General features: G+C 61.3%; 105 protein-coding genes, 1 tRNA gene and 3 pseudogenes (2 of these 109 running past the window's edge). 52 read left to right on the top strand and 57 right to left on the bottom strand.

The window, feature by feature from the left end; all coding sequences use genetic code 11:
- Positions 1–756: the 5' portion of a CAP domain-containing protein gene (locus tag INS93_RS15070; RefSeq protein ID WP_192983419.1), read on the bottom strand. Its footprint begins 105 nt before the window's first position; only the first 756 of its 861 coding nucleotides appear in the window; the start codon lies at positions 754–756; its stop codon lies beyond the left edge, outside the window.
- A gap of 184 nt (positions 757–940) precedes the next feature.
- On the opposite strand from INS93_RS15070, the gene INS93_RS15065 reads away from it, so the two are divergent.
- Complete coding sequence (locus INS93_RS15065) at positions 941–1,981, top strand: GGDEF domain-containing protein (protein WP_192983416.1); 1,041 nt, start codon at positions 941–943, stop codon at positions 1,979–1,981.
- Positions 1,982–1,992: 11 nt separating this feature from the next.
- Here INS93_RS15065 and INS93_RS15060 read toward each other — a convergent pair whose 3' ends face one another.
- Both INS93_RS15060 and INS93_RS15055 read right to left on the bottom strand, forming a co-directional pair.
- Positions 1,993–2,442, bottom strand: coding sequence for a hypothetical protein (locus tag INS93_RS15060; protein WP_192983413.1), 450 nt, complete (start codon positions 2,440–2,442; stop codon positions 1,993–1,995).
- Between the two features lie 135 nt (positions 2,443–2,577).
- Entirely contained in the window at positions 2,578–2,919 is a 342-nt protein-coding gene (locus INS93_RS15055; protein ID WP_160017398.1) for a hypothetical protein, read from the bottom strand.
- Positions 2,920–3,086: 167 nt separating this feature from the next.
- On the opposite strand from INS93_RS15055, the gene INS93_RS15050 reads away from it, so the two are divergent.
- Positions 3,087–3,368, top strand: coding sequence for a peptidylprolyl isomerase (locus INS93_RS15050; protein WP_003462270.1), 282 nt, complete (start codon positions 3,087–3,089; stop codon positions 3,366–3,368).
- 229 nt (positions 3,369–3,597) lie between these two features.
- Here the strand turns inward: INS93_RS15050 and INS93_RS15045 are convergent, their stop codons facing one another.
- The gene (locus INS93_RS15045) at positions 3,598–4,491 is read right to left on the bottom strand and encodes an EamA family transporter (protein WP_192983410.1); all 894 of its coding nucleotides are present in this window, start codon (positions 4,489–4,491) and stop codon (positions 3,598–3,600) included.
- Positions 4,492–4,631: 140 nt separating this feature from the next.
- Between INS93_RS15045 and INS93_RS15040 the strand changes: the two genes are divergently transcribed.
- Positions 4,632–5,366 (top strand): sulfite exporter TauE/SafE family protein, encoded by a 735-nt coding sequence (locus INS93_RS15040; protein WP_192983407.1) that lies wholly within the window; start codon positions 4,632–4,634, stop codon positions 5,364–5,366.
- A gap of 94 nt (positions 5,367–5,460) precedes the next feature.
- On the opposite strand, the gene INS93_RS15035 is transcribed toward INS93_RS15040, so the two are convergent.
- Positions 5,461–6,501 carry a DUF1176 domain-containing protein gene (locus tag INS93_RS15035; RefSeq protein ID WP_192983404.1) on the bottom strand — a complete coding sequence of 347 codons (1,041 nt, stop codon included), beginning with the start codon at positions 6,499–6,501 and terminating at the stop codon, positions 5,461–5,463.
- 69 nt (positions 6,502–6,570) lie between these two features.
- Entirely contained in the window at positions 6,571–7,278 is a 708-nt protein-coding gene (locus INS93_RS15030; protein ID WP_192983401.1) for an NADPH-dependent F420 reductase, read from the bottom strand.
- 511 nt (positions 7,279–7,789) lie between these two features.
- Here INS93_RS15030 and INS93_RS15025 point away from each other — a divergent pair.
- The 3 genes from INS93_RS15025 to INS93_RS15015 all read left to right on the top strand — a co-directional run bounded on the left by INS93_RS15025 (position 7,790) and on the right by INS93_RS15015 (position 9,507).
- Positions 7,790–8,491 carry a YebC/PmpR family DNA-binding transcriptional regulator gene (locus INS93_RS15025; protein ID WP_192983398.1) on the top strand — a complete coding sequence of 234 codons (702 nt, stop codon included), beginning with the start codon at positions 7,790–7,792 and terminating at the stop codon, positions 8,489–8,491.
- A gap of 135 nt (positions 8,492–8,626) precedes the next feature.
- Entirely contained in the window at positions 8,627–9,034 is a 408-nt protein-coding gene (locus tag INS93_RS15020; RefSeq protein WP_192983395.1) for an NUDIX hydrolase, read from the top strand.
- Positions 9,035–9,177: 143 nt separating this feature from the next.
- On the top strand, positions 9,178–9,507 hold the full coding sequence (locus INS93_RS15015) for a DUF2025 family protein (protein WP_192983392.1): 330 nt from the start codon (positions 9,178–9,180) through the stop codon (positions 9,505–9,507).
- 143 nt (positions 9,508–9,650) lie between these two features.
- Here INS93_RS15015 and INS93_RS15010 read toward each other — a convergent pair whose 3' ends face one another.
- The 3 genes from INS93_RS15010 to INS93_RS15000 are packed head-to-tail and all read right to left on the bottom strand — an operon-like array spanning position 9,651 to position 12,855.
- A complete protein-coding gene (locus INS93_RS15010) occupies positions 9,651–10,556 on the bottom strand; it encodes an FHA domain-containing protein (RefSeq protein WP_192983389.1) in 906 nt (301 codons plus the stop codon).
- A 15-nt stretch (positions 10,557–10,571) separates the two neighbouring features.
- Positions 10,572–12,050: a serine/threonine-protein kinase gene (locus INS93_RS15005; protein ID WP_192983386.1), complete on the bottom strand. Its 1,479-nt coding sequence runs from the start codon at positions 12,048–12,050 to the stop codon at positions 10,572–10,574.
- A gap of 16 nt (positions 12,051–12,066) precedes the next feature.
- Positions 12,067–12,855 (bottom strand): PP2C family protein-serine/threonine phosphatase, encoded by a 789-nt coding sequence (locus INS93_RS15000; protein ID WP_192983383.1) that lies wholly within the window; start codon positions 12,853–12,855, stop codon positions 12,067–12,069.
- Positions 12,856–12,985: 130 nt separating this feature from the next.
- On the opposite strand from INS93_RS15000, the gene INS93_RS14995 reads away from it, so the two are divergent.
- Entirely contained in the window at positions 12,986–13,396 is a 411-nt protein-coding gene (locus INS93_RS14995; RefSeq protein WP_192983379.1) for a GNAT family N-acetyltransferase, read from the top strand.
- A 108-nt stretch (positions 13,397–13,504) separates the two neighbouring features.
- Entirely contained in the window at positions 13,505–14,551 is a 1,047-nt protein-coding gene (locus tag INS93_RS14990; RefSeq protein ID WP_192983376.1) for a GGDEF domain-containing protein, read from the top strand.
- A 192-nt stretch (positions 14,552–14,743) separates the two neighbouring features.
- Here the strand turns inward: INS93_RS14990 and INS93_RS14985 are convergent, their stop codons facing one another.
- The gene (locus tag INS93_RS14985) at positions 14,744–15,070 is read right to left on the bottom strand and encodes a hypothetical protein (protein ID WP_192983360.1); all 327 of its coding nucleotides are present in this window, start codon (positions 15,068–15,070) and stop codon (positions 14,744–14,746) included.
- A 474-nt stretch (positions 15,071–15,544) separates the two neighbouring features.
- On the opposite strand from INS93_RS14985, the gene INS93_RS14980 reads away from it, so the two are divergent.
- The 7 genes and pseudogenes from INS93_RS14980 (at position 15,545) to INS93_RS14950 (ending at position 20,505) form a co-directional block, all read left to right on the top strand.
- Positions 15,545–16,351 carry a TIGR04255 family protein gene (locus INS93_RS14980; protein WP_192983358.1) on the top strand — a complete coding sequence of 269 codons (807 nt, stop codon included), beginning with the start codon at positions 15,545–15,547 and terminating at the stop codon, positions 16,349–16,351.
- A 16-nt stretch (positions 16,352–16,367) separates the two neighbouring features.
- Positions 16,368–17,114, top strand: coding sequence for a Cro/Cl family transcriptional regulator (locus INS93_RS14975; RefSeq protein WP_192983356.1), 747 nt, complete (start codon positions 16,368–16,370; stop codon positions 17,112–17,114).
- A 16-nt stretch (positions 17,115–17,130) separates the two neighbouring features.
- Complete coding sequence (locus tag INS93_RS14970; RefSeq protein ID WP_192983354.1) at positions 17,131–18,003, top strand: hypothetical protein; 873 nt, start codon at positions 17,131–17,133, stop codon at positions 18,001–18,003.
- A gap of 354 nt (positions 18,004–18,357) precedes the next feature.
- Positions 18,358–18,546, top strand: coding sequence for a hypothetical protein (locus tag INS93_RS14965; protein WP_226945539.1), 189 nt, complete (start codon positions 18,358–18,360; stop codon positions 18,544–18,546).
- Between the two features lie 260 nt (positions 18,547–18,806).
- Positions 18,807–18,911: pseudogene (locus INS93_RS14960) on the top strand (transposase domain-containing protein); the annotation flags it as partial.
- A 32-nt stretch (positions 18,912–18,943) separates the two neighbouring features.
- Positions 18,944–19,930: an arsenic resistance protein gene (locus INS93_RS14955; protein ID WP_143510298.1), complete on the top strand. Its 987-nt coding sequence runs from the start codon at positions 18,944–18,946 to the stop codon at positions 19,928–19,930.
- A 341-nt stretch (positions 19,931–20,271) separates the two neighbouring features.
- Positions 20,272–20,505, top strand: coding sequence for a hypothetical protein (locus INS93_RS14950; RefSeq protein ID WP_192983352.1), 234 nt, complete (start codon positions 20,272–20,274; stop codon positions 20,503–20,505).
- Between the two features lie 60 nt (positions 20,506–20,565).
- Here the strand turns inward: INS93_RS14950 and INS93_RS14945 are convergent, their stop codons facing one another.
- The 4 genes from INS93_RS14945 to INS93_RS14930 form a co-directional block, all read right to left on the bottom strand.
- Complete coding sequence (locus INS93_RS14945) at positions 20,566–21,381, bottom strand: hypothetical protein (RefSeq protein ID WP_192983349.1); 816 nt, start codon at positions 21,379–21,381, stop codon at positions 20,566–20,568.
- A 73-nt stretch (positions 21,382–21,454) separates the two neighbouring features.
- Positions 21,455–21,676 carry a hypothetical protein gene (locus tag INS93_RS14940; protein ID WP_192983346.1) on the bottom strand — a complete coding sequence of 74 codons (222 nt, stop codon included), beginning with the start codon at positions 21,674–21,676 and terminating at the stop codon, positions 21,455–21,457.
- Between the two features lie 603 nt (positions 21,677–22,279).
- On the bottom strand, positions 22,280–24,196 hold the full coding sequence (locus tag INS93_RS14935; RefSeq protein ID WP_192983343.1) for a hypothetical protein: 1,917 nt from the start codon (positions 24,194–24,196) through the stop codon (positions 22,280–22,282).
- The gene (locus INS93_RS14930; protein WP_192983340.1) at positions 24,196–24,519 is read right to left on the bottom strand and encodes a hypothetical protein; all 324 of its coding nucleotides are present in this window, start codon (positions 24,517–24,519) and stop codon (positions 24,196–24,198) included. Before INS93_RS14930 ends, INS93_RS14935 begins: the two co-directional genes overlap by 1 nt.
- Positions 24,520–25,498: 979 nt before the next feature.
- Here INS93_RS14930 and INS93_RS14925 point away from each other — a divergent pair.
- Complete coding sequence (locus INS93_RS14925; RefSeq protein ID WP_192983338.1) at positions 25,499–26,422, top strand: phage integrase N-terminal domain-containing protein; 924 nt, start codon at positions 25,499–25,501, stop codon at positions 26,420–26,422.
- Positions 26,412–26,939, top strand: coding sequence for a hypothetical protein (locus tag INS93_RS14920; protein WP_192983336.1), 528 nt, complete (start codon positions 26,412–26,414; stop codon positions 26,937–26,939). The genes INS93_RS14925 and INS93_RS14920 overlap by 11 nt, the downstream gene beginning before the upstream one ends.
- 219 nt (positions 26,940–27,158) lie before the next feature.
- Here the strand turns inward: INS93_RS14920 and trfA are convergent, their stop codons facing one another.
- From trfA to INS93_RS14890, 6 genes are all read right to left on the bottom strand, one after another.
- Complete coding sequence (gene trfA, locus INS93_RS14915; protein WP_226945538.1) at positions 27,159–28,025, bottom strand: plasmid replication initiator TrfA; 867 nt, start codon at positions 28,023–28,025, stop codon at positions 27,159–27,161.
- A 14-nt stretch (positions 28,026–28,039) separates the two neighbouring features.
- Positions 28,040–28,243 carry a helix-turn-helix transcriptional regulator gene (locus INS93_RS14910; protein ID WP_181090511.1) on the bottom strand — a complete coding sequence of 68 codons (204 nt, stop codon included), beginning with the start codon at positions 28,241–28,243 and terminating at the stop codon, positions 28,040–28,042.
- Positions 28,244–28,350: 107 nt separating this feature from the next.
- The gene (locus INS93_RS14905; RefSeq protein ID WP_192983330.1) at positions 28,351–29,100 is read right to left on the bottom strand and encodes a hypothetical protein; all 750 of its coding nucleotides are present in this window, start codon (positions 29,098–29,100) and stop codon (positions 28,351–28,353) included.
- Positions 29,097–30,314, bottom strand: a complete 1,218-nt coding sequence (locus INS93_RS14900; RefSeq protein ID WP_192983328.1) for a tyrosine-type recombinase/integrase — start codon at positions 30,312–30,314, stop codon at positions 29,097–29,099. The genes INS93_RS14905 and INS93_RS14900 overlap by 4 nt, the downstream gene beginning before the upstream one ends.
- Before the next feature lie 166 nt (positions 30,315–30,480).
- Positions 30,481–30,556: transfer RNA gene (locus tag INS93_RS14895), tRNA-Thr, on the bottom strand.
- Between the two features lie 55 nt (positions 30,557–30,611).
- Entirely contained in the window at positions 30,612–31,454 is an 843-nt protein-coding gene (locus INS93_RS14890) for a CvfB family protein (protein ID WP_003462310.1), read from the bottom strand.
- Between the two features lie 240 nt (positions 31,455–31,694).
- Between INS93_RS14890 and INS93_RS14885 the strand changes: the two genes are divergently transcribed.
- The gene (locus INS93_RS14885) at positions 31,695–31,886 is read left to right on the top strand and encodes a hypothetical protein (RefSeq protein ID WP_003462311.1); all 192 of its coding nucleotides are present in this window, start codon (positions 31,695–31,697) and stop codon (positions 31,884–31,886) included.
- Between the two features lie 42 nt (positions 31,887–31,928).
- On the opposite strand, the gene INS93_RS14880 is transcribed toward INS93_RS14885, so the two are convergent.
- Positions 31,929–33,074, bottom strand: a complete 1,146-nt coding sequence (locus tag INS93_RS14880) for a PQQ-dependent sugar dehydrogenase (RefSeq protein WP_192983325.1) — start codon at positions 33,072–33,074, stop codon at positions 31,929–31,931.
- An 83-nt stretch (positions 33,075–33,157) separates the two neighbouring features.
- Positions 33,158–33,859, bottom strand: a complete 702-nt coding sequence (locus INS93_RS14875) for a substrate-binding periplasmic protein (RefSeq protein WP_192983449.1) — start codon at positions 33,857–33,859, stop codon at positions 33,158–33,160.
- A 171-nt stretch (positions 33,860–34,030) separates the two neighbouring features.
- Here INS93_RS14875 and INS93_RS14870 point away from each other — a divergent pair, with 171 nt between their 5' ends.
- The 3 genes from INS93_RS14870 (at position 34,031) to INS93_RS14860 (ending at position 39,727) form a co-directional block, all read left to right on the top strand.
- Positions 34,031–35,008: a zinc-dependent alcohol dehydrogenase family protein gene (locus INS93_RS14870; protein WP_192983323.1), complete on the top strand. Its 978-nt coding sequence runs from the start codon at positions 34,031–34,033 to the stop codon at positions 35,006–35,008.
- Positions 35,009–35,310: 302 nt separating this feature from the next.
- Positions 35,311–37,482, top strand: coding sequence for a hypothetical protein (locus INS93_RS14865; protein WP_192983320.1), 2,172 nt, complete (start codon positions 35,311–35,313; stop codon positions 37,480–37,482).
- Positions 37,483–37,546: 64 nt separating this feature from the next.
- Positions 37,547–39,727, top strand: a complete 2,181-nt coding sequence (locus tag INS93_RS14860; RefSeq protein WP_192983317.1) for a putative bifunctional diguanylate cyclase/phosphodiesterase — start codon at positions 37,547–37,549, stop codon at positions 39,725–39,727.
- A gap of 103 nt (positions 39,728–39,830) precedes the next feature.
- Here the strand turns inward: INS93_RS14860 and INS93_RS14855 are convergent, their stop codons facing one another.
- Both INS93_RS14855 and INS93_RS14850 read right to left on the bottom strand, forming a co-directional pair.
- Entirely contained in the window at positions 39,831–40,610 is a 780-nt protein-coding gene (locus INS93_RS14855; RefSeq protein WP_192983314.1) for a hydroxypyruvate isomerase family protein, read from the bottom strand.
- The gene (locus INS93_RS14850; protein ID WP_192983311.1) at positions 40,607–41,497 is read right to left on the bottom strand and encodes an NAD(P)-dependent oxidoreductase; all 891 of its coding nucleotides are present in this window, start codon (positions 41,495–41,497) and stop codon (positions 40,607–40,609) included. The genes INS93_RS14855 and INS93_RS14850 overlap by 4 nt, the downstream gene beginning before the upstream one ends.
- A 135-nt stretch (positions 41,498–41,632) precedes the next feature.
- On the opposite strand from INS93_RS14850, the gene INS93_RS14845 reads away from it, so the two are divergent.
- From INS93_RS14845 to phnE, 4 genes are read left to right on the top strand one after another with little or no spacing between them, the layout of a single operon-like run.
- Positions 41,633–42,484, top strand: a complete 852-nt coding sequence (locus tag INS93_RS14845; RefSeq protein ID WP_192983309.1) for a putative selenate ABC transporter substrate-binding protein — start codon at positions 41,633–41,635, stop codon at positions 42,482–42,484.
- Positions 42,481–43,281 carry a phosphonate ABC transporter ATP-binding protein gene (locus INS93_RS14840; RefSeq protein WP_192983306.1) on the top strand — a complete coding sequence of 267 codons (801 nt, stop codon included), beginning with the start codon at positions 42,481–42,483 and terminating at the stop codon, positions 43,279–43,281. Before INS93_RS14845 ends, INS93_RS14840 begins: the two co-directional genes overlap by 4 nt.
- On the top strand, positions 43,275–44,102 hold the full coding sequence (locus INS93_RS14835; RefSeq protein ID WP_192983304.1) for a PhnE/PtxC family ABC transporter permease: 828 nt from the start codon (positions 43,275–43,277) through the stop codon (positions 44,100–44,102). The genes INS93_RS14840 and INS93_RS14835 overlap by 7 nt, the downstream gene beginning before the upstream one ends.
- On the top strand, positions 44,099–44,860 hold the full coding sequence (phnE, locus tag INS93_RS14830; RefSeq protein ID WP_192983301.1) for a phosphonate ABC transporter, permease protein PhnE: 762 nt from the start codon (positions 44,099–44,101) through the stop codon (positions 44,858–44,860). The genes INS93_RS14835 and phnE overlap by 4 nt, the downstream gene beginning before the upstream one ends.
- A gap of 167 nt (positions 44,861–45,027) precedes the next feature.
- Here the strand turns inward: phnE and INS93_RS24690 are convergent.
- The 9 genes and pseudogenes from INS93_RS24690 to INS93_RS14790 all read right to left on the bottom strand — a co-directional run.
- Positions 45,028–45,144 (bottom strand): annotated as a pseudogene (locus tag INS93_RS24690) (antibiotic biosynthesis monooxygenase); the annotation flags it as partial.
- Positions 45,145–45,197: 53 nt separating this feature from the next.
- Positions 45,198–45,749: a helix-turn-helix domain-containing protein gene (locus INS93_RS14825; protein WP_192983299.1), complete on the bottom strand. Its 552-nt coding sequence runs from the start codon at positions 45,747–45,749 to the stop codon at positions 45,198–45,200.
- Positions 45,750–46,148: 399 nt separating this feature from the next.
- Positions 46,149–47,624, bottom strand: a complete 1,476-nt coding sequence (locus tag INS93_RS14820) for an aldehyde dehydrogenase family protein (protein WP_192983297.1) — start codon at positions 47,622–47,624, stop codon at positions 46,149–46,151.
- A gap of 223 nt (positions 47,625–47,847) precedes the next feature.
- Positions 47,848–48,426 (bottom strand): nuclear transport factor 2 family protein, encoded by a 579-nt coding sequence (locus INS93_RS14815; RefSeq protein WP_192983296.1) that lies wholly within the window; start codon positions 48,424–48,426, stop codon positions 47,848–47,850.
- A gap of 299 nt (positions 48,427–48,725) precedes the next feature.
- Positions 48,726–50,438 carry a sigma-54-dependent Fis family transcriptional regulator gene (locus INS93_RS14810; RefSeq protein ID WP_192983294.1) on the bottom strand — a complete coding sequence of 571 codons (1,713 nt, stop codon included), beginning with the start codon at positions 50,436–50,438 and terminating at the stop codon, positions 48,726–48,728.
- A gap of 417 nt (positions 50,439–50,855) precedes the next feature.
- The gene (locus INS93_RS14805) at positions 50,856–51,593 is read right to left on the bottom strand and encodes an SDR family NAD(P)-dependent oxidoreductase (RefSeq protein WP_192983292.1); all 738 of its coding nucleotides are present in this window, start codon (positions 51,591–51,593) and stop codon (positions 50,856–50,858) included.
- Positions 51,594–51,726: 133 nt separating this feature from the next.
- The gene (locus INS93_RS14800) at positions 51,727–52,656 is read right to left on the bottom strand and encodes a LysR family transcriptional regulator (RefSeq protein WP_192983290.1); all 930 of its coding nucleotides are present in this window, start codon (positions 52,654–52,656) and stop codon (positions 51,727–51,729) included.
- 296 nt (positions 52,657–52,952) lie between these two features.
- A complete protein-coding gene (locus INS93_RS14795; protein ID WP_192983288.1) occupies positions 52,953–53,243 on the bottom strand; it encodes a hypothetical protein in 291 nt (96 codons plus the stop codon).
- The gene (locus INS93_RS14790) at positions 53,240–54,058 is read right to left on the bottom strand and encodes an NAD(P)H-dependent oxidoreductase (protein WP_192983286.1); all 819 of its coding nucleotides are present in this window, start codon (positions 54,056–54,058) and stop codon (positions 53,240–53,242) included. Before INS93_RS14790 ends, INS93_RS14795 begins: the two co-directional genes overlap by 4 nt.
- Before the next feature lie 89 nt (positions 54,059–54,147).
- Between INS93_RS14790 and INS93_RS14785 the strand changes: the two genes are divergently transcribed.
- The 7 genes and pseudogenes from INS93_RS14785 (at position 54,148) to INS93_RS14755 (ending at position 62,667) form a co-directional block, all read left to right on the top strand.
- A complete protein-coding gene (locus tag INS93_RS14785; protein WP_192983284.1) occupies positions 54,148–55,086 on the top strand; it encodes a LysR family transcriptional regulator in 939 nt (312 codons plus the stop codon).
- A 395-nt stretch (positions 55,087–55,481) separates the two neighbouring features.
- Positions 55,482–55,595: pseudogene (locus INS93_RS14780) on the top strand (phosphonate ABC transporter, permease protein PhnE); the annotation flags it as partial.
- Positions 55,596–55,789: 194 nt separating this feature from the next.
- Positions 55,790–56,491 (top strand): hypothetical protein, encoded by a 702-nt coding sequence (locus INS93_RS14775; protein WP_192983282.1) that lies wholly within the window; start codon positions 55,790–55,792, stop codon positions 56,489–56,491.
- A 310-nt stretch (positions 56,492–56,801) separates the two neighbouring features.
- Positions 56,802–58,571: a hypothetical protein gene (locus INS93_RS14770; protein ID WP_192983279.1), complete on the top strand. Its 1,770-nt coding sequence runs from the start codon at positions 56,802–56,804 to the stop codon at positions 58,569–58,571.
- A 219-nt stretch (positions 58,572–58,790) separates the two neighbouring features.
- Positions 58,791–61,076, top strand: a complete 2,286-nt coding sequence (locus tag INS93_RS24890) for a YecA family protein (RefSeq protein WP_192983276.1) — start codon at positions 58,791–58,793, stop codon at positions 61,074–61,076.
- Between the two features lie 232 nt (positions 61,077–61,308).
- Complete coding sequence (locus tag INS93_RS14760; protein WP_192983274.1) at positions 61,309–62,109, top strand: hypothetical protein; 801 nt, start codon at positions 61,309–61,311, stop codon at positions 62,107–62,109.
- Positions 62,110–62,187: 78 nt separating this feature from the next.
- Positions 62,188–62,667: a VOC family protein gene (locus INS93_RS14755; protein WP_192983271.1), complete on the top strand. Its 480-nt coding sequence runs from the start codon at positions 62,188–62,190 to the stop codon at positions 62,665–62,667.
- A 13-nt stretch (positions 62,668–62,680) separates the two neighbouring features.
- Here the strand turns inward: INS93_RS14755 and INS93_RS14750 are convergent, their stop codons facing one another.
- Positions 62,681–63,166: a hypothetical protein gene (locus INS93_RS14750; RefSeq protein ID WP_192983269.1), complete on the bottom strand. Its 486-nt coding sequence runs from the start codon at positions 63,164–63,166 to the stop codon at positions 62,681–62,683.
- Positions 63,167–63,348: 182 nt separating this feature from the next.
- Here INS93_RS14750 and INS93_RS14745 point away from each other — a divergent pair, with 182 nt between their 5' ends.
- Complete coding sequence (locus INS93_RS14745; RefSeq protein WP_192983267.1) at positions 63,349–64,029, top strand: phytanoyl-CoA dioxygenase family protein; 681 nt, start codon at positions 63,349–63,351, stop codon at positions 64,027–64,029.
- Between the two features lie 18 nt (positions 64,030–64,047).
- Here the strand turns inward: INS93_RS14745 and INS93_RS14740 are convergent, their stop codons facing one another.
- The gene (locus INS93_RS14740) at positions 64,048–64,920 is read right to left on the bottom strand and encodes an AraC family transcriptional regulator (RefSeq protein ID WP_192983446.1); all 873 of its coding nucleotides are present in this window, start codon (positions 64,918–64,920) and stop codon (positions 64,048–64,050) included.
- Positions 64,921–65,059: 139 nt separating this feature from the next.
- On the opposite strand from INS93_RS14740, the gene INS93_RS14735 reads away from it, so the two are divergent.
- The 3 genes from INS93_RS14735 (at position 65,060) to INS93_RS14725 (ending at position 67,555) form a co-directional block, all read left to right on the top strand.
- Positions 65,060–65,815, top strand: a complete 756-nt coding sequence (locus INS93_RS14735) for an SDR family oxidoreductase (protein WP_192983265.1) — start codon at positions 65,060–65,062, stop codon at positions 65,813–65,815.
- A 193-nt stretch (positions 65,816–66,008) separates the two neighbouring features.
- Complete coding sequence (locus INS93_RS14730) at positions 66,009–66,785, top strand: SDR family NAD(P)-dependent oxidoreductase (RefSeq protein ID WP_192983263.1); 777 nt, start codon at positions 66,009–66,011, stop codon at positions 66,783–66,785.
- Positions 66,782–67,555 carry an SDR family NAD(P)-dependent oxidoreductase gene (locus INS93_RS14725; RefSeq protein ID WP_192983261.1) on the top strand — a complete coding sequence of 258 codons (774 nt, stop codon included), beginning with the start codon at positions 66,782–66,784 and terminating at the stop codon, positions 67,553–67,555. Before INS93_RS14730 ends, INS93_RS14725 begins: the two co-directional genes overlap by 4 nt.
- On the opposite strand, the gene INS93_RS14720 is transcribed toward INS93_RS14725, so the two are convergent.
- Positions 67,549–68,298 (bottom strand): substrate-binding periplasmic protein, encoded by a 750-nt coding sequence (locus INS93_RS14720; protein WP_192983259.1) that lies wholly within the window; start codon positions 68,296–68,298, stop codon positions 67,549–67,551. The two genes, INS93_RS14725 and INS93_RS14720, sit on opposite strands and share 7 nt — an antisense overlap.
- A gap of 159 nt (positions 68,299–68,457) precedes the next feature.
- On the opposite strand from INS93_RS14720, the gene INS93_RS14715 reads away from it, so the two are divergent.
- The 3 genes from INS93_RS14715 to INS93_RS14705 all read left to right on the top strand — a co-directional run bounded on the left by INS93_RS14715 (position 68,458) and on the right by INS93_RS14705 (position 70,710).
- Positions 68,458–68,895, top strand: a complete 438-nt coding sequence (locus INS93_RS14715) for a MerR family transcriptional regulator (RefSeq protein WP_192983443.1) — start codon at positions 68,458–68,460, stop codon at positions 68,893–68,895.
- 192 nt (positions 68,896–69,087) lie between these two features.
- The gene (locus INS93_RS14710; RefSeq protein WP_192983257.1) at positions 69,088–70,323 is read left to right on the top strand and encodes an NADH:flavin oxidoreductase/NADH oxidase family protein; all 1,236 of its coding nucleotides are present in this window, start codon (positions 69,088–69,090) and stop codon (positions 70,321–70,323) included.
- Positions 70,324–70,536: 213 nt separating this feature from the next.
- Complete coding sequence (locus INS93_RS14705) at positions 70,537–70,710, top strand: hypothetical protein (RefSeq protein ID WP_178094602.1); 174 nt, start codon at positions 70,537–70,539, stop codon at positions 70,708–70,710.
- A 349-nt stretch (positions 70,711–71,059) separates the two neighbouring features.
- On the opposite strand, the gene INS93_RS14700 is transcribed toward INS93_RS14705, so the two are convergent.
- The 7 genes from INS93_RS14700 to pap all read right to left on the bottom strand — a co-directional run bounded on the left by INS93_RS14700 (position 71,060) and on the right by pap (position 79,462).
- Entirely contained in the window at positions 71,060–73,105 is a 2,046-nt protein-coding gene (locus INS93_RS14700) for a pyridoxamine 5'-phosphate oxidase family protein (RefSeq protein ID WP_192983254.1), read from the bottom strand.
- A 51-nt stretch (positions 73,106–73,156) separates the two neighbouring features.
- On the bottom strand, positions 73,157–73,783 hold the full coding sequence (locus INS93_RS14695) for a glutathione S-transferase family protein (protein ID WP_192983252.1): 627 nt from the start codon (positions 73,781–73,783) through the stop codon (positions 73,157–73,159).
- A 147-nt stretch (positions 73,784–73,930) separates the two neighbouring features.
- Positions 73,931–74,821 (bottom strand): LysR family transcriptional regulator, encoded by an 891-nt coding sequence (locus INS93_RS14690; RefSeq protein WP_192983250.1) that lies wholly within the window; start codon positions 74,819–74,821, stop codon positions 73,931–73,933.
- On the bottom strand, positions 74,818–75,741 hold the full coding sequence (locus INS93_RS14685; protein ID WP_192983248.1) for a LysR family transcriptional regulator: 924 nt from the start codon (positions 75,739–75,741) through the stop codon (positions 74,818–74,820). The genes INS93_RS14690 and INS93_RS14685 overlap by 4 nt, the downstream gene beginning before the upstream one ends.
- Before the next feature lie 63 nt (positions 75,742–75,804).
- A complete protein-coding gene (locus tag INS93_RS14680) occupies positions 75,805–76,425 on the bottom strand; it encodes a LysE family translocator (RefSeq protein ID WP_192983246.1) in 621 nt (206 codons plus the stop codon).
- Positions 76,426–76,558: 133 nt separating this feature from the next.
- On the bottom strand, positions 76,559–77,746 hold the full coding sequence (locus tag INS93_RS14675; protein WP_192983244.1) for a thiolase family protein: 1,188 nt from the start codon (positions 77,744–77,746) through the stop codon (positions 76,559–76,561).
- Positions 77,747–77,974: 228 nt separating this feature from the next.
- The gene (gene pap / locus INS93_RS14670) at positions 77,975–79,462 is read right to left on the bottom strand and encodes a polyphosphate:AMP phosphotransferase (RefSeq protein WP_192983242.1); all 1,488 of its coding nucleotides are present in this window, start codon (positions 79,460–79,462) and stop codon (positions 77,975–77,977) included.
- A 135-nt stretch (positions 79,463–79,597) separates the two neighbouring features.
- Here pap and mnmC point away from each other — a divergent pair, with 135 nt between their 5' ends.
- On the top strand, positions 79,598–81,571 hold the full coding sequence (mnmC, locus tag INS93_RS14665; protein WP_192983241.1) for a bifunctional tRNA (5-methylaminomethyl-2-thiouridine)(34)-methyltransferase MnmD/FAD-dependent 5-carboxymethylaminomethyl-2-thiouridine(34) oxidoreductase MnmC: 1,974 nt from the start codon (positions 79,598–79,600) through the stop codon (positions 81,569–81,571).
- 159 nt (positions 81,572–81,730) lie between these two features.
- Here mnmC and INS93_RS14660 read toward each other — a convergent pair whose 3' ends face one another.
- Positions 81,731–82,624: a DMT family transporter gene (locus INS93_RS14660; RefSeq protein ID WP_192983238.1), complete on the bottom strand. Its 894-nt coding sequence runs from the start codon at positions 82,622–82,624 to the stop codon at positions 81,731–81,733.
- A gap of 149 nt (positions 82,625–82,773) precedes the next feature.
- On the opposite strand from INS93_RS14660, the gene INS93_RS14655 reads away from it, so the two are divergent.
- Positions 82,774–84,663 carry a DEAD/DEAH box helicase gene (locus INS93_RS14655; protein WP_192983236.1) on the top strand — a complete coding sequence of 630 codons (1,890 nt, stop codon included), beginning with the start codon at positions 82,774–82,776 and terminating at the stop codon, positions 84,661–84,663.
- Positions 84,664–85,020: 357 nt separating this feature from the next.
- Here INS93_RS14655 and INS93_RS14650 read toward each other — a convergent pair whose 3' ends face one another.
- The 4 genes from INS93_RS14650 to bglX form a co-directional block, all read right to left on the bottom strand.
- Entirely contained in the window at positions 85,021–85,554 is a 534-nt protein-coding gene (locus INS93_RS14650; RefSeq protein ID WP_192983234.1) for a cytochrome b, read from the bottom strand.
- A 191-nt stretch (positions 85,555–85,745) separates the two neighbouring features.
- Complete coding sequence (gene mdoH, locus INS93_RS14645; RefSeq protein WP_192983232.1) at positions 85,746–88,286, bottom strand: glucans biosynthesis glucosyltransferase MdoH; 2,541 nt, start codon at positions 88,284–88,286, stop codon at positions 85,746–85,748.
- Entirely contained in the window at positions 88,279–89,814 is a 1,536-nt protein-coding gene (locus INS93_RS14640; protein ID WP_192983439.1) for a glucan biosynthesis protein G, read from the bottom strand. Before INS93_RS14640 ends, mdoH begins: the two co-directional genes overlap by 8 nt.
- A gap of 260 nt (positions 89,815–90,074) precedes the next feature.
- Positions 90,075–92,369, bottom strand: a complete 2,295-nt coding sequence (gene bglX, locus INS93_RS14635; protein WP_192983230.1) for a beta-glucosidase BglX — start codon at positions 92,367–92,369, stop codon at positions 90,075–90,077.
- Positions 92,370–92,586: 217 nt separating this feature from the next.
- On the opposite strand from bglX, the gene INS93_RS14630 reads away from it, so the two are divergent.
- On the top strand, positions 92,587–93,459 hold the full coding sequence (locus INS93_RS14630; protein ID WP_192983228.1) for a helix-turn-helix domain-containing protein: 873 nt from the start codon (positions 92,587–92,589) through the stop codon (positions 93,457–93,459).
- Between the two features lie 145 nt (positions 93,460–93,604).
- Positions 93,605–96,235: a DEAD/DEAH box helicase gene (locus INS93_RS14625; RefSeq protein WP_192983226.1), complete on the top strand. Its 2,631-nt coding sequence runs from the start codon at positions 93,605–93,607 to the stop codon at positions 96,233–96,235.
- A 93-nt stretch (positions 96,236–96,328) separates the two neighbouring features.
- On the opposite strand, the gene INS93_RS14620 is transcribed toward INS93_RS14625, so the two are convergent.
- Both INS93_RS14620 and INS93_RS14615 read right to left on the bottom strand, forming a co-directional pair.
- Entirely contained in the window at positions 96,329–96,823 is a 495-nt protein-coding gene (locus tag INS93_RS14620; RefSeq protein WP_072425777.1) for a phosphate-starvation-inducible protein PsiE, read from the bottom strand.
- A gap of 124 nt (positions 96,824–96,947) precedes the next feature.
- Complete coding sequence (locus INS93_RS14615; RefSeq protein ID WP_192983224.1) at positions 96,948–98,093, bottom strand: sensor domain-containing diguanylate cyclase; 1,146 nt, start codon at positions 98,091–98,093, stop codon at positions 96,948–96,950.
- A 377-nt stretch (positions 98,094–98,470) separates the two neighbouring features.
- On the opposite strand from INS93_RS14615, the gene INS93_RS14610 reads away from it, so the two are divergent.
- A complete protein-coding gene (locus tag INS93_RS14610) occupies positions 98,471–98,734 on the top strand; it encodes a YebG family protein (RefSeq protein WP_192983216.1) in 264 nt (87 codons plus the stop codon).
- A gap of 58 nt (positions 98,735–98,792) precedes the next feature.
- On the opposite strand, the gene INS93_RS14605 is transcribed toward INS93_RS14610, so the two are convergent.
- A complete protein-coding gene (locus tag INS93_RS14605) occupies positions 98,793–99,035 on the bottom strand; it encodes a hypothetical protein (RefSeq protein ID WP_192983214.1) in 243 nt (80 codons plus the stop codon).
- Between the two features lie 287 nt (positions 99,036–99,322).
- On the opposite strand from INS93_RS14605, the gene INS93_RS14600 reads away from it, so the two are divergent.
- The 4 genes from INS93_RS14600 to INS93_RS14585 all read left to right on the top strand — a co-directional run bounded on the left by INS93_RS14600 (position 99,323) and on the right by INS93_RS14585 (position 104,229).
- A complete protein-coding gene (locus INS93_RS14600) occupies positions 99,323–100,117 on the top strand; it encodes an IclR family transcriptional regulator (RefSeq protein WP_192983212.1) in 795 nt (264 codons plus the stop codon).
- A gap of 142 nt (positions 100,118–100,259) precedes the next feature.
- Entirely contained in the window at positions 100,260–101,828 is a 1,569-nt protein-coding gene (locus tag INS93_RS14595; protein WP_226945535.1) for an OPT/YSL family transporter, read from the top strand.
- A 63-nt stretch (positions 101,829–101,891) separates the two neighbouring features.
- Positions 101,892–102,821, top strand: a complete 930-nt coding sequence (locus INS93_RS14590) for a DUF1177 domain-containing protein (RefSeq protein ID WP_192983210.1) — start codon at positions 101,892–101,894, stop codon at positions 102,819–102,821.
- A 532-nt stretch (positions 102,822–103,353) separates the two neighbouring features.
- On the top strand, positions 103,354–104,229 hold the full coding sequence (locus tag INS93_RS14585; RefSeq protein WP_192983208.1) for a DMT family transporter: 876 nt from the start codon (positions 103,354–103,356) through the stop codon (positions 104,227–104,229).
- Between the two features lie 3 nt (positions 104,230–104,232).
- On the opposite strand, the gene INS93_RS14580 is transcribed toward INS93_RS14585, so the two are convergent.
- Positions 104,233–105,255: a Glu/Leu/Phe/Val dehydrogenase gene (locus INS93_RS14580; RefSeq protein ID WP_192983206.1), complete on the bottom strand. Its 1,023-nt coding sequence runs from the start codon at positions 105,253–105,255 to the stop codon at positions 104,233–104,235.
- 100 nt (positions 105,256–105,355) lie between these two features.
- Between INS93_RS14580 and INS93_RS14575 the strand changes: the two genes are divergently transcribed.
- Positions 105,356–106,159: a SirB1 family protein gene (locus INS93_RS14575; protein WP_192983203.1), complete on the top strand. Its 804-nt coding sequence runs from the start codon at positions 105,356–105,358 to the stop codon at positions 106,157–106,159.
- 44 nt (positions 106,160–106,203) lie between these two features.
- On the opposite strand, the gene INS93_RS14570 is transcribed toward INS93_RS14575, so the two are convergent.
- The 3 genes from INS93_RS14570 to INS93_RS14560 all read right to left on the bottom strand — a co-directional run bounded on the left by INS93_RS14570 (position 106,204) and on the right by INS93_RS14560 (position 107,503).
- The gene (locus INS93_RS14570; RefSeq protein ID WP_160019692.1) at positions 106,204–106,560 is read right to left on the bottom strand and encodes a PilZ domain-containing protein; all 357 of its coding nucleotides are present in this window, start codon (positions 106,558–106,560) and stop codon (positions 106,204–106,206) included.
- A 59-nt stretch (positions 106,561–106,619) separates the two neighbouring features.
- Positions 106,620–107,042: a DUF4124 domain-containing protein gene (locus tag INS93_RS14565; RefSeq protein WP_192983200.1), complete on the bottom strand. Its 423-nt coding sequence runs from the start codon at positions 107,040–107,042 to the stop codon at positions 106,620–106,622.
- Positions 107,043–107,116: 74 nt separating this feature from the next.
- Positions 107,117–107,503, bottom strand: coding sequence for a tetratricopeptide repeat protein (locus INS93_RS14560; protein WP_192983193.1), 387 nt, complete (start codon positions 107,501–107,503; stop codon positions 107,117–107,119).
- A gap of 255 nt (positions 107,504–107,758) precedes the next feature.
- On the opposite strand from INS93_RS14560, the gene INS93_RS14555 reads away from it, so the two are divergent.
- Both INS93_RS14555 and pyk read left to right on the top strand, forming a co-directional pair.
- Positions 107,759–108,667 (top strand): universal stress protein, encoded by a 909-nt coding sequence (locus tag INS93_RS14555; RefSeq protein WP_192983190.1) that lies wholly within the window; start codon positions 107,759–107,761, stop codon positions 108,665–108,667.
- Positions 108,668–108,738: 71 nt separating this feature from the next.
- Entirely contained in the window at positions 108,739–110,190 is a 1,452-nt protein-coding gene (gene pyk / locus INS93_RS14550; RefSeq protein WP_192983187.1) for a pyruvate kinase, read from the top strand.
- 61 nt (positions 110,191–110,251) lie between these two features.
- On the opposite strand, the gene ycaC is transcribed toward pyk, so the two are convergent.
- Positions 110,252–110,866, bottom strand: coding sequence for an isochorismate family cysteine hydrolase YcaC (gene ycaC / locus INS93_RS14545; RefSeq protein WP_021490228.1), 615 nt, complete (start codon positions 110,864–110,866; stop codon positions 110,252–110,254).
- Between the two features lie 190 nt (positions 110,867–111,056).
- Here ycaC and INS93_RS14540 point away from each other — a divergent pair, with 190 nt between their 5' ends.
- Positions 111,057–111,965, top strand: a complete 909-nt coding sequence (locus tag INS93_RS14540) for a LysR family transcriptional regulator (RefSeq protein WP_192983185.1) — start codon at positions 111,057–111,059, stop codon at positions 111,963–111,965.
- A 1-nt stretch (position 111,966) separates the two neighbouring features.
- On the opposite strand, the gene INS93_RS14535 is transcribed toward INS93_RS14540, so the two are convergent.
- A protein-coding gene (locus tag INS93_RS14535; RefSeq protein ID WP_192983182.1) for an enoyl-CoA hydratase crosses the window boundary here: on the bottom strand, positions 111,967–112,135 show its end. 605 nt of this gene lie beyond the right edge of the window; the window shows 169 of its 774 coding nt (coding positions 606–774); its start codon lies off the right edge, out of view; it ends in the stop codon at positions 111,967–111,969.

Raw genomic sequence — 112,135 nt, 5'->3', positions numbered from 1 at the left:
GCAGTGCCCGGAGCTGGCCAGCCAGCCCTCGACCACCTTGGCGGTGCTATCCAGAGCCGCCGCGATGTTCTCGCCAACCTTGCTACCGCTGTAACCCGCCAGCTCCGCGCGGTCACCCGGCGTCAGGCCGTCACGCCCCTGGTGGGCGAAGAAGTTGCCATTGGCCATGGCCCGACTGTGGCTCTCGGCAGCGTTGCCCAGCTCGGCGTTCCATACCAGCGGCGCGGCAGCGGCAAAGCGCTGGTCACCGCATTGGCGCGCCTCGGCGCGGGCCGAGTTGATCAGCAGCAGCAGACTTTCCCCCTCGGTCTGCCAGGTTTGCAGGCGCGCACTGAGCAGCGGCCGTGCAAGCACGATGCGCCAGTCACGATCCTGCTGGCTGACACCGATGTCGATGAATTGCGGATCGAGCAACACACGACAGAAACTCTCGCTCAAGGCCTGCATGGCCGCCTGCGCATTGCGCGGGCCGGAGAGCGTGATGGCTTGTACGTTGACCAACGGATAACCGGCCGCGCTCAGCGAATCCTGCAGATCCGCGGTGCCATTGGCAGGCAGGATCAGACGTGGGTCGTTGGTCAACGGTGGCAGTGGCTCGGAGGCCTGCACGCCGCAGCGTTGCACCTCGCTGCGATAGCTGTTGATCGTCTCGATCAGCGCAAGGTCCTCAGCGGCCTGAGCCGCGCCCCAAAAGCCCATCAGCAGCAGCGCCAACAGGCAGCGTTGCCATCCCCATATGCCCTTTGTTGTTGTCATACCGTCCTCTCCCAACTAACGTCGTGATTCTGACGCAATTTCCGGCGCAGGATCATGGCCGGTTTCCTGGTCCCATCGAACGCCCGCATGCACTGGCATCGCGGCCGAACGGCAGGGTTCCTGCATGACGCCATCTGCCGTCATCGAACAATTTGCGCACTTGCCTCTCCCGCTGAGAACACTGATGCCCGGTTACTTCGCCAAGAACGAACAACATCGTCGCCTGGTCCTCAAGGCCTTGCTATGGATCACCTTGAGCGGTGGTTTGTTCTTCTCCGTGGTCAATCTGCTGCACGACAACTGGCTGCTGGCCGGTCTGGAGATCGGCTACGCCGCTGTGTCGCTGTATCTGCTGACCATCGTCGACCGAACGCACAACTTGCAGCTATTGACCGCGGTTTACCTGCTGCCGTTCTTCAGCATCATGATTTTGGCGCTGGCTCAGACCCACACCACCTTCGCGGTGTTCGCCTGGATACAGTCGATTCCGATCATCTGCTATCTGCTGCTGGGGCTGCGTCTGGGCATGTACGGCTCGGTGCTGTTCGTCGGCATCGGCCTGTTCGTCTTCAGCCGGCGGTTTGCCTCTGATCAATTGCTGCAAAACATCGAGATCATCGCCAATCTTGGCCTGGCCAGCCTGGCAGTGATGATTTTTGCGCATATCTACGAGCGCAGCCGCCTCCTCAACGAGCAGCGTCTGACCGATCAGGCGACCACAGATTCCCTGACCGGTCTGCCAAACCGGCTGAAGCTGGCCGAGGTATTCGAGCGCGAGCGTGCCCATGCGCTGCGCAATGGCACGCCGCTTTCGCTGGTATTCGTCGATATCGATCACTTCAAGCAGATCAACGACCGCTTCGGCCACGAGGTCGGCGACCGCGCCCTGGTTCACTTCGCCACGGTGCTGGCGCAGCGTTTGCGGGTCAACGATCTGTTCTGCCGCCTGGGCGGCGAGGAGTTTGCCGTGCTGCTGCCAGGCAGCACGGCGACGCAAGCTCGAGAAATCGCCGAGAGCCTGCGCGAACGCCTGGCGGCACAGCCGCTGGCGGTGGATGAGACCACGCTGCGCATGACACTGAGCGCCGGCGTGGCCTGCTTCGGGGTGGACGGGCAATCACTGGACGAGCTGATGCTGGCGGCGGACAGGCGCACCTATGCGGCCAAACGCGCCGGGCGTAACCGGGTGATCACCCGAGAGGACGTAGAGCCCGTTCTGAGCTGAACAGGTGCGGATCAGACGTAGATGCTGACCCCACCCTTCTCCTGCAGCCACTGACGGTAGGTCTCCAGCGAGTCGGTCTGCTGGTCGCCGTTGTAGCCGGAGATGCGCACGCTGCCCTCCATGCCGGCATCCACCATCTTCTGTACCTGCGCCAGCAGCGAGGCGGCATCGTCGCGATCGAGTTGCATCACGTCCGGCAATTGAATCACCGAAGGGGTCGCCGGCTGGCTGTCGCCAGTGGGCTGCACGGCATTGCCGGGTTGCGCCGCGCCGCCATTCATCGCACGCAACAGTCCGCCATCACTGCGCGCCACCACCTGCAGGGCGAAACGCCGCAGGTCGGCCAGCGGGTCCTGACTGACCTGGTCGCCGGTGTCGCCACTGCCTGCGCTCGAGCGATTGTTGAGCTGACTGCCGTAGTAGCTGAGCATGGCAGGCATGCTGTTGTTGATACTGGTCATGAGGCCTCCGCGAAATCCGTTCGCCTCATGCAAAGCAGATTCCGGGCCAGCCACTGCAGGCCCGTCATTACGCGGGTTGCGCATCCATTCGCGGCAGCGGCTTGCCACCGCGGGGCAAGGTTTTGCCTGTGCCGGTCAACCCAACAGGTCGACCATCACCGCATTGCTGTAGATCAGGCAGCCATCTTCGGCACTGTAGCCGACCAGATGAAACTGGCCCCGCCCCTCCTCGCCGCCGATGTATACGCGCCATTTGCATTCGCTCAGCGGGCCGAAGCCGTCCGGCATGACCAGCTCCAGCGTCTGCATGTCGGCGTCGATCATGGTGTCTCTGAGCCCGCTGTGTTGCAGCTCTTCCTCAGCCCGTTCCAGGCGCAAGTGCTCCGCCTCGCTGACATGGAACTGCAGGGTACCGATGGGGATGGATTTGCTGTCATTGTCGGCCTTACGCCAACCGTCGATGCTCAGGGTGTTCATCTGCACGTCTCCTCAGTGAAACCCGAGTTCAGGGCACATGCCCACTTACAGAAAATGGGACAAGCCAGACTCCGAGGCGACTCCTGAGAAATGGACGAACGGCCTACCGTTTGCTTGTCGAGACGATTGCGCTAGGCTCTGCACCTTCATTGATAGGAGGTACTCCCATGGCCCGCGCCACTGCCCGCCACATCCTGGTTGCCAGCGAAGACAAGTGCAACGAACTGAAAGCCGCCATCGAAGGCGGTGCCGACTTCGCCCAACTGGCCAAAGACAATTCTTCCTGCCCGTCCGGCCGCAGCGGCGGCGATCTGGGCTCGTTCGGCCCCGGTCAGATGGTCAAGGAATTCGACACCGTCGTCTTCAGCGCGCCGGTCGGCGTGGTACAGGGCCCGGTGAAGACCCAGTTCGGCTACCACCTGCTGGAAGTCACCAGCCGCCAGGACTGACCTGACTAGACCGAAGAGTCGCCAGCGCGGCTCTTCGGTTCACGTACCCCGCTCGTGACAGCAGCGCTCATCCGGTTCAGCATCTCGTGACGCCTTGTCGGCTCGCGTCGGCGCCAGCTATCGAGCAAACGCCCGCAAGACTGAGCCAGTCGTTGTAGGGTGCGCCGTGCGCACCAAGGCTCCAGGCAGTATCAGGGCACGATTCAGAAAGCGGCGCGCACAGCGCACCCTACCGCAGCGTCGGCTCGCGCTGACGCCAGCTATCGAGCAAACGTCCGCCCCAGACGTTGATCAGCAGCCCGGCCATGACCAACGCCGCACCGACCATCTGCAGACTGCCAAGGCGCTCGCCGAGCAACAGTGCCGAGGAGCTGATACCCACCACCGGCACCAGCAGCGAGAACGGCGCCACCTGGCTGGCTGGATAACGCGACAGCAAGCGGCTCCAAAGCCCGTAGCCGAGAATGGTGGCGCCGAACGCCAGGTAAGCCAGCACCAGCAGTGAGTCCAGGCTGAGCGTGCGCAGCGACTGACCAATCAGCTCCGGCCCTTCCAGCCACAGCGACAGGGCCAGAAATGGCAGCGGTGGAATCAGGCTGCCCCAGACCACCAGGCCGACCAGATTGACCCTGCCCAGCTTGCGCGTCACCACGTTGCCCAGCGCCCACATCGAGGCCGCCGCAATGGTCAGGGCGAAGCCCGCCAGGGTCATCGCCTGCCCGCCCTGCAGACCGATCAATACCAGACCGCTGGCCGCCACCAGCAAACCGAACAGGTTACTGCGACGCAGCCGCTCGCCAAGAAACAGCGCGGCGAAGAACAGGGTGAAGAACGCCTGCGACTGCAGCACCAGCGACGCCAGGCCAGCCGGCATGCCGACGTACATGGCATAGAAGAGAAAGGCGAACTGCCCCACTGAAATGGTCATGCCATAGGCCAGCATCCAGCGCAGCGGCACCTGCGGCCGTCGCACGAAGAGGATCGCCGGAAAGGCTGCGAGCATGAAGCGCAGAGCGCCCATCAGCATCGGCGGCATGCCATGCAGGCCGACCTTGATCACCACGAAGTTCAGCCCCCAGACGACGATCACCAGCAGCGCCAGCAGCAGATCCTTGGGTGTCATGAGCACAAACCTCAGGTTGAGTGAGCCGGCATTAGAGCAGCCTCCCCCCAACAGCAGAAAGACACAGAGGCCGAGGAAAAAAGCCACACAGCCACTGGCGGCTGCTAACCTGCGCGCCTCCGTAGCGTTACGCCAAACCCATGACTCTGCACGATTTCCTTTTGTTCGCCCTGCCGGCAGTGTTTCTCACCGGGCTGTCCAAGGGCGGCTTCGGCGGCGCCCTGGGCGGCATCGCCGTGCCATTGCTGGCACTGGCCACCTCGCCGAAACAGGCGGTGGCAGTGATGCTGCCGATTCTCTGCCTGGCCGATGTGGTGGGCCTGAAGGCCTACTGGGGCAAGTGGGATATGGCCAATCTCAAGGTCATGCTGCCGGGTGCAGTGATCGGCATCGCCATCGGCTCGATGACCTTCGGTTTGTTCGACGAACGCGCCATCGGCCTGCTGATAGGCGCCATCGCCATCACCTTCGTCGGGCTCGGCCTGGTGGTTGGTAACCAGGCGCCACGCCCGCTGCACAAAGGGCGCGGCACACTGCTGTCGAGCCTGGCCGGCTTCACCAGCTTCGTCGCCCACGCGGGCGGCCCGCCGGTGATGATGCACCTGCTGCCGCAGCAAATGGACAAGGTGCGCTTCGTCGCCACCATCAACCTGTTCTTCCTGCTGACCAACGCCGCCAAGCTGTTCCCGTACGCGGCGCTGGGCCAGTTCACCGAGGAAAACCTGCTGCTGAGCCTGATGCTCGCGCCCATCGTGCCGCTGGGCGTATGGAGCGGCCTGTGGCTGCAATCGCGCGTCAACCACCTGTGGTTCTACCGTATCGCGCGGTTGGGCATTCTCATGGCGGGTGTGCAACTGATCTGGCGCTACCTATAGATCCCCCGCCCGTAGGGTGCGCCTTACGCACCGCTTCCTGGATCGTGACCCGATACTGCCTGAAGCCCTGGTGCGCCCAACTACCCACGCCGGTTCAGGGCTCGATCACCCGCCACAGCTGCGGCCACTCGCCGGGGTTACGCCCCGCACAGCGGTTCAGGAAGCTGAACGAGGCCAACTGAAAACGCTCGCCATCGAAGCGCCAACTACCCGACTCGCCGCAATCGGCAATGCCACGCCCCTTGTGCAGGTAAGCCAGCTCGCCTGTCTGCGGCTGATAACTGACCCAGCCGGATAACCCATCGTGCCCCAACGGCAGCGGATCGATCTGCATGTCCTGCTCTACATACGGCGACTGACGGCTGACGCGATAGACCGCGAAATCGCAGTTGTAGGCCGCACACCAGGTACGAATGATGACCAACGCCTCGCGCTCGTTGAGCGCGAAGGCCTCGGCCTCAGGCTCGTCTGTCATGCCCTCCTCGAACCACTGGCTGCGAGTCGCGGCCATCAGGTGCCGGGCGATGTCATGCTGTTCGACTTCGCTCAGTGGTGCAACGCCAGGATAGGCACGCAGACGTGGCGCCTGCGGCGGCGCCGGCACCTCGCTGTCAGGGCGCGTACCCGACCGGTACAACGCCGTGCGGGTATCCATCCGCCCCTGCACGGCATCCATGAGCAGCAATGCGGCGGACAGCCCACTGAGCGACACCACCGCCTGGTGCTCGCCATCGCCTGCCATACGCAGCTGCGCACCATTACGCAACTCGGCCAGCACAACCTGGGCATCGGCCCCCTCGGCCGCCAGCAGTGTTTCACCATCCTCGTCCACCAGGCGCAGGCGCCCGGCACTGGATAATGCGTGACCATCGAGCTGCAGCGGTGCATATCCACCTCGCCCGGCATGGTGCAGCGACAACGCCAACGGCGCCTGCGCACCCGCAGCACGCTGCAGATGAAGACTCAATGGCGTGTAATCAAAGCCTTGCGTGGCACTCAGCGCCTGGCATGCCCGCAGGTTGTCGCAGGCGATCACCCAGTCCTTGATTTCCCGGTACAGCGGCACCTGCTCGGGTGCTGCCTGGACCATTCCCGCCGCCAGCAGCAGAGCCGAGATCAGCATCCGACGCGACATGAACAACTCCTTTTGATGATTGCGCAGGGCCGTCATGTTCCCTGGCCCGAGCAAGCCAGGCAAGCGCCATCACAACCCCAGCAATTCGCGCAGCTCACGCGCGGTGGGCATGCGCGCCGACACGCCGCTGTTAAAGTCGAAGGACTTGGCACTGGACAACGGTCCGACGATCACCGGGTCGAAGCCGGCATCCGTCACCAGACGCGCCGCCACCTCCAGCGCCGCCTCGTCATCCGCGGCCAGCGGGATGGCCAGCTTCTCGCCGCTGCGATGGGCCTGGCTACGCAGGTTGTGCGCAGAGATGGCATTGAACGCGCGCACCAGGCGCACGCCCGGCAGAAACTGCTGCGAGGCCAATCCGGCGCCCATCTTGACCGCCTCCTCGGCCATCGGCCCGTCGCGTCCCGGACGGGGATTACCAGCGTCCAGCACCACCTTGCCAGCCAGCTCAGAGGCGTAGTCGCGCCCGACCTGCGGCGTCGCGCCATAGGGTACGGCCAGCAGAATCCCCTCGCCAAAGGCCGCCGCCTCACGCGGGGTGCCGACGCGGGCACGCTCGCCCAGCTCATCGGCCAGCGGCTGCAGACGTTCGGGATTGCGCGAGGAAATCATCACCTCATGCCCCGCTTCGACCCACAATCGCGCCAGCGTGCCGCCAATATTGCCGGTGCCGATGATGCCGATACGCAAGGCGTCCGCGTGTGCCAGCACTGGGGCGCCGCCCAGCAATACCAGCAGGCCGAGCGCGGCGGCGAAACGCTGAAGTAAACGGGGCATGGTGAGTTCCTCGAGCGAGTGACGACGAAGACCAAGCATAGAAAAACCGAACAGCGTGACGACCCACGATTCGCAACAGAGTGTTGCCCGCCAGCTATGCTTGAAAGGCGATATTGCATTGCAGTCGGCTACAGGGGCCGAGGAGGTGGCAGTGACCCGAACGCATCCCCCCAGTCAATGAACTGCTTCCCGGAGACGCGACCATGAGCAAAAGCATGGATTCACACAAAGAAGGCAAGAAGAAACCGCTGAAAACGGCGCATGAGAAACGCATGGCCAAGCGCGAGAAAAAGCACGGCCAGACCCTGCTCGGCAGCCACTCACCGGACGCCTGAGCTCCAGCCTGCCGGCGCAGCCTCGCTGCGTCGGCCCTCCCCTGCCGCAAAAACACCATCCGGGAAATTGCGCGTGCCGCCGGCGCCGCAAGGCACTAGAATCCGCAGCCTAAGTGATCGTCCGGCCGCCCCTGCGCGCCGCGACACCCTCTCACCTATCGGCCAGGAGACCCCAGATGGGCGCCCAGTGGAAAGCCAAACCCAAAGAAGCCGCCGCCAATGCCCGAGGCAAGATCTTCGGCAAGCTGGTGAAGGAAATCATGCTCGCCGCGCGTAACGGCGCTGACCCGGACATGAACCCCAAGCTGCGCCTGGCCGTGCACCAGGCCAAGAAAGCCTCGATGCCCAAGGACACCCTGGATCGCGCCATCAAGAAAGGCGCCGGTCTGTCCGGTGAAGTGATCAACTACGAGCGCACCCAGTACGAGGGCTTCGCCCCGCATCAGGTACCAGTGATCGTCGAGTGCCTGACCGACAACGTCAACCGCACCGTGGCCGAGATCCGTGTGCTGTTTCGCAAGGGCCAGCTCGGTGCATCCGGCTCGGTCAGCTGGGACTTCGACCACGTTGGTCTGATCGAAGCCAGCAGCGAAGAGGGTTCCGACCCGGAACTGGCCGCCATCGAAGCCGGTGCCCAGGACTTCGTGCCCGATGACGAGGGCTCGACCCTGTTCATCACCGATCCGACCGACCTCGACGCCGTGTGCAAGGCACTGCCGGAGCAGGGTTTCACCGTCAACTCGGCCAAGCTCGGCTACCGCCCGAAAAACCCGGTAAGCAGCCTGACGCCGGAGCAGATGGAAGAAGTCGAAGCCTTCCTCGAAGCCATCGACGGCCACGATGACGTGCAGAACGTTTACGTCGGCCTGGCCGGCTGATGTTCGCCGGGCGCCCTGATCCGGCGCCCTATCAGGCAGGGCTTCCAGCCCCGTAGGCGCACCGCCCCGCGGCGAGGCTTGGCAACTTGCGTTGTCCGGTTTCGCCAGAGACGCCACCAGCTCAGTGCTTGCCCCATGAAAACCACCCTGCATATCGCCGCCGCCTGCCTGTTCGACGCACGAGGTCGTCTGTTGCTCGTGCGCAAGCGCAACACCCGATTCTTCATGCTGCCAGGTGGCAAGCGTGAACCGGGCGAAGACGCGCTGTCGGCGCTCGCGCGTGAGCTTTATGAAGAGCTGGAGCTGCAACTTCAGGCCGGTGCACTGCGACCGCTCGGCCAGTTCCAGGCGCCCGCCGCCAACGAGGCCGATACCTGGGTGCAGGCAGACATCTATCGCGCCGCCCTGCCCCACGCGGTGCAGCCGGCCGCCGAGCTGGAAGAGCTGCGCTGGCTCGATACCACCTTGCCCCTGCCCGATGACCTGGCCCCGCTGCTGCGTGATCAGGTGCTGCCGGCTCTGCAACGCCAGCCGTTCCTGTAGGGCTGGCGCCAGCGACATCAAAGACCGCTCCCGGCCGTTTCTTGATCCACGACAACGCGGGTGACAATGCCAGCGATTAGGCTGCGCCGATAACCAGAACCATTCGTTTTGCGTGCAAACCCCACAGGACTCCGAGGTTTGCCATGAGTATCAGCTCAGCCCATATCTGCCAGGCCGCCGACCAGTTGCAGGGCTTCGTCGGCTTCAATGCCAAGACCGGCCAGTACCTGCTGCGTTTTTCCGAAGACAGCTTCGGCCTCGACGTGCCGGCCGAAACCATCACCCCTACCTGCGAATACGTGTGGAGCAGCGCCGAAGGCGAACTGATGCGCCTGGATCGCCAGCGCCTGGCCTGGCTGCAGGAACAGCGCATCGATGACCGGGTCAACCTCAGCGAACCGCTGCGCATTTACCTGCGCCGCAGCGACCTGCCGGAGATCCGTGCGGAGCGGCGACGCCTGATGCCGGCCTGAGATTCAGCGTGTTTCGAGGCATTCGGTGCGCACCAACCCACCGGGACCACAACGGCGGGGTACCCCCGCCCTACGACACGACCGCTACCCCGTAGGGCGGGTGCAACCCGCCATGCCGGTTCTATCGGGCGACGCGCCCCGCCTCAGCCCAATAGCCGCATCGCGACAGCGCCAAGGCCAACGCCGATCAGCAGCAGTACGATCCCACCCAGCCACAGCTTGCCCGCACTGTTCGCAGGCGCCACGACAACGGGCGCGGGTTTGGCCTGAGCTGCTCGCAGTGGATTGGCCGCCGCCGACGCAGCCTTGGCACTGGCGCGCGCCGCCTGCGGCACCGGGGCGATCTGCGTGGCGCCGCCACCTGCAACCTTGGCAGCCAGCGCAGGCGGCAGGTCCGTCACGCGCATGAACTGGGTGGCATCCTCGTCGGGCGCATCGCTTACGCTCACCTTCGGCCCGATCACCAGCAGCGTCACCGTGCCCATCTTCAACTGATCGCCCGGTTGCAGCACGGCGGTCCTGACCTTCTGCTGGTTGACCAGCACGCCGTTGGCCGAGGCAAGGTCCTTGACCTCCAGCACGTCGTCCTTGAGAAAGAACTCGCAATGCCGGCGCGACAGTTCCAGATCGCTGAAGCACAACTCGCACTTGCTCGAACGGCCGAAGGTCATCGAGCCGTGGACATGAAACTTGCGCCCCTGGTGTTCGCCCTGGATCACCTGCAGAAACCAGCGCGGCGCCGCGGCCTCGGGCCTGGCCACACTTTTCGCCGGATCGACCAGTTGCAGTTCGACGGCGCCCAGGCGCAGGCGATCGCCATCGCGCAGCTGAAAACGGGTACCGACGCGCTGGTCGTTGACCCAGGTGGCGCCCTGCCCGGCATCGCTGAGGTAGTAGTAGCCGTGATCCTGACGGATCTCGGCGTGGAAGCTGGCGATTCCGGCATCGCCGAGCACCAGTTGGTTACGGCTGTCCTGGCCGATGGTCAGGCGCTCGTCGGTCAGCCAGACCGGCGCTTGGCGGTTATCCAGGAACTGCAGTCTGAGCATCGTGGTCGCCTCGGGTCAGTCGAATAGGTTGTTCAGCAGACGCTTGATCGGGTTCTGCTGGGCCGGCTGTGCGCTGCGCGGGCGGTTCGCCGCCTGGCGCACGCGCTGCTCGTGGCTGTCATAGAGGGCCAGCAGCCGTTCGTTGTCGGGCTCTGCCTCGAGGCCCTGCTTGATCTGTTCCAGCGCCAGGTTGTATTCACGCCGCGCATAGGCCGCCTCGCTCTGTTCGATGAAGCGCTGCGCCACGCGATTGATGCCAGCCAGAGCCAGCAGGTTGTCCGGTTCCCAGCCGAGTACCTGACGGAAGTAATACACCGCGCTGTCGTCCTCGGGCAGGATCAGCAAGCCCTCGCCCAGGCGTTGCTCGGCCAGGTCGAGATACTGCTGGATGCGTGCCTGCAGCACGCGCTGCAGGCCGTCGCTGGCCTGCCGGTTGCCTGCATCCAGGGCCAGCGTCTGGCGAAAATAGTAGTCAGCGTTGTCTTGCGCCGGGGTCAACAGGTGCCCCTCGCTCAAGCGCGTTTCAGCCAGCGCGAGCAGCCCGGCGATGCGCTGCTGCAACTGCCAGTAGTAGCCGCCTGCGCTACCCATGCCGAGCAACAACAGACCGAGCACGGCCCAGGGCAGCCAGCGCCGCCGGGATGGACGAGGCGGCAGGCTGACGGCCGGGCTCAGACGGGTCTGGTCCTGCTCGACATCCTGCAGCTGATCGAGGCTGGCCAGCAGTACGTGGCAGTCGGCGAAACGATCTTCCGGGTCCTTGGCCAGCATGCGGTCGAGCAGCCACTGCAACTCGCCCAGAGGCTCTGGCAGCGGCGGCGCTTGCAGCTGCAACTGGTTCATCAGGGTCTGGGTGTAGTTGCCGCCGCGAAAGGGGTTATGCCCGCTGAGCATTTCCAGCAGGATCACGCCGAGGCTGTAGATGTCGCTGCGTGCGTCCAGCGCCTGACACTGCGCCTGCTCGGGGCTACTGTAGGCCGGGCTGCCGACGGCAATACCGGACTGGGTCAGCTCGCTGTCGAGCTGCAGCTCCTTGGCCACGCCGAAATCGGTGAGCACGGCGGTGCCATCGTCGCGAAACAGGATGTTGCCGGGCTTGATGTCGCGGTGCACCAGCCCTTTGTCGTGTACCAGCGCCAGGGCGCTGGCGATCTGCCGGACGATACGCAGCGCGCGCGCCGGCTCCAGGCGCTGGCCCTTGTACTGGGCCAGATCGCCGCCAGCCAGGTATTCCATGGCGAGAAAGTGGCGGCCGTCATCCAGTTGGTCGATGCGGTAGATGGTGATGATCGAAGGATGCTGCAGGGAGGCGACGGTATGGCCTTCCTTGATGAAGCGCTGGGTGAAGGCGGCGTCTTCACGATGCAACAGCACCTTGAGCGCCACCTGGCGCTGCAGCGCCTGCTCGGTAGCCAGATAGACCTCGGCCATGCCGCCTTTGCCGAGGCGGTGGTGAATGCTGTAACCGGGTACGCTGATGGAAGGCTGGCTCATGCGGCTCGACTGGCAATCAGGGTTGAAGGGACTTGAACAGCTTGCGCAGCAGACCGGGGGTCGGCGCTTCGCGGGGCTCGGCAGCTGGGCCAAGGCACAGGACGATGCAGCTGATATTGTCTCTGCCGCCATGGCTATTAGCCAGCCCCACCAGTTGCTCGACCATCGTTTCCAGCGTGGCCGCTTCGGCGCAACACTGCTGGATGGCCGCGTCGTCCAGCTCGTTGGTCAGCCCGTCGCTGCACAGCAGCAGCAGTTCGTCCGGCGCCAGCCGGGCGCGCAGCAAACCGACATCAGGCACCTGCCCGACCTGTCCCAGGCACTGCAGAATCACGTTGCGACGCGGGTGCTCACGCGCCTCCTCGGCGCTCATCTGGCCGGCGTCGACCATGGCCTGGACCCAGCTGTGGTCGTGACTGAGTTGCTCGATATGTTCGCTGCCGATGCGATAGGCGCGGCTGTCGCCGACCCAGGCAAGCTCGAACTCCTCCCCGTCCAGGCGCACGGCAACCAGGGTGCTGCCCATGCCAGCCTCGCCCGCAACGGGCTGCGCAGCCGCTACGATTGCCAGATGGGCGGCATGCACCGCTGCAAGCAGCTCCTCGCCCTGCTGCACGGCGCCCACCAGTTCCTCCAGCGCCAGGGCACTGGCCACCTCGCCACGCTCATGCCCGCCCATGCCATCGGCAAGCGCCCACAACCCCAGATCGGGACGGCAGGCCAGGGCATCCTCGTTGTGCGTACGTACCTGGCCGGCAACGCTCTGCGCAGCGAACACCACGGATACGGGGAAAGGCTGAGACACGCGGCGAATCCTTGAGCAAAATGCGATTGTCCATGATGCGGCGACGCGAACGGGCTGTCACCGCCCGCCAGGTCGTAAATGCGCAACCGTTAACCAAAATGCGATGGTCAAGTAAGCCGCCACTGAATCCATGATCACACCGCACTTTCGCCATCTGCCCCTGCAGCTACGACCTCTGGTCGACAAGTTCTACCGCGACCACCGCTCGCCGATGCGCAGCCAGACGGGAGATGAACTGTGGGTAGCACAAAGCGCCAGCCAGATCGTCGCTGCCCTCAGCCTGCGCCCACTGGCGGGCGGGCAGTGGCTGACCGGCCTGTTCGTCACCCCTGCGCTGCGACGTCAAGGCGTGGCGGCTGCGCTGCTCAGCCACAGCCTGGCACTGCATCCCGAACCCGTCTGGCTGTTCTGCCATCCCGAACTGCGCAGCTTCTATCAGCGCCTGGGCTTCGAGGACTGTCAAAGCCTGCCGGCCGAGCTGGCCGAACGGCTGACCCGCTATCAGCGCACTAAATCGCTCATCTCGCTGCGCATCCACTGAGCAGCCTGTCGCCCTGGGCAAAAATACTGGCACTTTGCTCAGGAATGCCCCTTGCCATCCGCGGTCAAAGCTCTGCATGCTTGCCCCATAACAACGAAAAGAAACGCTATGGCTACCCAGACCGCTCGTTTGCTGAAGCGCCTGCGCAACGATTTCCAGCTGTCGATCATCACCCTGATGGGGCTGTTCGGTGTCATCGGCATCTCGCCCTATGCCATCTACCGCTTGCTCCAGGGCAACTATCTGGTCGGCATCGCCGACACCATCATCGTTCTGTCCACGCTGTTCGCCGTGCTCTATGCCTGGGTCACCCGCGACACGGTCAAACCCGGTATTTACCTGGCGGCCGTGTTCTCTGTCGGCGCCACGCTGATCGCCATCAACCTGGGGGTCAACGGCCTGTTCTGGATCTACCCGCTGATCCTCTTCAACTTCTTCATGGTCACGCCTGGCAAGGCCCTGCTGGCCACTGCACTGGTGCTGGTCAGCCTGGTCAGCCATGCCCTGCTGGTGCCCGGCAGCGTGTTCGAAAGCCACTACCAGATGGTGTCGTTCCTGGTCACCTGCATGATGGCCAGCGTGCTCAGCTTCATCTTCGCCTTCCGCACCCGCAACCAACGCGACCAGTTGCAACTGCTGGCCATTCATGACCCGCTGACCGGCGCACGCAACCGCCGGGCGATGAACGACGAACTGAAGATCGCCATGGCCAGCCATCGCCGCCACAGCGACAGCTACGGCCTGCTGGTAATGGATCTGGATCACTTCAAGCAGATCAACGACCGCTTCGGTCATCACGTTGGCGACCAGGTGCTGGTGGCCTTCGTCGAGCTGATCAAGCGCTGTTCACGCAAGGAAGATCGCTTGTTCCGCTTTGGTGGCGAGGAGTTTCTCCTGTTGCTGCCCAATACCGAGCTGGCGGGCCTGCAGGCCGCGGCGCAGAATCTGCTCAGCTGGGTCGCACAGGAGCTGAAAAGCCCTGGCGGCGCGGTGACCGTCTCCATCGGCGGCGCCATTCTGCACAGTGGCGAGCATTGGGAAAGCTGGCTGCAGCGCGCCGATGAATGCCTGTACCGCGCCAAGAGCGAGGGGCGCAATCGCGCAGTGATTGCCGATGCCCCTAGCGGCCAAAACAAGACTGCCGCCAGCCACTAGGGTCTGCATGAAAAGTCGTCGAGCGAAGGTCAGGCAATACCGATGGCGGCCCCACAAAAACAGGCGAAGAACGGACTGGGCTCGCATTCGAGTTTACGTGTTGTAAATGAGCATTTGACCGGTCTGGCGTTCCAGCCTGTTTTTAACGCAGCATCATCGAGCGCAGGCACTTTTCGTACAGAGCCTACGGCGTCAGCGGCTGCGCTGCTGCTGATAACTGCCACTGCCCGGCTGGCGCTCGATGATCAGCCCGCCCGGGTATTCGGTGCTCTGCCGAATGCCACCACGGCTTTCGCTGGAATGGCTGCCATAGCTGCTTTCCTGACGCACGCTGCCCTGCGGCAGACGCTGCCCACCGTAGAGGTTGTGCTGCTGATAACTCGACGAACCCGAGACGCTGCCACTGGCGCCGGGGCTGACGTAGCTCTTGGGGATGACGCGAATGGTCTGCGGCTGATCGGCGAACGCAACACCGGCGAACGACGCAGCCAGAATCAGTACAAGCGAGCGAATGAACATGAGCACCTCCCCTGCGGGTCAGGGCCAGACGTCAAGCGCCTGAGCCGAAATCATCATCACACCGGCTTTGACAGCAGCGCCAGGGAATTTGCAGCGCTGATACGACAAAGGGTCAGCCGAAGCTGACCCTTTGCTGGACATGGTGCGGAGATAGGAGTGCAACTTGATAGATGAAGGCCTCGGAAATGCTGAGGCCGATGCATTTAATCAACTAAAAAGGCACTCAAATAGGCACTCACCGCCGCACCACCTATACCTCAGAACGAGACGCCCACTCGGACCATCAAGACCGGCAGCCGAGCCTCTAGCGCAGGTTGCGAGCGGCTTAAGCAGCACAGCGCACACCCCAAGCCCGACGGAAATCCAATAGCACCAGAAGCCAAAGCCCAACCGGAGGGTGACGACTCATCGAATTGCGCATCTGTAAAGCGATGTGTAAACTGTCAATCAAAGTGTCAAGCATGGACGAGAGCAATGGGCAACAAACTCAAGAATCCACCAGTCTTCTTCACGATAGGCCAGGTGCAACACAACCCCCTGCTTTCACTGGACTCCTACATTCCACAAATCCAGGAGCGCATGCGCAAAGCCGGCTATCCGGGCTTCACCAAATCATCCCAGATGCAACTCTCCCTCCAGAGCGCATCAGACGGAGCGGATGACAAGACCCCAACCCCAACAATTCAGAAGCTGGATCGCTTTGTTTTCTCCGACCTAAATGACACCAACGCCTTCCTTCTTCAGCCGACCTCAATCACCTTTGAGACAACGATTTACGCCGGCTTCGATGAGTTTTATGAGCAGCTTGAGCTAGGACTGAGGATTCTGGACGAAGCCATTGGCGGGCTGAGCTTCATTGAGCGCCTAGGGTTACGCTATCTTGATGCCGTGGTCCCCAGGCAAGGAGAGGATCTCGATCAATACCTTGCCCCGCAAGTGCTAGGGCTGCCAACCCTGATGAAGGAGTCCGCATTCAGCCACTCCTTTGCAGAAGCCGTTCTACTGGCAGACGGGATCGGCCAGGTAGTGGCCCGCACCGTCATCCAGAATGGCCGACTGGCGTTCCCCCCAGACATCGACCCCGAGCGCCTAAAGATACAGGAGCGCTTCGCGTCGATTGCGGGCATTCACGCCCTCATCGACACAGACGGCTTCTCCGTCGAGCGGCGCCCGTACGACATTTCCGAAGTGCGAACCAGAATGGACGAGCTACATGAGCTTATCGGTCAATGCTTCCGCGCAACGACCACGGATTTTGCGCGCTCAGCCTGGGATGCCTAAAGGGAGCCCCCAATCCATGCACATCACATCCTCAAATCAAACAAGCGCGCAACTGCAGCTAGCGAATAGCTTTCTGACATCTCAGCGCCTTGAGTATCGCGCCGCGCACCAAAAGCGAGGAATGCAAGCCGCCGCGGCATGCACCAATCAAGACGAGCGCACCAAGGGAGCAGCCTCTCGCTTCATCCGAGGCTGCGGAGGCGTTGCGCTTGCCTTGCTGGTCGGCACTGGCGGAATAGCAACACCTCATTACGTCACCACGCGGGACGACAAAGGATACCGCCTGCTCGATATCAAGTATTCCGAGCGAAAGATCCATGCAGACGCACAGCGCGCCAAGCTTCGCAGCTCCGCCGAAAACCTTGCATTTGTGCGCAACACACTTAAGCCTCCAGTCACCGAATTAGCATCCTTCTTTGGCGTATCACGCCAAGCCATCTACAACTGGCAAGCCGGAGACCCTATCTCCACACACAACGAGACATTACTTCAGCAGCTAGCAGACGCCACAACCTTGCTACACCGAGAGGGCCTCACTGGCAGCGGCAGCTTGATCAAGCGGCGACTGCCCGGCGGGAAAACCCTCCTTGAGCAGATGCAAGGCGGGGAATCAGGCGAATCCGCCGCCAAGGCACTTATAGCAATGCTTCAAGCAGAGGCTCGGCAGCGCTCAGGAATAACCCATCGCCTTAAAGGAAGAGCGGTTGCCACCTCCATCGACCCGAGCGATGCAGGCACCCCTCACCTTGATGAGCAGGCATAGAGGATGAAGTAGCCGAATGGGTAGCTGGAGCAGAGATACACCCTGGCGACAGGGATACCTTCTTCAACCGGAAACGGTTCGGGAACTGGAGCTCGCCCCGAACCTCCCTCCAGAGAAGGTTGCCGCAGTCATTGCCTCCCACGACTGCGACCTCGCACAACCACCCGATACCGAGCCCTTTGTGGAGGTAGTGCTTGGCACCTTCCTGGATGGAGCACCCAACGGCAACTACACCAACTGCAAGAACCTCCGCCGCTTGCACGTGGGGTTCTCCGCGACCGGCGAAGAAGTCCACGTTGAAATCGACACCAATAGACGAGCTCTCATCCCCAAAGATGCAGTCGACAACCCAAGGCACGGACTAAGCGAGCACCTACCCAGCCCCTCACACAGGATGACGAATAGGGAGCATGGTGTGTTTCAGCGCTGGCTAGCAGCCAGGTATCGCAGAGCAGCTTTCCCGGACGAGTTTGATCGGCGCCTGAAGGAAGAGACCAAGATCGCCGAGAAGCTGGCCAAGGCCTTCAAAGACACCGGCAACCACATCACCGCAGTGTTCTTTGATGTGGATGGCGGCACAGAGAATGCGCGAAACGGAGCCGATGACCCCTATGAGCTCGTAGTTACGCTGCTTTATGCGACAGATGTCGACCCTGCTGCCGCCCGGGCCGCAGCCGTCGCAGCAGCAGAGACAATCCGGTCGATTTTTGAGGCGCGCTGCCGACCCAGCAAGGACAGCGATGATGCCTGGATTTGGATTGAGCTAGTCGATATCGAGGTTATTTCGGACGAAGCCCTATCGTACGCCCAATCGCAACTGCTCAAGAAGTGGCAAGCCGACCACATCAGCCTGCGCACCGAGCCAGAGCAGCCAATGTTTGAAATCTGACCAGCGAGAACCGAGACAGGAAGGCACCAAAATCGTAAGCACCTGAAATACCTGAAATTCTACCCATCCAGCTGTTGACTATTGACAGAATGTGTGGGAATATGAAATTTGCTGCATTAGCGTCTTAAGCAGCAAAAAGCCCACCACCCTTGCTTACAAGGGAAGTGAGCTGATAGCCGTGCATCGAAGGTTTTGCCGAACCCAAGAGCACATTTAACTAAACCAACCTTGGAGGTCAGGTTTTTTCAATCGCGGGAAATCATTCTACGGATATCAATTATCCCTGACAAGCCTGCTTGACCGGCGGTCGTTCGACCCAAGGTGCCTCCGAGGTCTCTCATTGGAGAACTTCGTATGAGTACTATGATCTGCAGGCCATTCATCACCCTCCGCAATGGTCGTCGCCTGTACGCCCATGAGGTAGGTAAAACTGCCTTTTGCTTTGAGGTTGATGAAGTGAAACCAGCAAAACCCCAAGGCCCCCTTGAGGTTCAGCTGGAGCTCGATGAACTTGAGGAGCCGGGCGCGCGCCCACTCCACTAATCCACACCGAGCACTTCACAGCGCCTTACCCCAATAGGAGGGGGCTTCGCCCCCTCCATCTTTTTCCTCTATACCACCACCAACATTAGACCACTTCAGCCCGCCGTTAAGCCGCTGTCTCCAAAACAGTTGCTTATGAGCACTGACACGGCATCCCCATGCGAGCTCAAAATACGTGCCGCGCGTGCGCAAAGACTCGTTCTCTACGAGAATGCAGACCTTGCTATGGACCTGCTTGATAACAAAACGTAGTGGCAGCTGCCTACCTCAAGGATGTGCTGACACGACTGCCGACGCAGCGGGCGAGTGAGATCGGCCAACTGCTGCCGCATTGTTGGGCCCCTTTATCGAGGCAGGTTTGCTAGTCTGACGCCCTTTTCGTGCTAGAGGGGGAGTCATGAACAGGGATACGCTTGAGCAGAACCAGATACCGATCTATTTCGTAGCGGTCATAGCAGCAGCAATCGGCGGGTTAATATCACCCTCAGCAGCACAAGGGCTGGATGTGCTGGTAACCCCCACAATCGCCGTGCTGATGTATGCAATGTTTCTGCAAATACCCTTCTTGGATTTGCGTGAAGGGCTGAGCAACAAACGCTTCATGACGGCGCTTCTCATCGCCAATTTCATACTGATTCCGCTATTGGTTTGGGGCATCACTAGAGGCCTTGTAGACCACCCGGCCATACTCGTTGGCGCTCTATTGGTATTGCTGACACCCTGTATCGACTACGTGGTGGTCTTCACTCACATTGGCAAGGGCGACTCGCGCGCGATTCTTTCGGCAACCCCGGTTCTACTATTGCTTCAGCTTGTTTTGCTGCCTGTTTACCTGGCCTTCATGCTGGGTGGGCAATCCGAAGTCGTAATCTCCATCGGCCCATTCGTTGAAGCGTTTCTTCTCCTAATCGTCGCGCCGCTTTTTTTGGCGGTAGCTACAGCTGCTGCGGCCAAGCGGTCGAACATTGTCGCCGGGTGGAACGCCGTGTGGGCATGGCTACCCGTTCCAGCAATGGCTGCGGTTCTGATCGTGGTGGTTGGATCTCAGATATCTTCGGTGGTGCGCGACATCAATCTGCTTGCTCCAGTTATCCCTGTGTACATTGGCTTTCTGGTACTGGCACCACTAATGGGAGCGCTGGCATCAGGAGTTGCCAAACTGCCAGCCACGACAGCACGAGCAGTAACCTTTAGCTCATCAACTCGAAACTCCCTGGTTGTTCTGCCTCTGGCTTTAGCATTGCCTGAAGATATTCGAGGGCTTGCTGCCGCAGCGGTAATCACACAGACGTTGGTCGAGTTGGTAGGTGAGCTGATCTACATTCGCGCAATACCTGCGCTTGTTTGGCGAGGGAAGCCCAGTTTTGCGTCGACAACTCCCTAGATAGGTCGCCTGGTGCAAGACGGGTTGGCCGGACGCTTACGCCCTTGCGCTCGCGGCGCGAACCCGTGCGCATCTGGGCCAGCCTCACTGCCGTGGAACGCTTTGCTTCCGGGATTGGGATTCGAGAACTCAACGTCGAACTGTAAACCACAGGAGCTGTCATCCTGGATTTTCGCGCCCGCGAAAAACACAGCGCGGCTCGATCCTCGGGCTGGTGGCACGGAAAAAAGGTACTTCGCCTTTCGGCAGGTTGTAACGCGGCCCGCTACAGGGCCCATATAGAGCGCCTTTTCGATCACCTCTTCATCATCCTCAACACACCACTCGGTTTTTCCGGTGGCATGTTTTTTTGGAAATGGCAGCTTCTGGCACGCGCAAACGCACCAGAACATGGCCAACGCACGGACGGCACCAACGCCATTCACCGTGATAAAGACCAGGAGAGAGAAACGATGAAGAAAGTACGGATCGAGCTGAAGTGGGAATGGAAACTGGAGGGGGCTTGGGGAGCCACCATCGTCATGGTGGCGCTGCTGCAACTCCCCCATCTGCCACTGTGGTTTGGATTGATCTAGCGACGACCGGCGAGTGCCGTTGGGCACTCGCCGCTCACAAGGCAGGTTGCTGTCAGGACGTCATGGGTTACCAGCGATCTTACGCGCGTAGTAACGATCACTGAGATCCTTTTGGGGGTCTGCCTTGGCCCAACGCACCGGCTTACTACAGTCCATGCAGGTCAGTACACTTTTGTCAGCGCTGAGGGTGTACAGGTACGCATCGGGGCCTGCGCCGATCTTCAAGCCGGCATCTGTTACCTCAAACCCTGGAGTCTCGTACCCCAGGCGATCCATATTTTCAAACTTGAACAACCAGACCCTGATCTGTCTCTCCCGCCAGATGCCCATGATGGTCAACGGATCATGCTTCGTGGTGCGTTGATAGACCCAATCGCCTTCATAAGGTGTCAGTTTCGCGGCCTCTGATTTTCTGCGTGCCTGCTCCAAGGCTTCCTTCTGTACCTTTTCCAGTGCGGCATTACGGGCCTCCTCATCCTTGCGTGCCTGCTCCTTCAAAAGCTGCTCCAGGTCATATGGCCCTTGGGGGTCATACTTCCAGTGCACGGTATCCTTGAGATTAAGTGCTTCGCAGTTCAAGCAATCGAGACTTCTCTCGTCCACGTTACGTGTCATAACCCATCGTTCATCGCTGTTTACGTCATCAAGAAACAGCTTCTCGCCTTTAACTGACACCTTCATCCTGCCCAAGGGGTTGATCCGGGCTTCCCGCCCTTTTTCCACAAAGATATCCGCGTCATCCCCTCGGATTGTGAGAACAAAGGTCAGATCATTGGGCGCGTGTAACCGATAGGCGCCCGTGTAGTCCTCATCGCCGCAGCCTACGAGAAACGAGCCGGCAATAATGATTGCCGCAAACTTAAATAGCGTACGCATATGTCCTTCCATTGATTTCTATTGCCTTTCGGTAGGCTGTAATTTGCATCTGCAAATTGGCGTCATTTTGCCATCATTCATTAAGCTGACGTACACCCTTGCGGTTGAGCTGCTCAATGAAAAGCGAGGCGTAACATTCATCCAGCCATAGCAGCAACGGCATCCAGTACAGACGCAGAATGTTGCCGTCTCTGCCGATGAGCACAGGTCGCGTCTCGGAGGCTGTCCACTGCATGCCAGGGAATAGGCAGCTGACAACCATCAATTCATCCAGATCAGCCTGCATCATCGTCATGCCCCTCCCGCTGTTCCAGCCACTCCACCACGCCCAACAGGCCAGCCGCCAAAAAGATCAGCAAGCCGATGGCCCACAGCGGTAGCACTCGATAAGAGCCCAGCCAGATCCCTCCACCAAAACACATAAACCCCACCAGCAACCTTCCCATAACGAAAACCTCTGCTCATGACAGCTGGAACGCTACCCCGAGAGAGACGCGTGTCACCGAGCAGTCAGGAAAAATCGTCGGTTGCCGTACTGGGGATTGGGGACGCCGCGGCGATACCTGGGAGAATGGCTGTGGTACCCAAAAGAAACCCCACTACGCGACGATGAATGACGGTTCTTTTTCAGTGGTTTTTGTGGGTTTATCAGTGGCCGGGGAGAACAGACCTAGGGAGCAGCAGCGGTTTGACGGTGCATATTCAGCGCTGAGTCAGTGGGAATGCAGAATTCGACAGCGTTTTTCCTGAGCGGCGCAAATGCCTGCCACAGGAAAACGCGGGTTTGCTGAGGGTTTTATGAGTTTTTCTGGTAGGGGTTGGGCCGTGCCGGCGTGCCCCACTAATGTGGCGTCATCGCCGGCACCAGAACGGTCGGCGCCGTCCCTCTTGCCCGAAACTAAGTAGGAGGTGTGGTAGGCGGGGTTGGCTTCTTGGGTGGATTAAGCGACTGCGACCCCTTTACGTTCGCTCCACCTAGCCTTCTGGTTCGAGAGCTTGCCGGAGTGAACTGCGTCATAACTATACGGGTTGGCGATGGAGCCCTGCTAGTACCTGCGACACCAGCAGCATTTCGAGAAGCGCTCTGCCCGTCTGATTCGCTACCTGGCCTACGCCGGCTCACGTTAGCGGAGCCTCCCATTCGACCCAGACGCCCTACCAGCATGGCCATCCCAACAGCCTTAGATACGAAGGCGCCCGCCTCACTGGCTGTCGCCACCGCCCCCGACAAACTCCCGGCCAACCCGCTCAGCGAAACGCCTAGCATGCTGCCGGTGATCCACGTTGCGAAACCAAGGACGCCCGTAGCCAGTCCCGTCATCATCCCGCGCAACGCGTCGTAGTCAGCTCCAGCCCCAATCCACCCGCTGGCAGCGCCGGCCTGACCAACCGCTACAGCCGCCATCACCATGGACGCCCCAAAATTCACTATCTGGGCCACCATCACCCCAACCACAGGCAGCAATAGAAGCGCCAGCCACTGAGCGATTATCTGCCCTCCCCGCAACGGAACTAGTAGCAGGAACAACGGCGCAAGTAACAGAACAATCCAGAAAACCCAAGCCGCTAAAATTACGTACCCAGGTAGAAGCGTCTGCAGATCGAGCCAGCCTTTGAAATTTTTGAACATTTGAGCGCTGGCCAGGATGCCCCCGGCTACCTCACTCCCCTCAGCCGAAAGATCTGTTGTGTGCTGTAGCGACCGAGCCATAAACCGCTGCCAGGCAACCGCCGTACTAACCGCACCAACCTCTGCACTAACGCGCTGGCCACCCGCGATGACCTCACCCGACTCACGCAGCGCTTGGTAGGCCTGCTCAGCTCCGAGCTGGGCCACCCGATAGGCCTCGACGCAGCTGGAGGGCTGAAAATGGATTTCCTCGAATTCGGCGGGGGCGACCACGACACGTTTCTGGCTAGGTATCAGGCTGATCGGCAAGTACGTAGGCTGAGCCTCCGATTTGCCCGAGAACTTAGCGGCCCAAAAGTCCTGCGCCGGGAGCTTGTAGCGTCCTCCCATGAACGGTCCGACGTGTTCGAGCATACGCAGGCCTTCCTCACGCCTGGTCTGCATGGCTCGTTGATCCAACACCCGCTCCAATCCTTTGCGGGCTTCACCGCCTCCCAGGAAATACGTGGCCCAACCACCGGACACAAATGTCCAGGAAGCAGAGAGAGCCGTACGCGCCTGGGAAATCAGGCTAATTTCCTGATCTGGAATGCCCAGTCCGCCCCCGCCGAGCAACCCAATGGAATGCAGGGCCTCGATCTTGGTGGCACGCTCTGGTCCAGTCAGATTGTTGGTGTGGGGAACACAGCTGGCGTTGTAGTCGCGTATGAGCTGAGCCAGATCACTGCCAGCAAACACGTCTGCCGATCGCCCAACGATATCGTCAATCGCAGCCTGAGCCGGCACGATTGTCCCTGCCGCCGAGTGCGTATTCAGCACCGGCTCAATAAGCGACTGGAAAATTCTGTGCGCCGACATGACAAATTTGAGCGTCAGCGCCTGAGCCTCCACCATCTGCACAGTGGCGCCGCTGGGGAGCTGGACCGCCGCAGGCTTCATGAGATACGGCAGCACCAACGCGAAAATCAAAAGCCCGCCAGCCAGGACACCAGCAATTCCCTCGCGAACCCGCAGGGCAATCAAAAAACACCACGCAAAACCCACCACAACTATTAGTGCCGTACTGAACTGGTGTAGCACCATAAACACCGGCTCGGTGGCAGCAATGATCGTTAATGCAGCGCTATCCCACAGCGCAAAAACCCAGTTGAATCCCGCGAAATTTTCTGCCGTCGCAGTGCCCATCACTGACCTGCCCGACGCCATAGGCGCGCACGCAGACCGAGGAAGAGGCGGGTCAGAATCATAGGCACCCACAGCCACAACATGATCACGCCCACACTGCCCAGGATATGCCCTAGTGGTAGGGCGAGGATCGAGCGCTCAGCCTCTGCTCGTGCGTATTGCTCCAGAACTCTAGCTGTGTAGCCGTCAATCATGGCTGCTGCTGCGATATGGATCATTCCAATAGCCAGCAACACCGCAGCGGTGCGGAATGTCCACAGTGACGCTCTAGGCAACCTCTGAAGCAGCCAGTCCAGTCCGGTGGAAATTTTGTCGATTTTCATAGCGGGCTCCCCCTAATTGGCTCACACCTACCGAGCCTAACGGTCACCCTCCTGCGCCTCCACTGAACCCCACGCACTTGCATCAACTCCCCAATTCGCCTGTTTGGAATTGAGGAGTTGTTGACGGTCTTGGCCCCCACTCTCTTTTCTGAGCCGCAGGCCAGAAAAGAGAGTGGGCCGCAGCAACTACATCAGGTTCGGTTGAACAGGGCTCGCGGCTTCTCGAAAAATGATCACAGCAGGTGAAGGAAATTTTCGCGCACGACTGATGAGCCCGGCAGGGCGAAACTCGCGACTGAGTCTCGTGCTAGTGGTTGCTTGATTCTCTGGAGCAACCGCCCTCGAGCTATCTGCGTCATCGCAGAAGCGAGAGGGTCACGTGGGTTTGGGCTGTCATCAGCCTGGCCTGCAACAACAGACCAAGGGCGCCCGTTCCAACGCCCTTGGGTCGTTGGATGGGTAGTTACTAATCAACGATGGAGGTGGTTCAAACGCTCGGCCTGGGGTCTCGGTTCGAGCGGGATGCAGTGATGATGATCCACACGGAGCGCCTAGCGCTTCCCGCCAAATGGGATGGCCTGCCAGCGGGGGCAGACAGTGATAGTGGGTGTAGACCGCACTCGCCTCACCGGCACATACCACGTAACGGCCAGGAGGATTGGAGTCTTGGCGCGCACGTTGCGAAACCGTAGTAACCGCATCTAGGTGCGAGCTTGCGTTAGTGGAGCCCCGACACGTTCTTCATCGCTGCACGCTTGAGCATTGCTCGCGGTTCGATGATGACGCGACAGGGTTAGCCATACCGCAAGTCCGTATCAACGATGCAAAACCAGCCCAGCAGGCTGGCCGGAACCCAGATCGGGTTGTCCGCCCTCCGGGGTGCCTTTGTGTGCGGGAAACCGTGCTCCAGGTAGCAAGTTCGCTTTCACGTATCTCCATACGCGCACCTCCCCCCAAATCAGAGAGACCAGGAGCAGTTATGGCCGGCTGGAAATCCTCACTGGCATCTGTGCTCAAGCAGCACAACGGTATCAAGGCATCAGACGGGACAGTCGCCAGTCACGAGACGCAGCAAAAGCGCTCCACTGTGCTGTATCAGGCGTTCACAGACCTGAGAGAGATGGGCTACAAGCTGGGCGATGTCAGGCAGCTCAAAGGCCGTCATGTAGAAGCGCTGGCCAAGCACTGGCTGAGCAAGGAGCTTTCTTCCTCGACCTTACAAAACCGTCTCTCCACCCTGAGAACGTTTTCCTCGTGGATAGGCAAAGAGGGCATGGTGGAACGCACGGAGCGCTATTTCCCGAATCATGAGGCCGCTAGAACGTCGATCAACATTCAGGACAAGGGGTGGGAGGCAAACGGCGTGAGCGTTACGCAAAAACTTGGTGACCTGCGCGCCTTGGATGAACGTGTCGCGCTCCAGGTGGAGCTTCAGCACCGGTTTGGTCTCCGGGTTAAGGAAGCTGTCATGCTGCGGCCTCATCTGGCTGATAAGGGCACCTATCTGGCTGTCAGCATCGGCACGAAAGGTGGTCGGGATCGTACGGTGCCCATTGATACACCAGAGCGGCGAGAGCTGATTGATAGAGCCAAAACCTTTGCAGATCGCCGTACGGCAAGCACCGCCGATCCGGGCAAGTCTCTGAAACAGGCGCTGGGCCACTACAGCCGCGTTGTCGCCAAAGCGGGGCTGACCAAGGCCCAGCTTGGTGTGACTTCACATGGTCTGCGTCATGCGTTCGCCAACGAGCGCTATGCCCACTATTCGGGCAGCCGCTCCCCGGTTGAGGGGGGGAACCTCAGATCCCAGAACTGGGAGCTGGATCGCTTTGCACGCTTAGCAGTTGTCGAAGAGCTGGGGCATTCCCGTGAAGACGTGTCCACGCATTACCTTGGGCGATAAAGATGCTCACCGGAACCGGATTTTCCAACTTTATCGAGGCGTACCTACTTTGAATTTGAATATTGACCCTAGTTGGATCAACAGCAGTCTGTTGTTCGTGATCGGCGCGCTCCTGATCGCAAGTACTGTGTTGGTACTGCTGCTTATCGAAGGCAAGCAGGCGAGATTGCAGATCAAAACCACGCTGGAGGCCAGTGTGACTCGGCACAAAGCGATACTCCAAGAGCATCGTGATGAGCTTGAGGCAGTCGAGCAGCAACATTTGGAGAGGCTAGCCGCAACAGAAAGAGACCATCATTGCGAGATGGAAACGCTTCGAGGGATTCTCTCCATCGCTGATCAGGATCGCGACGAGGCGCTGAGAGCTGTGTCTAGAGCACAGGAGCAATGCAGGTTAATGCAGAACAGGATTGATCAGCTCAACGTAATGATGGAGTCCTGGGCGACTGGCACCGATGAAACAGCCGTGGCGGTGAGACATGCCCTCCGGGCAGGACGCACCATCGCCGTCAGCTAGCGCTGGTCAGTGACAAAGATTAGATCTGATTAAAAGCCGATTATCGCCTCAAGCTAAAAACCCTGCACAACCGATTCTGCCTGGGCTACAGACCTTTTTCGATGTCGCGTTTTGGGGGCGATAGAACGGTATCTGTAGGGGCTCTGGAACGGTATCGCGGGAGTGCTGGAACGGTAGTCAGGGGCACTAGAACGGCATTATAGGGGTGCTGGAACGGTATCAACTCTTCGCCAGATACCGCCGCTGAGATGGGCTAGGCGTGACTTTGACTTGTACTAAGTTACCCTCTATTGAATAGCTAAAAGACTGTCCTGATGCCTCGCGTGCCTTTCCCACATAGTCCAGCGCCCGGCGCAAGTCCTTCTTGAAGTCGGTTATACAGGCAGATCGGCTTCCACAAAGCCTATGTAAAGTCTCGACCTTCAAATCATATGGCTTTGCATGCGTCGCATAGAAACCATGCAACCATTGTGCAAGTGGTCGTCCACGCAATGCCTGTCGAACAGACCAGTCCACGTCCGTAAACTGATCAGTAAGAAACAGCACTCGAAGACTGGGATTCAATCGAATGACATAACTCCTGGTCTCATGATCGCGGTAGACCTCATGTATCAGGCTACCCTCATACGAGTGCCCGCCCACCCGAACCTGCAAGGCAGTTGCATTCATTCTGCTGAGATGCCTGTCTAAGATTGCTCGATTCTTTCCGGTGTCAGTTTTTCCGAGTTCCTTTAACAATCGGTAAGCAGTTACTCGACATTCCGACCCTAACTCTTGTTTTCGAGCCAAGTGCAGCACAGTTTCCCAGACATCCAAATCACCTTGATCCAGTAGGGCTCCTGTATAAATTATGCTAATTCCGCCAAGAGCGTTAATTTTTACTCGCTCATAATAAGGTCGATACCCTTTACTGACTGCTGCGAACAAAGCTGAGCGAAGAGCAACGTTCGGGGTGCGCCGCACTGAGTCTGACCAGTTTGGCAATAAGCTAGGACAATGCTCACTCTCAATCTCTGAAGAGCTCTGGCGAGCGCGAGACCGCTTTTGGTTCTCTTCCAACCTGGCAAGAAGATTGGAAATTTTCATATTTGCAGGCATCGCTAACGAGCAGATGCGCAGATCTTTTCTTCAACCCATGCATGTACCTGCTCAGCAGACCATGCCACAGAATAAGTTCCCAGCGGAATACTTGCCGGGAATTTTCCAGCCTTCATCAGTCGATAGATTTGGGATCTGCTCAGTCCCACCATCGCGCAGACAGTAGGGATACGCAGTAGCAAAGGGGAGATAGGTTGACTAGCCATCAGGATGGGACTCCTTGGAACCGTATGGGACGGCTAGAGCTTCGTTGACACCCCTACGATGAGTCCCGGCAATTGCCTATTTCTTTAGGAAATGCCAAAAAACCTTTCTAGTCAGCGCTACCGGCATCGCCTGAGAGGTTATCGCCCATGTATTTTCTAAGTGTTTTCGGGCTATTTGGCATATCCACACCTGCGGCTTCTGCGAGAGATAGAATTGCCGGACATGGATTAAAGTTCTTACGAGCCGAGCGCAGTCCCAGAGCACGACGTTTGATGGTTTCGGCTCGCCTCTTGGACTCCTCATCCAAGAATTGCTCAGTGTGAGCCTTATCAACCTCTTTAATTATCTCAAAAAGCCCATTGATAATTAAACTTATATAATTTTGCTCTTTTTGCTTAAACCCAGCATCACCTTGATTTTCTTCAGCCTGCAAAACCTCATCACTCAATATAAATGCCGGAACTTCCAACCTTGCATTGAGTATCAATTCACCCAAGGCTTTTCTTGAGAAGTAAATAACACTTGCCGGGATTCTTTTTAATTCCGCCTCACTCGCACAAAAGCAACCCACAAGAGAGTTATCGACTTCAGGGAGCGGATTAATGAAAGAGTCAAAGTATTTTCCAAGCCCTTCAAAACTAAGATTGTAAAATCTAGCTGAACGCTTTGACTCCCCCACCCTCCCCACCCAAAAGACCTTACCTAGCGACAATCTATCTTCCCGAACATCTACATACTCCACAGATAGCTCTTGGATCAGTTCATGCAGAGCATATGCCGCTTCCTGATGACTGACCATGTAGTAACGAGCGTAATTCGGGACCAGATCAGACAATCGTTTTACATCGTTACTCATGCAACTTTCTCCCCCACGACTGTAGGGGCCTCGGCATTACTACATGGCAGAATCTCCAAGTGATTGGCATACCACTGAAGCATCTCTCTGCGCCCTTCCAAATACTGAGCATGGTTATAAGTACCGCGAATACTGTTCTTATCCACATGCGCCAACTGGGTTTCAACCCACTCGCTGGGATAGCCCTGTTCATGCAAGGTGGTGGACATCGTGTGTCGAAACCCATGGCCTGTGGCGCGACCGTCATAGCCAGAGCGCTTCAGCAATTGATTGATAGCGGCCTCGCTCATGGGTTTGGCCGGATCGTTACGGCCGGGGAAAGCAAGCGTGTAACCGCCAGTTATGCTTTGCAGTTCACGCAATGCGGCGAGCGCCTGCTGGGAGAGCGGTACGAGATGAGCACGGCGCATCTTCATTCGCGCGGCTGGGATCAGCCAGAGCCCGTTATCGAGGTCAAACTCCGACCAAGGAGCCCCTCTCAGTTCCGCAGTTCGAACCCCTGTCAGAATCAACAGTCGAGTAGCGATCTTCACTACGTCATGCCCGGGACACGCCTGAATGCTGTGGATCAGCTCCGGGATTTCAGCGATAGGGAGGAAGGGATAGTGTCGAGAGGTTGGGGTCTGCAGCGCCCCTCCAATGTCTGCGATAGGGTTGTACTCGGCGCGCCCCGTGGCAATCGCGAAACGGTAAACCTCTTGGCAACGTTGCCGAACCTTGCGCAGCTTCTCCAGGGCTCCGCGCGCCTCAATACGACGGAAAACCTGTAGCCAGTGCATAGGCTTGATGTCGGTTAGCGGCAAATTCCCTACTTGGGGAAAGATGTCCAGCTCGAAAGCCTCCATAACGTCACCGGCATAACCTACCGACCATCGCGGCGACTTATGCTGATGCCACTCCGATGCAAGATTTTTGAACGTATTGGCGCGAGACATCGCCGCCTGTGCACGCGCAACCTTCCGCTCAAGCCCAGGATGCCGCCCCTGCGCCACAAGCTGGCGAGCATCAAAGGCAAGCTGCCTCGCCTGTGCGAGCGTTACCTTGTCGATGGTGCCAAGGGAAATATGCGACTGCTTGCCATCCAGCCGGAATCGGAAGCGCCAGGATTTGCCGCCTGCCGCACGAATCCAGAGGAACAGACCGCCGCCATCGGCAAGGCCATAGTCCCTTTCGCGTGGTGCAGCGTTCTTTACCTGCAAAGCCGTCAAAGCCATGCCGAGTACCCATAGATTATTGAACTAACTAAAGGTACTCGCAGAGGTACTCAGAAGACAAGCGCTTGCATGCGACAATATGGGACGGCATGAAACAAGAAGCCCGCACTAGGCGGGCTTCTTGGGATGATCATGCAACTGCTTGGCACTGCATGAAACTGTTTAATGGTGCCGGAGATAGGAATCGAACCTACGACCTTCGCGTTACGAGTGCGCTGCTCTACCGACTGAGCTACACCGGCGGGAAAACGACGGCATTATGCGAGTTGCCACGCTCGCGCTCAAGTCGCTGTGACGTCAGCTGTCGAGCAGTTCGATGCGGTCGTCGTGGATGCGGATCAGGCCCTGCTTGTAGAGGCCGCCGATGGCCTTCTTGAAGTTGCCCTTGCTGACCCTGAAATGCTCGGAGATCAGTTCCGGCGGGCTCTTGTCACCCAGCGCCAGCACACCGCCCTGCGCGCGCAGTCGTTCGATGATCTGCTCGGCCAGGCCACTGGCGGCTTCGTGACCGATGGGCTGCAGGCTCAGGCTGATCTTGCCGTCGGCGCGCAGCTCCTTGATGTAGCCCTTCTCGCGCATGCCACTGCGGATGAACTTGAACAGCTCGTTCTTGTGGATCAGGCCCCAATGCTTGCCGTCGATGATGGCCTTGAAGCCGAGGTCGGTACGTTCGACCACCAGCAGGTCGACTTCCTGGCCGACCTGGTAGTTGGCCGGCACCTTGTCCAGGTGGCGGTCCAGGCGTGCGGTGGCGGTAAGGCGGCGGGTGCGCTTGTCCAGGTAGAGGTAGATCACGCAGTAGTCGCCGATCTGCAGCGGACGCTTCTCTTCGGAATGCGGCAGCAGCAGGTCCTTGGGCAGGCCCCAGTCGAAGAACAGGCCGACGCGGTTGATATCCACCACCTTGAGGCTGGCGAATTCACCGAGCTGGATCTTCGGTTTCAGGGTGGTGGCGATCAGCTTGTCTTCGCTGTCGAGGTAGAGGAACACGTTGAGCCAGTCATCGACTTCGCTCGGTGTGTCCTTGGGGATGTAGCGCTTGGGCAGGAGGATTTCACCATCCGCACCACCGTCCAGGTACAGACCGAAGTCGGTGTGCTTGACCACCTGCAAAGAATTCATCCGCCCAATCAAGGCCATCGCGTTTCACCTCACCAAAACAGCCGGCCATTCTACCCGAGTTGACGCGCGACCGGGCTGGCCGCATGGCAAAACGACGGCCGGTCGAATGGTGGCATAAGTGCCTGGGAAACAAGCCATAAGTTGCTGCGAAAAGTGGGTGAGAAACAGCGTTTCGCTATTCATCACGGCGATTAGCCAAGCAGAAAGGGGCTGATTGAGGCATAATGATCGGCCGCCCATCTGAAAGAGATCAAGGTCATGGCCACCCTGCGCGTGAAGTCCTCCTCCAGCAAAGTCAGCAAACCCGCCCCAGCCGTGGAAACCCGCGAGTCCATCGAGGCGCAGATTGCTGCCTTCCTGCAGGGCGGTGGCGAGATCCAGCAGATCGCCAAGGGCGTCAGCGGCCAGACTTACGGCGGCACGCGCCAGATCACCATCAGCAAGAAGTGATCGCCTCGGGTGCGCATCGCGCACCCAGCCCCCTTCCCAGCGTTACTCGCTCGCCAGCCCCAGGCGCAGCAACTGCCCTTTCGGCGCATCCGTCAGCACGTAGATATAGCCGTCCGGTCCTTGCCGTACGTCGCGCACCCGTGCGTTCAGTGACTCCAGCAAACGTTCCTCATGCACGATCTTGTCGCCATCGAGCTGCAGGCGAATCAGCGCCTGGCCGGACAGCGCGCCGATGAACAGGTTGTGCTGCCACGTCGGGAAACGCTCGGCATCGTAGAAGGCCATGCCGCTGATCGCCGGTGATTTTTCCCAGACGTGATGCGGCGGCTCGGTGCCTTCCAGCGTTTCGCCCTTGGCCTCGGGAATCGCCAGCATCGAATAGTTCACCCCGTGCGTCGCCAGCGGCCAGCCATAGTTCTTGCCCGCTTCAGGAACGTTGATTTCGTCGCCACCACGCGGGCCATGCTCGTGGGTCCACAGGCGGCCACTCCAGGGATTGAGCGCTGCGCCCTGCTGGTTGCGGTGGCCGTAAGACCAGATTTCCTCACGCGCGCCGTCACGGCTGACGAAGGGGTTGTCCTCGGGTATGCGCCCGTCCGGGAAGATGCGCACCAGTTTGCCCTGCAGCTTGTCGAGGTCCTGCGCGGTGGGGCGATTGTTGTTGTCGCCCAGGGCGATGAACAGATGGCCATCGCGGTCGAACACCAGCCGCGAGCCAAAGTGCGTGCCGCTGGACAGCTTCGGTTGCTGGCGGAAGATCACCTCGAAGCCTTCCAGCGCCGTGGCATCGGCCGACAGCTTGCCACGCCCTACAGCCGTACCTGCAGCCCCGTCGCCTTCCTCGGCGTAGGACAGATAGACCAGGCGGTCCTCGGCGAAATCAGGTGACAGCACCACGTCGAGCAAGCCGCCCTGGCCGACGGCGAAGACCTTGGGCACGCCGCGCAGCGGCTCGGACACGTCACCCTCGGCGCTTACCCGGCGCAAGGCACCTGGCCGCTCGCTGACCAGATAACCCTGGCCATCGGGCAGAAAGGCGACGGCCCAGGGGTTGGCCAGGCCTTCGGCGACGGTGTGAACGTTCAGTGGCCCCAGCTCGGAGCTCAGTTGCCGGTCTTCGGCGAAGCTGTACTGATAACCGAACAGGGCGAGCAGGCCGAGGGCTGCGAGAGGTTTCAGGCGCGGCATCGTGGCGTCTCCATGCGTCAGACAGGCGGCCATAGTGCATCAGCCCCTGAGCCGTGGCAGCCCCACAAAAGTTTCCTCAGGTTTCAGTCCGTCAGGTAGCGCTGCTCGATACGCTGGTATTCGCCGGACTCTCTGAGCATACGCAGCCCCTCATCGAAGCGCCGACGCTGTTCATCACGGCGAAAGCCGACACGGTATGGCGTCGGTGGGAAAATATCGAACCAGGCCAGTGGCTGGGTCACGTCGACCTGATCATCCACCTCGCGATCGAGGTAGCGAATGATGCGCTTGTCGCCCACCACCACATCGGTGCGGCCGCTATAGAGCAGGCGATTGCGATTGATCTGCAGCGCCTCCTCACGGTAGCGCGGATTGTTCATGGCCATGCGCTCGAACTCCGGCCCCATCAGCAGTCGCGCACGCTGAAAGGCGCTGACCGCGTACTGGCCGAGGTCGGCGATCTGCTCGATCTGATAACCGCGCTTGGCCAGTGCCACCGCCACGTTCTGGTAATGGATGTAGACCGCCGAATAGAAGGCCTGTACCCCGCTGCGCTCGTGAGTGGTGGTAATGGCGTCGATCTCGCCGCGGCGCAGCATCAGGTGCAAGCGCTCTATCGGCGCGTAATAGGCGGTCACTTCAAAACCGGCGTTGTGCGCAGCACGCTCCACCAATTCATATTCCAGGCCGCGCGGCTCACCTTCGTAGACATAAGGCGGCTTGTGCGTGCCAAAGCCGACATGCAGCAACTCGGCCGCAACCGTCGGGCTCAGGCATGCCAGCATCACTCCCAGCCACCATCTGAGCATCTTCTACCCCACTATCGGTCCCGCCAGAGCATAGACGCCTGGCCGCCTTCATAACCAGAGTGGATGCCAGCCGATTCATTCCACTTTGCCCTATCGCAGCTAGACTGGCTGCACGCATTTTGCGCCTGCCTTCAGGAGATCCAGATCATGCTCAAAGCCGAATACCAACAACGCGGCCCGGTGCCGCAGGACGTGATCAGCGCCGTGCCACTGCAGTTGCCGGAGCCCACGGCCGGGCAAGTGCGGGTCAAGGTACTGGCTGCACCGATCAACCCGTCCGATGTACTGACCCTGACCGGCGCTTACGGCATGCTGCCGCCGCTGCCAGCCGTGGGCGGCAACGAAGGCGTGGGCAAGGTCGAAGCGCTCGGTGAGGGCGTCAGCACCTTCAAGGTCGGCCAGACCGTGCTGCTGCCAGTCGGCTGCGGTACATGGGTCACGGCGCTGAATGCTCCGGCGGAAAAACTCATCCCGCTGCCGGATACCGACCCGCTGCAACTGGCCATGCTGACCGTCAACCCACCTACCGCCTCGCTGCTGCTCAGCGAGTTCGTCGATCTCAAGCCGGGCGACTGGGTGATCCAGAACGCCGCCAACTCGGGCGTCGGCAGCTACCTGATCCAACTGGCCAAGCTGCGCGGCTTCAAGACCATCAACGTGGTACGCCGTGATTCGGCCATTGCCGGCGTCGAGGCCGAAGGCGGTGATCTGGTACTGGTGGACGGCCCGGACCTGGCCAAGCGTGTGCGTGCAGCCACTGGTGGCGCCGAGGTGCGCCTGGGTATCGATGCGGTCGGCGGCGTCAGCACCGACAACCTGGCAGCGGTCCTGGCCAACGGCGGCGTGCTGGTGAACTACGGCATGATGAGCGGCCAGGCTTGCCAGGTTTCGCCAGCCTCCTTCGTGTTCCGTGACGTGACCCTGCGCGGCTTCTGGCTAGCCAAGTGGTTCCAGAACGCCAGCCCGGCGCAGCAGATGAAGGTGTTCGGCGAGCTGGTGCAACTGATCGCCAGCGGCAAACTGAAGACCCGCGTCGCCGCCACCTATGACCTGGAGCACATCAAGGACGCCGTAGCGGCAGCCGCCAGCGGCGAGCGGGACGGCAAGATTCTGCTGGTGCCCTGAGACGCACAGCGATTGGTGCGCACCGCGCACCCTCCCCTCCGAAATACGCCCGGCGCCCCTGCCCCCATGGGGGCGCCATCTCTGCCGCTCACTAGCGGCGTCCTGCCTGCGGCGAGTACGCCCTACGCAGGGCAGTGCCACTGCCATTCGCGTGCCTGATGCGCAGCGACGAGGCACATCGGCCAAAGCAGCTCATATCGGCGGGGAATAAGGCAAAGTACTTTTTTCCGTGCTAGAACCTATGGGGTTGGTCATTTTATGGCCAATGGCCAATACCCCACTGACTCGCCGGACTGTCACTGATGAAAACTAAAAAAGACGCCGTAGCCCCCGCAAAGGAAGCCACCCTGGCCGATATCGCCGACAACCTGCTGGCGCCCCCCGCGCTGCCGGGGCGCAGCGCTAGTGGCGAGCAGTATCTGTATTTCACCGAACGCGATATCGAGCGCATCCTCGATAACCTCGACGGCCTGCGCAACATGGTGTTCCCGTTGGGCGAGCCGCTGGACGAGGGCGAGTCGAGCCGCATCCAGCAGTTTCCCTCGGTGTGCCTGATCGGCCTTGGCCGCTGCGGCTCGAACATCGCCTTGGACGTTGCATCCCTGGTCTACAACGCACGCCAGTTCTATCTGGAAGAGTTTCACAGCGAAGCCACTGCCGCCATCGAGCAGGCCTCGCGCCCCAGCCGCTGGATACGCAGCAACCTGTTGCGCGCGCCGCGCAAGAACAGCAAGCCGGTGTTCCTGATCGAGCCGCTGGTGATGCTCGGCGACCTGGACAAGGACATCGCCGGACGCATTCGTTTCTCGCGCAAGGGCGAGATGAGCGGGTTTCTCGACGATTACAGCAAGATGAAGATCATGGACCTGTCCGAGGTGCATGCCGGTGGGGCCGGCAATGCGCCGATCCTCGGTCAGTACCTGGCCAAGATCATCCTCAACAAGGACACCCAGCGCTTTTCCAACGAAGACTGGAAGTTCATCCACAGCTATCTGATCGACTCCTGCGGGATCAAGGCCAACCAGTCGCGCTTGTACTTCTATATCTTCAGCGCCGGCGGCGGCACCGGCTCGGGCATGGCCTCGGAGTTCGGCCTGGCACAACAGTTCGCCTACATGAGCAAGACCTTCGACAGCAAGACGCCGGACGATGGCGAGGCCGAGCGCGAACGTGGTTTCGTCTTCGAACCGATCTTCACCAGCGGCATCTGCATCCTGCCGAACATCTCCGACCAGCGCAGCGAGATGTCCGAGGCCCTGCACATCAACGCCGGACGCCTGCTGTGCAAGTACCTGGCCGAGGAATGGGACTTCTCCTACAACTTCGACAACGAGCAGAACAGCGCCGAAAGCGTGATGCGCCGCATCCGCCCGTGGAACGCGATGATGCTGATCTCCAACGACATCATGCGGTACGCCGAAGAAAGCGGTGACGGCAGCATCCACAACATCGACGTGACCGCCATGGAGCGCCACGCCAACCAGTACATCTCGCAGCAGATCTTCAACATCCTCACCGCCCAGGCGGTGACCAGCGACTACGACCAGAACTACTTTCGCCGCGCCGGCATCGACATCGGCGAGACCATCCGCCTCGACGCCAACGACCTGTTCATGAGTCTGGCCGGCCCGGTGGCCGTGGCCTACGCCGAATCCGTGGTGCCCGAACAGCACGCCCAGCTTTCGGAAAAATTCCGCGTGCTGGACAAGGATCAGAGCCCGCCACGGCTGAACATCGACGACCTGTTCTTCCGCTCCATCGACCTGCCGCACTTCAACAAGGTCACCCAGGCCATCGAGGGCATCAGCCTGCTGCCGATCGAGTCCAAGCGCTATCGCCAGGCGCTGGAGCAGTACAAGACCAGCGGCTACGACGCGACGCAACTGAGCGACCTGCACTTCTTCAAGAACTGCTCCTCGGTGGTGTCCATCGTCTCGTTGCCCAAGGACTACAAGCTGTCCTACATGGACCTGAACCGGCTCAAGACCCACCTCAACAACCTCTTCCCCAACACCACGCTCAAGCGCTATGCGCTGGTGATCGGCGCCTCGGCCAACCTCTCGCTGACCACCCTGATCGTCAAGAGTCCGTGCCTGTCGGACGATTTCCTGACCCTGATCGTCGCCTACATCAAGCGCTGCTTCGCGCGCGACCAGTACCGCTTCGACGACAGCCTGGACGACGCCATGCTCGACTTCATCGTCTCCGAACGCTTCAACGAAGCGCAGCTCGACGCCATGCTCAACGAGCACGAAGACCCGGCGAAGATCCTCGACACCAACTGGTACGCGATCAAACCGATGTACGAGAAGAAGTACCGCGAGCTGATCCACGACGCAGAGAAGTTCGTGTCGATCAACGACATCCGCCTGACACGCGAAAGCGTCAAGCAGGCGATCAAGTACCTGCGCGAAATCTATCGCCACCGCATCGGCAAAACGCGGGTGATATCGCTCAACGATTACGGAAAATAGGTGGTACGCGCGTGCCTGTGCTTCACTGAACAAGGCACGCAAGCCGCCGCCAAGCGGGGTGACTATGGAAGGACTATCGATCCGCTTTCTCGCCGACCTGCCCGAGCAGGGTCAGCTCCTGCTCGATTGTGAACACGACCCCTGGCTGGTGGCTCTGTCGTACGCCATCGCCAGCGTCGGCAGCCTCAGCACGCTGACCATCGCCAAGCATCTCGATCAGGTACAAAGGCGCAGCATGCGCCTGGTCTGGGGCTTGCTTGGCGGGCTGTGCCTGGCCGGCGCCATCTGGTCCATGCACTTCATCGGCATGCTGGCGTTCCAGGCCCCTGTCGCCATTCGCTATGACCTCGCCACCACCGCGCTGTCGCTGCTGGTAGCCCTGGCTGCCGCCCTCCTCGCCGTGTACTACATGGCCATGCCGCGTCCCGGCCTGAGTCGGCAGCTGCTGGCCGCCATCATCATCGGCCTGGGTATCAGCGCCATGCACTACAGCGGGATGGCTGCGATCCGCTCGCAGGCGCAGGCCTACTACGACGTCGGCCTGTTCACCCTGTCCATCGTCATCGCAGTCAGCGCCAGCTTCGCCGCGCTCCTGCTCAACCGCTACGTGCGCCATGGCTCGCAGCGCCGCCAACGCTGGATGAAATATTCAGCGGCGCTGGTGATGGGCGCCGCCATCGCCTCGATGCACTACACCGGCATGACTGCACTCCATCTGGTGGTGCCGGACGGCACGCCGCTGCAGTTGCGCAGCGCCGACAACAGCGTGCAACTGGTACTGATCGTCGCCTCCATCACCCTGCTGATTCTCAGCCTGAGCCTGGCTGCGGCCTGGATCGGTCGCAAGCTGGACGACAAGGAGCGCGACCTGCAACGGGTCAACACCCTGCTGGTGCAGCTCGATCAGGCCAAGGCATCGCTGGAGCAGGTGGCACATTTCGACCCCCTGACCGAACTGCTCAACCGCCGCGGCTTCAACCGGGTATTCGCCGCCACTCTGGAGGAACACGCCGTCACCGGCCGCAGCCTGGCGGTAATGTTCCTCGATATCGATCACTTCAAGCGCATCAATGACAGCCTTGGCCACGACGCAGGCGACGAACTGCTGCGCGTGGTGGCGCAGCGCATCCGCAGCGCGTTGCGTGAGCGCGACATCATCGCGCGCTTCGGTGGCGACGAGTTCTGCGTGGTCGCCAGCCTCGACAGCAACGCCGACCCGCGCGCGCTGGCCGCGCGCATGCTGGAGCACATGAAGGAGCCGATTGGCCTGGCCGGCCGCAAGATCGTGATGACCACCAGCGTCGGCATCAGCCTGTTCCCGCAGGACGGCGCCAGCGCCGACGAGTTGCTCAAGCACGCCGACCTGGCGCTGTATCAATCCAAGGGCAGCGGGCGCAACGTGGTGCATTTCTTCAACCCGCATCTGAAGCAGAAAGCCTCGTTCGAGCTGCAGCTGGAAGAAGACCTGCGTCAGGCTCTGCAACAGGACAACGGTCTGATCCTCTATTACCAGCCGATCATCGACCTGCGCGGCGGCGCGCTGAGCAAGCTCGAAGCCCTGGTGCGCTGGCATCACCCACAGCATGGCCTGCTCACACCGGAGCGCTTCATTGCCATCGCCGAAGCCAACGGCTTCATCGATCAGCTCGACAACTGGGTGCTGCGCCGTGCCTGCCTCGACCTCAACAGCCTCGACAACATGGGCTATCCGGGGCTGAAGATCGCGGTCAACTGCTCGGCGCTGAACCTGGCCAACGACCAGTTGCCTGGCCGCATCGAACAGCTGTTGAACTCGACCCGTTGCCCCGCTCACTGCCTGGAGCTGGAGGTGACCGAGAGTGCGCTGCTGAGCAACATCAACCGCGCCATCGGCCTGCTGGAAAACATCCGCGCGCTGGGCGTCAGCCTGTCCATCGACGACTTCGGCACCGGTTACTCCTCGCTCGCCTACCTGCGCCGCCTACCCCTGGATACGCTGAAGGTCGACCGCTCCTTCATTCAGGACGTGGCCCACTCCAATCAGGATCGCGAGATCGTCCACGCCATCATCGCCATGGCCCACGCCCTGCATTTGAAGGTCGTCGCCGAAGGCGTGGAAACGACCGAGCAGCTGGCGTTTCTGCAGGAGCGCGACTGCGATCAGGTCCAGGGCTATCTGTTCAGCAAACCGGTACCGCTGGAAGAAATCGTGACCCTCTTCCCCCCACATTACCGGCCGCTGGAGCGGGTGGCGGCACGGTCTTGAGCCTTCGCCCCAGAGCAAAGGCTCGCCGCTGAAGCGCCTCCTACAAGCAGCTGTGCAGCCCTTGTGGGAGGGGCTTCAGCCGCGACCAAGGCACGCCTCGCACTCAAGCCCTGAACGCCTGCAACCAACCCAGACTGGCCTGCGTGCCCGCCTCACCGGGCTTGTACTCGGCACCCAGCCAGCCGCTGTAACCGCTGTCACGTAACGCACCCAGCAACGCCGGGAATGCCAACTCACCTGTACCCGGCGCACCGCGCCCCGGCACGTCGGCGAACTGCACGTGGCCGATACGTCCGGCCAGCAGACGCATGCCTGCGGCCACATCGATCCCCTGGCGCGCCATGTGGTAGAGGTCATACTGCGCAGCCAGATTCGGGTGATCCACCGCGCGCAACAGCTCATCGAGATGCTCCGGCGTGTTGATCAGAAACCCCGGCATGTCGATGGGGTTGATTGCCTCCACCAGCACGCGAATGCCCAACGTCGCGAAGGCCTCGGCACTCTTGCGCAGGTTGGCGGCCAGACAATCCAGCGCCTGCTCGCGGCTCACGCCTTCGGCCAGGCGGCCGGGCAGCACATTGATGCAAGCCGGGCGCGCCATGGCAGCGTAGGTCAGCGCCTCCTGCAACGCGGCATCGAACTCGGCCTGGCGCGCCGGCACGCCGGCCAGACCGGCGCCACCCGTCATCAGGTCGCCGGCCGGCACGTTGATCAGCACCAACGGCAGCGCAGTCAACTCCAGCACTTCTTTCAGAGCGACCGCCGGCAGGTCGTAGGGAAACTGAATCTCCACGCCCTCGAAACCCGCCGTCATCGCCGCCAGCACACGTTCGCGCAGCGGCAACTCGGTGAACAGCATGGACAGGTTGGCGGCGATCTTCATGGGCATTGCTCCCGCAGCAGTTCCACCAGCGTAGCCGGGTCGCGTTCCAGGTTGCCCTGACTGCCGTGCAGGCGCATCAGCTGCGCGGCCAGGCCGCTCATGGGCGTGGCGCTGCCCTGCTCACGGGATAGTTTGACCGCCGTGTCGAGGTCCTTGAGCAGCGTGCGCACGTGCCACTTGATCGGCTCGAACTGGCTGGCGGCCATCTGCGGCGCGAGGATCTGCAGCGGCTTGGAGTCGGCGAAACCACCGGCCAGTGCCGGCGCGATCAGACTGGCATCGACGCCGGAGCGCTCGGCCAGCGCCACCACTTCGGCGATCACCAGCGCGTTGCAGGCGACGATCATCTGGTTGCACACCTTGGTCACCTGCCCGGCGCCCACCTCGCCCATGCGCGTCAGGCGCTGGCCCAGGTGCGCGAGAATCGGGCGCACGCGCTCCACGTCCTCTTCGCGGCCGCCCGCCATGATCGCCAGCGTGCCGGCCTCGGCGCCGGGTGTGCCGCCGGAAACCGGTGCATCCACCCAGCGCATGCCGGTGCGAGCTTCCAGTTCAGCCGCCATCTCACGGGTGGCCGCCGGCTCCAGGCTGGAAAAGTCCACCAGCAACTGCCCCGGCCGCGCGCCCTCGACGATCCCGCCCGGGCCGAACACCACTTCGCGCACCACCTCGGTATTGGCCAGGCAAAGCATCACCACATTGGCATCGCGACACAGCTCGGCGGGGTTCTGCACGCGATGCGCGCCCTGCGCCAACAGCGATGTGCATTTGTCCGGCGTGCGGTTCCAGAGGGTCAGCGGGTAGCCTGCGGCGAGCAGGCGGCGGGTCATCGGCAGGCCCATCAGACCAATCCCGGCGAAGGCCAGGGCGGGAAGCGTTGCGGTCATCGATCAACTCCAGGCAATGAAGATCAGACCCGCATCTTAACCTCGGCGTCAGTTGTGTGCTGCCGGGGCTGCATCGGCAGCGCCGGGCCACTATACTCCGCGCGCCTTCCCCGCTATTGAACCGGAGAATCCGACATGTTCAAGAACACCCTGGCGCTCGCCGCCGGTATCGCCCTGTCCGTATCCGCTGTATTTGTGCAAGCCGCCGATGTCCTCAAGGTCTCGGCCATCCCTGACGAAGCTCCTACCGAACTGCTGCGCAAATTCAAGCCGCTGGGTGCTTACCTGGAACAGGAACTGGGTATGAAGGTGGAGTTCGTGCCAGTGGCCGACTACGCCGCCGTGGTCGAAGCGCTAGCCGCCGACCGCATCGACATGGCCTGGCTGGGCGGTTTCACCTTCGTCCAGGCGCGCCTGAAGACCGGCAACGCCGTGCCGCTGGTACAGCGTGAGCAGGACGCCGAGTTCACCAGCAAGTTCATCACCTCCGACCCGGCGGTGAAATCCCTGCAGGATCTGAAAGGCAAGACCTTCGCCTTCGGTTCGGTGTCCTCCACCTCCGGCAGCCTGATGCCGCGCTACTTCATGCTGCAGGACGGCATCAAGCCGGAAGATTTCTTCAGCCGCGTGGCCTATTCCGGCGCCCACGATGCCACCGCTGCCTGGGTGCAGGCCGGCAAGGCCGATGCCGGCGTGCTCAACGCCTCGGTATGGCAGAAGCTGGTCGACGCCGGCAAGGTCGACACCGACAAGGTCAAGGTCTTCGCCACCACCCCGACCTACTACGACTACAACTGGACCGTGCGCGGCAACCTCGACGCCGACCTGCAGGCGAAGATCAAGGCCGCCTTCCTCGCCCTCGACCCGGCCAAGCCCGAGCAGAAGGCGATTCTCGACCTGCAGGCCGCCAGCCGCTTCATCGAGACCCAGCCTGCAAACTACGAAGGCATCGAAGAAGCCGCTCGCGCCGCTGGCCTCTTGAAGTGAGCATCGCCCTGCGTGGCGTGGGCCTGGCCCACGCCAACGGCAAGGTGGCGCTGGAAAACATCGATCTGCAGGTAAGTCCCGGCGAACGGGTGGCCATCATCGGCCCCTCCGGCGCCGGCAAGACCACCCTGCTGCGCCTGCTGGCCACCAGCCTGCAACCCACGCACGGCGAGATCGACTTACTGCAGCACAACCCCTGGCGCCTGGCCGCTCGCCAGCGCCAACGCCTGCGTGCACGCATCGGGCTGATCCACCAGGCACCGCCGCTGCCGCCGCGTCAGCGCGTGGTCACCACCGTGCTGGCCGGCAAACTTGGCCAATGGTCATTGGCCAAGGGCCTGATCAACCTGCTGCATCCGCTGGATGCCAACGGTGCCCAGGCCGCCCTTGCGCGGCTGGATATCAGCGAGCAGCTCTACCAGCGCTGCGACCAGCTCTCCGGTGGCCAGTTGCAGCGCGTCGGCATCGCCCGCGTGCTGTACCAGGCGCCAGAGCTGATTCTCGCTGACGAACCGGTCTCGGCCATGGACCCAGTGCTGGCCGGCCACACCCTGGCCGTGCTCAACCGCGAGGCTGCCGAGCGCGGCATGACCCTGCTGGCCAGCCTGCACGCAGTGGACCTGGCGCTGGCGCACTTCCCCCGGGTGATCGGCATTCGCGACGGGCGTATAGCCTTCGACCTGCCGGCCGCGCAGGTGCAACCCGCCCAGTTGCAAGCCCTGTACGCCAACGAGCAGTTGCAGGCCACGCCCAGCTCACCCGTGCAGCCGCAGCCGGTGCATATCCCGCGATGCTGACCGCCGCCCCACGCGACCCCGCCGCCCTGCCGCGCCTGCTGATCAGCGTACTGGCGCTGCTGCTGTTGTGGCCGGGCCTGAGCCTGAGCGAACTGGACCTGGCCGTGCTGGTCGATGGCGACAACACCCGCGCCATGGGCAACTTCCTCGCCGGTTTCTGGCCGCCTGCACATGATGGCGAGTTCCTCGCCCTGCTCGGCCGAGCCACCCTGGAAACCCTGGCCATCGCCACCGCCGGCATGAGCCTGGCCCTGCTGATCGCCGTCCCCGCCGCGCTGCTGTCCAGCCGCGCGCTGTCGCTGTCGGCCGTGCACCGGGGTGGCCGCCCGGCCTGGTGGGCGAACCTGGCGCGCTGGCCGGTGCGCGGCCTGCTGATCTTCCTGCGCAGCGTGCCGGAGATTGTCTGGGCACTGTTGTTCGTCCGCGCTGTCGGCCTCGGCCCCACCGCCGGGGTACTGGCCATCGCCATCACCTATGCCGGCATGCTCGGCAAGGTGTACGCAGAAATCTTCGAGTCGGTGGACGCCCGCCCCACGCGCGCGCTACTGGGTGCCGGCAGCAGCCGCCTGACCGCCTTCGCCTACGGCGTGCTGCCCAACGCTGCGGGAGAGATGCTCTCCTACACCGTGTACCGCTGGGAATGCGCCATTCGCGCGTCGGTGGTGATGGGCTTCGTCGGTGCCGGCGGCCTGGGCCAGCAGATCGACCTGTCGCTGCGCATGTTCGCTGGCGGCGAAGTGGCCAGCATGCTGCTCACCTTCCTGCTGCTGGTGCTGCTGGCCGACCAGTTCAGCCGCCTGCTGCGCGCGAGGCTGACATGAGAGCCGGCAACCTGATCCTGCTCGCCGCCATGCTCGGCGCGGTGGCTGCCTCGTTCCTCTATCTGGGCATCGACCTCGGCGCCCTGGTCGCCGGCGACAGCCTGGCGCAGATGGGCCAGTACGCCAGCGGCTTCCTGCAGCCGGACTTCTCCAGCGCACACCTGCAGGCCATTGGCCGTGGCGCGCTGGAAACCCTGGCCATGTCCGCCATCGGCACCCTGCTCGCCGCCCTGCTCGGCCTGGCCCTAGCGCTGCCAGCCGCCGGGCGCTTCGGCGGCTTCGCCTTGCACGCCACACGCCTGCTGCTCAATGCCCTGCGCGCCATCCCCGAACTGGTGTGGGCGGCGCTGATGGTGCTGGCTGCCGGGCTCGGCCCCAACGCCGGCACCCTGGCCCTGGCCCTGCACACTGCCGGCGTGCTCGGCCGCCTGTTCGCCGAAGCGCTGGAAAACACCCCACGCGAACCGGCCGACGCCATCCGTGAAAGCGGCGGCGGACGCATGCTCGCCTTCTGCTACGGCACCCTGCCCGGCGTCTGGCCGCAACTGGTGGCCTACACCTTGTATCGCTGGGAAAACAACATCCGCATGGCCAGCGTGCTCGGCTTCGTCGGTGCCGGCGGGCTGGGGCAGATGCTCTACGTGTCGCTCAGCCTGTTCCAGGAAGCGCAGGCGGCCACGGTGATCCTGGCAATGTTGCTGCTGGTGCTGGCGGTGGATGCTCTGAGTGGCTGGGCACGGCAGCGCTGGGTGAGCTGAGCCGAACACAGCATTGTGCCCTGGCGGCTAGTCTGTTCGTAAAGCGCCGCGACCAGTCCGAGGCATCGGCACAGCCGAAGGAGCCAGGTTGGCGGTGCCGCGCAAACCGCCGGTAGTTGAAAGCTGCCGAGGTTTTTTCCTGCCTCAAGATCGCCCACCCGATTGTGAGATCTCAGCCAGTCTGCAAACGCGCGCGTGGCCATGGGCATGAACAGATACACCACGAGCAGGACGATCAAGTGAAACCTCAAGAATATTAAATAGCATCCCATTACATAACTGGACTTCCCCCACTCATGATGCAGTGGTGACCTTTGTCAAATGACGGATTGGATAGTCAGGCGTTGGAGGCATATAACTTTCGCCATGTTTGCGGCGACAACCCTGTTTCCCGCCTAAATACACGGCAAAAGTGTGCCTGATCACAGAAGCCGTGACTTAGCGCAACGTCGCTTAGGGAATGCATGGAGCAAAGCATAAATTGCTGCGCAGCCTTCACACGCATAGTCGCTACGTATACCAAGGGGGTCATACCGGTCGTTTGTTTGAAGGCATGTGTAAAATGGCTGGCGCTCAAACTGAGCAATGAGGCAAGTTCGACTGTCCGTATACTGCTACTGATATTGTCATTTATGAATTTATCTACGCGCGACATCTGCCAGCTCGCCAACCCTCCGCGAGGCTTGTATGGGTTGTGTTTGTTATGCCTGGTGACTGTCAGCAAGCTAATTGCCTGATTAAGGTAAGTCGATGCGATATCAGGATCACGATAAATTGCCCTTTCCGTTTCCATTAGCAATATCAACAGTCGTCTTGCCTGTTCTGCACGCTCAGGGCGACCGACGCTACTGTTACTCAACATAATACCCGTATCGATACTTTCGCTCATAGCTCGCGCTCCTAGATCGGGTGGTTAATTCATGAGTTTCGTATTACTTATTAGATAGTCAACTGGTGTATTTTCAACACAACCGACACCATAATAGTTACTTGAGAAATATTTCCGATGCTTGTGCGCCGCCAAAATTCACGAAAACCCTCGCAGGAACAAACTGACTCAACCGGCACATATCTACTACAACTGACGCCCGCTTCTTGTTCCCGCTTTATGGCCTCACTGATGGAGAAGTCAGAAGAACTGGAGGTCCAAATGCGTGACATTTATTGCCAGCCAAAATCAATCGACGCTTATGATTGCCCTGTGGCACGACATCTTGACCGCCGAAGGCGAAGTTGAAGATATCTGCCCCCGTTACTGACGTTATAGCGCCCTGGCATCAGGCCACACTTAGTTATCCATCAGTCCTGGATTGAGCGTGATCGTTCTGATCTCGGTGAAGTCCTCGATCGCAGCCACACCGTTCAGACGGCCGAGCCCCGACTGCTTGGAACCGCCCTCCTCGGTGTCTTCGCCGAGTGCGCCCCACTCGTTGATCCAGACCATACCCGCTTCGATCCGGGGCGCGATCCGCAGCGCCTTGGAGAGATCGCGCGTCCAGATGCTCGCTCCCAAGCCATAGATGCTGTCGTTGGCCAACGCAACGGCCTCCTGTTCCGTAGCAAACCTCTGCATGGTGACCACCGGCCCGAACGTCTCTTCCTGGACGATTGGCATCGTCGGATCGCTCACCTCCAGAAACGCGGGGCGAAAGAATGCGCCTTTCGACAGCGGGCCTTCGGCCACCGGACCACCTCGCACAATGACCTCCGCGCCCTGCGCAATGGCGCGCTCAACCAGGATATCGACGCGCTCGACGTTCTCGCGGTCGATCATCGGGCCCATGTCGCTCGACAGGTCTGCCGCAGGCCCGATCTTTACCGCGCGCAGGCGTTCGGCAAAGCGTTTGCGAAACTCGTCGGCGATCCCTTCCTGCACAATCACCCGTTGACCCGTCACACAGAACTGGCCCGCAAACACTGTCACTGACTTTTCGAGGATGGGTAGCGCAAGATCGAGATCCGTATCGTCGAACACGATCGATGGCGTCTTACCGCCGAGTTCCAGTCCAACTCGCTTGAAGTGCGGTGCGGCGCTGAGAGCGATCGCCTTGCCGGTGCCAGTGCTACCGGTAAAGCTGATGATCGGCACCTCCGGCGAGGCCACGAGATGCTTGGCTCCATCGCCAGTCTCGTCGGTGAAAACATTGATCACGCCGCGGGGCAGTACCGTTACGTTGCTGAAGATCTTGGACAGGGTCGAGGCGATCTGCGCGCTCTTGCCCGGCAACTTGATGATTACCGCACAGCCGGCCGCCAATGCAGGGGCGAGTGATCGTACCGTCAGGATTATCGGCGAGTTCCAGGGCACTATGATTCCCGCCACGCCCATCGGTTGGCGCATCATCATCGCGATTCTGCCCGGTTTGGAGTCCACGACCCGTCCGGCCTCAGTGCGCACGATGCCGGCAAAATATCGCAGTGACGGCGCGCAAAGATCGACTTCGAAGCTGGCCTCGCGTTGAATCTTGCCGTTCTCGGTGCAGAGGATCTTGATGAGTTCGCCCCGATTGCGTTCGAACGCGTCTGCAAGATTGTCGAGCACGCGCGCGCGCAGCTTGCGGTCGTGCACCCAATCGGTCTCGTGCATTGCGCGTTTCGCCGCGGCGATGGCCGCTTCGGCGGTTTCACTGCCCCCTTCGGCATAGGTACCTATGACCTCATAGGTGGCAGGGTTGATGGACCCACGGATCGTATCCGAGCCCATCCACTCGCCGCCGACCCAGTTCAACGCATGCCTGGACGTGTGTGGGGTATGGATATTCATGGCTAACTCCTGCGTTTTGCCTGGTGTGAATTGTCGGGCCCTGTCCCCGCATGGCTGCGGTCCGTTGGGCGACGGCTGGCGCCAACGGCATCTCTGGAAACGGCGCATAGAGAGAGGTTGGCAATGATGTGCTCCCTCATCTGGGCGCTATCTGCCGGCACGCCAGGAGTGTTTTCACTCTCTGGGATGCCGACACAAGGCTTGGTCCTCGCGATCAAAATCGTTAATCCGCACCCACCGCAAAGGGGGCTGCGTTCGCAGAGGTCTTCACAGTCCAGGAGCCAGACTGTCGGAAGGAACTGGCAGACGCGTAGGTATCTTCCATGAACTGGAAATAGGTCATCTTGCCGTCACGCACCTTGGCATGGATGGAGAACGGCGAAGTGAATACCTGGTCGACCTCCACGGACCGGTAGGTGAACTGACCGAAAATCGCCACATCTTCTCCGGAGGAGATTTGAGTGCTGATGGTGAAGTCTTCGATTTTCCAGTAATCCTGGACCTGCAGGAATAATGAACTAAAGGCTTTCGGGCCCTTGTTTGTGCCCGTCCAAGGCAAGATTTTCCTTAATTCCGGGTTATCGAAGTTGAGAGAAACATAAGTGGCGTCCGGAGCTGCCAGCTTCTCGGCAGCTGCCTCAACCTTATCGGGCGCAGTATTGGCCAGAAACTCCATGACTACCGAAAGTGAAGCCGCAGACTGTGCTTCGCTGGTTGACTGCGCGACCGCAGGCGTAACCGTCACAATGCACGCAGCGAGCGTAATTGCTGCAGCGAGCGATTTAATTTTAGAGGTGATCATGGGCTTTCTCCGATTAACTACCGTTTGTGATGCGTAAGAACAAACACGTCGCTAAGTACGGGGTACATACCCAGCAACTGGCAGGACTACAGCAAAGGGTATGCCATCGCAGCAAAACTTGGAGAAAAACTATATTTATCAGCAGGATAGGCTTGTAGCTGACGGGATTCAGCTCAAATCCACTGTTTATCGAAGAGGGTTGAATTCATCATTTGATAAATAGTGGCAGCCCATTGATCATTTGGTTAATGCCACGAAAATTCGCAAGCGATTTGATCCGTCCGAGAAGGCAACTGAAATCACTCAGTCGCCTCCTCATCCAGAATGCCGCTTTTCTTGAGACGATAAGCTAGCGCAGGTCGAGTTAATCCCAGGATTCGAGCGGCTTGCGCAACGTTTTGCTGAGCATGGTCCATTGCCCGTCGCATCAGCTGTTCTTCTACAACTTCCAGGCTTATGTTTCGTTCGAAGATTTGCGTGACCCAATCGGCCGTGCTTGCTGTGTCCTCAGCCTGAACCAGCGCGCCATCGGCGTTGAGACGATCACCACGCACAGTGCCTGCCTTCGGGAAAACCGCAAAGAGCGCGTCCTGTCCTATGGTTTCGTTGCTGTCAGTCAAGATGACGCCGCGTTCAATCACATTCTCCAATTCGCGGATATTTCCAGGCCACGCGTAACTGAGACACAGCTCCAGAGCCTTGTCTGACAAACCTAGCGTGCGCTTGTGATACTGCAGATGAAACTTGCTTAGAAAGTGCTCGACCAGCAGCGGCAGGTCCTCGAGCCGATCACGCAGAGGGGGGACCTGAACCGGAAACACATTCAGGCGATAGTAAAGATCCGCGCGAAACCGGCCTGCCTCGACCGCATCGGCGAGACTCTCATTGGTGGCAGCAATGACTCGCACATCGACCTTATGGGTCCGAGAGCCCCCCACACGTTCGAGTTCCCCCTCTTGCAGCACCCTTAATAAGGTCGCCTGCGCTCTGGGCGTCAGCTCTACCACCTCGTCCAGAAAGATGGTCCCGCCGCTGGCGCGCTCGAAGCGCCCCGGGCGGGTCTGATTGGCGCCGGTATAAGCGCCTTTCTCAACGCCGAACAGTTCAGCCTCGATCAAGTCCTGCGCAATGGCAGCACAGTTCACCGCGATAAACGGTTGCTCGGCGCGATCACTGCGAAGATGCACGCTGCGAGCGATGACCTCCTTGCCGACACCGGTTTCTCCGAGCAACAGGACCGAAATCTTGCCCTTGGCTGCCTTGTCGATCGTCTTGCAGACCTTCATATAGGCAGGGGAGCGCCCGATACCGTAGTACTGGCCTTCCTGCTTCTCCAGGCTCGTGCGCAGTGAGCTGACCTGCGATTGCAGTTCATACAGCTCCTCGATGATGGGGTCGCTTTGAAAGTACTTTCTGAACTCTGCTGCGTTCTCCCACTCCTCAGCAGGTTTCCCAATGATGATGCAGCGCTCATCACCACACCCGCGGCAGCTCGTTTCCTGAATGATGATTTCGCGTTTCATGAACGAAGAGCAGTGCGCACATGCGTAGCCCAGCAAGGACCAGCAAACCGGCTCATCCATCACACCCACCTCCGTCAGGCAGGTCTCGACCTCGAATGAATCAACCCATTCAAGCTCGCAATAGAAGTGGCCGGTCTCCTGATCCAGTTCCAACTGGATGGGTTTCGGATTGACCATGCCTTTCAAGGAGTGCAAATGCGGTCCAACCAGGAACATCTCCAGTTCCGGACTGTTTGGCCTGAGCTTGCGGGCCAATTCGGCGTCCTTGAGCCCGGATTGGTAGCCAAGGCGCATGAAGAACCCTTTTGCGCGCTCGATGCCGAGGGTATTGATGAGTTCACGGCGCAAACTCGCCATCGCCGACACCTGCATCAGCAACATGCGCTGCTCACCAAACCAGATTTTACCTTCTGTGCTTTGGAAGCGAACCTGATCGCTTAGGTCCTGAAAGCCGGAATACTGCAGCTCCGGCTTGTAGCTGATAGCCATTGAAGGAGGCCTCGATTATTGTCTTGGGGAGGTCGTGATTGATTTCGCCCTCATAAAAGAGGCGCGAAACGAGCATCTGCCTTGTCAACCAGTACGAGTCCGTAAGGGCATGTGAGCAAGGGCTACCTCCACAACGCGAGGCTCTCTAGATAGCGGTCTCTGACAATCGGCAACAACGCACGACTGATCAGGTAAAAGTCGATACTGTCTACGACATTTAACCGGCTCCGTGAACATCCAAGGGCGCAACGCTCGATGAACGCGAGGCAGGGCCACCCATGTCAAATCATTGTGAGTAGCTTCGATGTTCCCGTCAGGAGCACGGCCATGCACGCTCGTGGGCCGGGCGAACGATATGACTGACGACTACACCATCAATATCAAGCGTTCCCCTTATCCTTGCTCTGCATCGCGATTCTATGCATTCGCACCGCCGTCGACCGTCAGGCTGATGCCAGTCACCATGTTCGCGGCAGGGCTGGCAAGAAATACGACAGCGTTGGCGATCTCTCGCGGCTCGGCGTAACGCCCTATAGATGTCAGACCTCGCTGGAAATCAGCACTTTCGCCATCGACAGGATTCGCATCAGTATCAGTCGATCCGGGTAGGACAAGATTGACCGTAATGCCCTGCGGACCCAGCTCACGCGACAGGCCACGGGTGAACGAGAGAAGTGCCGACTTCGACATGGCATAAGCCGTGATGCCCGGAAACGGGACACGCTCAGCCAAAGCCGACCCGATCGAAATGATACGACCGCCTTCGCTCAGGTGCGGTATTGCAGCTTGCGCCGCCACAAACGGCCCGCGCACGTTAACATCCATCATTGCCTGGAATTCTGCGAGGTCTACCTGTGCGACCGGTCCTGCCATTCCGATGGCGGCGCTGTTGACAAGGATATCGAGGCCACCCAGCGTATCGACGGTCTCCCTGACGGCCCGCTGGATAGCCTCCGGATCAGCACTGTCGGCCTGAATGGCCAAACCACGGCTACCCATTTTTCCCAGGGAAGCCACAATGTGTTGTGCCTGCTCAGCAGAGCGCCGATAAGTGATTGCAACGTCCGCGCCGTCTGCAGCCAAGGCCTGGGCAATCGCGGCGCCAATACCGCGAGAGCCTCCTGTTACCAGTGCGCGCTTGCCAATGAGATTCATACTGTGCCCCTCCATGAAGGCAATAAGGCATGTCAGACACAGGTAAAGCGCCTGTTTGGAAAAGGATAAGCCAGGGCTTACCCATCCATAATCCAGAGAAAAATGAATAGCTGTTTCGGTTTTCTCGAACGATTCAACCCTGTGGACGCATATGGTCTGTCAGCATCTGATCCCAGATCGGTGGGCTACCGATCCGCTCACTGAGAAAGCTACTTAGCGCACGCAGCTTGGGCGAGGCTCTCTGCGACTGACGATAGACCACGGATATATTGCCGCCACGAGGCGCATAGGGCTCCAGTACCTCTATCAACTCACCATCCACGATGGCCTGCGCGGCCAGGAATGTGGGCAGTATGGCAAGCCCAAGCCCCGCCTTTGCCGCATCCATCAGCTGATGACCACAGTTGGTGCGCATCCGACAGCGCACGCGGAATGACTCCAATGTGTCATTCACCGGTAGCGTCCACATGCCATGTGGTTCTCGATTCACGTACAGCATGGCGAAATGCTGAGCCAGGTCTTGCGGTGTCCGTGGTGTGCCATGAGCATTCAGGTAATCAGGGCTGGCGCAGATGATATGGCGGTTGGGAGTAATGGTCTTGGCCACCAGGGAAGAGTCCGGCAACTCGCCTATACGCACCGCCGCATCAAAGCCCTCTTCATGCAAGTTGACGCGCCGGTCGTCGAACTCAACGTCCAGAGACAACTCAGGATATTGCTTGGCAAAAGACGCCAAAATCGGCGTCAGATATCTCATGCCGAACGCCATCGGAGCAGCGATGCGCAGATCTCCGCGGACACTCGACTGGGAGGTCAGAACGGCATTCTCGGCATTTTCTATGTCAGCGAGAATTCCGGTGCAATGGCGGTAAAAAACCTCACCCGATTCAGTCAGGCGAGTCTGCCGGCCACGCTCGAGCAGGATGCATCCTAGACGTTTCTCGAGTTGCTGAATGCGCTGAGAAACCATCGACTTGGCCGTGCCCAAACGACGAGCGGCCTCGGAAATACTCCCGCTGTCCACTACCGCAACGAGAGCATGCATCTCAGATAGTTTATTCATGCTCTGATCCACAGAAATTGGCTTGCATGCTTTTAAGCCTGACCGCCCAGGTGCAGTTGGATCTGCACAATACCAGCAGAAAGCAGATTTATCGGCGGGATCGAGGGACCCTAAGGGCTGCTCCGCGGAACTGATTCACATCGATTGGATAGAGCACAGCGTACGGGCACCGTCTGACTCAGTACGGGCCCACCTCACATCAAACGAGTCCCGGCCTGGCGCAACGTGCATGCTGCGAGCAAATCGCTGCAGCATGCAGCGCCGTGCAAACGGAGTTGATCTGCGCTGATCTTTAATTAGGAGGAAACGAGTCTCTCGTAGTCAGAGAAAGGCTTGAGCGCGCAATACTGCACGTGTAGCAGATTCTCTTGAACGTAAGGCAGCGCCTCGATGTAATCGCGCGCCTCTTCGAAGGTGGCGGACTCCAGCTCAAACGCTGCACCGGGGCCAGCGGCCAGCCCATGGACCGCGCGAACAATGCCGTCGGCGAAGCCTTGCCAAACATGCAATACCTCCGGTTTCGCCAGTCGCTTGAAGTCATCTGCCGCTCCATCGGCACGGCGAGTCAGAATCACGAAGGTTTTCATAACGCCCCCTCCGTTTCCAGCTGCTGCCGCTGGGTTGTTTCGCCATTAGCAACGTGCGCCATTATCCCCGTCTGGCCCACGGCCACATGCGGTTTAAGCTCGTTGCGGGGCGTGTAGTCCCCACCATTTTGGGGCCGGAAGGGTATCGGCGCGTCTGTGAACAAATCCTCGAGACGGGTGCGCCAAGCCTCTTTGGCTGCGATGGCATCTGCAGCGGTCAAGTTGCCAGTGCCGTATATGGCGAATGTAGGCAGCACATCGAAACCAGGAAAGTAGAGCGAGCCGTGCGTGATCGGAAACAGCAATTGCTCAAGCGGTCCGTTGATACCACGCGGCGAGTAGTCTTCAGCGGGGCCGCCAACAGCGACTGACAACATGGCCCGCTTGCCCTTGAAGGCCCCATCTCCGTAGCGATAGGTGTTGCCTGCGTCCTTGAAGTTGTGGGCAAGTCCGGCTGCCCAAACACGATCTATCCATCCCTTCATGATGGCCGGCATACCGTACCACCAAAGCGGGAACTGAAAGATCACGGCATCTGCCGCAATGACCTTGTCTTGCTCTGCCGCTACGTCGGCGGTCTGGCGGCCATGACGATATGCGTGAGCAGACTCTGCGCCAAACGATAGCCGCTGAGTGTTCGCTCGATCGGGAAAGTCGTGCTCGTCGAACGTTGCTTTCCAGCCCATGGCGTATAGATCCGATTGCAGGACCTCGTGCCCTTGCGCAGTCAAGCATTCAACAGACACATCCACCAGTTGCCGCGTCAGCGACGACGGCTCGGGATGGGCATGGATGATCAGTACTTTTTTCGACATGAATGACGGCTCCGCGGAAATGTCGCTGGAGTGTCGCGGGGCTCGGACCCTCTGTGAAATCGCAAAATTTTCCTGCTAGCATAAGTTCGATGGATACCAGACGCCTTGATCTCAATCTGCTTGTGACGTTGGAGGCCCTTCTCATCGAGCAAAATGTGACCCGGGCGGCCGCCCGTCTGCATTTGAGCCAGCCAGCAGTCAGCGCGCAGTTGAGCCGTCTGCGCGATGTCTTCAATGACCCTCTTCTGGTCCCCGCGCAGCGTGGAATGACCCCCACCGTCAAAGCCTTGGAGCTGCTCGTGCCGCTTCGCCAAGCACTTGACCAAGTAAGGGCCACCGTCACTACTCACCTGAATTTCGAGCCCGCGACGGCGAGCCTGACGGTGTCAATCGCCTGCACGGATTATGTGCAGGCGGCCTTGATCAAACATCTCGTTGTCGCCATGCGACGTGAAGCGCCGGGTGTCCGTATCGCACTGCGCATCCTGGACGTACCACAGCTGGAACTGCAGATGACCCGCGGCGAAGTGGATCTGGCCGTGATAAACATGAACGGGGCTCCGCCAGCACTCCACTCGCAACACCTCTACGATGAGAGCTACATGCTGATCGGGCGCCGTGGGCATCCAAGCCTGCGCGCGGACCTGACGGTGGATGAGTTCGCGCAGCTGGAACATGTCGTGGTGTCACTGCGCGGTGGAGGCTTCTCTACCTCGGTGGATAACGCCATGGTAGCGAGGGGACTGCGGCGTAACGTAGTTCTGTCTGCGTCGTCATTTCTTCCAGTACCGGAGTTGGTCGCGCAGTCGGATTGCGTGGCCCTGGTGCCACGACGTCTCGTAGAAGGTCGCGACGAGCAGTTGCTGTGCGTAGCCCCGCCATTGCCGGTGGAGGGTTTTGCGATCGGCATGTTCTGGCATGAGCGGTCGGATGGGCACGCAGGCTTCAGATGGGTGCGTGAGTTCATCACTCTCGTAGCCGATTCTCGAGCATCCGGCTCAACTGAATCGAACAATCAGACTAGGTAGTTAATCGCATTATTCAAATGCGGCCTCACGTAGCTCGCGACGTCTGTGTATTCGCGGCAGACATGGCTTAAAACCGGAAATAGTGTTCGCTGCTCTGGCCAGTTACAGCCTGTCACGACAGGCGCCTACCGGCCGATTTTGTTGAAAAAGTCCCGTTGCGATTTTTGCCCATGAAAGAGCGTTAGCGACGTTGAAATCTGGTTCGCTCAAAAGACGGAGCTGTGTTGGTTTTTACGTAGCAACGCCGAGATCGAGGGATTTTTGAGCTGCCGAAAAGCAGCTCTCTCAGAAACCGACTTTTTCAACAGAATCGGCCAGAAGCAGCCATTCGCTACCAGCAGAGTCAGCCTAAGATTCCCCCGCCAGCATAAATATCGTGGTCTGTCCCCGATTGTTCACTCAGCCTGTTCCAGGAAGCGCAGGCGGCCACGGTGATCCTGGCCATGTTGCTGCTGGTGCTGGCGGTCGATGGCTTGAGCGGCTGGGCACGGCAGCGGTGGATGAGCTGAGCCGGCAGCGCGATATCGATATTCTGCTTGCCGCCTGCGCGCACAGCGAACACTTGTCTGGGCCTACCACGGCAGGCATTGAAAACGCTCGAGGCTTGAGCCAGCATGCATAGCCCATGGCCATCATGCATCGCCAGCTCGCGCAGATGCCTGGCCATGAGCCAACAGACCTTTTCCCGACAACAGGATGTCGTATGCGCGCTCTCAAATACCTTCTCGTCGCCAGCCCACTGATCATTGCAGGCTGCGCCAGTCAGCCTTCGCTGCCACCACCGGAATTCCCCGGCATCGAGCAATCCGACAAGATCGTCATCCACGATCAACGCCCCAGCAGTGAAAGCGAGAAGGAGATCTTCAGCCTGCTGGTCACCAGTAGCGCCTATGCCATCTACCGCATGCCGGACACCGCCACCAAGCCCACAGGCCCGCGACTGCTAGCACACCGGGCTTATGAGGCCTTCCCGGAGCTGGGCAGCCAACCCGCCATCAACGTTCATCACTTCGTGACCTACGCCAACCTGCAATCGCAGTTGCGCAAAAGCTCGCTGGTCGCAGGCCTGACAGGCCCGATTGGCGTCGCCATCCTCAGCCGCCAGGAACTACCCGTCGGCGAAGTCCTGACAACCCGGATCGACAGCAGCATCTTCGAAAAAACTGCAGGGGACGAGGAATACACCCGCGCCTTCTTCAGCGCCGAAGAAAATCCGGAGAAGTCGCCGGTCAACCTCATCTACATCGATGCGGAAATGCTCGGCCAACGGGTTGCCAGCCGCTGCCTGGTGCCGCCGATCAAGAACAAGCCCAACCTGTTCCTGGTCGAGGCAATCGACATGTGCATCGCCAACCACCTAGCGCTGTACAGCACCGACTCTGCGAAGGAAACGGCCGCCAAGTAGCTAAGCATCGAGCCGGACAGGAGCCTGTCGTGAGATGGGTTTCTGCTTTGGCAATCTGCGATGTGCCTGTTCGCCTAAACGTTCCAATGGCCTTGCTGCTGATGCTGGCGGTGGATGGGTGACAGGCTGCAATCGGCCAGAAGCGGTCATCGAGTGAGTACGAAATTAGGGGCGATTCATCATTGATATTTGCGACATCCAGAGATGGCCCTGTTGATCTGCCAGCTCGCGCAAACCATCCTGTCGAGGACCTCAAGCGAAGGCCATTGCTTAATCCCAGCATGCTGTCATGAATAACGGAAATTCGACCATGAGTGAAGAGTGGATTCTCCAGACCAAGGAAACCCGCAGGGTATTTTCTAACGCGGCGTGGGTTCCTTTGAGAGCGTCAGTTGAGAGCAAGAAAGGGGATCTAAAAGAAGTAGGCTATGTCAGTGAATATTTTGGCTGTGGCTCCGTTGCATTCCCGCCAGAGCATCGCCAGCTGGTTGAGGAACGTCTTGGATGGAGCGACATAGGTATTGGGCACACGGTCGCGCCTTATGCATACGAAGATGGATATTATGCGTCCATTGACCAATATCAATACAACGATAAAGAACCAATAGGTGTCAATCTAGTTTATGAGCACCCGCAACCTGTTGTCGGTGGCAGAAAATGGATACTGAGCCCTGATTTGGTAGTCGCGCTGCACTTGGTCAAAGAGGGGGATAACTGGGTCAGACCTGAAGAAAATTTCGTTGTGGTAGCTCGCGAGACAGTGAGTGAAGATGGCGAGCATCGTCAGATAGAAATAAAAAGAGAATTTTTACTCGACTATCTAGCGGCCAGAAATCTGTCGCTCCGCCTTGCATACTACCGACAGAGGGTAGAAAACGTCCCCGTATTTGAGGACAGCGCATATTCAAATTTGCAGCCTCACAATGAGGAAAGAGATAACGGAAAATTCACCCTAATCGTTCGCAAGCTTGATGACGTCTTTGGGGGAAGCTGGGCGATGTTTCGAGCCTGGCGAACGGACGTAGATGAGGATGAAGACGCTCCTGTGATGGGCCCTGAGAATGACTCGAACACTGACCATGAAAGTTCAAAGGGACATCGTAGAGGCTATAAAGGTGTACGGGTAGAGGGGGAGTTTTGGCGTGAGGAATGGATAGACCACCAATCAAAAAGCCTACGCGTTCGTGGAGATGCAGATCCGAACCTCCCGCAATTCATCGTGGAAACCGATGGAACGCGAATGAGATCAGCAGAGCTTGATAACGAGGACATAGGCCGCTGGCTATGGTTTCGGGCCAGCGTCGTGAATGAGCTTCTAAATAGCCGAGGATTTAAGTTGGCGTGGTACACGGCTGAAACTGGAGCTATTAATTCCACGTCAGGATATAAACCTCATTTCGGGATAAACAGCTCGGATCTTATCACCGTATATGCTTATGACATCGCACGACTCCCCTCATGGGAGCAGCATGTTTGGGCGGGGCATAATGTAGCTCCCGAAGGAAAGGTTTCAAGTGAGCTACTGGACGCGCAGGTGAGGGCGAAACCGGCATCCACATATGCGGTTGAAGAAATGTTTTTTGGAAGCATGAGGCTTTTGGAAGACGGCTTCAGGCATAAATACGAAATATCTCTGTTCACCCATGATATTGATGACTCCGAAGCAGGGCAGCAAATATCCAGGTTTGCAAGCAAAGACAGAGCGTCCCTGCTCAGGTTAGCCAAGGACATCATTCGCGTGTTCTCGGACAGGCTCAATATAACCGAGCTACGCAAGATTTCTACACACAAAGAGAAAGCCAAGCTCGGCTCAAACAAGTTACTCCAAAGTATTTTGGCTGAGAAAATTGGAGACGGCAAAGCCAGGCGAGTATTTGCTGAGATTGCCGGTGCTTATGATATGCGAGTGGGAGATGCACACCCTACTGGCTCAAAGGTAACAGACGCGATCAAGCTCGCGGGCGTCGATGAAGAAGACTCGCCATTGCGACAAGGAGAGCAACTCATCCACAACGTTGGGCGATCGATTTGGCACACAGGGAAATTCTTGTTCGGCGAGACTGATGACTCGGACGAGTAGCAATGACTGCCTGACCGCTTTGAGCCTGTCGCATGGGGCAGGAGCCGGCCAAAAGCGGTATTTAACTTGGACCGTAATGGCATACGGGCTTTCGATGCTTATATTGCTATTGATTATTTGCATAAAATTTAGAATCGACTATCGAGACTGAAGCAACATAAGGGAAAAAGTTTTGGACRAAAAAAAAGAAAAGAGGCCGCCGCTTCTTTGTTAAAGGACATGGAAGCCACTGCTGCCCGCATGCGTGAATTGATTGTTGCCATGCCCCCGCATGATCTGCTCGGCTATATCTATTCTCAATACGTAATGAAAGCGATGGCAGACCAAGGCCTCTCTCAGGCGCAAGACGAAGCGGACGGCCCGGATAATCTGATCAACGAAAATCAGTTCATGTTGGAGTACGTACACGCGGTTCTCGCATCAGATGTTGCCCCTGCGGACGTGGCATTCGACGAAGCCCAGTGCGCCGAGCTGTTTGAATGTGGTCGCAAGCTGCGAGAGCAGGCCATGTTTTTCGCCATGGTCACGTCCGCAGACACCAAAGAGGGTATCTTCGGACCAGATACGGCCGACATTGAATTCCGCGCCAAATCCACATGGGTCATGCTACGTGGGAACCGCTACCAAGTCTTGGAAGGTGAGTTCTACCGCTACGTTCTGGCTCCTCACGATGATGTCCTGCAAGAAGTATACGGCGTCGGTGCCGCCGATATTGCGGAGGGCTTCCAGGCCATGGCCGACGCCACGCGTTCTGGGTATGCCGACGCTATCACGGTTATGTTGAGGCAGTTTGAGGCGGCACAGGCCTTCGCTGCGGCACAAGGCAAACCTCTGGAACAAGCCATGGAGGCTTGGGCTGGGGCCAATACAGATCAAATGAAAGCTGCGGGACGGGCGCTGGATGACATGTTCCGGGGCGGCATCGCAAACGTCAGCCTTCACACGAAGCTTCCGTCGAAGCTACTGGCGGATCTGGCGTACCGGCGGGGGGAGGAAACCGAGTTCTTTGCTGCGGGTGATTTCATGGGGACACCCTACCGGACACTACCCGCTCGAAAAAAACCACTGATTCAACTTGGATCGGACTACTACGCTATCGATCCATGTTTCACCCGGGATGCGGGATATCGTGCGCTTCTCTACAACCTCCTTCGGCGAAAGCCAGACTACAAGAAGACGTTTGAAAATCGGCAGAAGACGATGAGTGAGGCTGCCTTCCCCGACATTCTGTCCGCCCAACTTCCCGGTGCCACGGTTTTTCAAGAGGTATACTACAAAGACCCTGTCAACAAGCAGTGGTCCGAAAACGACACCCTCATTTTGGTCGATGATGTGCTGTTCCTAGTTGAAGCCAAGGCCGGCGCGGCCGCGACCATCGCATCACCAGCGCTTGATTTCGGACGTCACGCCCAATCCGTTCAGGACTTGGTAATCAAGGCCTACAAGCAATGTGAGCGCTTCTTCAATTATCTTAACTCTGCGGATGAAGTGCCGCTTTACCAACTGGTGGATGGCAAGTACGAAGAGTGCGGCCGTGTTCGCCGTTCCAACTACCGCGTGATGGTGCCGATTGGGTTAACGGTCGAATCGTTCTCCCCCTTCTCGGCGTACTGCAAAAAACTACCGCAGATTGAGCCGCTACTTGGGAAGCATGCCTTCGTTTCACTATCCATCGACGATCTATTCGTGCTCCAGCGCTTCCTACCTACACCCGGCGAGTTCTCCCACTACATGGAGGTACGGCAGGCCGTAGCGGGAATGCGCCAAGCACATCTTTTCGATGAGTTCGACCACCTAGGCGCGTATCTGAAGAAGAACCGTTTCGATCAGGATATTGCCGACCAGTTGAAGGGGGGCAAGGTGAACATGCTCATCTGGGATGGCATGAGCGACATTATCGATAAGAGCTTCGAGGGTGAAGACTGGCAAAACAGTCCGTTTCCAACGCAGGACTTTCCGGCGGAGGTGCTGAAGCTGCTTGAGGCGCTTGACGCCACCCGAGCAAGCGGATGGCTTTCGGCCGAGAGCCATATACGTGATCTAGGAGAGGAAGGCCGGAATAACCTGGCCAAGCTGCTGTCCGATCTTCGCCAAACCCTGAATCAGCATCCGGCTCGTTACTTTCTTCTGTCCGGGGGCGGCGAGCCCCTATTCGTTTGGCTTCAACAACACGACCATCAAATTGACTGGATTAAGGTAAATGACAAGGCAAGCGCAGCTGCGTTGGCAGTCACGGCCTCTAACATAATCGGAGTTTTGGCAGAGGTTAGTGCCGATGGAACCTACTACCGGGCGCAATCTTTCGCGGTCCATGTACCGAAGGAGCGAACGGAAGAAAACGCCCATATTTACGAAGATGCCGCGCGAATGGCTCAACCCAATCGGGCGGTGAATCTCAATCAACCGAAAAGCATCATCCCTCCTTTGAAGATCAAAAAAACAGGACGGAATGATCCGTGTCCATGCGGCAGTGGAGCAAAGTTCAAAAAGTGTCACGGCCGTTGAGTGCACGCCGCTACGTTGATCGAGACCAGATATTATTTGTGTGGTCTTTGTGTCGGTTTTTGATGGCTAACTGATGTTCGAGTTTTGGAGGATCGAAAGGCCGCTTTTGGCCGATAGCAGTCCCCACATAGTCCAGCTACTCAACCCTCTCCCATCTTTCAGCGTAAAGTCGCCACACCCCACACCTGCAGTTTCCGCTCAGACGAATGGCGCCGAACAAGGACCCACCAACATGGACCGTTTACGTAGCATCCTGCCCGCCTTGGCGCTCTGCCTGTTGCCGCTCGCCCATGCCGATACACGCCAGCCACAGCCCTGCGACGCTTCCTTGCTGGACTCACTGGCGACCCAACTGGGACAACAAGGCTGGACGCCCCCTGACGGGCGCGGCGACGGGCCATTGCTGGCGGTTGCCTGCAAGCCCTGGCCGGATGATCCGGCGTTGTCCGTGGTGACCCTGGCTTACCGTGACGCCGAGGACGCCACGCCAGCGGGCGAGCGCAATCTCAACTGGCTGGTGGCGAAGGTGGACACGCAGAGCGGGCAATTGCGCGAGCGCTATGACGACTACCTTGGCGAAGATGCTGCGCTGGAAATCGATGCCGGTAGCCTGTGGCTGGATACCGCGCGCTATCACCTGGCGCCAGGCGTTCGCGCGTTCGGCGTGGTGGTGCGCAGTGTCGCGCGTGGGGCGAGCTGTCCGGATGCCGGCTTCAATGACCTGCTGACGCTGGTAGTGCCGCAAGGGCCTCGGCTAAGGCCGGTGTTTGCCACCTATCTGTATTCGTGGACGACGCTAAAGGGCACGTCCTGTGTCACGGATAGTGACTTCCAATCGGAGCGAGCCGACCTGACGCTGGGCCTTGGGTCGAAGCAAGCCCATGGCTATGCCGACCTGGTGGTAACCGCTCATGTTCGTGCTGGCCGGCAGGAGCCCGTGCTACGCAAGGTCAGCACCACCGTCCGCTACGATGGCAAGCACTACCCCTTCGATCAGTTCCCGATGTTCTGGATGACAGAACCGCAGCCGTAACGACGAACAGGCAAGGACAAGCCAGCGCGTCACTGCCGTCTAGACTGCTGAGTCTCAACCCATGGTGGGAGACTCAGGATGACCAGCAAGAACACCATCTGCCTCTGGTACGACCGCGACGCGCTGGAGGCTGCAACCTTCTACGCCAAGACCTTTCCCGACAGCGCCGTGCTGGCAGTCCACCATGCGCCCGGTGACTACCCCAGTGGCCAGCAAGGCGATGTGTTGACGGTGGAGTTCAGCGTGATGGGCATCCCCTGCCTGGGTCTGAATGGCGGCCCGGCATTCCAGCACAACGAGGCGTTCTCGTTTCAGGTCGCCACCGACGATCAGGCCGAGACGGATCGCCTGTGGCACGCGATCATCGACCACGGCGGCCAGGCCAGTGAATGTGGCTGGTGCAAGGACAAATGGGGCGTCTCCTGGCAGATCACCCCGCGCCTCCTCAGCGCCGCCATCGCCAGCCCTGACCGCGCGGCGGCCAAACGCGCCTTCGAGGCGATGATGACCATGAGCAAGATCGACATTGCCAGAATCGAGGCGGCGCTGAAGGGCTGACTGCCGAAATGAATCAGGCGCGGGCGTTCTTCTTCTGCAGGATCAGCGACGCTTCGTTATAGGCACTCTGGAAGGCGTCGCTGCCGATCCAGGTGATCGCGGCGTCTTCGTCTTCATCGTGGAAGATGCCGCGGTAGACGATCAGCAGGCCCATCATGAAGTCGGTCGCGGCCTCTTCCGACTCCTCGGCGACCACCAGCTCCAGCACCGGGTACTGCAGGAATATCAGGCACAGGGCGAGCAGGCTGATGCCTTCGCCGGCTTTCATGGCCTGGAACAGGTCATCGAAATGCGCGGGGTCGAAGCCATTCTCCTCGATGTCCTTGAAATCGAAGGTGCTCAGGTCGATCTCGACATCATCGAACGGCTCGTTGATCAACGGGTTGGCGAGAATCGGGTGGACGACATTGGCCTGCGCCTTGGGCTTGCCCATGCGGTTCTGCCTGGCTTTGGTCTTGGCCCGTTGGGCGCGCTTCTTCTGTTTGTCTGCGGATGCCATGGGGCGTTCCTCGTTCGGTACAGCCATGTGCATGGCGCGGAAAGTTCAGACGCCATTGTATTCAGTCTTGGTCATGGCCTGCGGCTGAATTTGCAGACGGAGAGTCATGCATTGAGGAACGGGCTTGCCTCTTCGGCTTCCACCTGTTTTCTTCGGGATGCATGGATGACAGGAGCCTGACCATGACGGACCACGAACAACTTCATCGGGATGGCTATGCGTTGCTGCGCCAAGCGGTTCCTGTCGGGTGGCTGGATGGGTTGCGCACCCTGTTCGATACGGGCATCACCCCCTCGGATCAGTGGCCGGTACCGCGTGGCGCAGACTGGCATCACTCGCTGCTGGATGACGACGCCACGATTCAGGCCGTGTGCCGCCTGCCACAGCTGCTGGCAGTGGTCGGCGAGCTGATCGGCGAACGTTTCTTCCTCGCGCAGGTGGAGGGCCGAGAGCCACTGGCTGGTGGCGGTCATCAGCAACTGCATCGCGATCTGTCGGCGCAGCGCCCGGGCGATATCGTCAATGCCATGGTCTACTTCGACGACTATGGCCCAGGCAACGGTGCAACCCGTATCGTCCCGAGCAGTCACCGTCCGCCTGCCGGCGAGCCACCAATCCATTTCAACGACGAGTCCCGCGCAGTGCAGCTTGCGGGTGCGGCCGGCGACATCCTGGTGTTCGATGTGGACCTGATACACGCCGGCAGCCTGAACCGTCTCGGCGCACGTCGCCGCTCGATCCTGATCAGCTACTTCGCCGAGCCACTGTACGCGTCCTATCTGCAGACGCGCAGCCTGCGGGGAATTCGCATGGACGCAAGCGAACGCTTCGAACCTGCGGATTTTCCCCTGAGGCAGGTGTGAGCAAGGCGGTTGCTCGTGTCAGCAGGCGACACTGGCGTCTCTCGCCGGCGGCAGGCCGAACAGCCGGCGGTACTCCCGGCTGAACTGCGACACACTTTCGTAACCCACCGCGAACGCCGCACTGCTGGCGGTGGCGCCCTCCCCCGTCATCAGGCGACGCGCCTCGATCAGACGCAGCTGCTTCTGAAATTGCAGCGGCGTCAATGATGTCTGGTTGCGAAAGTGGTGATGAAAAGATGACGGACTCATACCGGCCACGGACGCCAGATGCTCCACCGGCAGCGGCCGGGTGAATTCGGTGCGCAGCACCTTCACCGCCCGAGCGATGCGCTGCGCATGGCCGTCCGGCCAGCCCAGGCGACTGATCGCCGGGCCATGCCGGCCAGCCAGCAACCAGTAATGCAGTTCGCGCACAAGCGACGCATGCAGCACCGTCGCCGAAGCCGGGCGCTCGAGCAGTCGCATCAGGCGTAGTGCTGCTTCGGCGACTTCGCTATCGGTCGGTTCGATGCGGATGGGCTCAAGCTCCGCACTCGGCACCGCGTTCATCTCCTCCATCAATTCGGTGAGCAGTGCAGGATCGAGGTCGATCACCAGCGAGATGTACGGGACCTCGTGGCTCGCCTGGATGATCTGGCTGACCGTCGGTACGTCGGCGGTGATCAACAGCGAATCACCGGCGCTGAAGTTGAAGCTCCGGGTGCCCATCATGACGCGCTTGCTGCCCTGCAACACCAGGCAGGCAAGAGGCCGGGTGATGGCGTAATCCAGCCCGCTGGGCTCTGACGTGCGAATGATGGTCAAGCCGGGAATGGGCGTTTGGGTAAGCCCGCCGGGTTCGCCATGTCGATTCAGATAACCGCGCACAACCTCCAGCAGCGCTGCGCTCATCGTAGGCTCCTGATGCTGATCCAGAGCATGTCTTTTCCTCTTGGAGAAATAGGCAAAAAGCGTCGAGGTTTCGGTAACGACGGGGTTGCGCCACGCGCCACACAATGGAATCCCGTTCACCCATGAGAGGATTTTTACCATGACCAAGATCGCCATCGTAACCGGCTCCAGCCGTGGCCTCGGCCGCAACACTGCGCTGAACATCGCGCGTCAGGGCATCGATGTCGTCGTCACCTATCACAGCCAAACCGACAGCGCACAGGCCGTGGTTGCCGACATCCAGGCCCAGGGACGCAAGGCGGTCGCCCTGCAGCTCGACGCTGGCGACGTCAGCACCTTTGCGGCGTTCGTCCAACGCCTGCGCCAGGCACTGAACGAGACCTGGCAACGCGACAGTTTCGACCACCTGATCAACAACGCCGGCCATGGCGACATGGCGTCGATTGCCGACACTACTGAAGCTCAGTTCGATGCCCTGGTGAACGTGCATTTCAAAGGAGTGTTCTTCCTCACCCAGGCGTTGCTGCCACTGATGGCCGATGGCGGTCGTATCGTCAATATCTCGTCCGGGCTGACCCGTGTGTCCTATCCCGGCTTCTCCGCCTACTCGGCGGTCAAGGGCGCAGTGGAAGTGCTCAGCCTGTACATGGCCAAGGAGCTGGGCAGCCGGGGTATCGCAGTCAACACAGTGGCGCCCGGCGCCATCGAAACGGACTTCCTGGGGGGAGCCGTACGTGACATGCCGGACCTGAACAAGGTGTTCGCGGACATGACGGCGCTGGGTCGGGTCGGCGTGCCGGACGACATCGGCCCGATGATCGCCAGCCTGCTCGGCGAGCAGAATCGCTGGGTCAACGCCCAGCGCATCGAGGTATCCGGCGGTCAGGCAATCTGATCGCCCCGCTGCGACCGGACAACCCGGTCGCAGCGATATCCGCTCGCCCCAGCCTCGCGATGGCTGCCCAGCCATACGCTGACGCATCAGCTCCAAATCATGGTCGTCGTCAATTCACCTGATGACCATCGTCTTTCTTTATCAGCTCATTCCCTCTAGTTTCCAGGCATCGACAACCCGATGGGAGCCTTGCATGAAACAGGACTGGAACGACCAGGTTGCACTGATCAGCGGTGCCGGCAGCGAACACGGCATCGGCATGGCCATCGCCAGGCGCCTGGGCGCGGCAGGGGCGAAGCTGATCGTCACCGCCAGCAGTGCGCGCATCGCCGAGCGCGTCGCCGAATTGCGCGCCGAAGGCTTCGCAGCCGAGGGCAGGGCAGTCGACCTTACCGACGAAGCCGGCGTGCAGGCGTTCGCCGCCTGGGCCGAAGGGCTTTGGGGGCACGTCGATATTCTGGTGAACAACGCCGGCATGGCGATGCAGGGCAGCCCCGAGCCGTTCGCGGAGCTTTCCAACATGAGCCTGGAGGTCTGGAATCTCTCGCTCGCCCGCAACCTGACCAGTGCCTTCCTGCTCACTCGCGCCCTGCTCCCCGGCATGCAGGCGCGCAGCTACGGGAGGATCGTCAACATCGGCTCCACCACCGGCACGCGTGGCGGCAATCCCGGCGAGGCGGCCTACAGCGCCGCCAAGGCCGGTATGGTGGGCATGAACATGGGCCTGGCGTTGGAGGTCGCACGCCAGGGCATCACGGTCAACACCGTGGCGCCGGGCTGGATCGCCACGGGCTCGAGCACGCCGCATGAACAGCGCGCCGCGGCCTATGTGCCGATAGGCCGTGCCGGCCGCCCCGAGGAAGTGGCATCAGCCGTGGCCTTCCTCGCCTCCCCTGAAGCCAGCTACATCACCGGCGAGGTGCTGGTGGTCGATGGCGGCAACTGCCTGATCGAGGACAAGGCCCCATGAGTACCGAGCCCAAAATCAGCCCCGTGGTGCTGATCACCGGCGCGGCTGGCGGCGTGGGCAGTGCGCTGGTGGCACGCTTCGTGGCCGGTGGCTGGGCGGTGTTCGCCACCGACGCCAACGCTACCGGTCTGGCTGAGCTGGGCCAGCGCCACGCCCTGGTCGGCAGCCTGGCGGCGGATATTCGCAAGCCTGCCAACTGCAATGCAGTGGTGACGGCAGTGATCGAAGCAGCTGGCCGACTGGATGCATTGATCAATGCGGCAGGGGTATGGCGCGAAGGGCCGGTGGAAGCCTTCAGCGAGGAGGATTTCGACCTGGTATTGGACGTCAACCTCAAGGCCAGCTTCTTCATGTGCGCTGCGGCCATTGCTCACCTGCGCCAGACGCGAGGCGCCATCGTCAATATTTCCAGCGACGCCGGACGCCAGGGCAACCCCAATGCGGCCGCCTACTGCGCCAGCAAGGGCGGCCTGAGCATTTTCACCAAGGCCCTGGCGCTGGATCTGGCACCTTACGGCGTGCGTTGCAACGCCGTCTCACCTGGCGACATCGAGACACCGATGCTCAAATTCCAGGCCGAGCACTACGGCAACGGCGATCCGGACGCCTACTACCGGGAGTTGCTGGGGAAATATCCACAGGGTGATCAGGCGCGTTTCATCCAGCCGGAAGAAGTGGCGGAACTGGCGTTCTTCCTCTGCCAGCCTGGGGCGCGGTCGATCACCGGTGCCGACCTGGCCATCGATCAGGGCGTTTCAGCCGGTCACTGATCGTCGCGACGTTCGTAGCGGCGCTGGATACGTGTCAGCTCCCCCGTGCTGCGCAACTTGGCCAGGGCAGCGGCCCAGGCCGCGACCAGCGCATCGTCGCTGTCGCGGCTGAAGGCGATATACAGCGAGGAGCGGTACAGCTCGATGGGCACCCGCCTGAGAGTGCCCGGGGCGATACCCAGCTGGCGACTGTAGTAGGCCACGCCGGCGTCGGTGTCGCCGATGATGACCTCGGTACGACCGGCCAACAGCATGCGGTAGAGCTGCTCACTCTCCGTAGCGCTCGTGTCGAGGTTGTCGAACCCCATCGACGCCAACATCGTTGGCACCAGTCCGGCGTGCCGGGTGGTTATACGTGGGGTGTGCAGCAACTGCTCCAGCGTGTGGATCGGCTGCGCTGCAGCGGCCAACTGGTAAGGGTAGATGGACTCCTCGGCGATGGGCCCCACCCACTTGAACAAGGGCTCGCGCTCAGACGTGCGAAACATCGAGTACATGATGGTTCTGGGCTGAGTCTGCAGTACACGAGAGGCACGCATGCTGGGTCTCATCCTGATCTCGAAGTCGTCGCCGGTCAGCGCCATGATGGCCCGCACCACTTCCGTGGCCATGCCGGTGATGTGTTCGTTCTCCCGGTAGTTGTAGGGTGCCCATTCCTCGGTGACGAGCTGATACGTCTCGGCCTTGGCAAGCGCCCCCATCAGCAGGCAGAGCAGCGCGGCGATGAGTATCGAGTGCTTCACGGGCTGTACCTGCTGGAGGGGATGCGGTTCAAGAGCGGCTCTGATCAGGGGGGCTCGGCAAGCATAGACGCTATGCCAGTGTTGCAGCCTCATGGCCAGAGCCGAAGGTTAAAGTTAACCTTGAGCTCACCACACTCCTGCCACGGTGATATTACCCAGATGAAGATCGGCGAGTTGGCGCAACGCACAGGCCTTGCGGCCTCGCGCATTCGCTTCTACGAAAGCATCGGCCTGCTCAAGCTGGTGGAGCGCCAAGCCAACGGCTATCGCAGTTACCCGGAACAGGCCGTGCTGGTGCTCAACCTGATCACCACCGCACAGCAGGCCGGCTTCAGCCTGGACGAGTTGCGCACCCTGCTGCCGCAGGATCTGTCGCAGTGGGAACACGGCAAGCTGCTCGATACCCTGCAGGCAAAAGTGAAGGACATCGAAGCGCTGGAGCAGCGCCTGGCACAGAGCAAGACGCACCTGCTGGCGCTGATCGACGAGATCGAAAGCAAACCGGACGATATCGACTGCGCCACCAACGCCAAGCGGGTGCTGTCGAAGATGAACCTGAGCGAGCCGAGCGAGACACCCAAGCGCGCGAAGAAATAAGCGAGTGCTCGCTACATCCGTAGGAGCCGGCTTGCTGGCGATCTGCTTGAAAGCACAACGCATCGCCGGCAAGCCGGCTCCTACGAAAAGCGTTGGCGGCGCGGCCACGCTTCGACGTCGCGTGCGAAACCCATTGACATTAAAGTGAACTTTAACGTTAAGGTCACTGCACCTCCAGTCGAGAAAGCGCCCATGAACCTGTTCGACCCCCTCGCTCTGCCCAACGGCTCGACCCTGCCCAATCGCATCGCCAAGGCGGCGATGGAAGAGAACATGGCAGATGCCGACCACGCGCCGTCCGAGCACCTGATTCGCCTATACCAGGCCTGGGCCGACGGTGGAGCGGGTCTGCTGATCAGCGGCAACGTGATGGTCGACAGCCGCGCCATGACAGGCCCCGGCGGCGTGGTGCTGGAAGACGACGAACAGCTGGCGCGATTCGAACGCTGGGCCCGTATCGGCCGCGCCAAAGGGGCGCAATTCTGGTTGCAGATCAATCATCCCGGCCGGCAGATGCAGTCCAACCTCGGCCAGCCAACCTGGGCGCCTTCGGCGGTAGCGCTGGAGCTGGGCAACCTGTCCAAGCGTTTTGCCACGCCGCAGGAAATGCCCCCGGCGGTGATTCAGGACGTGATCGAGCGCTTCACCCGCACCGCGCAGCTAGGCGAGCAGGCCGGCTTCACGGGCGTGGAAATCCACGCGGCGCACGGCTACCTGCTCAGCCAGTTCCTGTCGCCACTGACCAACCAGCGCAACGACCAATGGGGCGGCTCGCTGCAAAACCGCGCGCGCCTGCTGCTGGAGATCGTCAAGGCGGTGCGTACCGTGGTGTCGCCGGGCTTCGCCGTGGCGGTCAAGCTCAACTCGGCGGACTTCCAGCGCGGCGGTTTCAGCGCCGAGGACGCGCAGCAGGTGGTGCGCCTACTTAATGGACTGAATGTGGATCTGGTCGAGCTGTCCGGCGGCAGTTACGAGGCGCCGGCCATGCAGGGCCAGGCCCGCGATGGCCGCACCCTGGCGCGCGAAGCCTACTTCCTGGAGTTCGCCCGTGAGATTCGTGCAGTGGCGAACATGCCGATCATGGTCACTGGCGGTATCCGCCGTGCCCCCGTTGCGCAAGAGGTGCTGGACAGCGGTATCGAGATGGTCGGTATCGGCACGGCCCTGGCCATCGCCCCCAACCTGCCGCGTGACTGGCAGCTCGGCCTCGGCAGCGCTCCCCAGCTGCCGCCGATCACCTGGAACAACAAGGTGCTGGCCTCGCTGGCGAACATGGCGGTGGTGAAGTATCAGCTGCACCAACTCAGCCAGGGCCGGGACTCCCAGCCCGGTGTATCCCCCTTGTGGGCGCTGGTGACGCAGCAGGTGAAAGACCTCTTCCGCACTCGCCAATATCGGCGTCGGATGGCGCGGCGCGCAGCGCGCTAATCCCCCCACCGATCTCGTGATTCGACAGTCTCTGGGCGGCGACCTCGCCGCTGCTTGGCACGTGGTGCCGAACCCGCCGACAACCGAAACGCCGTTTCGCTCGTTGCGCAGATGCAACAGTCCTTTGCCAAATCCCCGGTTTAATTAGCTTGCTAACGAGGCGTATAAACGAACTGCGACATATCGCCGCATTCGTATTTCGAGGAGACAAGCATGAACGTGATCGTGCATGAGCGTGACAACGAACATCTTTCCCGTGAAGCCCGTGCCATGGGAATGGTGGTCTGGGATGTGATTCAGAATGGAGAGCTGGTGGGTATCTTCCCGTCGCAGGACGAAGCCGATGCCTACCGCAAAACGCTGGAAAGCGCGCAGCTGCAAGGCTAAGCAGAGGCTGCTGCCGTTTCGAGCGAAACGGCAACAGCTTCAGACGAGCAATCAGCCCAGCGCACACTGCACCCCCAACCGAGCCACCGAAGCGTCCCCGCCAGCAACCCGCAAGCCCCGACAATCCCTCGATGGCCAATAGCGCAGGCACCGCACCACCTGCTGCCAGAACCTCGAGCGTTCAGGTGCGTACCTCGGCAACTCGCACGGCAGCAACAACTGCGATGCCAGATAGCCGACCTCCATTTCGCAGTGCTCGTAACGCCCAGGCGAGCTGCGCACATCGCCTGTTTCAACATCTGGCCAGACGTCACGACGTTCAGATTGATCGTTCATCAGTCCAGCCCTCTCACAGATCGAGCACGAGGGGCTGCACGCCATCCTCACCCTGTGCCGGCACCGCGCAGCAGATCAGCACACTATCGCCTTCCGGCAGCTCGGCTGGCGGGTTCGGGTAATGCACCTGGCCGCTGACCAGACGCGTCTTGCAGGTGCCGCAGGAACCGCCACGGCAGCTGAATTCGGGGGTCAGGCCACGACTTTCCGCCAGTTCCAGCAGGCTGCCACTATCCGGCGTCCAACGTGCTTCCTTGCTCGAGGTGGTGAAATACACCGGCACTGGCTCGGTTGCCGCTGGCGGCTGCACGAAGGCCGTCCCCTGCCCATCCGTGCGACGCGTCAGCGTCGAGGGGCCGAACGCCTCGGCATGGATGCGCGCGTCGGCAACGTTCAGATCGCGCAGGCCGTCGTAAATCGCCTGGGTAAAGGCGGCAGGGCCGCACAGGTAGAAGTCGTAATCGTCGAACGACAGTGCCGCCTTGATCTGCGCCAGCTCGATGCGCCCGTGCTGCTCGTAGTCGCGCCCGAGTACTGCGTCCTGCTCGGGCGCACTGAGTGCACGGTGAACGTGCAGCAGGCCATCGGCACGTTGCACCAGCTCACGCAGTTCGGCCTGGAACGGCAGGTCGCCCAGCGTCCGTGCGCCCTGGAAGAAATGGATGCGCTTGCCCTGCCTCAGCGCCACCTGCTCGCGCAGCATCGACAGCAACGGCGTGATGCCGACACCGGCACCGATCAGCACCAGCGGCCGGTTGGTGTCGCTATTAAGGGTGAAGCTGCCCAGCGGCGGACGTACTTCCAGCACATCGCCAACCCGGATCTGCTCGTGCAGGTGCCGCGAGACCAGGCCCTGCGCCTTGACGCTGATACGCAGTTGGCCATCCGACGGCGCGCTGGACAGGCTGTAGGTACGCAGCAGGGTGGTGCCCGTGGCGGTGGTGATGCGAATCGGCAGGTGCTGACCGGCGACGAAGCGCGGTGCAGCGCCCTGCTCCGGCGCCAGCACGAACGAGCGGATATCGGCGCTCTCCTGCTGCTGGCGCTGCACACGCCAGCGCTGCCACTGATTGCGCTGCTCACGCTCGCGCAGGCGCGCATCGGTTTCTGCCCAGGTGCCGGTCATCAGGCTGGTCGGCGCATATTCCTCGAAGGCCCAACGCAATGAAGTCGCGGCCGGGCGCAGCACCACCTGCTCGACGTCAAGTGTCCATAGCCGTTCGGCCCCCTCGAAGACGTTTATCAGCGGACTGTCGAGGAGTATTTCGGCGCGTCCGCCCAGTTGCAGAACGTCGCCCGTGGCGAAGTCGACGAACAGCAGGCCAGCGCGCGGATTGACGCTGAGGTTGCCCAAGGTGTTGAAGAACAGGTTGCCGGCGTAGTCGGGGATGGTCAGGCGATTACCCTCTACCCGCACGAAGCCGGCGCGCCCGCCCCGGTGCGAGACATCCACCGAGCGGCGGCCATCGGCATGCTCGACGTAACTGGCGACGAAGAAGGTGTCGGCGCTACGGATCATCTCGGCAGTGCGCGCATCCAGTTCGGTCGCCTCCAGACGTTCGACGCCCCGCTCGGGTACGCGGCGGTAATGGCGCAGCTGGATGTACTGCGGGCAGTTGCCGAAGGAATGCTCCACGGTGATGTCCAGACGCTGTGCCGACGCCTGATGAATATGCCCGTTGATGCGATTGCGCCGCCGCGAATGCAGCTCGATGCCAAGCAGGCCGATGGCCTCGCCGCTGCCCAGACCGGGAGTGGCCGGATCGAGCGGGTCGAGCGCCATGGCGGCGAGGTCGAACGACAGGTGACGGGGATCGGGCGAGGTGACGAACCCTTCGTCGCCTTCGATCAAAGTGGCCCAGGGCTGGCCGCTGCCATCCACCGAAGCGGCGATCATGAACGGCAGTTGCTGGTAGAACTCACGATGCTGATCCGGCATGTAGTCGCGGATCACCTTCTGTCCGAGCACTTCCATGCGTTCGCCGACGCCGACCTTTTCCTGCAGTTGCTTTTCACCGGCATGCCAGGGCGAGTGCCGATGGCTGGGGAGCTGTTGCATGCTGCGCCCTCCTTCAGAGGTGCTGCCGGGGTACCCGGCAGCGGCTGTGTATCAGGCTTGCAGACCGGCGGCGGTACGCGGCATCGGCACGAAACCTGGCAGCGCCTCGATGCGGGCCAGCCACGCGCGGATGTTCGGGTAGGGCTCCAGCGAGACGTTGCCCTCCGGCGCATGGGCAATGTAGGAGTAGTTGGCGACGTCGGCGATGCTCGGTTTGTCACCGGTGAGAAACGGGGTTTCGCCCAACTCGCCTTCCATCACGGTAAACAGCGCATGAGCGCGGTTGATCACTTCTTCGGTGTTGAACGAGTAGCCGAATACGGTAACCAGGCGCGCGGCGGCAGGGCCGAAAGCCACCGGACCAGCGGCCACGGACAACCAGCGCTGCACACGGGCGGCAGCGGCGGGCTCTTGCGGCAGCCAGTCGTCATTGCCGTAGCGCTTGGCCAGGTAGACGAGGATGGCGTTGGAATCGCTGATGATGGTGCCGCCGTCATCGATCGCCGGTACCTGGCCGAAGGGGTTGATAGCCAGGAACGCCGGCGTCTTGTGCTCGCCCTTGGCCAGATCGACGAAGATCAGCTCGGTGGGCAATTGCAGCAGCGACAGCATCAGCTCGGCGCGATGAGCGTGGCCGGAACGAGGGAAGTTGTACAGCTTGATGGCGGGACGGGACATGGCGATGACTCCTTCGAGCGTGATTGGATAAGGTCACCGCGAGACGACTGGCCTTCGCGACGATGGGGCCATGTTCGCCTCATCCAATACCGATAAGAATCACCACAAAGGACAATCCACTATTTCACTTTCTGCAATTACCTCATTTCAGGCCTGAAACGCCGGATGGGCGCGCAGACGAGGCACGGCGAAGTCGAGGAAGCTGCGTACCCGCGCTGCAGCCCGGCGCCCTTCGCGGTAGTACAGCTGCACCGGCACGGGCGCTGCGGCAAAGTTTTCCAGCACCGCCTGCAACTGCCCACTCTGCAACTCCTGATAGGCCTCGTAGCTCAGGCAGCGGGTCAGGCCAAAATCGGCGAGCGCAGCGCGGATCGCGGCCTGCGGCGTGCTGCAGGTCAACCGTGGCGCGAGCTTCACCGCGCCGTTCACAAAGCGCCATTCCCCCGCATGGCCGGTCGAAGAACGAGCGATGGTGCGGTGCGCATGCAAAGCCTGCGGGTTGGCGGGCCAGCCCCAGCGCTGCAGATAGGCAGGTGCCGCACAGACCAGCGGTCGCGCCCATCCCAACGGCACGGCGAAACCGGACGAACTGGGCAGATGGCCGACCACCACGGCCAGATCGATGCCATCCTCCAGCAACCTGGGCGACTCTTCGCGCGCCAGGGTGGCCAGACTCACCTCGGGAAATTCCGCCAGGTAGTCGACCGCGATGGGGGTCAGCACCTGATGCGTCATCAATAGCGGCAGGGCCAGGGTCAGTTGTCCGACGGGGTTGGCATGCAGGCCCGTCACGGAACGTTCGGCCTCCTCCACCCGCAGCAGGATGCGCTGGCAGCTATCGGCGAAAGCCGCACCCGCCGGGCTCAGGCTCACACCGCGCGGCCCGCGCAGCAGCAGGGTGCTGTCCAGACGGCTCTCCAGCGCTGCAACGGTCCGCATCACCGTGGCCTGCGACAGCTGCAACTGCCGAGCAGCAGCCGCCAGGCTGCCCGCCTGGGCCACGACGAGAAACACCTGCATCTCGCGGTGAGCGTTCATGAAACAGGCGCTGCGCCGGCCGCATGCAACGCCGGGTCGGCACGAAAACTGGCAGCGCAGTGGTCGACGAACGTGCGCACCTTGGCCGAGACCTGGCGACCGCCCTGGTGAATGATGTGCACCGGCAAGGCCGGCGGTTCGAACGCCTCTAGCACCAGTTCGATCTCGCCACGCGCCACTGCGGCGGCCACCTGGTAGGACAGCACGCGGGTATAGCCCCAGCCCAGGCGCGCCACGCTGATTGCCGCCTGGTTGGAGCTGACAGTGAAGCGTGCCTGCGGCATGAAGCCGAACGGGCCGTCCGCGCCGACGAACTGCCAGTGCGACAGCAGGGTGCTGGCGCTGGACATGACGATGGGCGCAGCGCGCAACTCATCCGGGTGGCGCGGGCGCCCGACACGGTCGAGAAAGGCTGGCGAGGCGCACACCACCGAGCGGATCTGCCCGACCTGCAACGCCGGATGATCACCCTCGGGCAACGAGCCGATGCGCACGGCAACGTCGATGCCCTCCTCCATCATGTTCACCACACGATCGACCAGCAGCGCATTGACCTCCACGTCCGGGTGGGTGTCGAGGTACTGGGCGATACGTGGAATCAGAAACAGCTCGCCGAACATCACCGGCGCCGTCACGGTGAGCCGCCCGCGTGGTCGTACACTGCCTCCGGCGGCCAGCTCCTCGGCCTCTTCCAGCTCCAGCAGGATACGTCGGCAGTCCTCGACATAACGCTGGCCGGCTTCGGTCAGACGCAGGCTGCGCGTGCTGCGGGCCAGCAACAGCGTGCCGAGACGTGCCTCCAGCGCCGCGACGGCGCGGGTCACGCTGGGCGGCGAAATGCCCAGCAGCTTGGCGCCACCGGCGAAGCTCTCGGCTTCGGTCACTGCCAGCAGCACCCTCATTTCCTGAAACCGATCCATCGTCACCGCCTGGTTTTCTGTTGCATCGACGCAGCGTACCTCATGAAGAGGCCGCGTCCAGAATCAGCGCCGACTCATGGCCAGACGCGCAGCGAACAGGACAAAGATCAGCCCGGTGCTGCGATCCATCCACTTGATCACCGCCTCGCGCCGCAGCCAGTGACCGAGTGGCTGGGTGGCACCGATCAGCAGCAGCGCCCAGACCAGGCTGAGCGCGACATGGATACCCACCAGGGCGAATGTCCAGGTGATCAGCGGCTGCCCCTGCGGAATGAACTGCGGCAGGAAGGAGACGTAGAAAATCCCCACCTTGGGATTGAGCACGTTGCCCAGCAGACCGCGCAGGAACCAGTTGGCATCGGGAGTGCCGCTCGATTGTGCGGGTGCCAGCGAGGTACGCGGGCGCAGCAGCATGTTCAGCCCGAGCCAGGCCAGATAAGCCGCACCGCAATACTTGAGCAGGTTGTAGCCGAACTCGGAAACCGCCAGCAGCGCACCGAGTCCGAAGGCCACCGCCGCGCCCCAAAGCAAGCAGCCGGCATTGATGCCCAGCGCTGCGCGAAACGCCTGCTGCCGGCCCTCGACTGCGGCAGTGCGCAGCACCAGCGCAGTGTCGATCCCTGGCGTCAGGGTCAGCAGCGTGGCCGCCAGAGTGAAGGCGATCAGGTTTTCGGCAAAGGGCATCGGCAGGCGCTCCGTCAACAGGGCAGAGCGCGAGTATAAACGGCGCATCGTTCAAACCGTAGGGTGCGCCGCGCGCACCGTGGTTCGTTCATGCAATGCGCGCTGCCGATGTCGCGCGCAGCGCACCCTACGTTTAGCCGCGATACGCCTCGAACAACCCGGTGGCGCCCATGCCACCGCCCACGCACATGGTGACGATGCCGTAGCGCAGCTCGCGTCGCTGCAGCTCGCGTACCAGATGCCCGACCTGGCGCGAGCCGGTCATGCCGAAGGGATGGCCAATGGAAATGGAGCCGCCATTGACGTTGTATTTCTCGTTGTCGATCTCGAGCGTGTCGCGGCAGTACAGGCACTGCGAGGCGAAGGCTTCGTTGAGTTCCCACAGGTCGATGTCGGCCACGCTCAGGCCCTTGGCCTTGAGCAGCTTGGGCACCGAGAACACCGGGCCGATACCCATCTCGTCCGGCTCGCAACCGGCCACGGTGAAACCGCGGAAATAGGCCTTGGGCGTCAGGCCCAGTTCCAGCGCCTTTTCCAGGCTCATCACCAGGGTCATCGAGGCGCCATCGGACAATTGCGAAGCATTGCCGGCGGTGACGCTGCCAGCCGGGTCGAACGCCGGTTGCAGCTTGGCCAGGGATTGCAGGGTGGTGTCCGGGCGGTTGCAGTCATCGGCCTCGACCACGCCGTCGACGATCTTCTTCTCGCCAGTGGCCTTGTCTTCCACCTGATACTTCACCGTCATCGGCACGATCTCGTCGGCGAACAGACCCTCGGCCTGGGCCCGCGCGGTGCGCTGCTGGCTCTGCAGGGCGTAGGCGTCCTGGGCTTCGCGGGTGATGCCGTAGCGGTTGGCGACGATCTCGGCAGTCTTGCCCATGGGGTAGTAGATGCCAGGGTTGTCCTGTTGCAGCAGCGGGTTGAACAGGTTGTCCATGTTCATGCTTTTCAGGGTCATGGTGATGGACTCGACACCGCCGGCGACGATGATGTCGCTGCAGCCGGACGCCACCTGGTTGGCGGCGATGGCGATAGCCTGCAGGCCCGAGGAGCAGAAGCGGTTGAGAGTCATGCCCGCCACCGGATTGCCCAGGCGCGAGAGCACGGCGACGTTGCGGCCGATGTTCATGCCCTGCGCCCCCTCGTTGGAACCGGCGCCGACGATGCAGTCATCGACCAGCTTCGGGTCGATGCCGTTGCGCACCAGCAGCGCATCGACGCAATGGGCGGCCATGTCGTCCGGCCGGGTCATGTTGAACTTGCCACGGAAGGACTTGGCCAGGCCAGTCCGGACGCTGTCGACGATCACCACTTCACGCATGACGCACCTCGTTGTTATTGGATGGCGAATGGCGTGAAGATAAATCCAGCCGATACCTGGGTGCGACCATCATTGATCTGGCGTATACGAGGCGATGCAGGGACGTAGCCCGGATGTAATCCGGGGCTTTGGGATCGACACAAAAATCGCGGCTGAAGCCGCTCCCACAGTGCAGTGAATACCGTAGGAGCGGCTGGGCGGCATTCCGCTTTAGCCGCGATTAACGCTTCAATCCCTGGCGAACGCCGCCTCGATGGCCTCGTTGATGGTGCGCAGCACCTTGACTCGGGCGAAGCGCTTGTCGTTGGCCTCGATCAAGGTCCAGGGCGCGATCTCGGTGCTGGTGCGGTCGACCATGTCGCCCACCGCATCGCCGTAGTCGTCCCACTTGTCGCGGTTGCGCCAATCCTCTTCGGTGATCTTGAAGCGTTTGAAAGGGATCTGCTCGCGCTCCTTGAAGCGCTCGAGTTGTGTTTGCTGGTCGATGGCCAGCCAGAACTTCACCAGGATCACTCCGGCATTGGCCAGTTGCTCCTCGAAGTCGTTGATCTCGCCGTAGGCGCGCAGCCAGTCGGCCTGGCTGCAGAAGCCCTCGACCCGCTCCACCAGCACGCGGCCATACCAGCTGCGGTCGAAGATGGTGAACTTGCCGCGCGCCGGGATGTGCCGCCAGAAACGCCACAGATAGGGCTGGGCACGTTCTTCCTCGGTCGGCGCCGCCACCGGCACGATGCGGTACTGACGCGGGTCGAGCGCACCGGTCACGCGGCGGATGGCGCCACCCTTGCCAGCGGCATCGTTGCCCTCGAATGCCGCGATCAGGGCGTGCTTGCGCATGCGCTTGTCGCGCATCAGGCCGGACAGACGCGCCTGCTCGGTGGCCAGTTGCTCCTTGTACTCGTCCTTGCTCAGTGCCTGGGTCATGTCCAGGCTGGCCAGCAAACCGCGATTGTCCAGACTGGAAACCAGCGGCGCGGCATGCGGTTGCAGCTGGGTGCGCTGCGGATTGGCCAACGCCGCCTGCAAGCCTTCGAGCAGAATGCGCCCGACGGTGAGGCTGCGGTAATAGTGATCGACGCCCTCGACCACATACCAGGGCGCATAGTCGCGGCTGGTGCGGCGCAGCACACGCTCGCCGTAGCGCACGAACTTGTCGTAGGTCTTCGATTGCTGCCAGTCCAGCGGGCTGATGCGCCAGCTGTGCAGCGGGTCTTCCTTGAGCGCTTCGAGGCGCGCCTTCATGTGCTTCTTGGACAGGTGAAACCAGAACTTGAAGATCAGCGCACCCTCGTCGCAGAGCATGCGCTCAAGGCGCTCGGCACCGTCGATGGCCTGGTCCAGCACGGCATCCTTGAACTTGCCGTGCACCCGCCCCTGCAACATCTGGCTGTACCAATTGCCGAAGAACACGCCCATGCGCCCCTTGGGCGGGAGCTGCCGCCAGTAGCGCCAGGCCGGCGGCCGCGCCAGCTCTTCGTCGGTCTGTATATCGAAAGTGCTGACCTGGATCAGCCGCGGGTCCATCCACTCGTTGAGCAGTTTCACCGTCTCGCCCTTGCCGGCACCTTCGACGCCGTTGATCAGTACGATCACCGGAAAACGCGCCTGCTGCTTCAACTCATACTGTGCCTCCAACAGCGCTTCGCGCAGCGCCGGCTCTTCGGCCTCGAACACGGCTTTATCAATGCTGCGGCCGATTTCGGCGGATTCGAACATGCGGCAACCTCCCTGGAAACGATCCTCACAGAGTAACGGATGAAGCCCGTTTTTGCCTGCAGCCGCGGCGCCTTGTCCCAGCGCCGAGGTACCCGAGCACGGTAGAATCGCATCACGATCCAGCGGACCTCTCCCATGCCAGACACCCATCACGCCCAGCTCGACTGGGACGAGCGCGGCCAGCCTCTGTCGCGCAGCTACGGCGACGTCTATTTCTCCCAGGAAAACGGCCTGGAAGAGACGCGCTATGTCTTCCTCGCCAACAACGATCTGGCGGCGCGCTTCGCCGCTCTCACCGATGGCGAATGCCTGAATATCGGAGAGACCGGTTTCGGCACCGGGCTGAATTTTCTCTGTGCCTGGCAGTTGTTCGAGCAACAGGCGCCCGCCGGTGCCCGCCTGCACTTCGTCAGCGTGGAGAAGTACCCGTTGCGTCACGACGACCTGCAGCGCGCCCTCGCCCTGTGGCCGGAGCTGACTCCGTTCAGCGCAGAACTGCTGACCCAATACCGCGCCATTCACCCCGGATTCCAACGCCTGCTGTTGGCGGGTGGTCGAGTGGTGCTGACCCTGTTGATCGGCGACGCGAGGGAACAATTACCGCTGTTGGATGCGCGCATCGACGCCTGGTTTCTCGACGGTTTCAACCCGGCGAAAAACCCTGAGATGTGGACGCCCGAGCTGTTCGCCGAACTGGCCCGGCTGTCTGCAGCGAACGCGACCCTGGGCACCTTCAGCAGCGCCGGCGTGGTGCGCCGGGCGCTGAACGAGGCCGGTTTCCAGATGCGCCGTGTGCCGGGCCTGGGCAAGAAATGGGAGGTGCTCAAGGGTCACTTCATCGGCAACCCGCAAGACGAGGGCAAACCCTGGTTCGCCCGCCCCACCCGCTCCGCACAGGACAAACACGCGGTGGTGATCGGCGCTGGCCTGGCCGGCTGTGCCACGGCCGCCAGCCTGGCCGCGCGCGGCTGGCGAGTGAGCCTGCTGGAGCGCCACGCGGCAGTTGCCTGCGAGGCCTCGGGCAACCCGCAGGGCGTGCTCTACCTCAAGCTCTCGGCCCATGGCACCGCGCTGTCGCAGTTGATCGTCGCCGGTTTCGCTCATACCCGCCGGCTGCTCGAACGCCTGCAGCGCGGTGCGGACTGGGACGCCTGCGGCGTGCTGCAACTGGCCTTCGATGACAAGGAAGCCGCGCGCCAGGCCAAGCTGGCCGACGCCTTTCCCGCCGGCCTGCTGCACGCCGTGGAGCGCGAGCAGGCCGAAGCGCTGGCCGGCATCGGCCTGCCGGCTGGCGGTCTGTTCTACCCCGACGCCGGCTGGGTGCATCCACCGGCGCTGTGCCGAATGCTGGCAGAGCATCCTTCGATCAGCCTGCTAACCCACCACGAAGCGCTCGAACTGCAGCGTCACGATGGCCTGTGGCGAGTGCTGGCGGACCAGCAGGAGCTGGCCCGCGCGCCGGTGGTGGTGCTGGCCGCCGCCGCAGAAATCCGCCGCTTCGCGCAGAGCGCCAACCTGCCGCTCAAACGCATTCGCGGCCAGATCAGCCGCCTGCCTGCCAACTCGCTCAGCAATCAATTGCGCACCGTGGTCTGTGCCGAAGGCTATGTCGCCCCGCCACGCGAAGGCGAACACACCCTTGGCGCCAGTTTCGACTTCCACAGCGACGACCTCACCCCCAGCGTGGCCGAGCATGCCGGCAACCTTGAGCTACTGCGGGAGATATCCACCGACCTGGCCGAACGCCTGCAGACCGACCTGCTCGACCCGGCGCAGCTCGAAGGCCGCGCCGCGTTCCGCTGCACCAGCCCGGACTACCTGCCGATCGTTGGGCCGCTGGCCGATGCCGAAGCCTTCGCCGAGACCTATGCGGTACTGGCCAAGGATGCCCGCCAGGTACCGGACGCGCCCTGCCCCTGGCTGCACGGTCTGTACATCAACAGCGGCCACGGCTCACGCGGGCTGATCACAGCCCCGCTCGCCGGCGAACTGATCGCCGCCTGGCTGGAGAACGAACCCTTGCCGCTGCCACGTGAGGTAGCCGAAGCCTGCCATCCCAATCGCTTCATGCTGCGTAAGCTGATTCGCGGGAGTGGATCTGCACGGTAGAAGGCAGGTGCGCTCCGAACCGTAGGGCGTACTCGCGCAGCAGTACGCCGTTTAAGTTTCAATGGAGCGTTTCGGTACCAGGCTCGGCATTAACCGGCGGACTGTTCGCTGGCGCTCCTGAGTCCGCCCTACGATGAGCACCCAGCCTTTCGATCGACCCTATGCCCTGGCCTCGGCAAGCACCGGCTTCGGCTTGCGAAACACCAGCACGTTGCCCAGCATCACCAACCCCAGGCCGAACAGCGCCGGAGCCGTCCACTGGTAGCCCTCGGCAAACACCGAGATATTCAGTGCCACCACCGGGAACAGTACGGTGCAGTACGCTGCACGTTCCGGCCCCATGCGCCCGACCAGGGTCAGGTAGGCCGTGAAGCCGATCACCGAGCCGGGAATCGCCAGGTACAGCAGCGAGCCGACGTAGCGCGCGTTCCACTCGAAGGCGAATGGCGTGCCGCTGACCAGGCAGATCCCCACCAGCATCAATGCCCCATAAAGCATGCCCCAGGCATTGGTGGTCAGCGGCTTGAGGCCCGCCTTCTGCTGCAGACTGGAAAGCATGTTGCCGGCAGAGAAGAACAGCGTGCCGCACAGCGCCAGACCGATGCCCAGCAGGCTTTCACGGCTGGCCTCATGCCCGGCCAACTCCGGCCAGAACAGTAAGCCCAGACCGGCCAGCCCCAGACCACCGCCGAACAACACGTTGGAGGCGATGCGCTGTTTGAAGAACAACCGCGCATTGATCGCGTTCCACAAGGTAGCCGTGGAGAAGATCACCGCGATCAGGCCGCTGGGTATCCACTGGCTGGCGGTGTAGAAGCACAGGAAGTTGAGGCAGAACAGGCACAAACCCTGCACCAGGCAGATGCCCTGACCACGGCGATCCAACGGCTGCAGGCGGCCGCTGAACCAGAGCATGGCGAACAGCACCGCCGAAGCCAGGGCAAAGCGATAAGCAATGGAGGCAGCGACAGCCACCTCGCCCATCTGGAATTTGATGGCGATCCAGGTCGTGCCCCAGATCAGCACGGTAAGCAGGTATAACGACAGGTTCATCTAAGGTTCTCCAAGACTGATTACAGTCTGGAACCGGCGAACCTGCGGCGCTTGCACAAAGTTGCGCATTTATCACCGCGCCATCGTTGCCTGCCATCGCGCCACAGGGCTTATCATTCCGGCTTTGCCAACCAGGTCATTCTCACCGCATGCTTTCTGCCGTCGCGCGCTACAAACAATTGCTGTCCAGCACCCTCGCCCGCTACTTCCCTCACACCACCGCCTACCTGCGTGCCGAGCGCGAAGCCGCACAGCCCCGTAAACCCGCACGCAAGCAAAGCAAGAAGAAATCCACCGACAACAAGAAAGCCGCCAGTAGCAAAGCTGGCAGCGGTAAACCCGGCCCTGCCGGTATTTACCCTGGCACCCGCCTGAAAGTCGAAGATGCTCAGGTACAGGCGATGCGCGAACGCGTGGCGCAGGCGGTGAACGCCAGGCTGATCGGCGCTCCGTCGGACGAACAGTGGGCGATGATCCTCTGCCGTGCGCCGCTGGCACGCATCTTCGCCGGTGCCGGCTCGGGCAAGTCGAGCACCCTGGTACTGCGCGTGGTGTTCCTGCTCTGCCACCTGGAGGTCGACCCCAAGCGTCTGACGGTGATTTCCTTCACCAACGCCTCCTGCAGCGAGTTGCGCGAGCGCCTGCAACGCCTGCTCGACTTCTGGCGCTACCCGCACGATGCACGCCAGTGCGTGCGTACCTTCCATGCGGCCATGGCCATGCTGGCCAAGGAGAACCTGGGTAACCCGCGCTGGTTCGAGCAACTGGACGACCCTAGCGACGAGCCGGACAACCCGCTCACCGGCGCTCGCCTGCGCCCCGCACAGCAGCGCCTGCTCAAGCAGGCCTACCAGAATGCCTACGCCGAGGACGCGCGCTTTCGCGTTCTGACTCACCGCCTGCTCAAGTTGCCGGCCCCCGAGGAGCCGCCAAAGGGCAAAGCCAAGGCGCCACTGGATGCCTGCAAATTACCCGGCGAATTCGCCGCACTGCCCTTGTTCGAGCTGCTGCACGGGCAGATCGATTTCGCCGAGAGCCTGGGGATTCGCCTCGACCGCCTGGACGTGAAAACCCTGGACTGCGCTGCACGCGAGCGCGACGTCATCGAGGCCATGCAGCGCTTGAACCAGCACTTCAACACCCTGCTGAAGCATCAGGGGCTGATCAGTTTCAACGGTGCATTCGCGCAACTGAGCGAGCGCCTGCAAAGCGCTGAAGATAGCAAACCCGGCCCAGCCCTGCTCGCCCTGAGCCACCTGCTGATCGACGAATTCCAGGACATCTCGCCACAGATCGTGCTGTGGCTGCAGGCCGTACATCGCCGCCTGCACGCTACGGGTGAGCGTATCAGCCTGATGGCCATCGGCGACGACTGGCAATCGATCTACGGCTGGCGCGGCAGTTCGCCGGAGCTGTTCATCGACTTCGACCGGCACTTCCCCAGCCGGGGTCGCAGCAAGAGCACCACCCTGCTGCTGGGCACCAACTACCGCAGCATCGAGCCGGTGATCCGCGACGGCGAAAAAGTGCTCGCTGAAGTGCAGAACAAGCAGGCCAAAACCTGCGTTGCGGCCAAGGCGATGCAACCCGGCGACCATGGCGTCAGGCTGATCCAGCGCTTCGACCTGGCCAGCGGACTGCCGGCGCTGCTCAAGGAAATCACCGCGCAGTGCCAGCACGTCAGCCAGCGTCCTAACGCGGATCGCACTGCCGTGCTGCTGCTCAGCCGCCGCAACGAGCCACTGCAGCAGGTGCGCGCGCAGTTGGACAAGACGCTGCCGGTCAGAGCCATGACCATCCACCGTGCCAAGGGCCTGCAGGCCGAAGTGGCGATCATCCTCGACGACTGCCTGCCGATGGAGAAGCACCCGCTGCGCAACGCGCTCTACGCCCAGTGCGGCTTCTTCGCCGGCAGCTACGACCAGGCCATGCAGGACGAAGCCCGGCGCCTGGCCTATGTGGCCATAACCCGTGGCGTAAGCCGGGTGCTGTGGTATACGCGCAAGGCCCAGGGCGCCACGCAATGCTTGGCCAGCTAGATCGCCCGGTGAAAGACTCCAACACCATGACGCCCGCAAAGCAGCGTTGCCTGGAAAAGCTTTCAGATCGCCAGTTTCCGCGCTGGAACGCCGCTCCTACACGCTCTGGCCCTCGATGCTTGACCGAGTGGCCTGTTAAGCGCCGGCGCTTTCTGGCAGGCAACAAAAAACCCGCCGAAGCGGGTTTCTTCCCAACCATCCGACATCCTGTCGGGTGCCAATCCTGGCTTGGTCATCTTCCGTGATCCTCAGCGATCCTTCGCTGTAGGGGATGTGCGTAGACTAGAGATCGGCTCGCGATGGCAACAGTCGTGGTTGCCGCCAGGCCGTGTAAGCCTTTTGCCATACCACCCTGAGTCAGCGCCCGATCATCCGCGCCAGCACATCCTCGCCACCCTGGCGGCGATGGATGAAAGCCATCGCCACGTGGCCGATGACCATGAACAGCAGCAGCCAGCCGAGGTTGCCGTGCAGCAGGCTGGCGGGGGCGATCATCCACTCGATCTTGGCGTCGCTGAAGCCGGGCATGACGGTCATACCGAAGGCGACGAACTCACGGCCCGAGCCGTACTGACGTAGCAGCGCGACAAAGGGAATCACGAACAGCAGGCCATACAACGCCAGGTGGCCGAAACGTGCCAGTACGCTGACTGGCGCCGGCCGGCGGCTGCTGTTGTACAGCGCCCAGAGCAGGCGAATCACCACCAGCACCATGAGCAACAGCCCGGTCGCCTTGTGCGTACCCCAGAGGAATTTATCCAGCGCGCTGTCTTCCATCAGGACATGCGCCAATACAGTCAAGAATTGCCACCCCAGCAAAACGGCCATACCCCAGTGCAGCCAGCGTGTAACCGCACCATAGCGCTGCGCGGAATCATGCAGATTCGACATCGTGGTTCCTCTTCAATGTCATGTACGAAAACGGTGTTCTGGCCAGACAGCAGAGCGCCGCCATCCGAGGCAAAGACCCGTTCCAGACGCAATGGTGCCGTGCACCAGAGCATTGATACACATGCAGATGTTAGCGGGTATGTCGGAAAGCATCACGCCACGCCCCCGGCAGCCGGGGGCGTGGCGGATGATCAGGCGTCGCGCAGGGCTTCGCGCCAGGCGTGGTGTTGCGGTTCCTGCCAGATGCGCGCATGCAGGCGCGCCATGCCGTCAGGATCGTTGAGCAGACGCCAGCGGGTCGCCTCGACCTTGCCCTCAGGCCCGGCGTTGAGGATTTCCTCGATACGCTCGTCGCGCAGCGCTTCGGCGGCGGGCACCACCTTGGCGTGACGGGCACGGGCCATGGCGCAGACCAGGGCGTTGTACAACGGGTCGACCACTGCGCGCAGGAAGCCCTTGCGCAGCGCCCGCGCGCTGTTCAGTTGCTCGTACTCGGAGGTGTTGCTCAGCTCCACCGGCACCTTGTGCTCTTCCGGGATCAGGAACAGCTTGCTGCGCCGCGCAGCCAGGCCCGGTGCAGTCCGGCTGGTCAGCACCGAGACTACCGGCGACAGCACCAAAGAGACCACGATAGGCGCCAGCCACCAGAGGAAGTCCGGGTTGAGCCAGGCCACCAATGCGGTCCAGCCGATACCGATCAGCACCTGGGTACCGTGACGCCGGAAGGCTTCACTCCAGGGCGTCGAGTCATCCACACGCTGTGGCGAGTTCCACTGCACCGACCAACCGAGGAAGGCAGCGGTGACGAACAGGCTGTGGAACAGCATGCGCACCGGTGCGAGCAACACCGAGCAGGAGGCTTCCAGCAGCATCGACAACAACACCCGCGAACGACCACCGTAGGCTTCAGCGCCCTTGATCCAGATCAGCAGCACGCTAAGCAGCTTGGGCAGGAACAGCAGGGTCATCGTGGCGGAGAACAGGGCGATGGCCTCGTGCGGCTGCCAGCGCGGCCACAGGGGGTAGAGCTGGTTGGGCTGCAGGAAGTACTCCGGCACCATCAGCGTATGCGTCGCCAGCAGGCAGGTCGAGAGCACCAGGAACAGCAACCACAGCGGCGCCGAAAGATAAGACATGACTCCAGTGAGGAACACCACGCGGTGCACGGCATGCATGCCACGCACCAGGAACAGGCGGAAGTTCATCAGGTTGCCATGGCACCAACGACGGTCACGCTTGAGCTCGTCGAGCAGGTTCGGCGGCAACTCTTCATAGCTGCCCGGCAGGTCATAGGCGATCCATACGCCCCAACCCGCGCGGCGCATCAAGGCAGCTTCGACGAAATCATGGGAGAGGATCGCGCCGGCGAAAGAACCGGTGCCCGGCAGTGGTGCCAGGGCACAGTGCTCGATGAAGGGTTTGACCCGAATGATCGCGTTGTGCCCCCAGTAGTGCGACTCACCCAGCTGCCAGAAGTTGAGGCCAGCCGTGAACAATGGCCCGTAGACACTGGTGGCGAACTGCTGCAAGCGCGCATAGAGGGTGTCCATGCCGGACGCCTTGGGCGCGGTCTGGATGATGCCGGCACCCGGGTTGGCCTCCATCAGGCGCACCAGGCGGGTCAGGCATTCGCCGCTCATCACGCTGTCGGCGTCGAGCACCACCATGTAGCGGTAGTTGCTGCCCCAGCGCCGGCAGAAGTCGTCGATGTTGCCGCTCTTGCGCTTCACCCGACGCCGACGACGGCGGTAGAAGATATGGCCGAAGCCTTCCACCTCACGGCACAGTTCCATCCAGGCCTGTTGCTCGGCCACGCAGATGTCCGGGTCGTTGCTGTCGCTGAGGACGAAGAAATCGAAATGCTCGAGCTGCCCGGTGGCCTTGAGCGACTCGAAGGTCGCACGCAGGCCGGCGAACACGCGCGGCACGTGCTCGTTGGCAATCGGCATGACCAGCGCGGTACGTGCCCGCGGCGAAATCGGCTCATCACCGCAGCTGCTGGCGGAAATACTGTAGCGGTCACGCCCCTTGAGCAGCTGGAAGAAACCCATCAGTGCAGTCCAGAAGCCCATCGACACCCAGCAGAACAGCACGGCGAAGAGCGCGAGAATACTGGTCTGCAGTACATAAGGCAGGATCTGCCGCGCCGACTCCTGCCAGGGCTGCTCGAACACCAGGCCCAAATCGACCAACGACCAGCCCTGATAGGGCAGCACCGACTTCATGTACCAGGTGGCGACCACCGTCTGCACGACCATCAGCACCAGCAGCGCCGTACGACGCACGGCCGCGACGTGGCGCCAGTGCTCTTCGGCGAAGTCTTCGCTCTCACGCGTGCGCGGGCGCGGGGTCGGTTTCTCACCCTTCAAACGACGCCAGCCGCGATCCAGAATATTGATCTGCCAGGGCTCCGGCACCATGCGCGTGCGCTTGATCGGCGGCGTCGAATCGATGGTGGGTCGGCCCTGATGGTCCTGCACGATACGGCAGCCGCGCTCGAGTGCATCCGGCCAGCCAAGAGACAGGCGAGCCGGCACCGACTCGAGCATCTCGCGGGTCTCCTCCAGAGGCTCGGCAGCCGCGAGATCGTCCTCGTGCAGGGCACGGTGCAAGGTGGCGAGATCCCCGCCCTCCTCTTCCAGGCGATGAGCCAAAGCCTCCTGCTGCTCAGGATCGAGCGGCAGTTCCTCCAGATACTCCTGGATTTGCGTAGGGTCTAGAGTGTTATTCATGGGCAGGCAGCTGGTAGCTCCAGGTTTCCGACAAGGGCTTGCCGTCCTCGACCAGGGCAGCACGCATTTCCACCGGCTGCACCGGGTCCTTGACCTTGATCCGCAGCGTCAGGCGCCAGCCTTTGCTGACCGGGTTGTAACGCAGGCTGTCCTCCAGCAATTCGGCGTTGCCATCGACGCTGACCTGAACGGTCGGCGCCGCATCAGGCGAGCGCTTGGCCAGCTCTTCACCAACGAAATCGACCACCAGCGCGGTACTGCCATCGGCCTGACGGATCAGGTTGGCCTGTTTGATGTCGCCCTCGGACAGACGGGTCTGGCTGACCATGGCCAGTTGCGGGTCGTGCAGCTTGGCGTCATCCCGGCTGAAGTGTAGGCGATAGGCCACATCCAGCGACTCACCCGGTGCCGGCAGCTTCTCGGGGCGCCACAGGGCGACGATGTTGTCGTTGGTTTCGTCCGGCGTGGGAATCTCCACCAGCTCGACATGGCCAGCGCCCCAATCGCCGACGGTTTCCACCCAGCCGCTCGGACGCAGCTCGTAGCGGTCGTCGAGATCCTGGTACTGGCTGAAATCGCGACCACGCTGCATCAGGCCGAAGCCACGCGGGTTGTCGATACGATAGCTGCTGACGTTGAGGCGCTGCGGGTTGTTCAACGGGCGCCAGATCCACTCGCCATTGCCCGCGTGAATGGCCAGGCCGTCGGAGTCATGCAGCTGCGGGCGGTAGTTCGGGCGCGGCCAGGGCTGGTTGGCACCGAACAGGTACATGCTGGTCAGCGGCGCGATGCCGAGTTTCTCGACGTTCTCACGCAGGTAGACCTTCGACTGCACGTCGAGCACGCTGTCGCGGCCCGGTTTGATTTCCATGCGGTAAGCGCCGGTGGCACGCGGCGAATCGAGCAGCGCATAGATCACCAGGCTACGGCGATCCGGCTGCGGTTTCTCGATCCAGAACTCGCTGAAGCGCGGAAATTCCTCGCCGGACGGCAGCGCGGTGTCGATGGCCAGGCCACGGGCGGACAGGCCGAACACCTGGCCCTTGCCGACGATACGGAAGTAGCTGGCGCCGAGTACGCTCATCACTTCGTCGTGCGTGCCCTTGGCGTTGATCTCGTTGATCACCTTGAAACCCGAGAAGCCCAGATCCTTCAGGTCATCCGGGTTCAGGTTGAGGTCGGCGAAATCGAACATCGATGGGTCGTACTTGATCTCCTGGGTGCCGCTGGCGGTCACTTCGTTGATCTTCACCGGCACGTCGAAGTGCATGCCTTGGTGGAAGAAGTACAGCCGGAACGGCGTCTTGCCGTCCGCCCAGTGCGCCTTTTCCTCGAGGAAGCGAACTTTCTGATAGCCGGCGAACGGCAGCTCACGCAGCGAAGCCGGCAGGCGGCTTTGCGGTGCGCTATAGCTTTCGGCCGCAAGGGCCTTGGCCTTGACCGCAACATCGTCCAGATCGAAGGCCCAACTCTGGGCAGCGAACAGCATAGGGAGCACACAAAGGGCCAGCTTGCCAGCCTTGCCCATACGGGCTCCAGAACAACGACTCATCGACACACAGCCTCCAGGGCAACACGTACTGACAGGCAGCGGCCAGCCCAAGGGCGGCCGCTGCAGGGAGTTGAAAACGGGCGAATAGTGTAAAAACAACGCGAGCACGATGCAGACAGCCAACCGAACGGCGACGTCTCCGCATGCGCGGATTCTTTCTGCGCATTATTACCAGATCGTGAAGTCCGGCACAGGTGCTCGCGCGAGTATATTTTTCGCCTCCTTGGGCCACGCCATCATGGGCGTGGCAACAGTTCGAAACGCGCCTCCTGCACGCTCTCCGAATCCAGCCCCAACTGAACACGGAAGGCACCCGGCTCGCTGACATGCTGCAGGCTGGCGTTGTAGAAACGCAGCATGCTTTCGTCGATCTCGAAACTCAGCTCGCGCGCCTCACCTGCCTCAAGCTTGACCCTGCGAAAATCCTTGAGTTCCTTCACCGGACGGATCACCGAAGCAGCCTCGTCGTGCAGATACAGCTGCACCACGGTCGCGCCAGCCCTGGGCCCGGCGTTCTTCAGCGTGACGCTGACGCGAATTTTCTCGCCCGCCTTCATGCGCTCGGCGGACAGCTTCGGCGCCGAAAGCTGGAAGTCGCTGTAGCTCAAACCGTAACCAAAGGGATAGAGCGGGCCGTTGGGCTCCTCGAAATATTGCGAGGTGTAGTTGCCCGGCGTACCGGGTGTGTACGGCCGCCCCAGGCGCAGGTGGTTGTAGTAGGTGGGAATCTGCCCGACCGAACGCGGGAAGGTGATCGGCAGCTTGCCGGAAGGGTTGTGCTCACCGAACAGCACATCGGCGATGGCATGGCCACCCTCGATGCCGCTGTACCAGGTTTCCAGCATCGCATCGGCGTTTTCCTTCTCCCAGCCGAGCGCCAGCGGCCGGCCGTTCATCAGCACCAGTACCAATGGCTTGCCGGTGGCCTTGAGCGCGCGCAGCAGCGCCTGCTGGCTGTCCGGCAGGTCCAGGCGAGTGCGACTGGACGACTCATGGGACATACCGCGCGCTTCGCCCACTGCGGCGACGATGACGTCAGCCTGAGCGGCGACACGCACGGCCTCCTCCAGCATTGTCTGTGGCGAACGTTTATCCAGCACCACCTCGGGGCGGTCCCAGTTGAGCTGGTTGAGATAATTGATCACATGGGCATCGTCGGTGACGTTGGCGCCCACGGCGTAAAGCAGCTTGCCCTGGCCGTTGAGCGCCGCCTCCATGCCCTTGCGCAGCGTGATGGCCTGCTCGGCTACACCGACCGCCGACCAACTGCCGAGCATGTCCACCGGCGAGTCGGCCAGCGGACCGATCAGGGCGACGGTGGTCTTCTTGCTCAGCGGCAGGGTGTTGTCATGGTTTTCCAGCAACACCAGGGAGTCACGCGCCATGGCCCGTGCATCGGCGCGGTGCAGACGGCTTTCGGCATTGACGTCGGCCGGGTCGTCCTCGGCGCGGCCGATACGGCGGAACGGATCGTGGAACAGGCCGAGGTCATATTTGGTGTTCAGCACATGGGTGACGGCTTCATCCAGCACACTCTGCGCTACCGCACCGCTGCGCACCAGTGTCGGCAGCTCCTGATCGTAGAGCGTGTCGGCCATGCTCATCCCGACACCTGCCGTGACGGCCAGTTTTGCAGCCTCACGGCCATCGGCGGCCACACCATGGCGCAGCAGTTCGGTGATCGCGCCGTGGTCGCTGAGCGCCACCCCCTTGAAGCCCCAGTCGCGACGCAACAGATCACGCAGCAGCCAGGTGTTGGCCGAAGCAGGTACGCCATTGATCGCGTTCAGCGCCACCATCACCCCGCCGGCGCCAGCATCGATGGCAGCGCGATAAGGCGGCAGATAATCCTGGTACATGCGCATCGGGCTCATGTCGACCACGTTGTAGTCGCGCCCACCCTCCACCGCGCCGTACAGGGCGAAGTGCTTGACGCTGGCCATGATGCGCTGCGGGTCGCTGGGATTCTCGCCCTGATAGCCACGCACCATGGCTGCGGCGATGCGCGAAACCAGATACGGGTCCTCGCCGAAACCTTCGGAGGTCCGCCCCCAACGCGGATCGCGGGAAATGTCCACGGTCGGCGCGAAGGTCATGTCCAGGCCATCGGCGCTGGCCTCGAAGGCCGCGACCCGGGCACTGTTCTCGATGGCGGCAATGTCCCAGCTCGAAGCCAACCCCAGCCCAATCGGGAACGTGGTGCGATGGCCGTGGATCACGTCATAGGCGAAGAACACCGGGATACCCAGGCGACTGCGCAGCGCCGCCTCCTGCATCGGGCGGTTCTCCGGACGTATCACCGAATTGAAGGTGGCACCGATACGTCCTGCGGCCATCTCCTCGCGGATGCGCTCACGCGGCATATCGCCGCCGATGCTGATCAGGCGCAGTTGGCCGACCTTTTCCTCGAGGGTCATACGACCTACAAGATCGGCGATGAAGGCCGATTTGTCATCGATCGAAGGTGCAGCAGCCAGCAGATTGGGGAAGATCAGGGCAGAGGCAAGCGCGAAGTGGTGCAGGTATTTCATCGAGAGCGGCATCCGGGATGCGAATCATTGTTTGAATGGCCGCCACGATACTCCGAGTCCTCGTGCCGCGCCGCGGGTTGGCGCAAAAAAACTCAAGCACCATTCAAAGGCGTTCCAGCAATTACGACCCCAGACTTTCACAAACTTGCGCATTTTTTTCGTCGACACTGGTTTTGCATGTCGGCAGGCGTAGCATGGCCGCATTCGGGAGAAAATGATGGCGCAATTCGAACATCTGCAGGTATTCCAGAGCATGAGCCGCTCGCCCAATGCGCGGCTGCACGCCATGGCCGAACTGGGCAACGGCATAAGCGTGGCACGCTGGAGCAACGCCCATGATGCGCGTGACTACCTGGCCCCCAGCCACCACACGCTGTCGTGCTACCTCAGTGGCGGCACTGGCACCTTTCGCCGCGAGCAGCCCGGCAACAAGGGCGCCCCGGACAAACTGTGCATCCTGCCGGCCGAGCATCAGTCGGCCTGGATCATCAACGGTGAAATTCAGCTTGCCCATCTTTATATAGAGCAGGAGCAGTTCGCTCTTGGTGCGGTCGCCCTGCTCGATCGCGAACCGCGCAGCCTGCAACTGGAAGAAGCGACCTTTCTCGAGGACGCCGAACAGTCCGCTCGCTTTCGCCAGCTGTGCACCCTCGACTGGCAGGAGCCGGGCGAACGCCTGCTGGCCAGCAGCCTGGCGCACCAGTTGCTCGACCATGCACTGCTCAACCAGGTTGGCCTGCGCCAGAGTCTGCGCCTCAAGGGTGGCCTGGCACCGTTGCAACGCCGGCGTGTACGCGAGTTCATCGAGCAGCATCTGGAGACGCCGCTGCCGCTGAGCCAACTGGCGGCGCTTTGCGCCCTTTCGGAATACCACTTCGCGCGCATGTTCCAGAGCAGCTTCGGCCTGCCACCCCATCGCTACGTGCTGGCCCGGCGCCTGGCGCGTGCCTGCCAGATGCTACGTCAGCCAGCCCCTGCTCTGAGCGAAGTGGCGTTGGCCTGCGGCTTCGCCAGCGCCAGCCATTTCAGCAACCGTTTTCGCCAGGCACTGGGTGCCACACCGGGGCAGTACCGCGCGGCATTCCAGTAACTGCGCTGACGGGCCCCACCCGCCCTACTGTCGGCAATCTGCTGGCAACGCCTGCTAATCCCTGCGCGGCTATGCGAAAATCTGCGGCTTTGCATTGCCACGGCCCAGTCATGCGCCCACCACTGTTCCCCATGGGGCTTCGTTGATGCCTCTGGATATCCACCAGTTACGCCAGGAAGACTGGCGTTCCGAGTTCGGCGCAGGCGACCTGCGCCGCGGCATTGCCTACGCCGAAGAAAAGCGCAGCAAACTGCTCAGCCTCAAGGACCACAGCCTGCTTGCCAATTGCCGAGGCTCCGGTGGGCAGACCTATCAGCAGCGCATCACCCTGCACCCCTACGGGCGCAAGTGGAGCGTGACCGGCCACTGCAATTGCCCGGTCGGTTTCAACTGCAAGCACGTGGTCGCCGCCCTGCTCACACTGGAAGACCAGCAACGTGCCGGTAGCGATCTGTCGGACATCATCGTGGTGAACAAGGAACTGGCGGAAACGCGCCTCGAGGGCGTCGCCCCCTCCGCCGTCCTCAGCCTTGGCAGCCAGGTGCGCGTGCACTTCGACGCACGCAAGGGACGCATGCATGAACAAACCCAGCACCGCGCAGCGCTGGCTTTCGACTACGCCGGACACAAGGTTTTCGGCAAGCCGGCCAAGGATCTGGTCAAGCGCCTGGACGAGCAAACCAACCTGCGCCTGATCCGCGACAGCGGCGCCGAAGCCAGCCTGCGCAAACGCCTGGAAGGCCTCGGCCTGCAGGTCGCCCTGCGCCAGAGCGAGGCGCTGCCGAGTGATGCCGGCGAGCCGTTCGAGCTGGAGCGCGAGCGCGACTGGCTGGACTTCGTCCAGCAGCAACTGCCGCAACTGCGTGCCGAGGGCTGGCAGATCCACATGCGCCCGGACTTCCAGTACAACCTCGCCGAGGTCGACGACTGGTACGCCGAGGTCGAGGAAGATCCGCAGCAGAACTGGTTCGATCTGGAACTGGGCATCGAAGTCGAAGGCCAGCGCCTGAGCCTGCTGCCGATCCTGCTTCAGGCCATTCGCCGCACGCCCTGGCTGCTGGCGCCCGAGGCGCTGGCCCAGCGCGCCGACGAGGATCGCCTGCTGGTCAGCCTGCCGCAGGGTGGCAAACGCATCGCCCTGCCCTTCGCCCGCCTGAAACCGCTGCTGGCCACGCTCGGCGAGCTGTATTTCCGCGACCCGGGCGACGATCATCTGCCGCTGCGCCTGGGCCGCGCCGACGCCGCACGCCTGGCCGAATTGGCCCAGGGGCCCGAACTCAGCTGGCAAGGCGGCGATGAATTACGTGGTTTCGCCCAGCGCCTGCAGAACCTGGCGGTACGTGAAATTGCGCCACCCGAAGATTTGCAGGCCGAACTGCGCACCTATCAGGTGCAGGGCCTGAACTGGATGCAGACCCTGGCCGAACTGCGCGTCGGTGGTGTGCTGGCTGACGACATGGGCCTGGGCAAGACCCTGCAGACCCTGGCGCACATCCTGTGCGAGAAACAGGCCGGGCGCCTGAAGAATCCAGCACTGATCGTCATGCCCACCAGCCTGATTCCCAACTGGCAGGACGAGGCGGCGCGCTTCACCCCACAGTTGCGCGTACTGGCCCTGCATGGCAACAAGCGCAAGGCGCTGTTCGAGGAGATCGCCGAACACGATCTGATCCTCACCACCTACGCCCTGCTGCCACGCGACCTCAAGGCGCTGAACCAGCAGCGTTACCGTCTGCTGATCCTCGACGAAGCGCAGAACATCAAGAACCCGCGCAGCAAGGCGGCCACCGCAGCGGCTCAGGTGCAGGCCGACCTGCGCCTGTGCCTGACCGGCACGCCGCTGGAAAACCACCTGGGCGAACTCTGGTCACTATTCCACTTCCTCATGCCCGGCTGGCTCGGCGACGCCAAGGCCTTCACCCGTGACTACCGCACGCCCATCGAGAAACGTGGCGATGCCCAGCGCCTGAACCATCTGAATGGGCGCATCCGTCCCTTCCTGCTGCGCCGCACCAAGGAACAGGTAGCCAGCGAACTGCCGCCAAAGACCGAGATCACCCAATGGGTCGAGATGACCCAGCTGCAGCGCGACCGCTACGAGACCTTGCGCCTGGCCATGGACCAGAAGGTGCGCGACGAAATCGCGCGCCAGGGCCTGGCCCGCAGCCATATCGTCATCCTCGAAGCCCTGCTGCGCCTGCGCCAGAGCTGCTGCGACCTGCGCTTGCTCGGCGAGGCCGGCAGCGAACTGACGGCCGCCGACTCGGGCAAACTCAGCGCCCTGCTGGACATGCTCGTGGAGCTGGTCGACGAAGGCCGCCGCGTACTGCTGTTTTCCCAGTTCACCTCGATGCTGGCGCTGATCGAAGCAGAACTGCAGACACGCAAGATTGCCTACGCCAAATTGACCGGCAGCACCCAGGACCGACGCACGCCGGTACAACGCTTCCAGGCGGGGGAGTTTCCGGTTTTTCTGATCAGCCTCAAGGCTGGTGGCAGCGGCCTCAACCTGACCGCCGCCGACACCGTGATCCACTTCGATCCCTGGTGGAACCCGGCCGCCGAAGCCCAGGCCAGCGACCGCGCCTACCGCATCGGCCAGGACAAGCCGGTGTTCGTCTACAAGCTGATCGCCCGTGGCAGCGTCGAAGAGAAAATCCAGCAACTGCAGCAGGCCAAGGCCAACCTGGCCAAAGGCGTGCTAGACGGTGGCAGCCAGGGTCAGTGGCGACTGGATGAGGAAGATCTGGCGGCGCTATTCGCACCGCTCGACTGACGCCTCGTAGGGTGGATCACGCTTGATCGATCCACCATCACGCACGGGTGGATGAAAACAGCGTCGACTACGCGCCCCGATCCACCCTACGCCTCAGTCAGACGCATCGTCGCGCTCGGACTCGGCATCCTCGCGGTTGCGCGCCTTGCTGCGCGGATGTGGGCCAGCCACGGCCGGAAAGCGCGACGAAGCGTAGCGCACCACCAGAATCGCCAGGGCCAGCAACAGGATCGCCCCCGACACCATCACCACGCCCCAACTCGGCTTGTGCGTGTGGGAAATGTCGGAAATCAGCAAACGGGTCAGCGCAGTGATCGCCACGTAGATCATGAAGCGAATCGGCATGTGGTTGGTCTTGAAATAGATACCGACCATCGCCGCCAATTCCAGGTAGATGAACAGCAACAGAATGTCATCGACCGTGATGTGCCCCTTCTCGAGCATACCGATGAAGGTCATCACCCCCGCCCAGGCCGTGATCGCCCCGATGGCGAACAGCGCCAGGTAATGGAAGGCCTCCATCAGCAGATTACCCAAGGATTCCGCCAGGCCATGCATGCCCGTACGCAGACGTTCCGCCCAATTCATCGTTTCACTTCTCCCCAAACAAACATGACGCCCATGCATCCGACATGGATGCATGCCGACGAGCATGCAGGAAAAACACCAGCTTGAGGATGATGCGGCGATGTGACGGAAAGACACAGGCCGTTCAGACGACAGCGAGCACCGGCTGACGTGATTCAGGCCAGGCGAAGCGGTGCTTGCCCGCTTCCTTGGCGAGATACATGGCCGCATCGGCCGCAGCGATAAGCCGGCGGCGATCTTCGCCATGTTCGGCATAGCGTGCCAGCCCCACACTGACGCCGACCCGCACATCGGGAAATTGCTCCAGCAGCGGCACATCAAGCGCCTCGATCAGACGCTGAGCCAGGCGCTCGACAGCGCCAGCATCACCTGCCGCGATGACAGCGAACTCATCCCCGCCGAGTCGTGCCAGCACTTCTCCTTCACGCATCAAACCCTGCCAACGTGCAACCACCGCCTTGAGTATCGCGTCTCCGCCAGCATGGCCATACTGATCGTTAATCGGCTTGAAGCCATCGAGATCGAGATAAAGTAGCGCCACCTGACGCTCTCCCCGCCTGGCGAGCGCCAATGCCTGATCCAGCATTTCGTTGAAGGCTCGTCGATTCGGCACCTGGGTGAGACTGTCATGCTTCGACTCGAAGGCCAGGCGCTCGAGCAACTCGGCGCGCTCACTGAGGTCACGACGCAAATCGATAAACAGCAGCGAGAGCAACCCGAGCATCATCAACGCACCACCGCCGCCACCCCATAGAGCCAGATTCGAGCGCCATTCAAGATCCGCCTTCTGTTCTTCAAGGGACGCCGTGACGCCTCGTACGATATTGCCGATGCGTACACGCATTTCATCCATGTAGAGCTTACCGACGTCCTCGGCCAGAATACGCTGTGCAGCGTTCTGCCCCTGCTCCCTACGCACGACGATGGTCTGTGCCAGCTCGTTGCGCTTGAGCTGGCTGAGTCCGGCAATCGCATCAATATCAGGCTTGTAAGCCCTGAGCATTGGGGTTTCGACAAGTAGCAACAGTTGCTCATCCAGTTGCCCGATGGCTCGTTCGTAGGGCGCGAGGTACTGCTCGTTGCCTGTCAGCAAATAGCCGCGCTGACCGATCTCGGCGTCCTGCAGGATAGAAAGCAACGAAGACAGCCGGTAAAGGGATCGATACAGATCTTGTACATCACGACCACTGGAGAGGCTGGCCTGACTTCCCCAGATAGCCCCAATGAGTAGCATCAGGCTCAGGTAAAACAGTGCCACCAGCGCGAGCAACTTGCGCTTTACACGACCGACTGAGTTCAAGGTGAACACCTCATGATTGGGCACTGCAAAGGCGAAGCACATACGCCCGAAGTGACTATAGATGCCCACTAAACAGCTACACAAGCGCCGCCCCGGAAAACGTTTGATAAAGAATCCGATGCTGACTCAACATATACAATAATTGTACAAACGTACCTGATCCTGCCGTTGGCGATACCTACACCCAAACGCCGCCGCCCGATGAATGCAGGCGCAAATCGAGTCATCTAAGCTGCCCATCAAGCCCAATGCTGGCAAAAAAGAAGCGAGTCCTTTATTCTCGCCACCACTGTACAAACAACCAGTTAATTACTGACCGACACGCATGAAGGCAGATGAGGTGATGAATGGCCGTCGAAGTGGTGTACCGCAGCAGTCGCGATCCGGAGCGCTTGTTCATGGATAAGGCCGAAGCCGATCGTTACGACAAGATGCTGGAGCTGGCCGAGCGCCTGAGCGAGGTGCTGCACAAGGCCGTGCCGTCCTTGAGCGAGGAACAGGGCGAGGAACTGGGTATCTTCATGGCCAAGAATCGCGACGTGTTTGCCAAAGCGTTCAAGAGCCAGCCCGATGCCCTCGACGAACTCGAGGTCGACGCAACCGGCGAGTGACCGAATGCACAGGCCCCGTGTCCCCCACACAGGGCCTGCCCTTTAAGCGCCAGGCGTATCATCCGTTATTGATTGGATAGTGCGCTGCAGCCTGCTCCAGCCAGACCGGCAACTCCCGTCGCTTGATGCCCTCACGCTGCGCACGGGCCAGTTGCTCCAGCATGTATTGACGCTTGCGCTCATCGCCCTCGGCAAATGAAAGCGCCAGATCGCGGTCACTCCATTGGCGAATGCGGCGAAATAGCCACCAGTGAAAGTACAGGCCGGCAGCGGTGGTGACGACGATAATGAAATAGTCCATGGTGAATCCTCCTTCCACCACGCTAATCGAGCCCGTACGCAGCGCCAAGTGCGGCATTGCCGCAGGCGCCAACGCCGGCGCGACACCGCTATTCACGGTAATCGCAACGCGCGTGCGGTCTAAAATGGCCACGCGCGGGAAAATTCAAATGCCACCAAATAGATATCACCCACAATTACAATCGCTCCAATAATGACCAATAAATAACTTGACGATTATTAGCGTGAGTTTTAATTTTTCCAAAATCGGCCACACATAGAGTTCCATATAACGGAACAAGGAGTGGTATGAGCACATTGGAAAACGCTGCTGCAATATTGTCACTATTTGCGCAACGACAAACAAACTTCAGCCAGCCGGGCATTAGCTTCAGCGATGTAGTCGCACAACTGGAACTCCCTAAAAGTACCGCATCGCGTTTACTGAAAACCCTGGAAAGCCAGCACTGGCTGAAACGCGACCCGCATACTCGCCACTACCATATCGGCAGTCTGCTGCTGAAAGTGGCCGGCTTCTACCTATCGACACCGCTGGTCGAAAGTACCGCGATGGCCATGAGGCGACTTGATCACCTGAGCATTTGCACGGGGTATATCGCCGTACTGGAAGGGTGCGAAGGTCGGGTGATGCGTGCGCTGCCGGGCAAGCACTTCATGCATGTCGTGACGCCGGTTGGGGCCCTGTCGCCTGCTGCCGAAACCTCCGTAGGCCGCGCCCTGCTTGCGCGTGAGAGCGATGAACAGGTGCGCAGCCACTATGCAGAAGGCTACCGCGTGCAGTCGCCTGGCTCCCCACAAACACTCGATGCCTTGCTGAAGGAACTCGCGCGAATCCGCTCGCGCGGCTGGTCACTGGCACGCAATGAAATCTTGCCTGGCATCAGCTCGCTGGCGACGACAGTCTGCAACAAGCACCGCAGCGAAACGGTGGGACTGTGCCTGTCATACCCCTCGCTGAGCGAGGGTCAACCCTGCGCACCTGAAGTGCTCGCAGCCTTGATTGCTGTATCACGAACACTCGGTGAAACACTGGGCGACAGTTACTGGGAGCCCATCAGGCAACTGCCAGCATCAGCAATGTAAACACTTGCGCACAACGTACAGAAGTCCAACCCACCATTTAAATCTTCACCAGTAATTGCGCCACGCAAGTTCCTTATAGCGAAACTCATAAAAACAATTTGCAGCCCTTCGGAATAACAGCCGAATACGTCAGGGAACAGTTATGAAGCCTGCGCACCACAACCATTTATTGAGCGATATCGGCGTACTGTTCGTCATGGTGGTGCTGTCCGTGGTCGGCACAATCATCGGCATACAGTTGATCACTACATTGGGGGTAACGCCGATGACCTCGATCATCGGTGCGTTGGTGGCGATGCTGCTGGCTCGCCTGCCCTGGCAGGCGTTTCGACGCTTTCGGGTACTGGAGACGCAGAACCTGGCGCAAACGGTCATTTCCTCGGCCACCTTCGGTGCAGCCAACAGCCTGCTGGCGCCCATTGCCCTGCCCTACGTGATGGGCCTGCCGCATTTGATCATGCCGATGTTCTGCGGCGTGGCCGTCGCGATGCTGCTCGATGCCTACCTGCTGTATCGGCTCTTCGATACCAAGATCTTTCCTGCCACCGGCACCTGGCCACCCGGTATCGCCGCTGCCGAAGCCATCAAGGCCGGTGATCGCGGCGGCATGCAGGCACGCCTGCTGCTTATTGGCGTGGCCCTTGGCGTTTTCGGCTCCATCCTGAAAATACCGATGGCGGCCTTCGGTACCGCCTTCATCGGCAATATCTGGGCACTGACGATGTTCGGTGCGGGGCTGCTGATACAGGCCTACAGCCTGCCGCTGGCCGGAGTCGACCTTAACGCTCATTACATTCCGCATGGCGTGATGGTAGGAGCTGGTCTGGTAGCGCTGGTTCAGGTGGTGCTGATCATCTGCCGAAAAACCTCAGGCGCAACCGCGACACACGGCCAGCCTGATAGTGACGTGCGCGTGGCGCTGGGTCTGGGTGCACTGGGTTACATCCTGATTGCCGCGCTGCTCGCACTGGCGACAGGTCTGTACACTGAGATGTCGCTGATCATGCTCACGGCATTTGTGCTGTACACGGCCTTTGCCGCATTCGCACACGAACTGATCGTGGGCATTGCCGCCATGCACTCGGGCTGGTTTCCGGCCTTCGCGGTGGCACTCATCACACTGATCATCGGCATTCTGCTCGGTTTTCCCCCTCTGGCCCTGTGCGTACTCACCGGCTTTACCGCCGCCACCGGACCGGCGTTCGCCGATATGGGCTTCGATCTGAAAACGGGTTTCATTTTGCGCGGATACGGCGAGGACATGCCGCAGGAACTGCTGGGACGACGCACCCAGTTGATCGCCGCCATGCTGGCCTTCGTCATCGCCATCATCGTGGTCTATCTGTCTCATGCCAGCTATTTCCAGCAGGCGCTGATTCCACCGGTTGCGCGGGTATTCGCCAAAACCATCGAGGCAGGCTTGCAGCCAGGCATTGCCATCGCCCTACTAACCTGGGCCATTCCTGGCGCCATCGTGCAGTTCTTCGGTGGCCCGAAACGCCAGCTCGGCGTGTTGCTCGCCACCGGCTTGCTGATCAACAGCGCCGCAGCTGGTTGGGCGGTTCTCCTGGGCATCGCCCTGCGCCTGTTGATACTGCGCCGTTGGGGCGAGAAGGGTCAGGACCAGATGGATATCGTCGCGGCCGGCTTCATTGCAGGCGACGCGCTGTACAGCTTCTTCAGTTCGATGCTCTCCAGCGCACGCAAGTGACGCCAGCTCGGCGCTGGCTGGGCTTTACGAAAAACCTGTCATTACACTCGCGAGGAATAAGCCATGAGTTTGCGACAGACGCTGCAGATCTTCGAGCTGCTCGACGATGCCTTCATCAGTGGTCAGCAAGTGATCGAACTGTTCGAGCATTATCCACGGGTCAGAGCAAGAACCTGGCAAGTAGATGGCGCGCGGGGCACGACGGATTTCGTGCGCATCGACGTGATCGGTAGCAACGGCAAGGAAGCCGGCGGCCAAGCACCGACACTGGGCATTATCGGCCGCCTGGGCGGCATTGGCGCACGCCCGACCCGACTGGGCCTGGTTTCCGACGCCGACGGCGCCATCGCGGCGCTGGCCAGCGCGCTGAAATTGACCGAAATGCAGGGTAAAGGCGATGTACTGGCAGGCGATGTGACCATCATCACGCATATCTGTCCCGACGCGCCGACCCTGCAACGCACGCCTGTGGACTTCATGGACGCGCCCATCGACGATGTGACGATGGGCGATAACGAAGCCGTTGCTCAGGCTGACGCGATTTTGTCGATCGATGCCACCAAGGGCAATCGAATCCTTAATCACAAGGGGTATGCGCTCTCACCAACCGTGAAGCAGGGCTACATCCTGCGCGTCGCCGAGGACCTGCTGCGCATCATGGAGGTCACCAGTGGGCGGGCGCCGGTAACCTTTCCGGTCACCACTCAGGACATCACGCCTTACGGCAACGGCGTGTACCACCTCAATAGCATCCTGCAACCCTCGACGGTCACCGCCGTGCCCGTAGTGGGTGTCGCCCTGTGCAGCGAGTCGCTGGTGCCCGGCTGTGCCACAGGCGCCAGCCATGAGGTGGATATTGCTCTGGCGGTGAAATTCGTCGTGGAAGTGGCCAAGGAATTCGGGCACGGCACCTGCCGCTTTCACGACGAGGATGAGTACCAGCGCCTGCTGGCGCTGTATGGCAGTCTGGCTAATCTGCAAAAAAGAGCCTGAAGCCTGAAGCCTGAAGCCTGAGCCGCTGAGCCTGGTCATTCACTGCTAGGTGTACCTGGCGCAGCTCACCTGCTCGCCCCCCGCCGCACAGGCAAATGCCCCGCAAGCCGCGCCAGGTGCGGCATTGCCGCAGGCCATGGAGGACATCCGATGATCCGTTGCAAGCGGGGTCTATCTCGATGCTCACGCCGGCGGCGGCCAGCAGATATTGGTTGAGCGGCCATGGCCAAGGAAGCTGTCAACGATTGACCAGGCTGGCGTGGCAGGCTAGCCTTCGGGCTTGTGCAACATAGTAGAACCTGCTTGCATGACCATCTCCGCGCATTGCCTACACGATTTCGCCAGCGCCGCCTGCCGCGCTGCTGCCGATGGCTGCGCGCCACCACCAGCCTGTCACGCCGGCACTCCACCACCGCCGGCCTCCGTCCAAGCGGGCTAACCCCGCCCTTCCTCGCTCCGTTTCATCGGCCTTGCCGAGACGTGTCTTTGCGCGCGTGCGGAGCTCATGCGGATTTTCGACAGGTGTTCCATCATGTGTTTCGATTCAACCTCTCTGCGCACCTATGGCGCGACCGCTCTGTTCGTATTGCTCTGGTCCGGTGGTGCGATCTTCGCTCGCCTGGGCCTGGACCATGCCTCACCCTTTGCCTTTCTGGTCCTGCGTTTTGCTCTCGCCTTTGCAGCGCTGGTGCTGATCGCATGTTTTTCCGGGGTCCGGCTACCCGAACCTGACTTGCGCTGGCCAACCGCCAAGGCCGGCCTGCTGATGATCGGCGGCTACAGCATCTGCTACATGCTGGCGCTGGCCAAAGGCGTCACCCCCGGTGTACTGGCGACGGTACTCGGCGTACAACCCATCCTGACCCTCCTGCTGCTTGAGCGGCGCGCATCGCTGCTGCGTATGCTCGGTTTGCTGCTGGCCATGGCCGGACTGGTGATAATCGTCGCGGACGGCTTACTGGGCAGCGCGATATCACTGTCCGGCGTGGCGCTGGCTCTTGGTGCCTTGTTCAGCATCACCTGCGGCACCATCGTCCAGAAGAACCTGCGACAGACGCCCATGCGTGCCCTGCCGCTGCAGTATGGCCTCTGTCTGTGGGTCAGCCTGATAGTGTTGCCCAGTCAGGAGTGGCAAGTGCGATTTGAAGTCGGCTTGATCGTGCCGCTGCTGTGGATGGGACTGGTGATTTCGGTGGGCGCACAGCTGCTGTTGTATCGGCTGATCCAGACCGGCAATCTGGTCAATGTCACCAGCCTGTTCTATCTGGTGCCGGTGACTACGGCTGTCCTTGATTACGTGCTGCTGGGGAACCGCCTTTCGGCCAGCGCTCTGGTCGGGATGGTCGCGATCCTACTCGGTCTGGCCTTGGTCTTTCGCTTCGCCCCTCGTCTGGAAAGGCTCGGATAGCAGCTAGGTGCGATAGAGCAGGCTCTCCGCCAGATAGTCGGCGACTCGCGCCGGGGAACGTTTTTCAGCCTGAGCATGGGCGTAGACCTCAGTCAGACGCCGGCTGATCTGTGCCAGATGTGCGGTGATCGCCGACAGCTCCTCACCGCGATGACGCAGCGCCACATAGATCAGCCCTCCGGCATTGAGCACGTAATCCGGTGCGTAGAGAATCCCGCGAGCTTCCAGCTGGTCGGCCACTTCGGGGCTGGCCAGCTGATTGTTGGCAGCCCCTGCCACCGCTGCGCAACGTAGATGGGCGACCGTCTGCGCATTCAGCACACCACCCAGGCCGCAGGGCGCAAGGATGTCACAGGGCGTGGTGAGCAGCGCATCGCTGGCTATCGGGTGCGCCCCTAGCTGTTCGACGGCCAGTTGCACACGCCCGGCATCGAGGTCGCTGACCAGCAGTTCGACGCCAGCGGCATGCAGCGCTTCGGCCAGGGCGAAGCCGACATTGCCCAGGCCCTGAACGGCGACCCGCAGCCCTTCCAGATCGTCGCTGCCAAGACGCGCCTGGGCCGTGGCGCGAATGCCCGCGAATACACCCAATGCTGTGTGCGGTGAGGGATCACCCTCGCTGGTCGTGCTGGTTGCGTGACGGGTGTACTGGGCGATGCAGTCCATGTCGGCACTGGAGGTGCCGCTGTCGATGGCGGTGATGTAACGTCCATTGAGGGTTTCGATAAAACGCCCGAAGGCTTCGAACAGCGCAGCCCGGCTCGGCAGATGCGGCGGACGGATGATCACCGCCTTGCCTCCACCGTGGTCGATACCCGCCAGCGCCGCCTTGTAGCTCATGCCCTGAGCCAGACGAATGGCATCGCCAATGGCGCTTTGTTCATCGGCATAGGGCAGGTAACGACAGCCGCCGAGTGCTGGCCCGAAGCGGGTGTTGTGAATGGCGATAACGGCCTTGAGACCGCTGGCCGGATCCTCGGCCAGGTGCAGGGCCTCGAGGCGGGCGGCTTCCATCATGCTGAACATGGGCGAGCTCCCGGTCGGACTTCAGGCCTCAGTATAGGAGAGCCACACTGGACGACGACCTTGCCAGGGGCTACAAAAGCACAATCCAGCGGAGAATGCGATGAACCCACGCCAAGCCTGCCTGCAGTGCCTACAACGCGATCCACCCGCCCTGTTCGAGGCGGCGCTGTGGATCGCCGCCGAACACGATGATCAGCTCCAGCCTGTGCAGATACTGAGCGACCTGCACAGCCTGTTACTGCAGGTCAGCGCTGGGCTACCCGCCCTGCCCGCTCGCGAACTGGCCCAGCCGTTGCTGCGCCGACTTGCCGAGCTCGATTTCCAGGAAGACGACGAAGGCGTGACACGTCCATACCATGCCCTGCTGCATGAAGTGCTACGCCGCCGACGCGGCCAGCCGCTGCCCCTGGCATTGATCGCGCTGGAAGTGGCGCGCCGCCTGGATATCCCACTGCAGGGCGTGAATTTCCCGGGTCATTTCATGCTCCGTGTACCTGGCGCAGATCACCTGCTCGACCCCTGCGGCGGGCGCCGCCTGTACACCCGCGACTGCCGTGATCAGCTCTATCGCCAGGTGGGCCCGGATGTCGAACTCAGCGCTGTGCACCTGCAGACAGCCAATGCCGCCGACATGCTACGACGCCTGTCTCGCAATCTGCGCCTGCTGCACGTGCAGCACGATGCGCCCGAGGCAGCACTCAAGGATGCCGAGCGAGTCCTGCAGCTCGGCCCGCCGAACCTGGTCGATCACCTGGCTCGCGCGGACGTCTATCGACGACTGGATTGCCCCCAGGGTGAGCGCTATGACCTGGAACACGCGCTGCTGTTCTGTGAGGAAGAAGGTCTGCGCCTGCAGTTGAGCCAGCGCTTGCGCGACCTGGCGCGTACGCCCGCAGTGCATTGAAGCGGCAGAGACTGCGGCCTCAGGCGACTCGCACGAGCGAAATATCAGGCAGACGCCGCCAGACCGTGGAAACTGAAGTAGTAACGCAGCGCGTCGATCATCTCGACGTAGTCGGCAGGCGGTGCCACCAGGGCGAACCCGGAGTCGTAGATGCCGGGCGTGACATCTTCACGGCACCACTGGCAATTGGCGGAGAAGTCGATGAAATGCATGCCATGCTGGCCTGGAATCTTCAGGCGCATGTCGAAGCGTGCACCCACCAGCATCGGCAACTGACTGATCAGCATCAGACCGTCGAGGGAGACATTGCCGATGGAGCCCATCGGTTTGTCGGTGATGCGATTGAACACCTTCAGGTAGTAGGGCAACTGATGGCGTTCGATTCGGCGCTGGCTACGCATAGTGGCAAATCGCTACAAAGGAGCTTGAGTATGGCCTTACTACGGCCACTTAACCACCCTCAAGAACAGCGTTGGGCTATCCGCTCACGCAACTGGCGACGAGCGGCGTCTGTTTCTTCATCACTGTAGTAGATGCGTTCACCGCTGGCGTCGGTGCGGTAATAGCTGAAGCCTTCGGCAATCTGCGCCAGGCGCCGGCGCAGATCGCGGCATTCGTTGGCGCGCTCTTCGCGTTGCGCGGTCGCGGCTGCCGCCGCCTGTTGCTGCTCCTCGCGCCGGGCATCATAGAAACGCTGGCTGCGCGCCTCGCGCTCACGCGTGTGCTCGTCACGCTCGACCACCTGCGGCTTCACCTGCACGGTTTCAGCCCCGGCAACGGGTCTTTGGCCGAAATGCACCCGCCCCTGCTCGTCCGTCCAGCGATAGATTTCCGCTGTGGCCAGCGTGGGCAACAGTGCAACGATCAACAACAAGTGGCGCATGTTCATCCTCCATGAGCGACATAGGCCAGCTTATACCGCACCACGTCGTCGAGGAACGCAGGACGACCGAAGGCTCAGAGGGTAGCCGGACTGACCTTGGCCGCCGCCGCCGCCGCCGCCGCCGGGCTGTGATGCCCCAACTGCTCCAGCGTCTGCAGACGCGCGCGGGCACGGTAGGCATACTCACTGGCCGGATAGCGCGTGATGATGAACTGGTAGGTCTGCGCGGCATCGACGAACAGGCTCTCGCGCTCCAGGCATTGACCGCGCAACAGGGAAATCTCCGGCTGCAGATAATTGCGCGAGCGGCTCTTGCGCTCGGCCTGCGACAGCTCCAGCGCGACACGGGCGCAATCGCCTTCGTGGTAGGCGCGATAAGCGTTGTTCAGATGATGGTCGAGCGAGACACGGGTGCAACCCGTGGCAACCAGGGCCACGGCCAGAATGATCAGGGTACGCATGGGCAATTCCTCCAATGAGCAGTGTATCGACAGCCCAGGCAAAAACTGAACAGCGGCAAGCCGACTATGGTTCTCCGGCAGCGCCCTGGCGCGTTTCAGCCAGCGAGCGTGTCTTTCCTCTTTACCAGCACCGACGGCCAGACGGCTAAGCCTCTGGAACCAGCACCAGATCGTCGCATGCGCTGACCCACATCAATGCCACACGCCGCAATAGCGCCTGTAATGCAGCCATACACTCCAGGCGAGGACCCTGCCATGAACGTTCAACGGCTGCTGGTCGTCATCGACGCCGAACACCAGCAACAACCTGCCCTGCAACGTGCCGTCGATGTGGCACGCAAGACCGGCGCCGAATTGCACCTGCTGCAGGTCGAATACCACCCAAGCCTGGAGAGCGGCCTGCTGGGCAGTCATCTGCTCAACCGCGCCCGTGAAACCATCCTGCGACAAAACCACGAGGCCTTGCGCGCCAGCGTCGCTCACCTGAGCGATGAAGGATTCAGGATCGAAGTGGACGTACGCTGGGGCAAACGCCGCCACGAAGAGATCCTTGCCCGCGTCGCGGTGCTGCAACCGGACATCCTGTTCAAATCGACGCACCCCAGCAGTGCGCTGCGCCGCCTCTTGTTCAGTGACACCAGTTGGCAGCTGATTCGCCGCTGCCCGGTGCCACTGTGGCTGGTGCACGACGCCGAACCCCGTGGCCAGAGCCAGTGCGTCGCGCTCGACCCACTGCACAGTGCCGACAAACCCGCCGCCCTCGATCATCAGTTGATTGATACCAGCCAGACCCTGCAGGCCGAGCTCGGCTTACAGGCCCAATACCTGCACGCGCAGGCGCCGCTGCCGCGTTCGCTGCTGTTCGATGCCGAGGTAGCGCAGGAATATGAAGACTACGTGACCCAGTGCAGCCGAGAGCACCGCGAAGCCTTCGACAAGCTGATCGCCCAGCACGCCATCGATAGAGCACAGGCCCATCTGCTGGACGGTTTTGCCGAGGAAGTCATCCCGCGTTTCGTGCGTGAGCACAATATCGGCTTGCTGGTGATGGGCGCCATCGCCCGCGGCCATCTGGACAGCCTGCTGATCGGCCACACCGCAGAACGGGTGCTGGAACGTGTCGAGTGCGATCTGTTGGTGATAAAACCGCACGGCAAAGGGTAGTGCACAGGAACAATGACTACAGCCCGGCGCCGTAGTAGCCTCCCGGACATAGTTCACTAGGGAGTTCGTGCATGACCTTTCGCCGCACCAAAATCGTCGCCACCCTGGGCCCGGCCAGCAGCTCACCGGAAGTGCTGGAGCAACTGATCCTCTCCGGTCTCGACGTGGCCCGTCTGAACTTCTCCCATGGCACGCCGGACGACCACAAGGCGCGCGCCGCTCTGGTTCGCGAGCTGGCCGCCAAACACGGTCGTCATGTCGCGCTGCTCGGCGACCTGCAAGGCCCGAAGATCCGCATCGCCAAGTTCGAGAACAAGCGCATCGAGCTCAAGGATGGCGACCTGTTCCGCCTCTCCTCCAGCCACTCGCGCACGGCCGGCACCCAGGACGTGGTCGGCATCGACTACCCGGCGCTGATCCAGGACTGCGATGTCGGTGATGAACTGCTGCTCGACGACGGCCGCGTGGTCATGCGCGTCGAACTCAAGGGTGCCGACGAGCTGCACTGCCGCGTACTGATCGGCGGCCCGCTGTCGGACAACAAGGGCATCAACCGCCGTGGCGGTGGCCTCACCGCTCCTGCTCTGACCGAGAAAGACAAGGTCGATATCAAGGTCGCCGCCGAGATGGACCTGGACTATCTGGCCGTGTCCTTCCCGCGCGATGCCGCCGACATGGATTACGCCCGTCGCCTGCTCACCGAAGCCGGCGGTACTGCCTGGCTGGTGGCCAAGATCGAACGCGCCGAAGCCGTGGCCGATGATGAAACGCTGGACGGTCTGATCCGCGCCAGTGACGCAGTGATGGTCGCTCGTGGCGACCTGGCCGTGGAAATCGGTGACGCCGAGCTCGTCGGTATCCAGAAGAAGATCATCGCTCACGCCCGTCGCCTGAACAAAGCCGTGATCACCGCCACGCAGATGATGGAGTCGATGATCCACAGCCCGATGCCGACCCGCGCCGAAGTCTCCGACGTGGCCAACGCCGCGCTGGACTATACCGACGCGGTGATGCTGTCGGCCGAAAGCGCCGCCGGCGAATACCCGGTCGAAGCCGTGCAGGCCATGGCTCGCGTGTGCCTGGGTGCCGAGAAACACCCGACCAGCCAGAAATCCAGCCACCGCATCGGTCGCCAGTTCCAGCGTTGCGACGAGAGCGTGGCCCTGGCAACCATGTACACCGCCAACCACTTCCCGGGCGTCAAGGCCATCATCAGCCTCACCGAGAGTGGCTACAGCCCGCTGATCATGTCGCGCATCCGCTCGTCGATCCCGATCTTCGCCTTCACCCCGCACCGCGAAGCCCAGGCTCGCGTGGCACTGTTCCGTGGCGTCTACACCGTGCCGTTCGACCCGGCCTCGCTGCCAGCCAACAAGGTCAGCCAGGCGGCGGTGGACGAGCTGCTCAAGCGCGGCGTGGTCGAGCCGGGCGACTGGGTCATCCTGACCAAGGGCGACAGCTACCACGGCACCGGCGGCACCAACACCATGAAGATCCTCCACGTCGGCGATCCGATGGTGTGATCCCCCCGTGAATGCAAAAGGCCGCTCATCGAGCGGCCTTTTGCGTTTCAGCGGTCTCGCTTCATTTCTGGTTGTAGCTCTGGATCAGGTTGGCGTAAGCCGGCAAGTGGCCGCCGAGGATACCGCCGAACCCTTCGACGTCATTTCGCCAGTCGCGGTGCAGCTCACCACCGACGCTGAACCAGTTGACCAGTTGGGCGCCGGCATGGGCCATGCGTGCCAAGGCGGCATCGCGCACTGCGGTGTTGAAGGTGCCGGAAGCGTCCGTCACCACGAAGACGTCATAACCGGCCTCCAGTGCGGAGAGCGTGGGAAATGCCACGCAAACGTCGGTGACCACACCCGCGATGATCAGCTGCTTGCGCCCTGTGGCCTTGATCGCGTTGACGAAATCCTCGTTATCCCAGGCATTGATCTGCCCCGGGCGAGCGATGTAGGGCGCATCCGGAAACATGGCCTTGAGCTCCGGCACGATGGGACCATTGGGGCCCGTTTCGAAGCTGGTGGTAAGAATGGTCGGCAGCTTGAAGAACTTGGCGATATCGGCCAGTGCCATGACGTTGTTCTTGAACTCGTCGGGCGAATAGTCGCGCACCAGCGAGAGCAAACCCGCCTGGTGATCGATCAACAATACGACGGCATCGTCCTTGTCCAAACGCTTGTAAGTGAAAGCCATGGGAAAACTCCTGTACGGGTGATGAGGCTGAACCTCGAGACCATTACGATCTCGAAGGACGCTCAGCCTAGTGGCAGGGGCCGCTGGCAATCGACCGCGCAGAGGGAAAATAGCTTTTCGAAAAAACCGAACAAAAATCCTCGACGAAGGCATTACCCTCATCCAATCGAATCGGGGGAGAAGCCCGCACATGAAGCTTGATCTGCAGGAAATCGAAACCTATCTGCGGGTGGTGGAACTGGGTGGCGTAAGCCGGGCAGCGGAGGACCTGGCGCTATCCAAGTCGGTGATCAGCAAGCGTCTGAGCGATCTGGAACAACGTCTCGGTAGCAAACTGCTGCACCGCTCGACGCGCAAGGTCACACCGACCGACACCGGCCTGGCTTTCTACCAGCAGGCCAAGCAGGCACTGCTGGAGCTGAGCGAAGCCGCCGAGGCGGCAGCCTTCAATGACAGTGGTCTCTGCGGGCGCCTGAACATGCTGGCGCCGATGAGTTTCGGCACGCTCTGGCTGGCGCCGCTGATCGCCGAATTCATGCGTCTGCATCCACAGCTGGAAGTCAGCTTATACCTCGAAGATCGCATCAGCGATTTCGAGCGCGAAGGCTATGACCTCTGCGTACGGATCTCACGCATCGGCGATAGCGCGCTGATCGCCCGCAGGCTCGCCAGCAGCGCCCGGATACTCTGCGCCAGCCCGGAGTATCTACAAAGGCAAGGCACGCCGGAACATGTCGAAGCGCTGCGTGAGCACGACTGCATCGGCTACAGCAACGTTGCTTCACGGCAATTCTGGTCCTTCGAAAACGACGATGAGCAAGGCGAACTGGCGAACGTGGCACCACGCGGACGTTTTTCCAGCAACAACGGCGAAGTCATGCGCGAAATGGTGCTGGCCGGCCAGGGTCTGGCGTTGCTGCCAAGCTTCCTGGTCCACCGGCATCTGAAAGACGGTTCGCTGGTCGAGATCCTGCCTCAGGCGCGGCCCAAGCCTTACTCGATCTATGCCATGTACCCGCGCTCCCGGCGGGCTTCACGCAAGGTCGTGGCGCTTTGCGAGTTTCTCCAGCAGCGCCTGCTCGAGCCGCCGTGGGAATAGATCAGGAAAACCGAGAGAAATCCGGCTTTCTGCGCTGCATGAAGGCCGTCAACGCCTCGACGGCCTCCGGCGAACGCAGGCGCTGGCCGAACAGAGCACCCTCCTCCTCGATCACCTTGCGCAGCTGCTCGCGATCCGGCGCGCGCATCAGACGTTTACTGTCGGCGACC

Origin of the sequence: Pseudomonas sp. EggHat1, from assembly GCF_014892995.1 — a bacterium.
Classification (GTDB): Bacteria; Pseudomonadota; Gammaproteobacteria; order Pseudomonadales; family Pseudomonadaceae; genus Aquipseudomonas; species Aquipseudomonas chaetocerotis.
Note: the sequence above shows the minus strand (reverse complement) of the source record. Positions and strands in the feature narration are given on the sequence as shown.

What these genes read in the sequence shown, in the direction of transcription:
- INS93_RS15065 (WP_192983416.1), top strand. Translation starts at nt 941, where the DNA reads ATGCCCGGTTACTTCGCCAAGAACGAACAACATCGTCGCCTGGTCCTC.
- INS93_RS15060 (WP_192983413.1), bottom strand. Translation starts at nt 2,442, where the DNA reads ATGACCAGTATCAACAACAGCATGCCTGCCATGCTCAGCTACTACGGC.
- INS93_RS15055 (WP_160017398.1), bottom strand. Translation starts at nt 2,919, where the DNA reads ATGAACACCCTGAGCATCGACGGTTGGCGTAAGGCCGACAATGACAGC.
- INS93_RS15050 (WP_003462270.1), top strand. Translation starts at nt 3,087, where the DNA reads ATGGCCCGCGCCACTGCCCGCCACATCCTGGTTGCCAGCGAAGACAAG.
- INS93_RS15045 (WP_192983410.1), bottom strand. Translation starts at nt 4,491, where the DNA reads ATGACACCCAAGGATCTGCTGCTGGCGCTGCTGGTGATCGTCGTCTGG.
- INS93_RS15040 (WP_192983407.1), top strand. Translation starts at nt 4,632, where the DNA reads ATGACTCTGCACGATTTCCTTTTGTTCGCCCTGCCGGCAGTGTTTCTC.
- INS93_RS15035 (WP_192983404.1), bottom strand. Translation starts at nt 6,501, where the DNA reads ATGTCGCGTCGGATGCTGATCTCGGCTCTGCTGCTGGCGGCGGGAATG.
- INS93_RS15030 (WP_192983401.1), bottom strand. Translation starts at nt 7,278, where the DNA reads ATGCCCCGTTTACTTCAGCGTTTCGCCGCCGCGCTCGGCCTGCTGGTA.
- INS93_RS15025 (WP_192983398.1), top strand. Translation starts at nt 7,790, where the DNA reads ATGGGCGCCCAGTGGAAAGCCAAACCCAAAGAAGCCGCCGCCAATGCC.
- INS93_RS15020 (WP_192983395.1), top strand. Translation starts at nt 8,627, where the DNA reads ATGAAAACCACCCTGCATATCGCCGCCGCCTGCCTGTTCGACGCACGA.
- INS93_RS15015 (WP_192983392.1), top strand. Translation starts at nt 9,178, where the DNA reads ATGAGTATCAGCTCAGCCCATATCTGCCAGGCCGCCGACCAGTTGCAG.
- INS93_RS15010 (WP_192983389.1), bottom strand. Translation starts at nt 10,556, where the DNA reads ATGCTCAGACTGCAGTTCCTGGATAACCGCCAAGCGCCGGTCTGGCTG.
- INS93_RS15005 (WP_192983386.1), bottom strand. Translation starts at nt 12,050, where the DNA reads ATGAGCCAGCCTTCCATCAGCGTACCCGGTTACAGCATTCACCACCGC.
- INS93_RS14995 (WP_192983379.1), top strand. Translation starts at nt 12,986, where the DNA reads ATGATCACACCGCACTTTCGCCATCTGCCCCTGCAGCTACGACCTCTG.
- INS93_RS14990 (WP_192983376.1), top strand. Translation starts at nt 13,505, where the DNA reads ATGGCTACCCAGACCGCTCGTTTGCTGAAGCGCCTGCGCAACGATTTC.
- INS93_RS14985 (WP_192983360.1), bottom strand. Translation starts at nt 15,070, where the DNA reads ATGTTCATTCGCTCGCTTGTACTGATTCTGGCTGCGTCGTTCGCCGGT.
- INS93_RS14980 (WP_192983358.1), top strand. Translation starts at nt 15,545, where the DNA reads ATGGGCAACAAACTCAAGAATCCACCAGTCTTCTTCACGATAGGCCAG.
- INS93_RS14975 (WP_192983356.1), top strand. Translation starts at nt 16,368, where the DNA reads ATGCACATCACATCCTCAAATCAAACAAGCGCGCAACTGCAGCTAGCG.
- INS93_RS14970 (WP_192983354.1), top strand. Translation starts at nt 17,131, where the DNA reads ATGGGTAGCTGGAGCAGAGATACACCCTGGCGACAGGGATACCTTCTT.
- INS93_RS14965 (WP_226945539.1), top strand. Translation starts at nt 18,358, where the DNA reads ATGAGTACTATGATCTGCAGGCCATTCATCACCCTCCGCAATGGTCGT.
- INS93_RS14955 (WP_143510298.1), top strand. Translation starts at nt 18,944, where the DNA reads ATGAACAGGGATACGCTTGAGCAGAACCAGATACCGATCTATTTCGTA.
- INS93_RS14950 (WP_192983352.1), top strand. Translation starts at nt 20,272, where the DNA reads ATGTTTTTTTGGAAATGGCAGCTTCTGGCACGCGCAAACGCACCAGAA.
- INS93_RS14945 (WP_192983349.1), bottom strand. Translation starts at nt 21,381, where the DNA reads ATGCGTACGCTATTTAAGTTTGCGGCAATCATTATTGCCGGCTCGTTT.
- INS93_RS14940 (WP_192983346.1), bottom strand. Translation starts at nt 21,676, where the DNA reads ATGACGATGATGCAGGCTGATCTGGATGAATTGATGGTTGTCAGCTGC.
- INS93_RS14935 (WP_192983343.1), bottom strand. Translation starts at nt 24,196, where the DNA reads ATGGGCACTGCGACGGCAGAAAATTTCGCGGGATTCAACTGGGTTTTT.
- INS93_RS14930 (WP_192983340.1), bottom strand. Translation starts at nt 24,519, where the DNA reads ATGAAAATCGACAAAATTTCCACCGGACTGGACTGGCTGCTTCAGAGG.
- INS93_RS14925 (WP_192983338.1), top strand. Translation starts at nt 25,499, where the DNA reads ATGGCCGGCTGGAAATCCTCACTGGCATCTGTGCTCAAGCAGCACAAC.
- trfA (WP_226945538.1), bottom strand. Translation starts at nt 28,025, where the DNA reads ATGAAAATTTCCAATCTTCTTGCCAGGTTGGAAGAGAACCAAAAGCGG.
- INS93_RS14910 (WP_181090511.1), bottom strand. Translation starts at nt 28,243, where the DNA reads ATGGCTAGTCAACCTATCTCCCCTTTGCTACTGCGTATCCCTACTGTC.
- INS93_RS14905 (WP_192983330.1), bottom strand. Translation starts at nt 29,100, where the DNA reads ATGAGTAACGATGTAAAACGATTGTCTGATCTGGTCCCGAATTACGCT.
- INS93_RS14900 (WP_192983328.1), bottom strand. Translation starts at nt 30,314, where the DNA reads ATGGCTTTGACGGCTTTGCAGGTAAAGAACGCTGCACCACGCGAAAGG.
- INS93_RS14890 (WP_003462310.1), bottom strand. Translation starts at nt 31,454, where the DNA reads ATGGCCTTGATTGGGCGGATGAATTCTTTGCAGGTGGTCAAGCACACC.
- INS93_RS14885 (WP_003462311.1), top strand. Translation starts at nt 31,695, where the DNA reads ATGGCCACCCTGCGCGTGAAGTCCTCCTCCAGCAAAGTCAGCAAACCC.
- INS93_RS14880 (WP_192983325.1), bottom strand. Translation starts at nt 33,074, where the DNA reads ATGCCGCGCCTGAAACCTCTCGCAGCCCTCGGCCTGCTCGCCCTGTTC.
- INS93_RS14875 (WP_192983449.1), bottom strand. Translation starts at nt 33,859, where the DNA reads ATGCTGGCATGCCTGAGCCCGACGGTTGCGGCCGAGTTGCTGCATGTC.
- INS93_RS14870 (WP_192983323.1), top strand. Translation starts at nt 34,031, where the DNA reads ATGCTCAAAGCCGAATACCAACAACGCGGCCCGGTGCCGCAGGACGTG.
- INS93_RS14865 (WP_192983320.1), top strand. Translation starts at nt 35,311, where the DNA reads ATGAAAACTAAAAAAGACGCCGTAGCCCCCGCAAAGGAAGCCACCCTG.
- INS93_RS14860 (WP_192983317.1), top strand. Translation starts at nt 37,547, where the DNA reads ATGGAAGGACTATCGATCCGCTTTCTCGCCGACCTGCCCGAGCAGGGT.
- INS93_RS14855 (WP_192983314.1), bottom strand. Translation starts at nt 40,610, where the DNA reads ATGAAGATCGCCGCCAACCTGTCCATGCTGTTCACCGAGTTGCCGCTG.
- INS93_RS14850 (WP_192983311.1), bottom strand. Translation starts at nt 41,497, where the DNA reads ATGACCGCAACGCTTCCCGCCCTGGCCTTCGCCGGGATTGGTCTGATG.
- INS93_RS14845 (WP_192983309.1), top strand. Translation starts at nt 41,633, where the DNA reads ATGTTCAAGAACACCCTGGCGCTCGCCGCCGGTATCGCCCTGTCCGTA.
- INS93_RS14835 (WP_192983304.1), top strand. Translation starts at nt 43,275, where the DNA reads ATGCTGACCGCCGCCCCACGCGACCCCGCCGCCCTGCCGCGCCTGCTG.
- phnE (WP_192983301.1), top strand. Translation starts at nt 44,099, where the DNA reads ATGAGAGCCGGCAACCTGATCCTGCTCGCCGCCATGCTCGGCGCGGTG.
- INS93_RS14825 (WP_192983299.1), bottom strand. Translation starts at nt 45,749, where the DNA reads ATGAGCGAAAGTATCGATACGGGTATTATGTTGAGTAACAGTAGCGTC.
- INS93_RS14820 (WP_192983297.1), bottom strand. Translation starts at nt 47,624, where the DNA reads ATGAATATCCATACCCCACACACGTCCAGGCATGCGTTGAACTGGGTC.
- INS93_RS14815 (WP_192983296.1), bottom strand. Translation starts at nt 48,426, where the DNA reads ATGATCACCTCTAAAATTAAATCGCTCGCTGCAGCAATTACGCTCGCT.
- INS93_RS14810 (WP_192983294.1), bottom strand. Translation starts at nt 50,438, where the DNA reads ATGGCTATCAGCTACAAGCCGGAGCTGCAGTATTCCGGCTTTCAGGAC.
- INS93_RS14805 (WP_192983292.1), bottom strand. Translation starts at nt 51,593, where the DNA reads ATGAATCTCATTGGCAAGCGCGCACTGGTAACAGGAGGCTCTCGCGGT.
- INS93_RS14800 (WP_192983290.1), bottom strand. Translation starts at nt 52,656, where the DNA reads ATGAATAAACTATCTGAGATGCATGCTCTCGTTGCGGTAGTGGACAGC.
- INS93_RS14795 (WP_192983288.1), bottom strand. Translation starts at nt 53,243, where the DNA reads ATGAAAACCTTCGTGATTCTGACTCGCCGTGCCGATGGAGCGGCAGAT.
- INS93_RS14790 (WP_192983286.1), bottom strand. Translation starts at nt 54,058, where the DNA reads ATGTCGAAAAAAGTACTGATCATCCATGCCCATCCCGAGCCGTCGTCG.
- INS93_RS14785 (WP_192983284.1), top strand. Translation starts at nt 54,148, where the DNA reads ATGGATACCAGACGCCTTGATCTCAATCTGCTTGTGACGTTGGAGGCC.
- INS93_RS14775 (WP_192983282.1), top strand. Translation starts at nt 55,790, where the DNA reads ATGCGCGCTCTCAAATACCTTCTCGTCGCCAGCCCACTGATCATTGCA.
- INS93_RS14770 (WP_192983279.1), top strand. Translation starts at nt 56,802, where the DNA reads ATGAGTGAAGAGTGGATTCTCCAGACCAAGGAAACCCGCAGGGTATTT.
- INS93_RS24890 (WP_192983276.1), top strand. Translation starts at nt 58,791, where the DNA reads ATGGAAGCCACTGCTGCCCGCATGCGTGAATTGATTGTTGCCATGCCC.
- INS93_RS14760 (WP_192983274.1), top strand. Translation starts at nt 61,309, where the DNA reads ATGGACCGTTTACGTAGCATCCTGCCCGCCTTGGCGCTCTGCCTGTTG.
- INS93_RS14755 (WP_192983271.1), top strand. Translation starts at nt 62,188, where the DNA reads ATGACCAGCAAGAACACCATCTGCCTCTGGTACGACCGCGACGCGCTG.
- INS93_RS14750 (WP_192983269.1), bottom strand. Translation starts at nt 63,166, where the DNA reads ATGGCATCCGCAGACAAACAGAAGAAGCGCGCCCAACGGGCCAAGACC.
- INS93_RS14745 (WP_192983267.1), top strand. Translation starts at nt 63,349, where the DNA reads ATGACGGACCACGAACAACTTCATCGGGATGGCTATGCGTTGCTGCGC.
- INS93_RS14740 (WP_192983446.1), bottom strand. Translation starts at nt 64,920, where the DNA reads ATGAGCGCAGCGCTGCTGGAGGTTGTGCGCGGTTATCTGAATCGACAT.
- INS93_RS14735 (WP_192983265.1), top strand. Translation starts at nt 65,060, where the DNA reads ATGACCAAGATCGCCATCGTAACCGGCTCCAGCCGTGGCCTCGGCCGC.
- INS93_RS14730 (WP_192983263.1), top strand. Translation starts at nt 66,009, where the DNA reads ATGAAACAGGACTGGAACGACCAGGTTGCACTGATCAGCGGTGCCGGC.
- INS93_RS14725 (WP_192983261.1), top strand. Translation starts at nt 66,782, where the DNA reads ATGAGTACCGAGCCCAAAATCAGCCCCGTGGTGCTGATCACCGGCGCG.
- INS93_RS14715 (WP_192983443.1), top strand. Translation starts at nt 68,458, where the DNA reads ATGAAGATCGGCGAGTTGGCGCAACGCACAGGCCTTGCGGCCTCGCGC.
- INS93_RS14710 (WP_192983257.1), top strand. Translation starts at nt 69,088, where the DNA reads ATGAACCTGTTCGACCCCCTCGCTCTGCCCAACGGCTCGACCCTGCCC.
- INS93_RS14705 (WP_178094602.1), top strand. Translation starts at nt 70,537, where the DNA reads ATGAACGTGATCGTGCATGAGCGTGACAACGAACATCTTTCCCGTGAA.
- INS93_RS14700 (WP_192983254.1), bottom strand. Translation starts at nt 73,105, where the DNA reads ATGCAACAGCTCCCCAGCCATCGGCACTCGCCCTGGCATGCCGGTGAA.
- INS93_RS14695 (WP_192983252.1), bottom strand. Translation starts at nt 73,783, where the DNA reads ATGTCCCGTCCCGCCATCAAGCTGTACAACTTCCCTCGTTCCGGCCAC.
- INS93_RS14690 (WP_192983250.1), bottom strand. Translation starts at nt 74,821, where the DNA reads ATGAACGCTCACCGCGAGATGCAGGTGTTTCTCGTCGTGGCCCAGGCG.
- INS93_RS14685 (WP_192983248.1), bottom strand. Translation starts at nt 75,741, where the DNA reads ATGGATCGGTTTCAGGAAATGAGGGTGCTGCTGGCAGTGACCGAAGCC.
- INS93_RS14680 (WP_192983246.1), bottom strand. Translation starts at nt 76,425, where the DNA reads ATGCCCTTTGCCGAAAACCTGATCGCCTTCACTCTGGCGGCCACGCTG.
- INS93_RS14675 (WP_192983244.1), bottom strand. Translation starts at nt 77,746, where the DNA reads ATGCGTGAAGTGGTGATCGTCGACAGCGTCCGGACTGGCCTGGCCAAG.
- pap (WP_192983242.1), bottom strand. Translation starts at nt 79,462, where the DNA reads ATGTTCGAATCCGCCGAAATCGGCCGCAGCATTGATAAAGCCGTGTTC.
- mnmC (WP_192983241.1), top strand. Translation starts at nt 79,598, where the DNA reads ATGCCAGACACCCATCACGCCCAGCTCGACTGGGACGAGCGCGGCCAG.
- INS93_RS14660 (WP_192983238.1), bottom strand. Translation starts at nt 82,624, where the DNA reads ATGAACCTGTCGTTATACCTGCTTACCGTGCTGATCTGGGGCACGACC.
- INS93_RS14655 (WP_192983236.1), top strand. Translation starts at nt 82,774, where the DNA reads ATGCTTTCTGCCGTCGCGCGCTACAAACAATTGCTGTCCAGCACCCTC.
- INS93_RS14650 (WP_192983234.1), bottom strand. Translation starts at nt 85,554, where the DNA reads ATGTCGAATCTGCATGATTCCGCGCAGCGCTATGGTGCGGTTACACGC.
- mdoH (WP_192983232.1), bottom strand. Translation starts at nt 88,286, where the DNA reads ATGAATAACACTCTAGACCCTACGCAAATCCAGGAGTATCTGGAGGAA.
- INS93_RS14640 (WP_192983439.1), bottom strand. Translation starts at nt 89,814, where the DNA reads ATGGGCAAGGCTGGCAAGCTGGCCCTTTGTGTGCTCCCTATGCTGTTC.
- bglX (WP_192983230.1), bottom strand. Translation starts at nt 92,369, where the DNA reads ATGAAATACCTGCACCACTTCGCGCTTGCCTCTGCCCTGATCTTCCCC.
- INS93_RS14630 (WP_192983228.1), top strand. Translation starts at nt 92,587, where the DNA reads ATGGCGCAATTCGAACATCTGCAGGTATTCCAGAGCATGAGCCGCTCG.
- INS93_RS14625 (WP_192983226.1), top strand. Translation starts at nt 93,605, where the DNA reads ATGCCTCTGGATATCCACCAGTTACGCCAGGAAGACTGGCGTTCCGAG.
- INS93_RS14620 (WP_072425777.1), bottom strand. Translation starts at nt 96,823, where the DNA reads ATGAATTGGGCGGAACGTCTGCGTACGGGCATGCATGGCCTGGCGGAA.
- INS93_RS14610 (WP_192983216.1), top strand. Translation starts at nt 98,471, where the DNA reads ATGGCCGTCGAAGTGGTGTACCGCAGCAGTCGCGATCCGGAGCGCTTG.
- INS93_RS14605 (WP_192983214.1), bottom strand. Translation starts at nt 99,035, where the DNA reads ATGGACTATTTCATTATCGTCGTCACCACCGCTGCCGGCCTGTACTTT.
- INS93_RS14600 (WP_192983212.1), top strand. Translation starts at nt 99,323, where the DNA reads ATGAGCACATTGGAAAACGCTGCTGCAATATTGTCACTATTTGCGCAA.
- INS93_RS14595 (WP_226945535.1), top strand. Translation starts at nt 100,260, where the DNA reads ATGAAGCCTGCGCACCACAACCATTTATTGAGCGATATCGGCGTACTG.
- INS93_RS14590 (WP_192983210.1), top strand. Translation starts at nt 101,892, where the DNA reads ATGAGTTTGCGACAGACGCTGCAGATCTTCGAGCTGCTCGACGATGCC.
- INS93_RS14585 (WP_192983208.1), top strand. Translation starts at nt 103,354, where the DNA reads ATGTGTTTCGATTCAACCTCTCTGCGCACCTATGGCGCGACCGCTCTG.
- INS93_RS14580 (WP_192983206.1), bottom strand. Translation starts at nt 105,255, where the DNA reads ATGTTCAGCATGATGGAAGCCGCCCGCCTCGAGGCCCTGCACCTGGCC.
- INS93_RS14575 (WP_192983203.1), top strand. Translation starts at nt 105,356, where the DNA reads ATGAACCCACGCCAAGCCTGCCTGCAGTGCCTACAACGCGATCCACCC.
- INS93_RS14570 (WP_160019692.1), bottom strand. Translation starts at nt 106,560, where the DNA reads ATGCGTAGCCAGCGCCGAATCGAACGCCATCAGTTGCCCTACTACCTG.
- INS93_RS14565 (WP_192983200.1), bottom strand. Translation starts at nt 107,042, where the DNA reads ATGCGCCACTTGTTGTTGATCGTTGCACTGTTGCCCACGCTGGCCACA.
- INS93_RS14560 (WP_192983193.1), bottom strand. Translation starts at nt 107,503, where the DNA reads ATGCGTACCCTGATCATTCTGGCCGTGGCCCTGGTTGCCACGGGTTGC.
- INS93_RS14555 (WP_192983190.1), top strand. Translation starts at nt 107,759, where the DNA reads ATGAACGTTCAACGGCTGCTGGTCGTCATCGACGCCGAACACCAGCAA.
- pyk (WP_192983187.1), top strand. Translation starts at nt 108,739, where the DNA reads ATGACCTTTCGCCGCACCAAAATCGTCGCCACCCTGGGCCCGGCCAGC.
- ycaC (WP_021490228.1), bottom strand. Translation starts at nt 110,866, where the DNA reads ATGGCTTTCACTTACAAGCGTTTGGACAAGGACGATGCCGTCGTATTG.
- INS93_RS14540 (WP_192983185.1), top strand. Translation starts at nt 111,057, where the DNA reads ATGAAGCTTGATCTGCAGGAAATCGAAACCTATCTGCGGGTGGTGGAA.